General features: G+C 34.0%; 101 protein-coding genes and 1 tRNA gene (1 of these 102 running past the window's edge). 50 read left to right on the plus strand and 52 right to left on the minus strand.

Annotated features, from left to right (window positions below; all coding sequences use genetic code 11):
• Nucleotides 1–87: 87 nt before the first annotated feature.
• The 4 genes from sufC to FQU21_RS06260 form a co-directional block, all read right to left on the minus strand.
• On the minus strand, nucleotides 88–840 hold the full coding sequence (sufC, locus tag FQU21_RS06245) for a Fe-S cluster assembly ATPase SufC (protein WP_147677138.1): 753 nt from the start codon (nucleotides 838–840) through the stop codon (nucleotides 88–90).
• A 72-nt stretch (nucleotides 841–912) separates the two neighbouring features.
• The gene (locus tag FQU21_RS06250) at nucleotides 913–1,296 is read right to left on the minus strand and encodes a hypothetical protein (protein WP_147677139.1); all 384 of its coding nucleotides are present in this window, start codon (nucleotides 1,294–1,296) and stop codon (nucleotides 913–915) included.
• Between the two features lie 19 nt (nucleotides 1,297–1,315).
• Entirely contained in the window at nucleotides 1,316–2,764 is a 1,449-nt protein-coding gene (gene sufB / locus FQU21_RS06255) for a Fe-S cluster assembly protein SufB (protein ID WP_147677140.1), read from the minus strand.
• Between the two features lie 18 nt (nucleotides 2,765–2,782).
• Nucleotides 2,783–3,112 (minus strand): HesB/IscA family protein, encoded by a 330-nt coding sequence (locus tag FQU21_RS06260; protein WP_147677141.1) that lies wholly within the window; start codon nucleotides 3,110–3,112, stop codon nucleotides 2,783–2,785.
• Nucleotides 3,113–3,402: 290 nt separating this feature from the next.
• Between FQU21_RS06260 and thiL the strand changes: the two genes are divergently transcribed.
• Nucleotides 3,403–4,446 (plus strand): thiamine-phosphate kinase, encoded by a 1,044-nt coding sequence (gene thiL / locus FQU21_RS06265; protein WP_147677142.1) that lies wholly within the window; start codon nucleotides 3,403–3,405, stop codon nucleotides 4,444–4,446.
• A gap of 61 nt (nucleotides 4,447–4,507) precedes the next feature.
• Here the strand turns inward: thiL and FQU21_RS06270 are convergent, their stop codons facing one another.
• Together FQU21_RS06270 and FQU21_RS06275 are read right to left on the minus strand one after the other, a co-directional pair.
• A complete protein-coding gene (locus FQU21_RS06270) occupies nucleotides 4,508–5,290 on the minus strand; it encodes an alpha/beta fold hydrolase (RefSeq protein WP_147677143.1) in 783 nt (260 codons plus the stop codon).
• Nucleotides 5,291–5,335: 45 nt separating this feature from the next.
• Complete coding sequence (locus FQU21_RS06275; protein WP_147677144.1) at nucleotides 5,336–5,992, minus strand: hypothetical protein; 657 nt, start codon at nucleotides 5,990–5,992, stop codon at nucleotides 5,336–5,338.
• 115 nt (nucleotides 5,993–6,107) lie between these two features.
• Between FQU21_RS06275 and FQU21_RS06280 the strand changes: the two genes are divergently transcribed.
• The gene (locus tag FQU21_RS06280; RefSeq protein ID WP_147677145.1) at nucleotides 6,108–7,430 is read left to right on the plus strand and encodes an aspartate kinase; all 1,323 of its coding nucleotides are present in this window, start codon (nucleotides 6,108–6,110) and stop codon (nucleotides 7,428–7,430) included.
• 73 nt (nucleotides 7,431–7,503) lie between these two features.
• On the opposite strand, the gene FQU21_RS06285 is transcribed toward FQU21_RS06280, so the two are convergent.
• Complete coding sequence (locus tag FQU21_RS06285; protein ID WP_147677146.1) at nucleotides 7,504–8,796, minus strand: aminopeptidase P family protein; 1,293 nt, start codon at nucleotides 8,794–8,796, stop codon at nucleotides 7,504–7,506.
• A 456-nt stretch (nucleotides 8,797–9,252) separates the two neighbouring features.
• Between FQU21_RS06285 and FQU21_RS06290 the strand changes: the two genes are divergently transcribed.
• From FQU21_RS06290 to FQU21_RS06310, 5 genes are all read left to right on the plus strand, one after another.
• A complete protein-coding gene (locus tag FQU21_RS06290) occupies nucleotides 9,253–10,869 on the plus strand; it encodes an aspartate:alanine exchanger family transporter (RefSeq protein ID WP_147677147.1) in 1,617 nt (538 codons plus the stop codon).
• A 137-nt stretch (nucleotides 10,870–11,006) separates the two neighbouring features.
• Nucleotides 11,007–12,869, plus strand: a complete 1,863-nt coding sequence (locus tag FQU21_RS06295) for an SLC13 family permease (RefSeq protein WP_147677148.1) — start codon at nucleotides 11,007–11,009, stop codon at nucleotides 12,867–12,869.
• A gap of 191 nt (nucleotides 12,870–13,060) precedes the next feature.
• Nucleotides 13,061–13,732 carry a succinate dehydrogenase cytochrome b subunit gene (locus FQU21_RS06300; RefSeq protein ID WP_147677149.1) on the plus strand — a complete coding sequence of 224 codons (672 nt, stop codon included), beginning with the start codon at nucleotides 13,061–13,063 and terminating at the stop codon, nucleotides 13,730–13,732.
• A gap of 12 nt (nucleotides 13,733–13,744) precedes the next feature.
• Complete coding sequence (locus FQU21_RS06305; RefSeq protein WP_147677150.1) at nucleotides 13,745–15,757, plus strand: fumarate reductase/succinate dehydrogenase flavoprotein subunit; 2,013 nt, start codon at nucleotides 13,745–13,747, stop codon at nucleotides 15,755–15,757.
• Nucleotides 15,758–15,769: 12 nt separating this feature from the next.
• On the plus strand, nucleotides 15,770–16,510 hold the full coding sequence (locus tag FQU21_RS06310; RefSeq protein WP_147677151.1) for a succinate dehydrogenase/fumarate reductase iron-sulfur subunit: 741 nt from the start codon (nucleotides 15,770–15,772) through the stop codon (nucleotides 16,508–16,510).
• A 198-nt stretch (nucleotides 16,511–16,708) separates the two neighbouring features.
• Here FQU21_RS06310 and FQU21_RS06315 read toward each other — a convergent pair whose 3' ends face one another.
• Nucleotides 16,709–20,131, minus strand: coding sequence for a hypothetical protein (locus FQU21_RS06315; RefSeq protein ID WP_147677152.1), 3,423 nt, complete (start codon nucleotides 20,129–20,131; stop codon nucleotides 16,709–16,711).
• Between the two features lie 214 nt (nucleotides 20,132–20,345).
• Between FQU21_RS06315 and FQU21_RS06320 the strand changes: the two genes are divergently transcribed.
• From FQU21_RS06320 to pbpC, 4 genes are all read left to right on the plus strand, one after another.
• Nucleotides 20,346–21,107: an exodeoxyribonuclease III gene (locus FQU21_RS06320; protein ID WP_147677153.1), complete on the plus strand. Its 762-nt coding sequence runs from the start codon at nucleotides 20,346–20,348 to the stop codon at nucleotides 21,105–21,107.
• 31 nt (nucleotides 21,108–21,138) lie between these two features.
• The gene (locus tag FQU21_RS06325; protein ID WP_147677154.1) at nucleotides 21,139–22,098 is read left to right on the plus strand and encodes an OmpA family protein; all 960 of its coding nucleotides are present in this window, start codon (nucleotides 21,139–21,141) and stop codon (nucleotides 22,096–22,098) included.
• 172 nt (nucleotides 22,099–22,270) lie between these two features.
• Nucleotides 22,271–22,582: an antibiotic biosynthesis monooxygenase family protein gene (locus tag FQU21_RS06330; protein WP_147677155.1), complete on the plus strand. Its 312-nt coding sequence runs from the start codon at nucleotides 22,271–22,273 to the stop codon at nucleotides 22,580–22,582.
• A 56-nt stretch (nucleotides 22,583–22,638) separates the two neighbouring features.
• Complete coding sequence (pbpC, locus tag FQU21_RS06335; RefSeq protein WP_147677156.1) at nucleotides 22,639–24,990, plus strand: penicillin-binding protein 1C; 2,352 nt, start codon at nucleotides 22,639–22,641, stop codon at nucleotides 24,988–24,990.
• 160 nt (nucleotides 24,991–25,150) lie between these two features.
• On the opposite strand, the gene FQU21_RS06340 is transcribed toward pbpC, so the two are convergent.
• The 6 genes from FQU21_RS06340 to FQU21_RS06365 form a co-directional block, all read right to left on the minus strand.
• Complete coding sequence (locus FQU21_RS06340) at nucleotides 25,151–27,397, minus strand: TonB-dependent receptor (RefSeq protein WP_147677157.1); 2,247 nt, start codon at nucleotides 27,395–27,397, stop codon at nucleotides 25,151–25,153.
• Nucleotides 27,398–27,725: 328 nt separating this feature from the next.
• A complete protein-coding gene (locus FQU21_RS06345; protein WP_147677158.1) occupies nucleotides 27,726–28,601 on the minus strand; it encodes a 3-keto-alpha-glucoside-1,2-lyase-like domain-containing protein in 876 nt (291 codons plus the stop codon).
• Between the two features lie 75 nt (nucleotides 28,602–28,676).
• The gene (locus FQU21_RS06350; protein WP_147677159.1) at nucleotides 28,677–28,814 is read right to left on the minus strand and encodes a FeoB-associated Cys-rich membrane protein; all 138 of its coding nucleotides are present in this window, start codon (nucleotides 28,812–28,814) and stop codon (nucleotides 28,677–28,679) included.
• A gap of 12 nt (nucleotides 28,815–28,826) precedes the next feature.
• A complete protein-coding gene (gene feoB, locus FQU21_RS06355) occupies nucleotides 28,827–30,926 on the minus strand; it encodes a ferrous iron transport protein B (protein WP_147677160.1) in 2,100 nt (699 codons plus the stop codon).
• Entirely contained in the window at nucleotides 30,919–31,155 is a 237-nt protein-coding gene (locus FQU21_RS06360) for a FeoA family protein (RefSeq protein WP_147677161.1), read from the minus strand. The genes feoB and FQU21_RS06360 overlap by 8 nt, the downstream gene beginning before the upstream one ends.
• Before the next feature lie 167 nt (nucleotides 31,156–31,322).
• Entirely contained in the window at nucleotides 31,323–31,988 is a 666-nt protein-coding gene (locus FQU21_RS06365; protein WP_147677162.1) for an SCO family protein, read from the minus strand.
• Between the two features lie 159 nt (nucleotides 31,989–32,147).
• Here FQU21_RS06365 and rseP point away from each other — a divergent pair, with 159 nt between their 5' ends.
• The 4 genes from rseP (at nucleotide 32,148) to FQU21_RS06385 (ending at nucleotide 36,096) form a co-directional block, all read left to right on the plus strand.
• Nucleotides 32,148–33,494, plus strand: coding sequence for an RIP metalloprotease RseP (rseP, locus tag FQU21_RS06370; protein ID WP_147677163.1), 1,347 nt, complete (start codon nucleotides 32,148–32,150; stop codon nucleotides 33,492–33,494).
• A 198-nt stretch (nucleotides 33,495–33,692) separates the two neighbouring features.
• A tRNA-Asn gene (locus FQU21_RS06375) sits at nucleotides 33,693–33,766 on the plus strand.
• Nucleotides 33,767–33,891: 125 nt separating this feature from the next.
• Entirely contained in the window at nucleotides 33,892–35,667 is a 1,776-nt protein-coding gene (locus FQU21_RS06380; protein WP_147677164.1) for a tetratricopeptide repeat protein, read from the plus strand.
• Nucleotides 35,668–35,772: 105 nt separating this feature from the next.
• The gene (locus tag FQU21_RS06385; protein WP_147677165.1) at nucleotides 35,773–36,096 is read left to right on the plus strand and encodes a DUF4286 family protein; all 324 of its coding nucleotides are present in this window, start codon (nucleotides 35,773–35,775) and stop codon (nucleotides 36,094–36,096) included.
• A gap of 56 nt (nucleotides 36,097–36,152) precedes the next feature.
• Here the strand turns inward: FQU21_RS06385 and FQU21_RS06390 are convergent, their stop codons facing one another.
• From FQU21_RS06390 to FQU21_RS06400, 3 genes are read right to left on the minus strand one after another with little or no spacing between them, the layout of a single operon-like run.
• Nucleotides 36,153–36,602 (minus strand): DUF3157 family protein, encoded by a 450-nt coding sequence (locus FQU21_RS06390; RefSeq protein ID WP_147677166.1) that lies wholly within the window; start codon nucleotides 36,600–36,602, stop codon nucleotides 36,153–36,155.
• A gap of 40 nt (nucleotides 36,603–36,642) precedes the next feature.
• Nucleotides 36,643–36,849: a helix-turn-helix domain-containing protein gene (locus FQU21_RS06395; RefSeq protein ID WP_147677167.1), complete on the minus strand. Its 207-nt coding sequence runs from the start codon at nucleotides 36,847–36,849 to the stop codon at nucleotides 36,643–36,645.
• A 3-nt stretch (nucleotides 36,850–36,852) separates the two neighbouring features.
• On the minus strand, nucleotides 36,853–37,416 hold the full coding sequence (locus tag FQU21_RS06400) for a DUF2975 domain-containing protein (protein ID WP_147677168.1): 564 nt from the start codon (nucleotides 37,414–37,416) through the stop codon (nucleotides 36,853–36,855).
• Between the two features lie 437 nt (nucleotides 37,417–37,853).
• Here FQU21_RS06400 and pheS point away from each other — a divergent pair, with 437 nt between their 5' ends.
• The 7 genes from pheS to FQU21_RS06435 all read left to right on the plus strand — a co-directional run bounded on the left by pheS (nucleotide 37,854) and on the right by FQU21_RS06435 (nucleotide 47,609).
• Nucleotides 37,854–38,873 (plus strand): phenylalanine--tRNA ligase subunit alpha, encoded by a 1,020-nt coding sequence (gene pheS / locus FQU21_RS06405; protein ID WP_147677169.1) that lies wholly within the window; start codon nucleotides 37,854–37,856, stop codon nucleotides 38,871–38,873.
• A 436-nt stretch (nucleotides 38,874–39,309) separates the two neighbouring features.
• A complete protein-coding gene (gene nhaA, locus FQU21_RS06410; RefSeq protein WP_147677170.1) occupies nucleotides 39,310–40,611 on the plus strand; it encodes a Na+/H+ antiporter NhaA in 1,302 nt (433 codons plus the stop codon).
• Nucleotides 40,612–40,780: 169 nt separating this feature from the next.
• Nucleotides 40,781–41,284: a GbsR/MarR family transcriptional regulator gene (locus FQU21_RS06415; RefSeq protein ID WP_147677171.1), complete on the plus strand. Its 504-nt coding sequence runs from the start codon at nucleotides 40,781–40,783 to the stop codon at nucleotides 41,282–41,284.
• 11 nt (nucleotides 41,285–41,295) lie between these two features.
• Complete coding sequence (locus FQU21_RS06420) at nucleotides 41,296–42,429, plus strand: efflux RND transporter periplasmic adaptor subunit (protein ID WP_147677172.1); 1,134 nt, start codon at nucleotides 41,296–41,298, stop codon at nucleotides 42,427–42,429.
• A 21-nt stretch (nucleotides 42,430–42,450) separates the two neighbouring features.
• Nucleotides 42,451–45,588: an efflux RND transporter permease subunit gene (locus tag FQU21_RS06425; RefSeq protein WP_147677173.1), complete on the plus strand. Its 3,138-nt coding sequence runs from the start codon at nucleotides 42,451–42,453 to the stop codon at nucleotides 45,586–45,588.
• Nucleotides 45,589–45,593: 5 nt separating this feature from the next.
• Nucleotides 45,594–47,009 (plus strand): efflux transporter outer membrane subunit, encoded by a 1,416-nt coding sequence (locus tag FQU21_RS06430; protein ID WP_147677174.1) that lies wholly within the window; start codon nucleotides 45,594–45,596, stop codon nucleotides 47,007–47,009.
• A gap of 6 nt (nucleotides 47,010–47,015) precedes the next feature.
• Nucleotides 47,016–47,609 carry a TetR/AcrR family transcriptional regulator gene (locus FQU21_RS06435; RefSeq protein ID WP_147677175.1) on the plus strand — a complete coding sequence of 198 codons (594 nt, stop codon included), beginning with the start codon at nucleotides 47,016–47,018 and terminating at the stop codon, nucleotides 47,607–47,609.
• Between the two features lie 517 nt (nucleotides 47,610–48,126).
• Here the strand turns inward: FQU21_RS06435 and FQU21_RS06440 are convergent.
• The 4 genes from FQU21_RS06440 to FQU21_RS06455 form a co-directional block, all read right to left on the minus strand.
• Nucleotides 48,127–48,819, minus strand: coding sequence for a T9SS type A sorting domain-containing protein (locus FQU21_RS06440; protein ID WP_147677176.1), 693 nt, complete (start codon nucleotides 48,817–48,819; stop codon nucleotides 48,127–48,129).
• 25 nt (nucleotides 48,820–48,844) lie between these two features.
• On the minus strand, nucleotides 48,845–49,414 hold the full coding sequence (locus FQU21_RS06445) for a hypothetical protein (protein WP_147677177.1): 570 nt from the start codon (nucleotides 49,412–49,414) through the stop codon (nucleotides 48,845–48,847).
• A 470-nt stretch (nucleotides 49,415–49,884) separates the two neighbouring features.
• Nucleotides 49,885–50,700: a DUF4412 domain-containing protein gene (locus tag FQU21_RS06450; protein WP_147677178.1), complete on the minus strand. Its 816-nt coding sequence runs from the start codon at nucleotides 50,698–50,700 to the stop codon at nucleotides 49,885–49,887.
• A 171-nt stretch (nucleotides 50,701–50,871) separates the two neighbouring features.
• Entirely contained in the window at nucleotides 50,872–52,299 is a 1,428-nt protein-coding gene (locus tag FQU21_RS06455; RefSeq protein WP_147677179.1) for a helix-turn-helix domain-containing protein, read from the minus strand.
• Nucleotides 52,300–52,762: 463 nt separating this feature from the next.
• Between FQU21_RS06455 and FQU21_RS06460 the strand changes: the two genes are divergently transcribed.
• The gene (locus FQU21_RS06460) at nucleotides 52,763–53,158 is read left to right on the plus strand and encodes a hypothetical protein (RefSeq protein ID WP_147677180.1); all 396 of its coding nucleotides are present in this window, start codon (nucleotides 52,763–52,765) and stop codon (nucleotides 53,156–53,158) included.
• Nucleotides 53,159–53,233: 75 nt separating this feature from the next.
• The gene (locus FQU21_RS06465; RefSeq protein ID WP_246124777.1) at nucleotides 53,234–54,076 is read left to right on the plus strand and encodes a DMT family transporter; all 843 of its coding nucleotides are present in this window, start codon (nucleotides 53,234–53,236) and stop codon (nucleotides 54,074–54,076) included.
• A gap of 1,538 nt (nucleotides 54,077–55,614) precedes the next feature.
• Here the strand turns inward: FQU21_RS06465 and FQU21_RS06470 are convergent.
• The 6 genes from FQU21_RS06470 to FQU21_RS06490 all read right to left on the minus strand — a co-directional run bounded on the left by FQU21_RS06470 (nucleotide 55,615) and on the right by FQU21_RS06490 (nucleotide 61,199).
• Entirely contained in the window at nucleotides 55,615–55,932 is a 318-nt protein-coding gene (locus FQU21_RS06470; RefSeq protein WP_147677181.1) for a GIY-YIG nuclease family protein, read from the minus strand.
• A gap of 743 nt (nucleotides 55,933–56,675) precedes the next feature.
• On the minus strand, nucleotides 56,676–58,802 hold the full coding sequence (locus FQU21_RS06475) for a Tex family protein (protein WP_147677182.1): 2,127 nt from the start codon (nucleotides 58,800–58,802) through the stop codon (nucleotides 56,676–56,678).
• 178 nt (nucleotides 58,803–58,980) lie between these two features.
• On the minus strand, nucleotides 58,981–59,349 hold the full coding sequence (locus FQU21_RS06480; RefSeq protein ID WP_147677183.1) for a cupredoxin domain-containing protein: 369 nt from the start codon (nucleotides 59,347–59,349) through the stop codon (nucleotides 58,981–58,983).
• 75 nt (nucleotides 59,350–59,424) lie between these two features.
• Nucleotides 59,425–59,979: a carboxymuconolactone decarboxylase family protein gene (locus FQU21_RS06485; protein WP_147677184.1), complete on the minus strand. Its 555-nt coding sequence runs from the start codon at nucleotides 59,977–59,979 to the stop codon at nucleotides 59,425–59,427.
• 130 nt (nucleotides 59,980–60,109) lie between these two features.
• The gene (locus FQU21_RS17410) at nucleotides 60,110–60,265 is read right to left on the minus strand and encodes a hypothetical protein (RefSeq protein ID WP_187269335.1); all 156 of its coding nucleotides are present in this window, start codon (nucleotides 60,263–60,265) and stop codon (nucleotides 60,110–60,112) included.
• A gap of 91 nt (nucleotides 60,266–60,356) precedes the next feature.
• Nucleotides 60,357–61,199, minus strand: coding sequence for a helix-turn-helix domain-containing protein (locus tag FQU21_RS06490; protein WP_147677185.1), 843 nt, complete (start codon nucleotides 61,197–61,199; stop codon nucleotides 60,357–60,359).
• Nucleotides 61,200–61,332: 133 nt separating this feature from the next.
• Between FQU21_RS06490 and rsmA the strand changes: the two genes are divergently transcribed.
• From rsmA to FQU21_RS06525, 7 genes are all read left to right on the plus strand, one after another.
• Nucleotides 61,333–62,127, plus strand: a complete 795-nt coding sequence (gene rsmA / locus FQU21_RS06495; RefSeq protein WP_246124778.1) for a 16S rRNA (adenine(1518)-N(6)/adenine(1519)-N(6))-dimethyltransferase RsmA — start codon at nucleotides 61,333–61,335, stop codon at nucleotides 62,125–62,127.
• A gap of 21 nt (nucleotides 62,128–62,148) precedes the next feature.
• Complete coding sequence (gene mgtE / locus FQU21_RS06500; protein ID WP_147677187.1) at nucleotides 62,149–63,522, plus strand: magnesium transporter; 1,374 nt, start codon at nucleotides 62,149–62,151, stop codon at nucleotides 63,520–63,522.
• Between the two features lie 67 nt (nucleotides 63,523–63,589).
• Nucleotides 63,590–64,525: a 2-hydroxyacid dehydrogenase gene (locus tag FQU21_RS06505; protein ID WP_147677188.1), complete on the plus strand. Its 936-nt coding sequence runs from the start codon at nucleotides 63,590–63,592 to the stop codon at nucleotides 64,523–64,525.
• Nucleotides 64,526–64,548: 23 nt separating this feature from the next.
• Entirely contained in the window at nucleotides 64,549–65,004 is a 456-nt protein-coding gene (locus FQU21_RS06510; protein WP_147677189.1) for a DUF1801 domain-containing protein, read from the plus strand.
• Complete coding sequence (locus FQU21_RS06515; protein WP_147677190.1) at nucleotides 65,005–65,391, plus strand: VOC family protein; 387 nt, start codon at nucleotides 65,005–65,007, stop codon at nucleotides 65,389–65,391.
• Nucleotides 65,392–65,423: 32 nt separating this feature from the next.
• Nucleotides 65,424–66,188 (plus strand): sulfite exporter TauE/SafE family protein, encoded by a 765-nt coding sequence (locus FQU21_RS06520; RefSeq protein WP_147677191.1) that lies wholly within the window; start codon nucleotides 65,424–65,426, stop codon nucleotides 66,186–66,188.
• Nucleotides 66,189–66,252: 64 nt separating this feature from the next.
• Nucleotides 66,253–66,630, plus strand: a complete 378-nt coding sequence (locus FQU21_RS06525; RefSeq protein ID WP_147677192.1) for a TM2 domain-containing protein — start codon at nucleotides 66,253–66,255, stop codon at nucleotides 66,628–66,630.
• Nucleotides 66,631–66,702: 72 nt separating this feature from the next.
• On the opposite strand, the gene FQU21_RS06530 is transcribed toward FQU21_RS06525, so the two are convergent.
• The 3 genes from FQU21_RS06530 to FQU21_RS06540 are packed head-to-tail and all read right to left on the minus strand — an operon-like array spanning nucleotide 66,703 to nucleotide 70,325.
• Nucleotides 66,703–68,535, minus strand: a complete 1,833-nt coding sequence (locus tag FQU21_RS06530; RefSeq protein ID WP_147677193.1) for a GNAT family N-acyltransferase — start codon at nucleotides 68,533–68,535, stop codon at nucleotides 66,703–66,705.
• Between the two features lie 31 nt (nucleotides 68,536–68,566).
• Entirely contained in the window at nucleotides 68,567–69,817 is a 1,251-nt protein-coding gene (locus FQU21_RS06535) for an aspartate kinase (RefSeq protein ID WP_147677194.1), read from the minus strand.
• Between the two features lie 25 nt (nucleotides 69,818–69,842).
• Complete coding sequence (locus FQU21_RS06540) at nucleotides 69,843–70,325, minus strand: GNAT family N-acetyltransferase (protein ID WP_147677195.1); 483 nt, start codon at nucleotides 70,323–70,325, stop codon at nucleotides 69,843–69,845.
• 123 nt (nucleotides 70,326–70,448) lie between these two features.
• Here FQU21_RS06540 and fbp point away from each other — a divergent pair, with 123 nt between their 5' ends.
• Nucleotides 70,449–71,453: a class 1 fructose-bisphosphatase gene (fbp, locus tag FQU21_RS06545; protein WP_147677325.1), complete on the plus strand. Its 1,005-nt coding sequence runs from the start codon at nucleotides 70,449–70,451 to the stop codon at nucleotides 71,451–71,453.
• 76 nt (nucleotides 71,454–71,529) lie between these two features.
• Here the strand turns inward: fbp and FQU21_RS06550 are convergent, their stop codons facing one another.
• On the minus strand, nucleotides 71,530–72,993 hold the full coding sequence (locus FQU21_RS06550; RefSeq protein WP_147677196.1) for a glutamate synthase subunit beta: 1,464 nt from the start codon (nucleotides 72,991–72,993) through the stop codon (nucleotides 71,530–71,532).
• A gap of 3 nt (nucleotides 72,994–72,996) precedes the next feature.
• Nucleotides 72,997–77,511 carry a glutamate synthase large subunit gene (gene gltB, locus FQU21_RS06555; RefSeq protein ID WP_246124779.1) on the minus strand — a complete coding sequence of 1,505 codons (4,515 nt, stop codon included), beginning with the start codon at nucleotides 77,509–77,511 and terminating at the stop codon, nucleotides 72,997–72,999.
• 449 nt (nucleotides 77,512–77,960) lie between these two features.
• Here gltB and FQU21_RS06560 point away from each other — a divergent pair, with 449 nt between their 5' ends.
• The 6 genes from FQU21_RS06560 (at nucleotide 77,961) to FQU21_RS06585 (ending at nucleotide 83,286) form a co-directional block, all read left to right on the plus strand.
• Nucleotides 77,961–78,947: an outer membrane beta-barrel protein gene (locus FQU21_RS06560; RefSeq protein WP_147677197.1), complete on the plus strand. Its 987-nt coding sequence runs from the start codon at nucleotides 77,961–77,963 to the stop codon at nucleotides 78,945–78,947.
• Nucleotides 78,948–79,032: 85 nt separating this feature from the next.
• Nucleotides 79,033–80,322, plus strand: coding sequence for an ammonium transporter (locus tag FQU21_RS06565; protein WP_147677327.1), 1,290 nt, complete (start codon nucleotides 79,033–79,035; stop codon nucleotides 80,320–80,322).
• 151 nt (nucleotides 80,323–80,473) lie between these two features.
• Entirely contained in the window at nucleotides 80,474–80,812 is a 339-nt protein-coding gene (locus FQU21_RS06570) for a P-II family nitrogen regulator (RefSeq protein WP_147677198.1), read from the plus strand.
• A gap of 21 nt (nucleotides 80,813–80,833) precedes the next feature.
• Nucleotides 80,834–82,066, plus strand: a complete 1,233-nt coding sequence (locus FQU21_RS06575; RefSeq protein WP_147677199.1) for an ammonium transporter — start codon at nucleotides 80,834–80,836, stop codon at nucleotides 82,064–82,066.
• A 279-nt stretch (nucleotides 82,067–82,345) separates the two neighbouring features.
• Complete coding sequence (gene greA, locus FQU21_RS06580; protein WP_147677200.1) at nucleotides 82,346–82,819, plus strand: transcription elongation factor GreA; 474 nt, start codon at nucleotides 82,346–82,348, stop codon at nucleotides 82,817–82,819.
• 77 nt (nucleotides 82,820–82,896) lie between these two features.
• A complete protein-coding gene (locus FQU21_RS06585) occupies nucleotides 82,897–83,286 on the plus strand; it encodes an HIT family protein (protein WP_147677201.1) in 390 nt (129 codons plus the stop codon).
• On the opposite strand, the gene FQU21_RS06590 is transcribed toward FQU21_RS06585, so the two are convergent.
• Both FQU21_RS06590 and FQU21_RS06595 read right to left on the minus strand, forming a co-directional pair.
• Nucleotides 83,270–83,638, minus strand: a complete 369-nt coding sequence (locus FQU21_RS06590; RefSeq protein WP_147677202.1) for a hypothetical protein — start codon at nucleotides 83,636–83,638, stop codon at nucleotides 83,270–83,272. The two genes, FQU21_RS06585 and FQU21_RS06590, sit on opposite strands and share 17 nt — an antisense overlap.
• A 1-nt stretch (nucleotide 83,639) precedes the next feature.
• Nucleotides 83,640–84,788 (minus strand): sensor histidine kinase, encoded by a 1,149-nt coding sequence (locus tag FQU21_RS06595; RefSeq protein WP_147677203.1) that lies wholly within the window; start codon nucleotides 84,786–84,788, stop codon nucleotides 83,640–83,642.
• A 285-nt stretch (nucleotides 84,789–85,073) separates the two neighbouring features.
• Here FQU21_RS06595 and FQU21_RS06600 point away from each other — a divergent pair, with 285 nt between their 5' ends.
• The gene (locus tag FQU21_RS06600) at nucleotides 85,074–85,454 is read left to right on the plus strand and encodes a DUF3127 domain-containing protein (protein WP_147677204.1); all 381 of its coding nucleotides are present in this window, start codon (nucleotides 85,074–85,076) and stop codon (nucleotides 85,452–85,454) included.
• Between the two features lie 133 nt (nucleotides 85,455–85,587).
• Nucleotides 85,588–86,211 (plus strand): leucyl/phenylalanyl-tRNA--protein transferase, encoded by a 624-nt coding sequence (aat, locus tag FQU21_RS06605; protein ID WP_147677205.1) that lies wholly within the window; start codon nucleotides 85,588–85,590, stop codon nucleotides 86,209–86,211.
• Nucleotides 86,212–86,219: 8 nt separating this feature from the next.
• Here the strand turns inward: aat and FQU21_RS06610 are convergent, their stop codons facing one another.
• Both FQU21_RS06610 and FQU21_RS06615 read right to left on the minus strand, forming a co-directional pair.
• A complete protein-coding gene (locus FQU21_RS06610) occupies nucleotides 86,220–86,900 on the minus strand; it encodes a DUF2490 domain-containing protein (protein WP_147677206.1) in 681 nt (226 codons plus the stop codon).
• 32 nt (nucleotides 86,901–86,932) lie between these two features.
• Nucleotides 86,933–87,496 (minus strand): DNA-3-methyladenine glycosylase I, encoded by a 564-nt coding sequence (locus FQU21_RS06615; protein WP_147677207.1) that lies wholly within the window; start codon nucleotides 87,494–87,496, stop codon nucleotides 86,933–86,935.
• 238 nt (nucleotides 87,497–87,734) lie between these two features.
• On the opposite strand from FQU21_RS06615, the gene FQU21_RS06620 reads away from it, so the two are divergent.
• On the plus strand, nucleotides 87,735–88,355 hold the full coding sequence (locus tag FQU21_RS06620) for a thioredoxin family protein (protein ID WP_147677208.1): 621 nt from the start codon (nucleotides 87,735–87,737) through the stop codon (nucleotides 88,353–88,355).
• Here the strand turns inward: FQU21_RS06620 and FQU21_RS06625 are convergent.
• Genes FQU21_RS06625 through uppP form a run of 3 tightly spaced genes read right to left on the minus strand, consistent with a single transcriptional unit; the run spans nucleotide 88,352 to nucleotide 90,609 of the window.
• Nucleotides 88,352–89,068 carry an energy transducer TonB gene (locus FQU21_RS06625; RefSeq protein ID WP_147677209.1) on the minus strand — a complete coding sequence of 239 codons (717 nt, stop codon included), beginning with the start codon at nucleotides 89,066–89,068 and terminating at the stop codon, nucleotides 88,352–88,354. The two genes, FQU21_RS06620 and FQU21_RS06625, sit on opposite strands and share 4 nt — an antisense overlap.
• 52 nt (nucleotides 89,069–89,120) lie before the next feature.
• Complete coding sequence (gene truB, locus FQU21_RS06630; RefSeq protein WP_147677210.1) at nucleotides 89,121–89,813, minus strand: tRNA pseudouridine(55) synthase TruB; 693 nt, start codon at nucleotides 89,811–89,813, stop codon at nucleotides 89,121–89,123.
• Between the two features lies 1 nt (nucleotide 89,814).
• Nucleotides 89,815–90,609: an undecaprenyl-diphosphatase UppP gene (gene uppP, locus FQU21_RS06635; protein ID WP_147677211.1), complete on the minus strand. Its 795-nt coding sequence runs from the start codon at nucleotides 90,607–90,609 to the stop codon at nucleotides 89,815–89,817.
• A gap of 131 nt (nucleotides 90,610–90,740) precedes the next feature.
• Here uppP and FQU21_RS06640 point away from each other — a divergent pair, with 131 nt between their 5' ends.
• Nucleotides 90,741–91,862: a glycerate kinase gene (locus FQU21_RS06640; protein ID WP_147677212.1), complete on the plus strand. Its 1,122-nt coding sequence runs from the start codon at nucleotides 90,741–90,743 to the stop codon at nucleotides 91,860–91,862.
• A 426-nt stretch (nucleotides 91,863–92,288) separates the two neighbouring features.
• On the opposite strand, the gene FQU21_RS06645 is transcribed toward FQU21_RS06640, so the two are convergent.
• From FQU21_RS06645 to FQU21_RS06660, 4 genes are all read right to left on the minus strand, one after another.
• Nucleotides 92,289–92,543, minus strand: a complete 255-nt coding sequence (locus FQU21_RS06645) for a DUF3098 domain-containing protein (RefSeq protein ID WP_147677213.1) — start codon at nucleotides 92,541–92,543, stop codon at nucleotides 92,289–92,291.
• 87 nt (nucleotides 92,544–92,630) lie between these two features.
• Nucleotides 92,631–93,833 carry a tryptophan synthase subunit beta gene (gene trpB / locus FQU21_RS06650; RefSeq protein WP_147677214.1) on the minus strand — a complete coding sequence of 401 codons (1,203 nt, stop codon included), beginning with the start codon at nucleotides 93,831–93,833 and terminating at the stop codon, nucleotides 92,631–92,633.
• 48 nt (nucleotides 93,834–93,881) lie between these two features.
• The gene (locus tag FQU21_RS06655; RefSeq protein ID WP_147677215.1) at nucleotides 93,882–94,760 is read right to left on the minus strand and encodes a cell division protein FtsX; all 879 of its coding nucleotides are present in this window, start codon (nucleotides 94,758–94,760) and stop codon (nucleotides 93,882–93,884) included.
• A 155-nt stretch (nucleotides 94,761–94,915) separates the two neighbouring features.
• Complete coding sequence (locus FQU21_RS06660; protein WP_187269337.1) at nucleotides 94,916–95,845, minus strand: DMT family transporter; 930 nt, start codon at nucleotides 95,843–95,845, stop codon at nucleotides 94,916–94,918.
• 174 nt (nucleotides 95,846–96,019) lie between these two features.
• Between FQU21_RS06660 and FQU21_RS06665 the strand changes: the two genes are divergently transcribed.
• The 4 genes from FQU21_RS06665 (at nucleotide 96,020) to FQU21_RS06680 (ending at nucleotide 102,278) form a co-directional block, all read left to right on the plus strand.
• Nucleotides 96,020–98,995, plus strand: coding sequence for a leucine--tRNA ligase (locus tag FQU21_RS06665; RefSeq protein ID WP_147677217.1), 2,976 nt, complete (start codon nucleotides 96,020–96,022; stop codon nucleotides 98,993–98,995).
• A gap of 82 nt (nucleotides 98,996–99,077) precedes the next feature.
• Complete coding sequence (locus tag FQU21_RS06670) at nucleotides 99,078–99,347, plus strand: SemiSWEET family sugar transporter (protein WP_222707996.1); 270 nt, start codon at nucleotides 99,078–99,080, stop codon at nucleotides 99,345–99,347.
• A 288-nt stretch (nucleotides 99,348–99,635) separates the two neighbouring features.
• Complete coding sequence (gene ald / locus FQU21_RS06675) at nucleotides 99,636–100,736, plus strand: alanine dehydrogenase (protein WP_147677218.1); 1,101 nt, start codon at nucleotides 99,636–99,638, stop codon at nucleotides 100,734–100,736.
• A gap of 165 nt (nucleotides 100,737–100,901) precedes the next feature.
• Entirely contained in the window at nucleotides 100,902–102,278 is a 1,377-nt protein-coding gene (locus FQU21_RS06680; RefSeq protein ID WP_246124780.1) for an MptA/MptB family glycosyltransferase, read from the plus strand.
• Nucleotides 102,279–102,358: 80 nt separating this feature from the next.
• Here the strand turns inward: FQU21_RS06680 and FQU21_RS06685 are convergent, their stop codons facing one another.
• From FQU21_RS06685 to FQU21_RS06710, 6 genes are all read right to left on the minus strand, one after another.
• A complete protein-coding gene (locus FQU21_RS06685; RefSeq protein WP_147677220.1) occupies nucleotides 102,359–102,583 on the minus strand; it encodes a hypothetical protein in 225 nt (74 codons plus the stop codon).
• 13 nt (nucleotides 102,584–102,596) lie between these two features.
• On the minus strand, nucleotides 102,597–102,911 hold the full coding sequence (locus FQU21_RS06690; protein ID WP_147677221.1) for a hypothetical protein: 315 nt from the start codon (nucleotides 102,909–102,911) through the stop codon (nucleotides 102,597–102,599).
• 127 nt (nucleotides 102,912–103,038) lie between these two features.
• Nucleotides 103,039–104,565 carry a bifunctional GNAT family N-acetyltransferase/carbon-nitrogen hydrolase family protein gene (locus FQU21_RS06695; RefSeq protein WP_147677222.1) on the minus strand — a complete coding sequence of 509 codons (1,527 nt, stop codon included), beginning with the start codon at nucleotides 104,563–104,565 and terminating at the stop codon, nucleotides 103,039–103,041.
• A 2-nt stretch (nucleotides 104,566–104,567) separates the two neighbouring features.
• On the minus strand, nucleotides 104,568–105,542 hold the full coding sequence (locus tag FQU21_RS06700; RefSeq protein WP_147677223.1) for a deoxyhypusine synthase family protein: 975 nt from the start codon (nucleotides 105,540–105,542) through the stop codon (nucleotides 104,568–104,570).
• Complete coding sequence (gene speB / locus FQU21_RS06705) at nucleotides 105,532–106,470, minus strand: agmatinase (RefSeq protein ID WP_147677224.1); 939 nt, start codon at nucleotides 106,468–106,470, stop codon at nucleotides 105,532–105,534. Before speB ends, FQU21_RS06700 begins: the two co-directional genes overlap by 11 nt.
• A complete protein-coding gene (locus FQU21_RS06710) occupies nucleotides 106,460–107,857 on the minus strand; it encodes an arginine decarboxylase (RefSeq protein ID WP_147677225.1) in 1,398 nt (465 codons plus the stop codon). Before FQU21_RS06710 ends, speB begins: the two co-directional genes overlap by 11 nt.
• A gap of 620 nt (nucleotides 107,858–108,477) precedes the next feature.
• Here FQU21_RS06710 and FQU21_RS06715 point away from each other — a divergent pair.
• The gene (locus tag FQU21_RS06715) at nucleotides 108,478–109,518 is read left to right on the plus strand and encodes an aldo/keto reductase (RefSeq protein ID WP_147677226.1); all 1,041 of its coding nucleotides are present in this window, start codon (nucleotides 108,478–108,480) and stop codon (nucleotides 109,516–109,518) included.
• A gap of 4 nt (nucleotides 109,519–109,522) precedes the next feature.
• On the opposite strand, the gene FQU21_RS06720 is transcribed toward FQU21_RS06715, so the two are convergent.
• From FQU21_RS06720 to FQU21_RS06730, 3 genes are all read right to left on the minus strand, one after another.
• Nucleotides 109,523–109,909, minus strand: coding sequence for a DUF7793 family protein (locus FQU21_RS06720; protein ID WP_147677227.1), 387 nt, complete (start codon nucleotides 109,907–109,909; stop codon nucleotides 109,523–109,525).
• 119 nt (nucleotides 109,910–110,028) lie between these two features.
• Nucleotides 110,029–111,576, minus strand: coding sequence for an Rne/Rng family ribonuclease (locus tag FQU21_RS06725; protein WP_147677228.1), 1,548 nt, complete (start codon nucleotides 111,574–111,576; stop codon nucleotides 110,029–110,031).
• 359 nt (nucleotides 111,577–111,935) lie between these two features.
• Nucleotides 111,936–112,226: an HU family DNA-binding protein gene (locus FQU21_RS06730; protein WP_042496479.1), complete on the minus strand. Its 291-nt coding sequence runs from the start codon at nucleotides 112,224–112,226 to the stop codon at nucleotides 111,936–111,938.
• Between the two features lie 138 nt (nucleotides 112,227–112,364).
• Here FQU21_RS06730 and mutY point away from each other — a divergent pair, with 138 nt between their 5' ends.
• The 3 genes from mutY to FQU21_RS06745 form a co-directional block, all read left to right on the plus strand.
• Entirely contained in the window at nucleotides 112,365–113,405 is a 1,041-nt protein-coding gene (gene mutY, locus FQU21_RS06735; RefSeq protein ID WP_147677229.1) for an A/G-specific adenine glycosylase, read from the plus strand.
• 142 nt (nucleotides 113,406–113,547) lie between these two features.
• Nucleotides 113,548–113,997: a single-stranded DNA-binding protein gene (locus tag FQU21_RS06740; protein WP_147677230.1), complete on the plus strand. Its 450-nt coding sequence runs from the start codon at nucleotides 113,548–113,550 to the stop codon at nucleotides 113,995–113,997.
• Nucleotides 113,998–114,048: 51 nt separating this feature from the next.
• Nucleotides 114,049–115,343, plus strand: the 5' portion of a protein-coding gene (locus FQU21_RS06745; protein WP_147677231.1) for a gliding motility-associated protein GldE. The gene runs 10 nt beyond the window's last position; the window shows 1,295 of its 1,305 coding nt (coding positions 1–1,295); its start codon is at nucleotides 114,049–114,051; its stop codon lies off the right edge, out of view.

The raw sequence follows: 115,343 nt of genomic DNA on the forward strand, positions 1-115,343 counted from the left end.
TAAAGTACTGTTTACTATTTTTAAAACTTTTGAGTAATCAGTTTTGAGTAAGCAACTGCAAACCGTGACTGAATACTGTGACTATTTTTAAGCGTTCACTTCTTCTTTAATCCAATCGTATCCTTTTTCTTCAAGCTCGTGAGCAAGTTCTTTTCCTCCCGATTTTACGATTTTCCCGTTGTATAAAACGTGTACAAAATCTGGAACGATATAATCTAAAAGTCGTTGGTAGTGGGTAATTACAACTACAGCGTTGTCTTTACTTTTAAGTTTGTTAACACCATTAGCCACAATACGTAAAGCATCGATATCTAAACCAGAATCGGTTTCATCAAGAATCGCTAATTTTGGTTCTAACATGGCCATTTGGAAAATTTCGTTACGTTTCTTTTCACCACCAGAAAAACCTTCGTTTAATGAGCGTGATAAAAACTTACGATCCATTTCTAATAAATCGGCTTTGTCACGAATAAGTTTCAGCATGTCTTTAGCAGGCATATCTTCTAAACCTTTGGCTTTACGCGATTCGTTAATGGCTGTTTTTATAAAGTTAGTTACCGATACTCCAGGGATTTCTACTGGGTATTGAAACGATAAAAACACCCCTTTGTGAGCACGCTCTTCAGCTGCTAATTCTTCAATATCTTCACCTTCAAAAATAATGCTACCATCGGTAACTTCATATTCTTCTTTTCCAGCGATAACTGAAGCTAATGTACTTTTACCAGAACCGTTTGGGCCCATAATAGCGTGAACTTCTCCTGCTTTTACCTCTAGGTTAATACCTTTTAGAATGCCTTTATCTTCTACGCTTGCGTGTAAATTATTTATTTTTAACATACTTTATATTTTAAATCCTGTGTTTGATTAGAAAATTCTTTTCAAATTAGAATTCGGTGTTTAATTATATTATTAACTGCCTCGTTTTATAAGGCCTTCGTTTTCGTTTTTTGCTGGTGTTACGCTTAAAATTTTTAAAATTTCAACTTTGTTATCCCAAAGAATATTTTCATCTTTTTCTTGCGTTACTCTGCCTTGTATTTCAACAGTTACCATGTCGGTTTTGTTGTTTTTCAAGGTTTCAGCTTGTTTGTTTAATTCTTCTAGTTTATCGGTAATAAAAACACCATAAATCTCATTGTCTGTTTGTAAAACAGCGGCACCATCATAATAAACAAATTCACCTTTTAATACGGTTAAATTATCATCTTGATGTTTGGTTTCATTCGATTTGTTATTGTTTTTACAACTTACAAATAGTGAAATACAAAGAATTAAGACGCCTAAATTTTTCATTTATATCGATTTATAGATGTTATCCTACAGAACCTTCTAAACTAATTTCCAATAATTTTTGAGCTTCAATAGCAAACTCCATAGGTAGTTTGTTTAAAACTTCTTTACTAAAACCATTTACAATTAGTGCAATGGCTTTTTCGGTATCTATTCCACGTTGGTTGCAGTAGAAAATTTGATCTTCGCCAATTTTACTTGTCGTCGCTTCGTGTTCTACTTTGGCTGTTTTGTTTTTAGCTTCAATATATGGGAAGGTGTGTGCGCCACATTCATTACCCATTAATAAACTATCGCATTGCGAAAAGTTACGTGCATTATCGGCTCTAGAGTTTATTTGAACCAAACCACGGTAACTGTTTTGCGATTTCCCTGCCGATATTCCTTTAGAAATAATAGTCGATTTTGTGTTTTTACCAATATGAATCATTTTTGTACCGGTATCGGCTTGTTGAAAATTATTGGTAACAGCAATAGAGTAAAACTCACCTACCGAGTTATCACCTTTTAATATACAACTTGGGTATTTCCAAGTTACAGCCGATCCAGTCTCCACTTGTGTCCAAGAAATTTTAGCGTTTTTCTCGCATAAACCTCTTTTGGTTACAAAGTTGTAAACCCCTCCTTTTCCTTCGGAGTTTCCTGGAAACCAATTTTGTACAGTAGAGTATTTTATTTCGGCATCGTCTAAAGCAATAAGCTCTACTACGGCGGCGTGTAATTGATTTTCGTCACGACTTGGTGCGGTGCAACCTTCTAGGTAACTTACATAACTGCCTTCGTCGGCAACTAATAATGTACGCTCAAATTGTCCGGTTCCTCCTTGGTTTATTCTAAAATAAGTAGACAATTCCATCGGGCATTTTACGCCTTTTGGGATATAGCAAAACGATCCGTCACTAAAAACGGCAGAGTTTAAAGCTGCGTAAAAGTTATCTTTTATAGGAACAATAGTGCCTATGTATTTTTTTACAAGTTCTGGATGCTCTTTAATAGCTTCAGAAATACTCATAAAAATAATGCCTTTTTCGGCTAATGTTTTCTTAAAAGTTGTAGCTACCGAAACGGAATCTACAACAATATCCATAGCAACATTGTTCATTTTTTTCTGTTCATCAACAGAAATTCCTAACTTCTTGTACATAGCAAGTAAATCCGGATCTACATCATCCAATGTTTTATTAGGATCTACAGAAGTTGGAGCAGAGTAATACGCTATAGATTGAAAATCTGGTTTTTTATAGTTAACATTGGCCCATTCAGGCTCCGTCATGTCTTTCCAAATTTTAAACGCCTCTAATCTCCAATCGGTCATCCATTGTGGTTCATCTTTCTTTTTAGAAATAGCGCGCACAATGTCTTCATTTAAACCAATAGGAAACGTATCAGATTCTATATCTGTAAAAAATCCGTATTCGTATTCTTTGGTTTTAAGCTCTTCGCGTAAATCATCCTCGGTATACTTCGACATAATTCTTTTCTTAATTTTTTATAATGAAAACGATTCGCCACAACCGCAAGTACGGTTTGCGTTAGGATTATTAAAAACGAAACCTGTGCCGTTTAATCCTCCTGAATATTCAAGTGTGGTTCCAATTAAATACAAGAAACTCTTTTTGTCAACAATAATTTTTACACCATTATCTACAAAAATTTTATCGTCTTCTCGATTTTCTTTATCAAACTTTAAATCGTAGGATAAACCAGAACAACCACCACTTTTTACCCCAACACGAACAAAATCTTCGTTAGGGTTATAGCCATCGTCTGTCATAAGTTCGATAACTTTCTTTTTAGCTGTTTCAGAAACTTTTATCATAATTATTGAATTTAGATTTGCTCTAAATAGAGTGCAAATATACAATATATGTCATGCATTACCATAGAACCTAACATTATATTAGGATATTGTGTGATAGGTTTTTTTTATGAAAGAATTTAAAATATGATATTTGTCTTATTTTTTTTGAAAAAAATGATGTATCACCGGCAGTATAAGGTTTCAGTTTTATTGATATTCTTTTAAATTTGAAAACTTAATTTGCTATATCTGTCACGTTTGCGATGGATTTTCTATTAAAAACAAAAATAGCTTCTTATTTTTGCAGCATGATAGAAGATAACAATCAAGAACGTACACCTTTGAGTGCTTTAGGTGAATTTGCCCTTATTGAGCACCTAACCAAAAACTTTGAAATTACCCATACATCTACCGTTAAAGGGATTGGTGATGATGCTGCTGTTTTAAATTTTGATGATAAAAACATAGTGGTTACTACCGATTTGCTGGTTGAAAATGTGCATTTCGATTTAAGTTACATGCCTTTAAAGCATTTAGGATATAAGGCGGTAATTGTTAATTTATCGGATGTTTATGCTATGAACGCCGAGGCAACACAAGTTACGGTATCTATTGCGGTTTCAAATCGTTTTCCTTTAGAGGCTGTGGAAGCATTATACGCAGGTATTGAAACGGCCGCTAAAATTTATAATATTGATGTTGTTGGTGGCGATACCACATCGTCTACTAAAGGGTTGTTAATTTCTGTAACAGCTATTGGACAGGTTGCTAAAGGCGATGAAGTTTACAGAAATACAGCAAAACCAGGCGATTTATTAGTCGTGACTGGAGATTTGGGTGCTGCGTATATGGGTTTGCAGGTTTTGGAACGTGAAAAAGAGGTTTTTAAAGTGAATCCAAATACTCAGCCAGATTTAGAGGCTTATACGTATATTATTGAGCGCCAGTTAAAACCTGAAGCTCGAAAAGATGTCTTTAAATTATTAAAAGATTTAGATGTGAAACCTACGGCTATGATTGATGTTAGCGATGGTTTATCTTCGGAAATTATTCATTTATGTAAAAGTAGCAAAGTAGGGTGTGATTTATATGAAGAAAAAATCCCGTTAGATCCTACAGTAATAACCGTTTGTGAAGAGTTTAATATTGATAGTACTACCGTGGCATTAAATGGCGGAGAGGATTATGAGTTGCTTTTTACAATTTCTCAAAACGATTTTCCTAAAATAAAAGCCAATCCGCATTTAAGTATTATTGGGCATATGAAAGATGAAAATGAAGGTGCGCATTTAATAACGCGTGCAAACAGTAGAATTCCGTTAATAGCACAAGGTTGGAAAAATTTCGATTAATTCCCTTTGCTTAAAAAATATAATGACAGCTTAAAAATCTTTATTTTTAAGCTGTTTTTGTTTATTTAAGGTTTTCTACAAAGCGCATAATTTCTAATATCAGCGCGTCTTTATTTTCAATATGAGACATGTGCCCGTCGGGAAGCGTAATCAGTTCAACTTCGGTGTTTTCGGTTTGTTCTACCAGCAAGTTGTAGTTTAGCACGGGGTCTTTTTTTCCGGCAATCATCATTTTTTTAAACGGTGTAAAATGAAGCAATGCTTCGCGGTCGTTTCTAATTTTCATACCTTCCAAAGCGGCAACGATACCTTGGAGTGGCGTTTCTTGCGCTTCTTTTCTAATTTGCTTTATTTTATCAGAAAATATTTTACGGTTTTTAGGTCTAAACAAATTTGTAATGGCCACTCTAATAAAGCTTTTGTGGTTTTGTTTTACGGCTAAAATAGCGCGATCTCGATTTTCTTTTTTCTCTGGAGTATCGGCACTTGCTGTGGAATTCATTAGACAGAGACCTTTTAAAGCGTCTGGGTTTTCTTCCGCGAAAGCGAGTGCAACATAGCCACCCATGGAATGCCCAACAAATGTTGATCGGCGTATTTTTAAATGTTTTAAAACCGCGGCAACGGCTTCGGCCATAAGTTCCATGCTGTGCACATAGCCTAAGCATTCTGTGTTACCGTGTCCTAATAAATCAATGCAGATTATTCTATTTTTTTTTGTTAACGTTGGTGTAATTTCATTCCACATAGAGGTGTTTTCTAAAAAGCCGTGTAGTAAAACAACAGCGCTCCCTTTGCCTTGGTCGGTGTAGAATATATTGATGCCTTTGTATTGTAAAATCATGGGTTTAATATCTCAGGCAAAGATACTCTATCATTAAAAAAAAGACTAAGATTTCACGCGTTTTATAGCAGCGAAAGCTTGGTCTACATATTCATCTTCAACTAAAATAGTAAATTCGTTTGTGGTTGAAATAACTTCATAAAGTACGATGCCTTCCCAGGCTAAGCGTTTAAAGAAGTGATAATAAAGCCCCGCAATTTTAGAATTGTCTTGAGGTAAATTAATGCTAATCGCTGTAAGTCCTTTTTGCACGGCTAAAAAATATTCGTTTTGTAACGATGTTTTTATAAAGCTGTTTAAGCTGCTGGAAATTATAATATTACTTTCGTGTATTCCTCGGGTGAAGGTGTAAAATAATTTGGATTCTTGGTTGATACGATCCAAAATTTTGGCATGATTATCAATGAGTGTTTTCGAGTTTTTAACGGTATAATCGGTAAGATTTGATCGTACCGTAATATCGCCTAAATTTTGAATGGCGCGTTTCATTTTAACCGAATTGGTTAAAGTGGTTGGCGGATTATAACGGCGTAAAGCCATCATAATTGCTCCGGGTTTTACGTCCTTTTTTAGCATTTTACTAATAGGTTCGGTAAGTTCCAAAGCTAATGCGCTAAAGTTAATGATGTTTCTCGATAGCGCTTCTTCCAAATAAGGTTGCGCAATTAAAATGTCTTCTACACAGTTAGATACCGTTTTCATGTTAAATATTTAACAATTTGTGTAAAAATAAACATAATTTTTAAAAAAAGGTATTATTGTTAATAAGAGTTTTATTTTTGTTGAAGAAATAAAAATAATTAAGAAGTATTAGCGTATGAAAGTTTTAAAATTTGGAGGCACTTCGGTTGGCTCGGTTGAGAATATGCTTAATGTGAAAAACATTATTAATGATGGTAGTGAGAAGGTTGTGGTGCTTTCGGCAATGTCTGGAACCACAAACCAATTAGTTGCTATTGCAAAAGATATTACTGAACACCGAGGAGATGTTGCTGCGGAAAAGGTTAATGCTTTGCATGTAACTTATAATCAGGTTATTGATGAGTTGTTAACAGATGCTGCCTTAAACGCTAAAACAAAAACATACGTTTCTGGTGTTTTTAATTTTTTACTAGGTTGTACTTCAAAATGGACGGCAGAATTAGTGGAAAACCAAATTGTAGCGCAAGGCGAGTTAATGTCTACGTATATGTTTAATAGTTTTTTACAACAAGAAGGTGTGAATTCTGTTTTATTACCGGCGTTAAACTTTATGAAAATTGATGGTTTTAAGGAACCGGATGTTCAGTATATTGAAGAAAATCTTCAGGTGGTTTTAAGTGAATCTGGACCTGCCGATATATATATTACACAAGGTTTTATTTGTTTGGACGATGCTGGTGAGATTTCAAATTTACAACGTGGTGGAAGTGATTATACAGCCACTATTATTGGTGCTGCTATAAAAGCTGAAGAAGTTCAGATTTGGACAGATATCGATGGTATGCATAATAACGATCCAAGATTTGTAGAACACACGAATCCAATATCAGATTTGTCGTTTGATGAAGCTGCCGAGTTGGCTTATTTTGGCGCAAAAATATTGCATCCACAAACGGTAAATCCTGTTCGTAAAGATAGTATTCCAGTACGATTAAAAAATACGATGAATCCAGAGGCACACGGCACTTTAATTTCTAGTAAAACTTCGGAAACAGGTATTAAAGCTATTGCTGCAAAAGATGGTATAACGGCTATTAAGATTAAATCGGCACATATGTTACAGGCGTATGGCTTCTTAAAAAAAGTATTCGAAATTTTTGAAACCTACCAAACATCTATTGATATGATTACCACCTCGGAAGTCGCGGTAAGCTTAACTATTGATGATGATAAGAACTTAGATAAAATTTTAGCAGAGCTAGATAAAATAGCGTCTATTGAAGTGGATGTAAACCAAAGTATTGTGTGTTTAGTAGGGCATGCTGTTGTGAACCATCAAGATACTTTTAGATTGTTCCAGATTTTACAGGATGTAAAAATTAGAATGATTTCTTACGGAGGTAGTAATAATAATATTTCTCTGTTAATTGATTCTCAAGATAAAATAAAAACGCTTCAAAAACTAAATAGTTATTTATTTGAAATGGCTGCTGTTTAGTAAGTAGATAGTAGAATAAAAAAATGGACTGAAGTTTTAAATTTCAGTCCATTTTTTTGTTTTTAATCAAGTGTTACGAATTCATAATATCTTCAATCTCATCGGCTTCTAAAGGAATGTTTCGCATTAAATTAAAAGGTTCTCCTGTTTTTTGAATCACAACATCATCTTCTAATCGAATACCGAAACCTTCTTCTGGAATATAAATTCCTGGTTCTACGGTCCATACCATATTTTCTTGCATAGGTTCGGTTAAAATACCGTAATCATGAGTATCTAATCCCATGTGGTGGCTGGTGCCGTGCATAAAATATTTTTTATAAGCGGGCCATTCTGGATTTTCATTTTGAACATCGGCTTTGTCTAGAAGATTAAGATCAAGTAATTCACTCGTCATTATCTTTCCAACTTCAGCATGGTAGTCTGTCCAATCGGTTCCTGGGATAAGCATTTTAGTGGCTTCATTTTTCACACGAATTACAGCATTGTAAACTGCTTTTTGTCTGTCGGTAAAACGTCCAGAAACAGGGATAGTTCGTGTCATATCGCTCGAATAATTAGCATATTCTGCGCCTACGTCCATTAAAATTAAATCGCCTGCTTTGCATTGTTGGTTGTTTTCAATATAATGTAAAACATTGGCGTTATTTCCGGATGCTATAATTGGGGTGTAAGCGAATTTTTTAGAACGGTTTCTTAAAAATTCGTGCATAAATTCGGCTTCAATTTCGTATTCCCAAACGTCTGGTTTTACAAAATTTAAAACACGGCGAAATCCTTTTTCGGTAATATCGCAAGCTTGTTGAATTAAATCGATTTCTATGGAATCTTTTACGGAACGTAAGCGTTGTAAAATAGGAGCGCTTTTAGCAACACGATGTGCGGGGTATTTATTTTTTAACCATTTTGAAAAACGATCTTCACGAGTTTCTGTTTCTACATTAGCGCGGTAATGTTCGTTAGTGTTTAGGTAAACGGTATCACATTGTGTCATAATTTCAAACATCACTTTTTCCATGTCTTGCAGCCAGTATACTGTTTTTATGCCACTGGTTTCAAAGGCTTTTTCTTTGGTTAGCTTTTCGCCTTCCCAAATAGCAATGTGTTCGTTGGTTTCTTTTAAAAAAAGAATTTCACGATGTTTTTCTTTCGGACAATCGGGGAAAATAACTAATATACTTTCTTCTTGATCTACACCACTCAGGTAAAAAATATCACGATGCTGCTCGAATGGCATGGTGCTATCGGCGCTAATTGGGTAAATATCATTAGAATTAAAAACAGCTAAACTTTTAGGAGCCATGTTTTTGGCGAAGTTTTTTCTGTTTTTTATAAATAGAGCGGGATTTATTTGTTCGTATTTCATATTTGAAAGTGTTATTTAAGTTACAAATTTAATACTTTATTTAGGGAATACTTATAATACAGTAATCGGATCTTTTGTTTTTAACATTTTATTAGTTTTTTAGAAAACGACTTCGTAAAGAGGTGTTGAGAATAGAAAAACCATTACTTTTAAAAGTTTAATTAAAGAAGGTTTCCATAAGGGTAAAATATTTTATTTATGTTTTATAGGAAAAAATATGGTTATCAATCAATTAGAGAAAAGGGTTTGAAAATTTGTTTTTAATAAAACATAAATTTACTACAACGTATTCGTTCAATATCCATAGGGGTTAACAGAGGGTTGGTTTTGGCTATGCTAAGTTTTGTTGGTGTTTTAAGTGATAATTGTCATGAAATTGAATATAGGAAACTTATACTTTTGTTCATCTAAATAAAACTTAGATTTTAATAAAATCTGAAGAAAATACTATGTCATATGGAACTTATTTTAGAATTACTCACTAAAGATTACTTTGTGTTATTTCTAGTTATTGGTTTGGGAATTGCTCTTGGAAACGTTCAAATAAAGGGGATAAGTTTTGATACTTCAGCAGTAATTTTTGTAGCTATCTTTTTTGGTTATTTGTATAATTTGTATGGTGTAAATTTTAGTATTCCGTCTATTATACAAAGTGTGGGGTTAGTATTGTTTATATATACTATTGGCATGCAAGCTGGGCCGTCGTTTTTTAGTTCGTTTAAAGAGCAAGGTGCTAAATTAATTATTCTTGCAGGGATTGCGGTAATTACTGGTGGTATAACGGCGGTATCTATAGCTTATATTTATGATGTTGATATGAATATGATGAGTGGTTTGTTAACAGGGGCGTTAACATCAACTCCGGGTTTGGCAGCTTCTATTGAGGCTTCTCAGTCTACCATGGCGTCTATAGGTTACGGAATTGCTTATCCTTTTGGGGTTTTGGGTGTTATTTTATTTGTAAAATTAGGGCCAGCTTTGTTTCGAGTAAATATTAAACATGAAGAAAATAAATATGAAGAGGAGTCGCATTCTAATACGCCTTTAATTATAAATAGAAATTTGATTATTTCTAATGAAAATGTAAATGGGAAAACCATTAAAGAGTTAAGGATTCGTTTTATGACACAGGCTAATATTTCACGTATAATGAAACCTAATCAATTGCCTATTTCTCCTACTAAGGATACGGTTTTAGAAACAGGAGATCTTATAAAAGCTGTTGGTACTGTAAATGCCTTGGAGAGAATTGAATTATTATTAGGAAAGGTTACTGATACAGAAATTCCTAGAAGTGGTACCTATGATGTAAAATGGTATGTGGTGAGTAATGATACGGTAGTAAATAAAACCATTAGAGAATTAAATCTTTTAGAAAACTATTCGGCTACTATTACTCGCATTAGAAGATCGGGTATTGATTTGGTGCCACATCCAACAACGCGTATAAAATATGGTGATAAAATTTTAGTATCTTCATCTAAAGGGAATGTTTCTGCGGTAACTCAACTCTTTGGCGATAGCCTTAAAAGAATTGGGCAAACTAGTTTTTTACCGGTAGCCTTTGGGATAGTTATTGGTGTTCTTGTTGGGGTTGTTGCTATTCCGTTAGGGGGTATACATATTAAATTAGGGCTTACAGGTGGGGTGCTTTTAGCTTCAATATTTTTAAGTTGGAAAGGGAAAATGGGGCGTATTATTTGGAATCTGCCTGGCCCTGCTAATCAAATATTGCGTCAGTTTGGGCTTTTGTTATTTTTAACACCTGTGGGGTTAAGTGCTGGACAACATTTAGTTTTAGCTATTCAGGAACATGGTGCTATTTTGTTTGTATATGGAGCACTTATCACTTTGATGCCTATGATTGCTACGGTTCTTACTGGGCGATTTTTGTTAAAAATTAACTTTTTGTCAATTTTAGGGGCGTTAACAGGAGGAATGACCTCAACTCCCGGGTTAAGTGCAACGGACTCTATGACCGAATCTGAGGCGCCACAAATAGCTTATGCTGCGGTATATCCTTTTTCATTAGTACTTATAATAATTGTTGCTGAAATTATGGCTATTTTGTAATCAACTTAAAAAAATTACTCTATACTAATTTGTTTTAAAATAATAGATAGCAGGGCAAGTAATAAGAAAAATGTGAGCAATATCATGGTTTCTATTTTTTGTTCAGTTTAAATTTGCCGAGACCAAACCAAGAAATTATGACGATTACATTTATCATTTTAGCAATTACAATTATTTTGTTTGTATCGGGAAAAATAAGACCGGATATTGTAGCAGTTACCAGTATGATGGCCTTGAGTATGACGGGGGTTTTAACTGTAAATGAAACATTTTCAGGGTTTAGTAATACCAGTATTATTTTAATTGCGGGTTTGTTTATAGTTGGTGAAGCCATGAGTAGAACCGGATTAACTTCTTGGCTTGGGAATAAAATTATTACCCTATCAAAAAGTAACTCTAATAGATTATTGGTTTTAGTTATTATTGGTTCGGCTATTTTGTCTGCTTTTATGAGTAATACCGGTACAGTGGCTTCTTTAATGCCTGTTGTAATTGCAGCATCTTGGCGGTTAAAAATGCCAGCATCAAAAATGCTAATTCCATTGTCTTTTGCTGCTGCTACTGGTGGTTTGCTAACTTTAACAGGGACACCTACCAATATTATTGCCAACCAAGCTATGGTAGATGCAGGAATTCCAGAGTTTGGTTTTTTTGAATTTGCTTATATAGGCGTGCCTTTGTTGGTGTTAACTGTAATTTATATGCGATATTTTGGCACAAAATTACTGCCAAGTAATAAATCGAGACGGGTAGAGGATATTGATGAATCTATACAAAGTATCGAAGAATCATACCAATTATTTGATGCGTTTTGGCGAGTAAGAATAAGACCAAATTCTTCAGCAGTTGGAAAAACAATGAAGGAATTGAAGCTAGGATCTTTAATGGGAGTTACGGTTATTAAAATGATTTCTAAGGAAGATGTTACAACGTCTTTTCTGAAAAAAGTAGGTTTTAAAAAAAGTGATTTAGACGAGTTTCCAGATTTAAATCGCGCCATGAATGTTGGCGATGAGCTTATTGTGAATTGTAGTGAAAATAGAATTCATAGATTTATTGAGAAATATAATGTAGCTGCTACTAAGTTAGATAATATAGATGGTGAATTCATGAAAGAGAATGTGCTATCTGATGAAATTGGAATATGCGAATTAATTGTAGCTCCAAAATCAAGTTATAAAGGAAGACATATTAATACTGGCCGATTTGGAAAACATTACAATCTGCAAGTTATTGCTGTAAGTCGGTATAATAAACGAATTAGGGGGAGAGAATTCGATTTACAAGAAGGTGATGCTATTTTAGTTAGAGCTAAGTGGGAGGATATTAAGGAAATTCAAGAGCAAAGTAGAGATTTCTTAATTATTGGTTCGCCTGAAGAGCTTTCTAAGGAAATTGGAAAAATAACAAGAAAGGCTGTAATCTCTATTTTGGCCATGGTGTTTATGGTTTGTATGTTTATTTGGGGGCCGTTTTCGTCGGCTATTACTGTCATGCTTACCGCGTTTATCATGATTTTAGGGGGTTGTATTAATATGAATCAATCTTATAGAGCTATTAACTGGAATGTTATTATCATTATGGCGGGGATGATTCCTATGGGAGTAGCGCTTCAAAAAACAGGAGGAGCAAAATTTATTGCAGATTCTATGATTGCCTTAATAGGACAAAAGCACCCAACTTATTTTTTAGCAGGAATTTTCTTGATAACCTCGTTTTTAAGTCAGGTGATGAGTAATACGGCAACAGCAATTTTAATGGCACCCATTGTTTTGGCGGCATCCTTGGAATTAGGGTATTCGCCTTATCCTTTTATGATGATATTAGCAGTGAGTGCATCCACGGCGTTTTTAACACCTTTTGGTACACCCACAAATACAATGGTTATGAATGCGGGAGGGTATAAATTTACAGATTATATGAAAAGTGGCGCTGTTTTATTGTTAATATTTTTTATTGTGAGTATTGTTATGGTGCCAATGATTTGGCCTTATAAATAAGTAAAAACTATATAAAAAAACGATTTGGTTTGCAGGATTATTTTAGGTAAAATGCCTGAGAATAATTGAATAAATTATAAAAATAATGGCTTTGTTAAAACGATTCTAAATAACTAAAAAAAAAGCGTTTTGTTTCAAAAAAGAATATCTAAATAGTACATTTGTTAACAACAATTTTAACTTAATAAATAATGAGCGGATTTTTCAAATCTTCAGTAGGAAGGAAGGTTGCTATGGCACTTTCAGCATTCTTCCTCATGTTTTTCTTAATTATACATTTAGCGGTAAATATTACTTCTTTATTCAGTGAAAACCTTTTTAACGAGATGTCTCATTTTATGGGAACCAATCCGTTAATTCAATTTGCTTTGCAGCCCGTTTTAATTTTTGGTGTTGTATTTCACTTTGTTATGGGGTTTGTATTAGAATTGAAAAACAAAAAAGCAAATGGAGTTGCTTATGTTAGAAATAATGGAGCAGCTAATTCTACCTGGATGAGTAGAAACATGATTTATAGTGGCCTTGCTATTTTAGCATTTATTGCATTACACTTTATCGATTTCTGGATTCCAGAATTAAACACTAAATATGTCGTTGGAGATATGTCTGGAATGCATGATGGTAACTTTAGATATTATCATGAACTCGTTGAAAAGTTCCATAACCCTGCAAGAGTGGTTGCTTATGTGGTTGCTTTTGTCCTTTTAGGATTGCACTTAGCACATGGCTTTACTTCAGCGTTCCAATCTATGGGTATTACTGCTGGACGTAAAAAAACACTTCAAAGTATTGGGAAGGCTTATTCTATTATCATTCCATTAGGATTTGTTATTGTAGCAGTTTTTCATTTTTTCAACCATTAATCTGATTATAGTATGGCTTTAGATTCAAAAGTACCAAAAGGTCCAATTAAAGATAAATGGACAGATTATAAAAATAATATTAACCTTGTAAACCCAGCGAACAAACGTAATATCGATATTATTGTTGTTGGAACTGGTTTAGCAGGTGGTTCGGCAGCCGCAACGTTGGCCGAATTAGGATATAACGTAAAAGCATTTGCTTATCAAGATTCTCCGCGTCGTGCTCACTCTATTGCAGCACAAGGGGGGATTAATGCAGCGAAAAACTATCAAGGTGATGGGGATTCTAATTATAGATTATTTTACGATACTGTAAAGGGTGGCGATTATCGTTCGCGTGAAGCTAACGTATATCGTTTAGCTGAGGTGTCTGGTAACATTATCGATCAATGTGTAGCACAAGGGGTTCCTTTTGCACGTGATTATGGTGGGTTACTAGATAACCGTTCTTTCGGTGGTGTATTAGTATCGAGAACATTTTATGCTAAAGGACAAACCGGACAGCAATTGTTATTAGGAGCTTACTCGGCAATGAACCGCCAAATTGCTCGTGGTAAAATTCAAATGTATAACCGTCATGAAATGCTAGATGTTGTAAAAATTGATGGCAAAGCAAGAGGGATTATAGCCCGCGATTTAATTACTGGAGAATTAGAACGACATTCTGCACATGCTGTTGTTATTGCAACTGGAGGTTACGGAAATGTATATTTCTTATCTACCAATGCCATGGGGTCTAATGCTACTGCTGCATGGAAGATTCATAAAAAAGGCGCGTATTTTGCAAATCCTTGTTTTACACAAATTCACCCAACATGTATTCCGCGTTCTGGAGATTATCAATCTAAATTAACATTGATGTCTGAGTCTTTACGTAACGATGGTCGTATTTGGGTACCAGCAAAAATAGAAGATGCTAAAGCCATTCAGCAAGGTAAATTAAAACCTACCGATTTAGCTGAAGAAGATAGAGATTATTACTTAGAGCGTCGTTATCCTGCATTTGGTAACTTGGTGCCTCGAGATGTGGCATCTAGAGCTGCAAAAGAACGTTGTGATGCTGGTTACGGTGTAAATGCAACTGGTGAGGCGGTGTATTTAGATTTTGCATCGGCTATACAACGTTATGGAACAGAGCAAGCTAAAATTCATAATATAAAAAATCCTTCGGAAGCTAAAATATACGAATTAGGTCAAGCTGTAGTTGAAGCGAAATACGGAAACTTATTTCAAATGTATGAGAAAATCGTTGACGAGAATCCATACAAAACACCAATGATGATTTACCCTGCAACGCATTATACTATGGGTGGTATTTGGGTAGATTATAACTTAATGACTACCGTAGAAGGTTTATACTGTATTGGTGAAGCAAACTTCTCAGATCACGGTGCAAACAGGCTTGGTGCTTCTGCATTAATGCAAGGTTTAGCCGATGGATATTTCGTGTTGCCTTATACTATTGGAGATTATTTGTCTCATGATATTAGAACAGGTAAAATACCAACAGATACTAAGGAGTTTGACGAGGTAGAAAAAGAAGTTAAAGATAGAATAGATTTCTTTATTAATAATAAAGGAACAAAATCTGTAGATCATTTCCACAAACGTCTTGGTAAAGTGATGTGGGATAAAGTAGGAATGTCTAGAAATGCAAAAGACTTAACCGCTGCTATGGCTGAGATTAAAGCGATTCGTGAAGAATTCTGGAAGGATGTTAAAGTACCTGGATCTGCAAACGAAATGAATGTAGAATTAGAAAAAGCGGGTAGAGTAGCAGACTTTTTAGAACTTGGAGAGTTGTTTGCAAAAGATGCTTTAGTTAGAGAAGAATCTTGCGGTGGACACTTTAGAGAAGAATCGGCAGAGTTAGATGGACCTCAAAAAGGAGAAGCAAAACGTAACGATAAGGATTTTGCTTTTGTATCGGCTTGGGAATATAAAGGAGAGCCTGCTGATGCTGTTTTACATAAAGAACAATTAGAATTTAAAGATATTGAACTTAAACAACGTTCATACAAATAATAAAAAGACATTATGAATTTAACACTTAAAATTTGGAGACAAAAAGACTCGAAAGCAAAGGGTCAAATGGTAGATTACAAAGTGACTGATATTTCAGAACATATGTCTTTTTTAGAAATGATGGATGTTTTGAATGAGCAATTAGTGAATACAGGAGAAGAGCCTGTAGCCTTCGATCACGATTGTCGTGAAGGTATTTGCGGCATGTGCTCTTTATACATTAACGGTGAAGCTCACGGACCGGATAGAGGTATTACTACCTGCCAGTTACATATGCGTATGTTTAAAGATGGTGATACTATTACCATAGAGCCATGGAGAGCAGCAGCATTTCCGGTAATAAAAGATTTAATTGTAGATAGAATGGCTTTCGAGCGTATTCAACAAGCTGGTGGGTTTATTTCGGTAAATACATCTGGAAATACACAGGATGCCAATTCATTGCCTATTTCTAAAATTGCTGCCGATGAAGCTATGGATGCCGCAACATGTATTGGGTGTGGTGCTTGTGTAGCTACTTGTAAAAACTCTTCTGCTATGTTATTTGTTGGTGCCAAAGTATCACAATATGCTTTATTACCTCAAGGTCAAGTTGAAGCGCCAGAACGCGTTAAAAACATGGTCGCTCAAATGGATTTAGAAGGTTTTGGAAACTGTACAAATACAGGGGCTTGCGAAGTGGAATGTCCTAAAGGAATAACATTAGAGAATATTGCAAGAATGAATAGAGAGCTTATGAAAGCTAATATTTAATTGCAGAAAAATATATTTATTTTAAAATCGTCTAAAATTTAATTTTAGACGATTTTTTTGTTGTCATTTTTTAATAAAGATTGGTGTTTTAATGCGGAGTGATACTATTTTATTACGATAAATAGTAATGTTTAACTCTATTTTGAAATTACTCTAAAGAATTGTCAGTTTGAGCTTGTTGAAGAGGCTTTTAAATTACTAAAAATAAGCTTTTAGTTGAAAAGAACCCGTATGAATAGTTTTACTCGTTTCCGATTTTCTACCAAAATAACTAAAGTTTAAATCTAAGAAATTCGTTAGTTTTTTCTGCGCAAGCAGTGTCCAAGTAAAGTTTTTTCCAGGTTGTAAACCTTCAAGCATTTGGTACGCTACCGGCGTATTTGTAGAACCGTTAAACGTATTAGATAAAAAATTAAACTCGCCATTTAAAGCCCCTTTATCTTTATTGTTTAATGTAAACGAGGCGCCGTATTTTTGCTGATGTAAAGCTTCAAAATTGCCTATGGTGTTTGTTTTATCTTCATATTGATAAAAGATATCGAAGCTAGAATTATCATTGAATAAATAGGATAATTTTGGGTTGAATCGGGTTTCTTCAAAATTGTAATTTCTACTAGAATAATTCTCACTCTCACTTTCATTGTTTTCAAAAGTAGAAAGCATATTTATGAGCCAATTTCCCGATATTTTATGGTTGAAATTAAATTGATGACTTGTAATGTGACCCTCAATATAACCAATAGATAAAACACTTCGCGTAGTATTATCTAAAAAAGTGTACGATGTGGTGTAATGCTGTTTGCCGCGATTAAAGAACAGCACATTTCTAAAATTAAGTTGTAAACCTAATTGATCATCTGGATTTTTTTTAAAAGGATTTAAATTGAATTTATTTCCCTCGCGCTTCGTTTTTCTATCAATTAAATACGCGGTTTGATTATAGAAATTCGACCAGAATTTTTCAGTTTTATTTTCAGAAACCGTCCATTTTGAAGGGTTAATAATTAAGGTTTGACTTAAACGATTTTGGTGCGTTTTAATATAAACTTGATTTGGCAATAATACCCGAACATATTTTCCTTGATCTTGAAATTGTGCTACTTCAAACTCATTAAGCTCCTGTATACCATTATTATTATAATCCACCCAAGTGTATGTGCCCTGGCCTGATTCTACTTCCACGTAAGTGAAATCTTGTTGAGGTAAAGTGCCCGAATTGGTTTCAAAAATAGTGTTCCAAAGGATGAGGTTTTTAAATAATTTTTGATTGAATTGTAACCGAGAATTCAATGATTGTTCGTCTTCAATACCAATATCTTCATTTTTTAAAGTACGATAATTAGCAAATAACGATAATGTGGTTTTTTTATTTTGAACCAATTTCGAATCTAAATAAAAAGTGTTCGAGGTATTTACTTTTTGCAATGCGTTATTTCTAATACTATCATTTACACGATTTTTGTAACCTATTTGGGCAAAAACTTGTGTGCTATCTCCTATTCCAAAAAATACCTCGTATGATTTATGTCTCTGGCTTAAATCGGTTAATTGTTGCGTGGCTATGTCAGTTTGTTGGTTGTCTTCAAGGGCTAATTTGGCACCCACCCAACTCGATTTTAAACTATAAGATATTTTGTTGTACGACCGTAAAAAAGTAGAAGTATCATTATTAGAATCTGTATTTAAAAAACTAGAAGTCGAAGACAATCTAAGTTTATTAAAAACCAATTCGGCATAGGCTACGTGGCGATTTCCATTAAATCCTTCGGAAAAATTTAAATGTTCAAATTGATAATTAAACTGTCCTTTTTCCGGATGAAATACACTAAAACCTGAGTTTACTAAGACTTGGTCTCCTAAATTTCCGCCAATACCATAGAGATTGGTTAAGTCTAAATTCCAATCCCGATTAAATTCGGGGTTGTAAAGCCCTTCAATATTTCTAAAATTTGAACTAACATAATCCGAATCGAATAGGGCGTTTAAATTCCAAAGGCTATCCGTTTTTATCAGTTGCTGTTCAATATGTAGTTTTCCTGCAAAGCCATCATTATTGTCGTCGTCTGCATTAGAAAATAAATTCAAATCGTTTTTACTGCCAGCCAATTCAAAATTAATATTTGTTTTTTCCGAAGGGGTATAAGCACCATTTACAACTGCTAATTGTAATTTAGTGGGCGCTATTAACTGAGTTATTGGTGCGTAATTACCCTTTAAAACACCAGCATATTCGTAAATATTATTAATGGCATTGCTGCTGCTTAATATATAATCGCCCAAATTGTCCCCAACCTGAGAGAATGTTACCCGGTACAACTCATCGGCTTCATTATTAGAAAACACAAAAACTTCAGCGCCATCAATAAGCTCTTTTTTATATAAAATTCGGTTCTCGTTTAAAGTTTCTTGTACGCTCGATGGCGCTACCATTAACGATTGATCATCTCCTGCATCGGCTAAAATTTGCACTTGTTCTTCCGATAAGTTTTGCTGTAAGGGTTGATTTTTTGCATCATTTTCAGAATACACCGAAACTCCAATTTTTAATTTTTCACTTTCAAATCTGCCACCGCCATAAGCAACAAAACGCGAATAATTTCTATCACTAAATTGATAATCTACGGTAATTCGCATTTCGGAAGTCATAGGGAATGTAGAGTTAAAAATAATTTCACCAGCATTATAATCAATAATATAATCTTGATCTTCTCCACGTTTTATGGCTGTGCCATTCACATATACAGTTTCACTCCCAGAAACAATAAGTACGAATAATTCGCCATTGGACCCTTGTAATTTATACGGCCCTTGGTTACCTTCTTGGGCGGTAAATTGACTGGTTGTAAACTGACCTCGAACAAGTGCACCGGCAGCAAATACATTGGTTTTAGCACTGTCATCGCCCAGTTTCAAATTAAAATTTAAACCTTGCACGCGTTTAGAAAAACTCGAAAAATAAGAATCGGTATTTGTTAAATCAATATCACCCGCTCTAATATTCCAATCGTTGGTGAATAATTCTATAAAAACTTGATCGAATTCGTCCAAACGTTGGCTATAACCACTTTCCTGTAACGGAATATTCGCATCTTGGATGGAGGCTCGTAAAGAGACTTTATTATTTAATTTTCCTGTAATTTGAAGATCTAATTCGCTGTTTAAAACCGAATTTTGATTGTTCCCAATAGTGACACCACGCGAAATGCTTCCCGAAGTGGTTAAACCATCAAAAGGAATTGTTTCTTTTTCTGTATTTGGTTGCGATAATTGGTATAATCTATTCAGGTTATCGCTGTTTTTTACAATAATATGTTCATCTAACTGTCGGTAGGTTTTCGTTAAAAAATCTGGAAATTTTAAATAACTGATAATAATAGAGTCCGTGTCTATCGGTTTTTTAAAAGTGAGTAAGGCTTTTGGGAAATCTACGCTGTAAAAACTAGAATCTATACCTGTGCTATCTGTTTGTCTTATCGAGAAAAAACTAGAATTAATACTCACACTATCAATTTGTATAGTTTGCTTTAGGGCAACTTTTTTAGTTTTATATAATGAAGTTTGCTCTTGCGAAAACATGCAAAAACCTGTTAAAACCATCATTATGCTTATGTAAAACTTCATTCAGACACTTAAACTCCTAAAACTTTAAAATATTTTGTTGATAGCTTCGTAAAAACTCTTGCCGTAAACATAGTGTAAAAGTAGCGTATTATTTATTTTTGTTGAAATTAGATTTGTTGGCTAACAAATCCGTTCTACTGCCAATCTTAATCTTTTGAAAATAAGAACATAATAAAAACTATTTCCAATAATTTAGATTGGGTAAATAAGAAGCATGAAAATAATATCATATAACGTAAACGGCATCCGTGCGGCATTAAAGAAAGATTTTATAGGTTGGTTAAAAAGTGCAAATCCAGATGTGATTTGTTTGCAAGAAACCAAGGCGATGAAAGAGCAATTGGATTTAGAGGTTTTTGAGGACGCTGGATACATTTATAACTATTGGTATAGCGCGCAAAAAAAAGGCTATAGTGGGGTTGCTATTTTAAGCAAAATAAAGCCAAATCATGTTGAGTTTGGCACAGGAATTGAGTCCATGGACTTCGAAGGTCGAAATATTAGAGCAGATTTCGATGGCGTTTCTGTAATGAGCTTATATTTACCTTCGGGAACAAATAGTGCTCGATTGAATCATAAATTTGAATACATGGATCTGTTTCAAGACTATATAAACAATTTAAAAAAAGACATCCCGAATCTTGTAATTTGTGGCGATTATAATATTTGTCACGAAGAAATAGATATCCATAACCCTAAAATGAAAGGTGTTTCTGGTTTTTTACCCGAAGAACGTGAGTGGTTGGGGAATTTTATTGATAGTGGTTTTATAGATTCTTTTCGCTATTTGCACCCAGAAAAACAAACCTTTAGTTGGTGGAGTTACCGTGCTAATTCGCGTGCCAATAATAAAGGTTGGCGTTTAGATTATGCCTTAGTTTCGCAACCGCTACAAGAAAACATAAAAAGAGCCGTTATACTTACCGAAGCCGTACATAGCGATCATTGCCCCATTTTAGTAGAAATAGAACATTAGTTAAAGAACAAAAATTAGAATTTTATAAAAAATGATTAAAAAAACCGCACTCACGTTATTAACACTGGTAGTTTTAACCAGCTGTGTATCTCCTAAAGTTTACAAAGAATTAGAAGCGAAGTACGCCGAACTAAAAAAGGAAAATAGAAAGGTTACCGATGCAAACGATATACTTTTACAGCAAAAAACAATAGCCGAAAATGAGTTAAAACAACTTAAATCGGCTTATGATGAGGCTGTTGCGCAGCGCGATCAATTACAATCGGATTATGATTCTACAAAATCGAATTACGATAATTTAAAGAATTCGTATGATGCTTTAGAGAAAAATAGCTCGGCTTCTATAGCTGCTAATTCTCAAAAAAACAGAGAATTATTAGCGCAATTGGAAGCGAAAGAACAAGCGTTATCTGCAGAGAATGCGCGTTTAGAAAAACTGAAATCGGAACTAGAAGAGCGTTCTAATCGTGTTGCGGAATTAGAAAGTGTCATCGCTGCTAAAGATGCTGCCATGACCACTTTAAAAGACGCTATTTCTAAAGCGTTAACTGATTTTGAAGGGAAAGGTTTAACGGTAGAACAACGTGATGGAAAGGTATATGTGTCTATGGAAAACAAACTGTTATTTAGCTCGGGTAGTTGGGCTGTTGGTTCGGAAGGTCGACGTGCTGTAAAGCAATTAGGCGCAGTACTTGGTGATAATCCAGATATTGCAGTTTTAATTGAAGGACACACAGATAACGTGCCTTATAAAGGAAACGGTGTTTTAACAAGTAACTGGGATTTATCTACAAAACGTGCCACATCTATCGTGAATATTTTACGTGAAAATGCTGATATAAATGCTGAAAACTTAACCGCTGCGGGTCGTGGTGAATATGCTCCTGTAGCCTCAAACGAAACGGCAGAAGGCAGAGCAAAAAACCGTCGAATTGAGGTGATTTTAACACCAAAATTAGATGAGCTTTCAAAACTTTTAAACGAGAATTAATAGCCATTTAGGTTGTTAGCCTTAAAAAAATGCCTTTAGTAAATTTATCTTTGCTAAAGGCATTTTTTTGTTTTGGAAACAAAAGTTATGTTATAAGTATTATTAGAACTATTTTTAATCGGATTAGAAAACAAATTCTTTTTCTTGTGTGAAACGAATAAAACTATAAATTATGAAGGATTTTAAACCTTATTATGCTGTAATTTTTACTTCAACCTTAAGTGAAAATGTGGAAGGTTATTCGGAAATGGCTTGCAAAATGGAAGATTTGGCCAAACAACAACAAGGTTTTATTGGAATAGAGAGCGCAAGAGAGGTTGTTGGTATTACAGTAAGCTATTGGGAAAATTTGGACGCCATAAAAAACTGGAAACAGCAAAGTGAACATTTACAGGCTCAGCATAAAGGCACGGCAGATTGGTATAGTTGGTACCATGTAAGAATTTGTAAAGTAGAGCGGGAATATGATTTTTTAAAGCGTTAAAGGTCATTAAATTGATAAGATCATTTCTTAAAATCACCTATTGTAATACCTATTAAGTGGCAAGACTAGTCAATTATATAAAGCGAAATAAAATTAAAACGGTTATAATTTCAGTCGTGATTATAGCTTATTACTTTTGTCTGCCCAACCCCCTCTTTAAAGATCCAACCGCAACGGTAATTACAAGTTCCAACAACACATTATTGGGAGCTCAAATTGCAAAAGATGGGCAATGGCGGTTTCCGTATAATGATTCTGTTCCCAATAAATTTAAAACTTGTATCGTTCAATTCGAAGACGAATATTTCTATAAACATCCGGGTTTTAATCCCGTTTCTATTTTTAAGGCTTTAAAAGCGAATTTAAAAAACGGCGGTATAAAACGTGGTGGAAGTACCATTACTCAACAGGTTATTCGTTTAGCACGGCAGGGGCAAAAGCGAACGTATTTCGAGAAAATTATTGAAATTATTCTGGCAACGCGATTAGAATTAGCGGCTTCTAAACATAAAATTCTAACTTATTACGCCAGTCATGCGCCTTTTGGAGGAAATGTTGTGGGGCTCGATGCGGCATCTTGGCGTTATTTTAATCGAAACCCTAATGCGCTTTCTTGGGCAGAAAGTGCCACTTTAGCGGTATTACCCAACGCGCCAAGTTTAATTTATCCGGGGAAAAATCAAGAGCAATTATTAAAAAAACGGAATAGATTACTAAAAAAACTCTTAGAAAATAGAACTATAGATACCTTAACGTATCAATTATCTATTGCAGAAGGATTACCACAAAAACCGTATCCATTACCACAAACGGCACCACATTTATTACAAAAAGTGGCACAGGAACAGTTCGGAAAACATGTGCAAACTACTGTAGATGTTAAGTTACAAAATCGTGTAAATTATATTGTAAACACACATTATAATAAGCTAAGTCAAAATGAAATTTATAATGCGGCAGTTTTGGTTTTAGATGTAAAAACACGCCAAGTTTTGGCTTATGTTGGGAATACGCCAACCGATAAAGCCCACCAAAAAGATGTTGATATTATCGATAAACCACGAAGTACAGGGAGTGTTTTAAAACCATTTTTGTATGCGGCTATGTTGGATGCCGGCGATTTACTTCCCAATACTTTAGTGGCCGATGTGCCCACACAATACGGTAGTTATAACCCTGAAAATTATAATAAAACTTACGATGGCGCTGTGTTTGCAAGTCGCGCATTATCCAGATCGCTAAATGTGCCCGCCGTTAGAATGTTGCAAGAATTTGGCCTGGATCGGTTTTATCAATATTTGAAGTTTTTAAAATTGAAAGATTTAAAATATAATGCCAATCATTACGGTTTGTCGCTTATTTTGGGCGGTGCCGAAAGTAATCTGTGGGATTTATGTAAAAGTTATGCCGGTCTGTCTTCAACCTTAAATCATTTTTCTGAAAATTCAAGCACCTATTTTTCAAATGAATTTTGTGAGCCTACTTTTTTAGCTTCGGATAAGATTGAATTTGGAAAGAAAACAGCCGATAAAACCTTGTTTGATGCGGCTTCTATTTATTTAACTTTCGAAAGTTTAAAAGAGGTAAATCGTCCTGAAAGTGATGAGAGTTGGGAGTTTTTTGACGGCTCTAAACAAATAGCTTGGAAAACGGGGACGAGTTTTGGTTTTCGTGACGCTTGGGCTATTGGGGCCACTAAAGATTATGTGGTTGGTGTTTGGGTTGGTAATGCCGACGGCGAAGGGCGCCCAGGTTTGGTGGGTGTGCAAACTGCTGCCCCTATTATGTTCGATGTTTTTGATGCCTTGCCCAATAGTCCTTGGTTTTTAAAACCTTTTGATGAAATGCAAGCGGTTACAATTTGTAAGCAAAGTGGCCACCGGGCGTCGCCAAATTGTGATGATGTAGAGGAAAAATACATTCAACTCGCGGGTTTAAAAACGAAGCCTTGTCCGTATCATCTGTTAATTCATTTGGATAAAAATGAAACTGTTCAAGTGAATTCCTCTTGTGAGGATTTAGCGAATATCAGGCATGAATCTTGGTTTGTATTGCCGCCTTTAATGGCCTTTTATTATAAAACTAAAAATCCGTTTTACAAACCGTTACCAAAATTTAGAGCAGGTTGTTTGATGCAAAATAATGTGTCTATTGAGTTTATTTATCCGAAGGAAAACAACAGTATTTTTCTTCCTAAAAGTTTTGATGGAAAAACAAACGAATTAATTCTGAAAATTGCCCACTCTAAACCTGAAACTACCGTGTTTTGGTATATTGATGAAACCTATGTTGGAAGCACAAAAGATATTCACGAAATGGCAGTGCTCCCCAAAATTGGGAAGCACATAATTACCGTGGTTGATGAATTAGGAAATGAAATTAAACGGCGATTTGAAATTTCGAATTAATTGTTTTTGGATTCAAATGAATTTTAAGAGATGTGATTATGATTTCTTTTAGCCACGAATTACACCTATTAACACGAATACACTCTTTTAGGATTGTTTTGCATAAAATTTCACGAATCAGACTTTTTCAGTCAGGCACATAAATCTATGCACTTTAAGTTTATTTAATAGAATATCGTAAGCCTAAAAATGCGCGAATGCCTTGGTTTGGTGCATAAACATAAGAAGGATCGAAGGTTAATCCATATGGGTTGTTTTCTGTAACTTGAGCATTTCCTTCGTTGTCAAAGCTTACATTTTCATCAAAAGGATCATTTGCTCGTGCTATAATAAATGGGTTACCTTTATTCGGTGTCCAATTTAAAAGGTTTTTAACGCCTCCGTAAATTTCTAAATTATTGATACCATCATAAGTAAATTGTATGTTTTGAATGCTCCAAGTTGGAGAGTATTCGCTTCTTGGATCCAAATCGCTTAATAATGGTAATCGCATAGGACCGTAAATATTTCCGGTGTAATCTATCGATAGGTTGTATTTGTAAATTTTGTAGGTTGCTGCCCAAGTTCCTGTAAAGCGTTCGGTAAGTATTTGACGTTGTTTTATATCATTTTCGGTTTGTGATACATCTTGAAGTGTCCCGCCAATAAGTAGTTTAACACCACTGGCTATCATAGCGTCTAAGTTTAAACTTAGTCCTTTTGTTACAGCAGTTCCATCGAGATTGTCGTATATAATTTGACTTGGATTGGTGTCGTAATCTGGGGTAATTAAGTTTGAAAAATGGGTGTACCATGCCGAGGCATCGAGACCTAAAATAACACCCGATTTGGTGTAGATTTTTTTAAGATAATTCACGTTTACGTTAAAAGAACGTTCTGGTTTTAAGGCTTCTGTAATTATAACATCTCGAGCACCGGTAAGCGCTGCATGTTCTTCGGTAAAAATATTAACCACACGGAAACCTGTTCCGGCATTTATTCTAAAAATATCATCGGAAGTGGGCTTAAATTTGTATGCTATTCTGGGTGTGAAAATATTACCGTGTCTTTTATCATAATCGTAACGAGCTCCTAAAAGTAGGGTTTGTTTTGGGCTTAGTGTTATTTCGTCTTGCGCAAAAAGGGATGGAATTACAACCTCGTCAGCCGTTGTTGTTGCTGGAGTATTATCGTTATAATAATTATATCGAGCGGCTGCTCCAAAAAGTAAATCGTGATTGTTAAGAGGTTTATCCCAAGTGAATTGCCCGAAACCTATTTTTTGTTGGGCTAAATATTTGGTGTCCCCATACACTGAATTTTGGTCGTGATCGGTATATGAAAATTGAAATAATACTTTTTCTTTAATGGGGAGTTGGTATTTCCCTATAAACTCCCCGCGCTTTGTATATATGCTTTCTCCGTAAATGTCATCACCGCCTCTAAAAGAAGAATCCCATTGCATTTCTCCACCCCAACGGTCTTCATAAAACACCCGACCAACTAAAGAAAAAATCCTGTTTTCTTTTCTTTTGAAATTCCATTTCTGAAAAATGGAGATTCTATTTTGAAGTGTTAAATCGGTAAAATTATCACCGTTATTATCAATGGGATTATTATAATTAAAATAATTTACACCAAAAAGCAGATTGGCTTTGTCTCCAACTTTGGTGTTAAAACCTAAATCTAGATTGAGTTCTCCCCAGCCTGTAGCGTAACTATCAACAAATAATCGCGGGGCATGTTCTGGTAATTTAGTAATGATATTGATAAGTCCGCCAACAGCTTCACTTCCGTAAAGTGATGAAGCGGGGCCTTTAACAATTTCAATTTGTTCAATTAAAGAATTCGGTATTCCGGATAAACCATAAACGGTGGATAAACCACTTACAATGGGCATACCGTCTATTAATACTAGTGTGTATGGACCTTCTAAACCGTTAATATGTATGTCTCCAGTGTTGCAAACATTACAATTAATTTGTGGGCGGACGCCGTTTACATTCTGTAAAGCTTCAAAAATATTTGGAGTGGGATTCTTTTTTAAAAATTCGGTGGAATATACCTCAACCGGTACAGGGCTTTCTAGGCGTGACACTGCTTTTAATGTTCCAGTAACCACAACTTCATCTAGTATTTCAGATTCTGGTAAATCGAAATTAAGAGCGATGTCTTTTGATGACACGGTTACTGTTTTCTTTTGTGTTTTATATCCCGTAAAAGAAGCCATAACGGTATAAGTTCCAGGGGTTACGTTTTTAATGCTAAAGGTACCATCGTCAAGAGAAACGGCTCCTTTTTGTGTCCCTTTTAAGTAAATATTGACATAAGGTAGTGCGTCGCCATCCGTGGTTGTTTTTCCTGTTATGCTTTGTGCGTTTACGTATAAACTCAGCACGCTTAATATTCCAGTTATTAGTGTTCTCATTATTTATTTTTTCAACAAATATAAAACTATTTTTAGATAAGGCTAAAAATAGTTTTAAAATATTTTTGTATCATTAAAATTGCACGCATTATTGCGTAACAGAGCTAAGTATGAGCTGTTTCTTATTTAAAAAATAAAGTGTGTAGTATGTGTTTTAAGGGATTCGGAATGGCGATGAACTGGGGTTTAGTAGAGAAAACCCATAAAAAAGCAGAATGAATTGAGTGCGCTAATTAGCATTCAATTCATTCTGAAAAGGGCTCAATTTCAAACGGTATTAATATTGAAATTAGAGGTATTGATAAAATATAATGATCTAAAACTTAACTTAAGATTGAAGTTTAATTTGTTTTCTAATGCGTTTAGGGAATTTTTTAATAGGCGTTAAGGTGAGTGCTTTATAATAGCATTCGGCAGCTTCCGATTGGATTTGGATTTGTCCTTTGTTTAAAATGTCACCTTTATCATTTTTTGCGTTTTCAACAACCATAACCACATGGCCATTAACTACATGTACGGCATTATTTCCTAATACATAAATTTCTAAAAGATTCCATTCGCCATGAGGCGCGTCGTGTTCCGATCCGGCATTAATATAGGTATTGGCTTCAAAATAGGCATCGGAATTTGGGTTGTATTTTTTAGATTCACCTCTAACTACTGAAGTTGGTTTTCCTCGTTTAGGCTGCGCTGTTCCGCCGCCTAAAGGAATAAAATCTCCTAAATCGGTTTCTTGTACTTGATATTCTAGTGATGTTTTCCATGTTTTCCAGAAGGCACCGTGCTCACCGTAGCAGTGGTATAGGATGCCGCTATCGCGTTTGTCTTCTAACCTTGGTTCCCATTTTTTATCACCCCATTTAAACAGTGTGCTTAGGTGATAATTTTCGTAATCTTTTTTTGTGCTGATACAGCCTAGAATTTCACCACTAATATTTAAGATAATTTCACCGTTTTCATTAGTAACTGTAAACACGTCTTTAATGTCATTGTTTAGTCCTAATGCGGTTCCTTTGTGTACGTTATCGGACTGGTATGTGCCTGCTGGTAAATTGGTAACGGTTTCGTGTGGAACACCTAGCCATTTTTCAAACTGGCTTAAATCTTCATCCAGTAAATAAATGGTTTTTGATTTTTTTTGAGCTGTTACTATTAAACTTGTTAAAATTAAAAATAGGGAAAGGTACTTGAATTTTGAATGCATGGAATGGCTTATTTAGTTTATCCAAATATAGAGATATTCCTAAAAAATAAGCGCTGTTTTTTGTGTGAATGTGTTTTAATGGCAACCGCAGCCATCATCGCCACCACATGCCTTTTTAGATTTGGGTTTTTTCCCGAAATATTTTTTTAACAAAAATAATACGGCAAAACCCATGGTTGTAAATACGAGTATATTTTGAATAATGGTATTCATTTTTTTTGTTTTTTATTTCAATAATTGAAACGCTATTAACGCCGTAATATATGCAATTGCCGTCATAATTACTAGTTGATACACTGGCCATTTCCAGCTGTTTGTTTCTCGTTTTACGATAGCTAAAGTACTCATACATTGCATAGCGAATGCATAAAATAAAAGTAGTGAAATCCCTGATGCTAAAGTGAAAAGAGGTCCGCCTAAAACAGGGTTTGTTTCTTTCGCCATTCTATTTTTAATAGTGTCTTCATCATCATTTCCAACACTGTAGATGGTTGCTAGTGTGCCAACAAAAACTTCACGAGCAGCAAAACTACTTACAATGGCGATACCAATTTTCCAATCGTAACCTAAAGGTCTAATAGCCGGTTCAATGGCGTGTCCAGCAATACCAATAAAAGAATGTTTAAGTTTATGCGATGCTATTTTTTGTTGTAAAGCTTCATCGGATAAATTATTAGAAACATTTGCTTTTGTAACAATATCTTCAGCTTTATTAAAATTATCTCCCGGTCCATAAGACGCCAAAAACCAAAGTATAATGGAGATGGCTAAAATAATTTTACCAGCACCAAATACAAAAGATTTAGTTTTTTCGATTACGGTTAAGGCTACATTTTTAAAAAGTGGCAGCTTGTAATTGGGCATTTCTACCACAAAAAAGGACTTACTCTTTATTTTAAGAATTTTATTTAAAATATATGCTGAAACTACTGCAGACACAAAACCAAGTAAATACAATAGCATTAAAGTTAGCGCTTGATAGCTTAAACCTAAAAAACGACCTTCGGGAATGACTAACGAGATGATAATTAGATACACGGGTAATCGTGCCGAACATGTTGTAAACGGTGTCACTAAAATAGTAATTAAGCGTTCTTTCCAGCTTTCTATATTTCTAGTAGCCATAATAGCTGGAATGGCACAAGCTGTTCCAGAAATTAGGGGTACAACGCTTTTTCCGCTAAGGCCAAAGCGTTTCATAATATTATCCATTAAAAATACTACACGACTCATATAACCACTTTCTTCGAGCACAGAAATAAAGAGGAATAAAAAAGCGATTTGAGGAATAAAAATAACAATCCCGCCAAGCCCAGCAATGATACCTTCAGCTAATAAATTAGTAAAAGCCCCAGATGGCAAGGTGTTTTTTACCCATTCGCTTAAGGCAGCAAAAGTTTCGTCTATAAAATCCATGGGCACGCTGGACCAATCGTAAATAGCTTGAAAAATAAGTAGTAAAATGAAAAAGAAAATAAGATAACCCCAAACTTTATGGGTTAGAACTTTATCCAATTTGGCACGCAAATCTTTGGCTTGCGTAACGTCTATAGTTTTTCCTTTTTTAAGAACATTATTTATAAACTGGTAGCGTTTTATGGTTTCGCGTTGCTGTAATCGTTTTAAATCGCCACTAGTTTTTGTTTTAAAACTGGCAATAGCGTCTATTTCTTTTCGGTCTGTTTTTCCAAAATTTACATCTTGGGTAATTACCAGCCAAAGTTTGTATATTAATTGGTTTGGAAATGCTTTTCTTAAAGCATCAAAATACGGTTTATCAATTTCCGATGGGTCTAAACAAGCTGATACAGAGAGATCTCTATAGTTAGCTATAAGTTCTTTTAAGCGATCGATACCATCGTTTTTACGCGTACTTATTAATGCTATTTTGGTTTGAAGTTGTTCTTCTAAGTAGTCAATATCCAAAGAAATACCTTTGTATTTCATTCTGTCGGACATGTTGATGGCTAAAATAGTGGGGATTTCTAAATCTTTAATTTGAGTAAAAATTAAAAGATTTCGCTTTAAATTTTCAACATCGCTAACCACAACGGCAACATCGGGGTAATCTTTATCGTTTTTATTTAAAAGCAATTCAATAACTACATTTTCATCTAGGGAAGAAGCATTTAAACTATAGGTTCCCGGTAAATCAATAATATGTGCCTTTACGCCTCGAGGTAATTTACAAACGCCTTCTTTTTTTTCTACCGTAATACCTGGGTAGTTTCCAACTTTTTGATTTAAACCGGTTAAGGCATTAAATACAGAGGTTTTACCGGTGTTTGGATTTCCAATTAAGGCAACGTTTATTTGCTTACTCATGTGTTATTTTTTCAATTAAAATATACGAGGCCGTTTCTTTTCTAATAGCCACATGCGAACCATTTATATTTAAATACATGGGATCTTGAAAAGGTGCAAGCTGAATGAGCTCCACAAAATTCCCTGGCAAACAGCCCATTTCTAATAATTTCAATGGAATGTTTTTCGACGAAACATCGGTGATAACAGCGCGTTCGCCACGTTTTAAATGTGCTATAGTGTGTTGCAAGCTTATTTAGATTGATTTTAAAGAAGCAAAAGTAATATAAATGTTTAGAAGTATAAAAGTTTATTGCGAAAATAGTTTGCCGTAGTCGTATGCTTTGTGGTAAGTTTAACATTTTCGCTTTTATTTCAGCATAAAAAATCGCGTCATATTAAGTTTTTTAGATTCCGTTACTCTTGTTTTAAAATGGCGATATCACTTAGCAACCTATCGATATCGTCTTCTTTGGTTCCATCATAAAATCCGCGAATTTGACGTTTTTTATCAATAAGCATAAAATTTTCGGTGTGTACCATATCAAAAGGCCCTCCGTATTCGGCGTCTTTTACTGCCAAATAGCTTTTTCTTGCCAAGTCGTAAATTTCTTTTTTATCACCTGTAACTAAATTCCATTTTTTATCATTCACTCCTTTTTTTATCGCATAGCTTTTTAGTTGGGCTACGGTATCAATTTCAGGCGTTACGGAATGGGACAATAGCATCACTTCATCGTCATTCATTATTTCTTTTTGAATTTTCACCATGTGGTCTGTCATAATCGGGCAAATGGTTTGGCAGGTGGTAAAAAAGAAATCGGCCACGTAAATTTTATTTTTATAATCCTCTTGGGTGATGGTTTTTCCGTTTTGATTCAATAATGCGAAATCGGCAATTTTATGATATTTTTTTTTGTATTGAAGAGTACTGTCAACCAATTCGGCACTTACCGAAGCGGGTTGGTAAATAGGTAAAGGCTGATAAACATTTAAAGTGTTATAAATTAAACTCACAATAATTACAGAAAGTACACCGAAAACAATGAAGAAAATCTTATATTCTTTAAAAATAGAACCCATTACTTATTAATTTATGCAAAAATACAAGATATTTTAGAATTGCTCCCCGCCATGATACCCTAAATTCCTGTTAAAACCTTTGGCTTTATTTAATTGTCTTTTTAAAGTTGGTTTAAAAGCTTACTTTTGTGCGATTCTAAAAAATTGATTGAATAGTATATGGAGTTTGTAATTAAAATATCGCAGTTTTTGCTAAGTCTTTCGTTGTTAATTATTTTACACGAATTAGGGCATTTTATACCTGCAAAACTTTTTAAAACACGAGTAGAAAAATTTTACTTATTTTTTGATGTCAAGTTTTCTTTATTTAAAAAGAAAATAGGCGAAACCGTTTACGGTATTGGTTGGTTGCCCCTTGGTGGTTATGTGAAAATTTCTGGCATGATAGACGAAAGTATGGATACCGAACAAATGGAAAAAGAACCGCAACCTTGGGAATTTCGATCTAAACCGGCTTGGCAACGATTAATTATTATGCTTGGTGGTGTTACTGTAAACTTTGTTTTAGCCATTGTGATCTATATTGGAATGAGTTATTTTTATGGTGATAAATTTCTACCTGTTCAAAATATTCAAGATGGTTTATTAGTAGAAAGTACGGTTGCCAATAAAGCAGGACTTTTAACTGGTGATAATGTTATTGCTGTTGATGGGGCTAAAATTGAAAACTATTCTGAAGTTTCGGAGAAAGTCCTGTTTGGAAAAGAAATTACCATTGAACGCAACGGCCAACAGAAAACCATTACATTTCCTGAAGATTTTTTAGCACAATTAATAGACTCTAAAGAAAAAAGTTTTATAAATTTAAGAATGCCTTTCGTGGTGGTTGAAGTACCAGATTCGTCTGCAAATAAAAATAGCGGACTTTTAAAAGGTGATATTATAGTGGGCTTAAACGATTATAAAACCAAGTATGTCGATCAAGTTATTGAAGGTTTAGATAAATTTAAAGGACAAAATGTTACGGCTATCGTACTTAGAGATGGAAAAGAAACCACGTTACCTTTAAGTATTAGTGCGGATAGTAAGCTAGGTTTAGTTTATGCACCACAATCGACATTTGCTACATTGGAAGCTTTAAATTATTATAAGTTTGAAACTAAAGACTATGGCTTTTTTGAAGCTATTCCTGTAGGTTTAGAAAAAACAGGCGATAAAATCACCTCGTATATTACACAGTTTAAAGCCATTTTTACACCAAGTACGGGTGCATATAAAGGCGTAGGTGGCTTTAAAGCTATTTACGATATATTCCCTAGTTTTTGGAGCTGGCAAGTATTTTGGGGTATTACAGCCTTTTTATCAATTATGTTGGGGGTTTTAAACTTATTACCTATTCCTGCTTTAGATGGTGGACATGTGATGTTTTTATTATACGAAATGATTTCTGGAAGAAAGCCAGGCGACAAATTTATGGAGTATGCACAAATGGTTGGATTCTTTCTTTTAATAGCATTAGTGCTGTTTGCGAACGGTAATGATATTTATAAAGCACTTTTTGATTAAATTTTTTTAAAAAAAGTTTGTGGCATTCAAAATAAGTTTTATATTTGCAACCGCTAAGCCAAATAACCCACTTCTTAGGGAGTTAGTTAAAGATAAAAGCAAAGCGAATTAAGTTCTTTTGAATAGAAAATTTTAAGAAAAAGTATTATTTTTGAACTATTAAAAATAACACAAAAACTTAAAAAATATAATATACACTCCTTCTTAGCTCAGTTGGTTAGAGCATCTGACTGTTAATCAGAGGGTCCTTGGTTCGAGCCCAAGAGAAGGAGCAAAACAAAGTCCAGCAGAAATGTTGGACTTTTTTGTTTTTAATAGTTTCCTCAAGGCTTTAGCCGGTTTTAAAAAATAATTAAACATACCATAATCTAAAACCGACATTTGTTATATTTACCACATGAGAATGTTTTTAATTTTAAGTCTGTTTTTAAGCACAACCTTGTTTGCGCAAAGTGATATTCTTGCTAAAGAATATTTTAAAAACGGTGATTTTAAAAAGGCCTTATTCGAGTACGAAAAACTATATGCAAAATCAGAAGTAAATATAAACTACATTAATGCTATAGTTGAAACCCATCAGCAATTAGAGCAATACGATGAAGCTGAAGCTTTTTTATTAAAGGTGATGGCTAAATTTAACTTTGTTGGTTTTTTAGTAGAATTAGGCTATAATTATCAGCTTAAAAAGGATTCAGTAAACGCAAAGTTGTACTACGATAAAGCCCTTGAAAGTATCGATTTAAGATTGAGCAATGTGTATCCCGTAGGGCAAGGTTTTAGAAACCATAGTTTATTAAACGAAGCCATAGCAGCCTATCAAAAAAGTATGGCTTTAGACTCAAAATATAATTTCAATTTACAATTGGCACAGCTTTATGGAGAGCAAGGCAATATTGAAAAAATGTTTACAAACTATATCAATTACGTCGAGACTAACCCTTTAATTGTAAATAATGTAAAGCGTTATATCAACGATTTTATCAGTGAAAATAGCGCAAACCCTAACAATATACTGTTCCGAAAAATTTTACTTAAAAAAGCACAGCAAGCACCTAATATACTGTGGAACGAGCTGTTAAGCTGGTTGTTTATTCAGCAAAAGGAAGTTAACAAAGCCTTTGTGCAAGAGAAAGCTATTTTTAATCGAGAACCCGAAAACTTAAACCGAATCATCGATTTAGCCGGAATTGCTATTAATGAAAATGATAACGAAACGGCGAAATCTATTTATGAATATATCATAGAAAAATCGCAAGATTTGGATGTACAACTACAGGCACATTATTATTTGCTTCAAATAGAAACTAAAGAAAGTACAGCGGCTAATTATAAAACTATTCAGTCTAAATATTTGGAGTTGTTTGAGCAATTTGGAGTTTTTTCACAAACCTTAAGGCTTCAAATCGCTTACGCTCATTTTTTAGCTTTTTATTTAGATGAACCTCAAAAGGCAACGTCGTTTTTAGAAAAAACGTTAGAACTTCAGCTTAGTGAGCAACAAAAAGCGGAGGTGAAATTAGAATTGGGTGATATTTTAGTGCTTCAAGAAAAATTCAATCAAGCCTTAATTTATTATACTCAAATTCAGCGGAATTTAAAAAACAGTACTATTTCTCAAACTGCTCGATTTAAAGTAGCAAAAACCAGTTATTATAAAGGCGATTTTAAATGGGCAGAATCGCAACTTAAAATTTTAAAATCTTCAACTTCGCAACTTACGGCAAACGATGCGTTGGATTTAAAATTATTAATAAGTGATAATAAATACGAAGATTCCCTGCAAACGGCATTAAAAATATATGCCAAAGCCGATTTGTTAGCTTTTCAGAATAAAAATGATGCAGCTATTGATTTATTGGATAAAGTGCTAAATAAGCATAAAACGGAACCTATCATTCCACAAGCTTTATACAAACAAGCCGAATTATTTGAAGGCAAACAAGAATTCCAGAAAGCCGAAGCAAATTATAACCGCATCATTGAAAATTATAGAGATGGCATTTTAATTGATAATGCTTTGTATAAATTGGCTGAACTCTACGCCAACCAATTGGAGCAGCCTGAAAAAGCAAAAGCACTTTACGAACAGATTATATTTAATCATCCCGATAGTATTTATTTTGTTGAAGCTCGAAAAAAATATAGGGCCTTGCGTGGTGATACCATCAATTAATCTAACTCGGGTGAAAAAGCAAAAAAGGTTTGCTAAGTCCTAATTATCTTTAGAATTTTGCCAACCGAAAAGCCAAGTGTTTTCTATTAAATTTAAAAATATATTATGATTATATACAACGTAACTTCAAACATTGACGAATCTATTGAAGCCGAATGGTTAATTTGGATTAAAGCACATATCCCAAAAGTGCTGGCTACTGGTAAATTTGAAAAAGCGACGTTAACTAAAGTTTTGGTTGAAGAAGAGATGGGTGGCGTTACCTATTCCGTACAATACCGGTCGCATTCTCGCGAAGCTTTAAATGCTTTTCATCGAGAAGATGCCGATAAATTACGCATAGAAGGCATGAAAAAATTTGCAGATAAAATGCTGAGTTTCCGTACCGAACTTGAAATTGTTGACGAGTACACGGTTAATTTTAGTTAATATAACTACTGCTCCTTAAAAGATTATAGGTTTTGAGGAGCAGAACAATGCTTATTTTAAAAAAGGGAAGATGCTTTTATAATCATATTTCCCAAGCGTTTGTAAGTGACTTTAGTGCCATTGGCGCAAAAATGATAAACGCCTTTTTTGAGTTGTTCGCTAAACGACATCAGTAAAACATCATCCACGGTGCAGTTATTATCTTTGGCAACTTTCTTCTTTACGTACTCCATTGTAGAGTGTCCACGCTTTAACTTTCCTTGAATTTTGCTATCCAATTTTGGCTCTTCAAAGTTGGCGTCTAATTGGCAGGTGTTTTCATCGATTGATTCTGTTTTTTCTTCAATTATCGATGTGGCATTTGGGGTTTCCATATCAATGTATTTCCAAGTATAATCGGCTTTCAGCAATACACGGCGACCGTCTTCTGTTTTTATAATTTCACCTTTTTGAGCAAAAGATAAGCTTGTAATTAAAAAACAAATAAAAAGAAAGTATAGTTTCATATTAAAAAATTAGCATTCAACGTTTCTCAAAAATACAATTTTAATCTTCAACATATTCCAAAATATCCGCAGGCTGACAATCCAAAGCTTTACAAATGGCTTCCAAAGTCGAAAAACGAACTGCTTTGGCTTTTCCCGATTTTAGTATGGATAAATTGGCTGTGGTAATCCCAATAATTTCGGCTAAATCCTTGCTTTTCATGTTACGTTTGACAAGTACGGCATCTAAGTTTACAATAATCGACATAGCTTAAATTGTTAAATCGTTTTCTTGTTTTAAGGCATGACCTTCTTTAAAAACCTCAGCCATTATAAAGGCCAATAAAATTAAAATTAAAGGTTTTAAAGGGATGCTAAAACCTCGAAAACCACCTTCATTAAATTCTAAAATCGAAAAACTAGTTAACAGTGCGTAAATAAAAATTAGTTTGCCAATACGTCTAAAAGCTGTTACGTTGTCTGCTTCAAAAGTCGTTACTTTTTTTACAGATTCCAATACTTTTTGAAATTCCTTGGTACCTAAAAACAAGACAGCTAATAGCCCTGTTAATTGAAAATAAGTAATGTATAACGAGTAGGTTTTTATGTTTTCAACCGTAAAAATAGCGTTATCGGCTGTTTTAGTTTTTACTTTATGCGTCATAGAATATGTAAAATCTTTCGTATCAAAATCTACTTTCTTGTCTTTATAGTAATCCCGATGTATTTGGATATGAATAAAAAGAAAGGTTAAGCCTATAAAAGCTAAAACAAAAAGGCCTTTGGTAAATTTACAAAGTACCGTGGCGATGTTTAAAAGTCTATTCTTAGTCATAATAAAATTATTGTTATTCGATAATAAATATACTAAAATTATCGAATAACAATAATATTTTTGAAAAATCAGAAAAATATTTTCTTAAAACACAAACCACAAAAGGCTTTATTTAAACTTAATAGAACGCCATTTATTCTAAAAATATCGGCATAGTTTGTTTTTTTAGGGCGTTATCTTTATCGCGAAACAAGTTCAGGAGTTGGGGTCGGACTTTGTTCCTAACATATTATTTTAAATTAAAGTAGTCTTGAATATAAATATTTCGGCAGTCGCTTTTTTTGTGTTGCATAGGTGTAATCACACAAAAAAAGCTTCAACAAATACCTCAAATGCTTTGCATTCAGGATTTCATTAATGAAAAATTAAAACCAATGCATAATCCCTAACGCAAATTTCGATAAATTCATTAAATTTGCGGACATTTTGAACAGGTCATGATAGATAAAATAAAAGAACTTATAGCCGAAGCCGAAGCTTTTACAGCCCAATCTAAGGAAGAAGTAGAGACATTTCGTATAAAATATTTAGGTAAAAAAGGATTGCTAAACGATTTTTTTGCAGAGTTTAAAAATGTGGCAAACGACCAGAAAAAAGAATTTGGTCAAACCATAAACAAACTTAAAAAAACTGCTGAAGATAAAGTAAACGCTCTAAAAGCAGAACTTGAAAACAGCGAGGAAGAACAAGGTGTTTACGGCGATTTATCTCGTCCTGGGGAGCCTATTCAAATTGGTGCACGTCATCCTATTTCTATTGTAAAAAATCAAATTATCGATATTTTTTCACGCATTGGTTTCAATGTAAGTGAAGGCCCAGAAATTGAAGACGATTGGCATAACTTTACCGCATTAAACTTGCCAGAATATCATCCGGCACGCGATATGCAGGATACCTTTTTTATTCAGACCGATCCGGATATTTTGTTGCGTACCCACACCAGTTCGGTACAAGTGCGCTATATGGAAAATAACCAGCCGCCTATTAGAACTATTTCTCCGGGCCGTGTGTATAGAAACGAAGCTATTTCGGCACGTTCGCACTGTTTTTTCCACCAATTGGAAGGATTGTATATTGATAAAGACGTGAGTTTTGCCGATTTAAAACAAACTTTACAACACTTTACAAGCGAAATGTTTGGTAAAAGTGAAATTCGTTTGCGTCCGTCGTACTTTCCATTTACGGAACCAAGTGCCGAGATTGATGTGTATTGGGGATTAGAAACCGAAACCGATTATAAAATTACCAAAGGCACCGGATGGTTAGAAATTGGGGGGTGTGGTATGGTAGATCCAAATGTTTTGGAAAACTGTAAAATAGATTCTACCCAATATTCTGGTTTTGCTTTTGGTGTTGGAATAGATAGAATTGCGATGTTATTACATCAAATTGGAGATATTAGATTGTTAAGCGAAAACGATGTGCGTTTTTTAGAGCAGTTTAAATCTGCACTATAATAGCAATAAAAAATATATAAAAAAGCCGACTGCTACTAAGCAGTCGGCTTTTTTTATTAGTTAAGCGTGTCTTGGAATAGTTTAAAAATTCTTCGGTATTCATAGAATTAATAGGTGGCTTCTTTGCTTTTATGGCTTTCTAATAGAAAAACATAAATGCATTATTGGTGCATTTTAGTGAAACTTTAAAGTAAAAATAAAAAACTATTTAAAGTGTTTTTTTTGCTGTTTAATACATTTAGCTTATGCTAACGTATCATGGTTTGTTTTCTTAAAAAAAGTGTCGTAAAAAGCAAGTACACTTCGTTAGATTAGAAGGTTGGTTTTAGTGGTTTTTTTATGTTAAATATTCATTAAAGTGAACAAAATTGTAGTGTTTTTATGACTTCTGAATCTTATATTTGGTATTGATTTTATTTCTAAAAAGCTAATTTATATGATTAAAAGAGTCTTTCTTACACCCTTTCAAAAATTTGTAAAAATTGAAAGCTTTAGTGGTATTTTACTCATGTTTGCTACCGTGTTGGCATTGGTTTGGGCAAACTCACCTTATGGAGATACTTATCGAGAACTCTGGCAATATGACTTAGGAATTATAACAGAAACTTTTGAGTTTAAGAAGCCTTTAATTCTATGGATTAACGATGGATTAATGGCTATTTTCTTTTTTTTAATTGGACTAGAAATTAAACGCGAACTGTTAATAGGGGAGCTCAATTCGCCTAAAAAAATTGCCTTTCCTTTGGTTGGAGCTTTGGGCGGTATGCTAGTACCCGTAATGTTCTTTTTAGTTTTAAATGAAAGCCCAGAAACGGCCAAAGGTTGGGGTATACCCATGGCAACTGATATTGCGTTTTCTTTAGCTATTTTAAATGTACTTGGTAAACGGGTACCTTTAAGTCTTAAAATATTTTTAACCGCATTTGCCATTGTGGATGATATTGGGGCTGTTTTGGTCATTGCCATTTTTTATAGTGGAACTATAAATTTAACATTATTATTATTAGCGTTAACTATGTTGACAATTTTGTATGTGTTGTCTTATAAAGGTATTTACTCTAAGTTTTTAATGTTTATTTTTGGGGTAGTTATTTGGGTTTTATTCTTAAAATCGGGTATTCATCCTACTATAGCCGGTATTTTATTAGCTTTTTCTGTGCCTATTAGGCAAAAAATTGACACGTCTACGTTTTTAGTTGAATTAGAAAATGTATATCGGAATATTAAGCAAGCTAGTGTGCTTAAAAAGCCTATTCTTTCGCATGAACAGATAAGATATGTTGATAATTTGGATGATTGGTCTTATAAGTTTCAGTCTCCATTACAGCATTTAGAACATAATTTACACGGGTGGGTAGCTTATTTTATCATTCCAATTTTTGCGTTTGCTAATGCGGGAGTATTAATTTCAGGTTCAGAACATCTAGATATAGGCTTAGTGGTTAATATTATCATATGTTTGGTTTTAGGAAAAGGTATTGGTATTACTACTATTGTATTTGCTGCTCAAAAATTAAAATGGATAGAGATTCCTAAGGATATTAGTTTTAAACAAATTATAGGCGTTGCTTTTTTAGCAGGTATTGGTTTTACTATGGCTATATTTATTGCTAGTTTGGCATTTGTTTCTGCACCAGAATTTATAGATTCTGCAAAAATAGGCATCCTTATAGGTTCTTTTATTTCGGCGATTATTGGTTATGTTATCCTACGGGTCAGTTCTAATAGTGTATCTTGAGTTTAATCTCTTTTTTTTTAATAATTTTTAAAAAGCCTTCGGGCTTTTTTTATTTAACAGTTTTTTAACTTCGTTTAGTTCGGTTAGTTCCGAACTAAACATATATTTGCAAAGAATTTTATAAAGATAAATCATTTGTTTTAAACAAACAGATATAAAAATATTAAAAATGAAAGATGAAATTTGTCAAAAAAAAATGAGCTTAGTTGAAAAGCTAGGTGTGCATTTAGAGGCTAGAGAACAATTGGCGCCAGTTGCTGCACGTATTTTGGCTTACGTTATCCTTACAGGAAAAAGAGGGGTTACTTTTGAAGATATGGTTTCTATTCTTTGTGCAAGTAAAAGTACCATATCAACCCACTTAAACCATTTGCAAGATTTAAATAAAATTGAATATTTCACAAAAACCGGCGATCGTAAAAAATATTTTATCATTAATAAAAACACCATTATACAACATGTAGATAGAATGATTAGCCATTGGGATGAAGAACGAGCTATTCATTTAGAAATTAAAGATTACAAAGAAAAACAGAACAAATTAAAAATTGAAAAAGAGGAAGATAAATTCGATTTAAGTTTTCATAACGATTATGTCAAATTTATAGATGAAGCCACATTTTCAGTAAAAGAATTAAGAGAAAAATTAATCAACAACCAATTCCATATTTAAAGTTAAAAAAAATGAAAAAGAATAATTTATACTCCATATTAACGCTAAGCGTTATGTTACTTGTTTTTAGCTGTGGTAATAAAGCAGAGCAAGCAGCTGCCACACAACAAGCACCACCTCCGGCATTTCCGGTGTCGCAATTGGAACAAAAAACAGTCATAGGTTATGCAGAATATCCAACAAATTTAGAAGGTATTATAAACTCGGATGTGAGAGCGAAAGTTTCTGGATATATCCAAAGTGTATTAGTAGACGAAGGCCAAAAAGTGCGTAAAGGACAGGCTTTATTTAAATTAGAAACACAGTCTTTAAGTCAAGATGCTGGTGCTGCAAAAGCTCGTATTAATGTAGCTCAAGTAGAGGTTAATAAATTAATTCCGCTTGTAGAAAAAAACATTATTAGCCCAGTACAATTAGAAACAGCCAAAGCTAATTTGGCACAAGCAAAAGCTAATTATAGTAGTGTTTCTGCTAATATTGGTTACGCAACTATTAAAAGTCCGGTCGATGGTTTTGTAGGTGCTATTAACTTTAGAGAAGGTGCGTTAGTAAGCCCAACTACTGCTTTGGCATTAACTACAGTAAGTGACATAAGTAAAGTATATGCTTTTTTTAGTTTAAATGAAACTGCATATTTAGATTTTTTACAAAATACAGAAGGCAAAAATCTGCAAGAAAAACTAGCTAATTTTGCTGAAGTAAGCTTGATTCTGGCAAACGGAACTATGTATGCTGAAAAAGGAAAAATTGAAACCAGCTCAGGTCAAATTAATCAAAATACAGGTACGGTAAGTTTTAGAGCTGTTTTTAATAATCCGAATCAATTATTGACTAATGGGAATAGTGGTAAAATTCAAATTCCAAAAGTTTATGAAAATGCTATTGTAATTCCTCAAGATGCTACTTATGAGCAACAAGGGAATATTATGGTCTTTAAGCTAGATGAAAATAATACCATTAAAACGGCTATTGTTAAAGTAAAAGCAACGGTAGATAATTTATATGTTATAGAATCTGGAGTAGATAAAACAGATACTATTGTAGTTTCCGGTGTAGGTAAATTAAGAAATGGTATGGTTATTTCGCCACAAAAAACACCGTTTGAAGAAGCTATAAAACCAGTGCCAACACTTTTCAAAAATTAAAAACCTAGAAATTTTATAATCATGTTAAAAACATTTATTGAAAGACCCGTGCTTTCAACCGTAATATCTATTATCATAGTTATGCTAGGTATTATTAGTATAACAACCCTACCCATAGAGGAATATCCAGATATAGCACCTCCAACAATTCAGGTGTCTGCAAACTATACAGGAGCCAACGCCGAAACGGTTTTAGAAAGTGTAATTATTCCTATAGAAGAACAAATAAATGGTGTAGAAGGTATGACATACATGACTTCTACAGCATCAAACAATGGTACAGCTTCTATAACCGTGTATTTTGATCAAGAAACAGATGCAGATATTGCAGCTGTAAATGTGCAAAACCGTGTTTCTAGAGCAACTCCATTATTACCGCAAGAGGTAACACAAACAGGTGTAGTAACACAAAAACAGGAAACTAGTGCGTTGATGTTTATTTCAATGTATTCTGAAAGTGAAAACTACGATGCCACGTTTATTCAGAATTATTTAAAAATTAACGTTATTCCTGCCATGCAGCGTATTAGTGGTGTTGGAGATGTTAGTGTGTTTTCGCAACAAGATTATGCCATGCGAGTTTGGTTAAACCCAGAAAAGTTAGCAGCCTATAATTTAATACCTTCAGATATTACTGCGGCTTTAGCTGAGCAGAATTTAGAAGCAGCAGCAGGTTCGTTAGGTGAAAATAATGGTGAATCCTTTTCATATACCTTAACCTATAGTGGTCGTTTTAAAGATGAAAGTCAATATAGCGACATCGTTATTAAAGCTTTAGGAAACGGAGAATTTTTACGTTTAAAAGATGTAGCTACTATTGAGTTAGATGCTCAATCTTACTCATCTAATGCTATGAGTAAAGGGAATCCCGCAGTTTTTATGGGGATTTTTCAAACCAAAGGGTCTAACGCACAAGAAATTATTGAAAACATTAAGTCTACTTTAGAAGATGTCAAAGCAGATCTTCCAGAAGGTTTAGACATTTTTGTTCCTTATGATACAAGTTTATTTTTAAACGCTTCTATCGAAAAGGTAATTAGTACTTTATTAGAAGCTTTTTTATTAGTGTTTTTGGTAGTATTTATCTTTTTACAAGATTTTCGTTCTACACTAATTCCTGCAATTGCAGTACCAGTATCTATTATTGGTACTTTCTTTTTCTTGAGTGTTTTTGGATATTCTATTAACCTATTAACGCTATTTGCATTAGTGTTAGCCATTGGTATTGTGGTAGATGACGCCATTGTAGTTGTAGAAGCGGTTCATGCTAAAATGGACGAAGGGGAACACAACCCTAAAAAAGCAACGTTAACAGCAATGAATGAGATTTCTGGTGCTATTATCTCGATTACTTTAGTTATGGCGGCGGTATTTATTCCTGTAACATTTGTAACGGGGCCAACAGGGGTTTTTTATGAGCAGTTTGGTGTTACATTAATTATAGCCATTTTAATTTCGGCAGTAAATGCCTTAACACTGAGTCCGGCTTTATGTGCTTTATTATTAAAAGAACATAAAGGCGATGAGGAGTTAAAAGGAAAAGGACCGCTTAAGCGATTCTATACTGTATTCAATCGTGGTTTTAATGCCACTATCGAAAAATATGGAAGATCGCTACAGTTTTTATACAAAAGAAAATTTGTTTCGGTATTATTATTAATTATTGCAGGAGTTGGTATTTATTGGGCTTCAACCACAACACCAACAGGCTTTGTACCTAATGAAGATAGAGGGATTGTTTTTGCTAACATCGAATTACCGCCAGGAGCATCATTAGATAGAACAGATGCTGTTTCAAGAAAATTATATGCTCAAATTGAAGGCATAGAAGGCATTGAAGCTGTAAACTTTATTAAAGGTAGAAGTTTAATAAGTGGAGCTGGTAGCAATTATAGTTTTGGTATTATAAAACTTAAAAACTGGGATGAACGTGAAGACGAGTCCTTATCTGCACAAGCCATTACAGGAAAATTATTTGGTATAGCAGCAGGAATACCTGATGCTAATATTATATTCTTTTCACCTCCTAGTATTCGTGGTTTTGGTAACTCATCAGGTTTCGAAATTAATTTATTAGATAAGTTTGGTGGCGAGTTTACAGATTTAGATAAAGCCAATAAAGATTTTTCTATGGCTTTAATGAGTCATCCAGAAATTAAATACGCACAATCTTCTTTTAGTACAAATTATCCGCAATACGAAATGGAAGTTAATGTACCGTTAGCAAAAGAAAAAGGTGTATCGGTAAGTAGTATATTTTCAACATTACAAGGTTATATTGGTGGGATTTATGCTTCAGATTTTTCGAAATTTGGAAAGCAATTTAGAGTTTACATCCAGGCTTTGCCAGAAGATAGAGCTAATGAGAGCGCATTGAACAGTATGTATGTAAGAACAGATAGCGGAGCCATGACACCAATTACACAGTTTGTTAAGTTAAAGCGCGTGTATGGACCACAATCGGTAACACGTTTTAATCTTTTTAATTCTACAACCATAACAGGTGCTACAAACGCTGGTTACAGTACTGGTGATGCTATTAAAGTTATAGAAGAAGAAGTCGCAAAATTACCTAGCAATTATACGGTAGCTTATTCTGGTTTAACACGTGAAGAGGTAAATGCAGGTAACCAAACTACCTTTATTTTTATATTAAGTATTCTGTTTGTTTACTTTTTATTAAGTGCACAATACGAAAGTTACTTATTGCCATTTGCTGTGATATTCTCATTACCATTTGGTGTATTTGGAGCTTACATAAGCACTAAATTTTTTGGTTTAGAAAACAATATATACTTCCAAATTGCCTTAATCATGCTTATTGGTCTACTCGCTAAAAATGCCATTCTTATTGTTGAGTTTGCTTTACAACGACGAAAAAATGGTGAACCTATAGTTGATGCAGCCATCCATGGAGCCAAAGCACGTTTGCGTCCAATTTTAATGACCTCGTTTGCTTTTATTTTAGGATTAATGCCTTTAGTTTTAGCAAAAGGTGTAGGATCGGAAGGTAACAACTCCATTGGTACCGGCGCAGCAGGAGGTATGTTAATTGGAACACTTTTAGGAGTCTTCGTCATTCCTATTTTATTTATATTATTTCAATGGTTACAAGAAAAAATTTCTAGTAAACCAGCAATACAAACTATTGAAGAATAAAAACTATGAAATCGATTATAAATCATAAAAATGTTACTAAAACTATGCTCTTAGGCCTGGTTTTGGTAACTCTGCAAAGTTGTTTTGTAGCTAAAGAATACAACCGACCAGAAGCAGCAACAACCGAAGCACTTTATCGTACGGATAATTTGCCAACCGACAGTATGTCTATGGCCGACGTATCTTGGAAAAACCTATTTACAGATTCATTTCTAAACCAATACATCGCAGAAGGTCTAGAAAATAACATGGATGTCCGTATTGCTATTCAGCAAATGGCAGCTGCCAATGCTTATGCTAAACAAGGGAAAACAGGCTATTTTCCAACATTAAGTGTGGGATCTAATTATACACGTCAAGAGTTTTCAGAAAACAGTCAGTTTGGTTCAATATTCAGTGGTGGTTTAGATACTTATGATGTGACTGCAAACTTATCTTGGGAGGCCGATATTTGGGGAAAAATAAGAAGTAATAAACGCGCTACTCAAGCTGCATATTTGCAAAGTGTTGCTGGGCATCAAGCCGTAAAAACACAACTGATTGCTAGTATCGCAAGCACCTATTACAACTTGTTAGCTTTAGACGCACAATTGGAAGTGACTAAAGAAACTATTGCCACTAGAAAAAGTGGTGTAGAAACTATAAAAGCACTTAAAGATGCAGGGCAAGTTACCCAAGTAGCTGTAGACCAAAATATAGCACAATACAACAGTGCCAGAGCTTTATTGATAGATATTGAAACTGCTATTTTTAAAGCAGAAAATACATTAAGTATTTTATTAGGTAGAACGGCGCAACATTTTGAACGCAGTAGTTTAGATGCTCAAAACATTCAACAAGATATTACTCTTGGTGTTCCTGCAAACTTATTAAATAATCGCCCCGATGTTATGGCGGCCGAGTACGGTTTAATTAATGCTTTCGAGCTAACCAATGTAGCAAATAGCAACTTTTATCCATCGTTAACCTTAACCGCTTCTGGAGGTTTACAAAGTTTAGAGTTGGATAATTTATTTAGCACCAGTTCATTATTTGCAACGGTAGTTGGTGGATTAACACAACCGTTATTAAACCAAAGAAAACTTAAAACTCAAAAAGAAGTGGCGCTTGCCAATCAAGAAAGTGCTTTATTAAATTTTAAGAAAACACTATTGGTTGCAGGAAACGAAGTTTCTAACGCCTTATATTCTTATCAAGCTGAAACGGAAAAATTTCAATTTAGAAAAAATGAAGTTGAAGCTTTACGCACCGCCGAAGCAAACTCCGAAGAGTTACTTAAAAACGGTTATGCTAATTATCTAGATTTATTAACAGCCAGACAAAGTGCTTTAAGTGCAGAACTTAATGTAATAGATTCAAAATTACAACAGTTAGTTTCTATTGTGAATTTATACGAAGCACTTGGTGGCGGATGGAAATAATATGAAATGATAACCAAAAAAGACTTGCTACGTTGTGCTATTACCAAGTTTACAAAACAGGGAAGTAAACATGTTTCACTAGATGAAATAGCACAAACTTTAGGCATTTCTAAAAAAACAATTTATACATTCTATAAAACTAAAGCAGATTTAGTGTCCTCTAGTTTAGAGAATTTATTGAATGATTATAAAGAAGAAATTAATAGGATTGTTGCTTGCAACAGCAACGATCCTGTTTTTTGTGTTGTTTTAATTTACGAAAGAGGGTTTGAGTATTTAAAATACTTCAAGCCCTCTTTTATTTTTGGACTAGAAAAATACTACCCAAAAGCTTATAAATTATTTCTGGATTTTACAGAAGAATTGGCTTTTTCAACTGTGTTTAATTTGCTGAAAAGTGCGCAAGAACAAGGCGATATTAAGCCAGATGTAAATTTAAGATTAGCTGTAAAAATTTACTTTTTAAGAATTGATAACCTGGCTTTCAAGAAACATAATTTATTCGATTTATATGGGAAAGAGACTTTATTTAAGCACCTAGTAGTTTATAATTTAAAAGGTTTAATAACAAAGCAATATTCTAATTCTTATTTTGAATAGATTCGTGTTTTTGCCAGATGAAAAAAAGATATTAAAATTTCGCAAATTCAAGGTGTTCACGTTGCTGCAGTAAACGAATACAACGTTATTTTTAAAACCCAAAATGGGTGTATAAATAATTATCAATAAAGCGGTATATTAAGAAATGGCCTAGTAGTCTAAAGTTATACTTAGAGTAAAATACGCCTTAAATTTTATAAAAAACAGATGGTATTTAATAATAAGAAACATTAATTTATATATAGCTTTACTATTTCTTCTTTATCTAAAGACAGAGAATTTGGTTGTTTCTGTATGGTTATGCTTCTCTTTTTTTTAAAACCGTGTTAAAATTTTGTACTGTATTATTAATTTTTTCTAATTCCTTTTTATTGTCCAAAGGAATTAAGGGGGTAGTATCGTTTTTTAGAGTTTCAATTTTAGTATCTAACGTTTTATTTTTACAAGAAAAAGAACAAAACTACAACTATAGTTGAAACTAGGTTTTTTATTTTCATGAGTATGGCTTTTAACCAATTTATTGTTTAAAAACTTTAAAATCTTCTACACTATTATTAGAGTACACTTTAACAAAGTAAATTCCGGAAGGTTGGTTTTTAAAATCTATTTTAGTATTATTTGCATTTTCTTTAGTGTTTATTAATTGTTCTCCTAAAACATTAAAGATTTTTACACTAGTTATTTTTGTGTTTGCATTAATTATCAACTCATTTTTAATTGGATTTGGATAATAATTTAGCGCATTTATTACAGCATTGTTTGTAGATAGTGTGTGTGCTGTTATTGTAAGTGCAAATTCTAAATCGCAATCCCCTCTACAGGCTAAGGTGTATTTTTCTATGAAAATAAAGTAAAAATCTCCTGATTGTAAATTGTTAACTGTTGTTTCGCCTTGGTTACCACATGCAACTTCTGTGTAGTTAGTGCAATCTTTAACTATAGAGTAGCGCATTATACCTCCGCCAGATAAATTAATTTTAACTTCTCCAGATGCCGGAGCAGAAAAAGAATACCAAAGATCTCTTGTATTAAGACTACATGAAGTGTTTTCTCCAGAGTTTGTTGCAAAATCTAAACTACCAAATATTTGGTTTCCTAATACAATATTTCTGGCTCCGGAACAGTTGTTATTACTTGGAGTGTCTTGCGCGTTTAAATTTAAACTTAAACATAAGACGAGAAAAATATGGCCTAAATTATATGTTTTCATAAATGTATTCTAAAATAATTAATTTTTATTGTTCCTTAATATTGTCGTAAACAAGTTCAGCTAGCTTTTTAAGTTCTTTATCGTCATAAAAACAAGGGGTTTTTTTAATCCAAGGTTTGTAATAGGTAATACCTATGTTTATCATTACATTTTTATAATAAAACCTTAAATATTTTACATTGTTTTTTTTATTATTGGAAGACGCGGATACTAAGTAAGCTTCTGCGTCTCGTATTTTAAATTCTGTTTTATTTTCTTTGGTCTTTTCTCTAATTGCTTTAAAAGTTCTAGAAGCGTCTTTTGCAGTTGCATAAGACGAAAATGAAACTTTTACCGCATTTAGAGACGGAACACTATCTTTGGTTAAAAGGTAAGTACAGTGAATCTCGTTGGCTCTATTATCTTTTGTAGTGGTGTAAGGTAACTTACCATCGCTAATACATAATGTTGAGTAGTCTCCTTTAGTAAAAAAATTGGCGCAATTATAATTCGTTATTCGTGTTGCGCTTTTGTTTTGCTTTATAGTTTTATTAGGGGCTTTTTTACAACTAAACAATAGCGTTAAGCAAATTAAAGCAAGGGTTATGTTTTTCATTTCTAGTTATTTTTAGAGAACTAATTCGGCTTTATTAATTTTTAGACTAGGGTTTTCTGAAGCAACTAGAATACTTGAAATTCTATAATTAGCATCTTCCTCAATAGTTAATATGTGGTTTTTACCAGAAAAACGCCATTTGGTTTTACCAATAACATTAGACTTTAACTCGTTTAATATTAGTTTTTTATTAGTTGGGTCTATATTTAAAGTAACAATTTTGGCATCTCCCTTAAATATTTTTACGTTAAATAGAATTTTTAAATCGCCTTCATACTCAAAAATCCATATCAGACCAAAACACTATTTCTTCTCCTTTTTTAAAATATAGTATGGCTTCTTTAGTTGTAACATGCCCCTTAGTACTTACTTTGTTAATGGCTAATCTTGCTATTTCTTTTCCAGTTAAACCGGAACAGCTAATTAGTCATATTAGCATGATTACTAGTGTTGTGCGTTTTTTTATAAAATTAATACCTCAAATTGTTATAATTACTTGAGTTTATTTCAAGGTTGGATTGTGTAATGGATAAACACTGCATGGTTATAGTTTGTGGTTTACGTTTAGATGTGTCTATCATGTCCATCTCCATAACCCAGCCTTCAATATCCTTCATCCATGCTTGGTTAATGTTTTCTCCTTTTTTATGAGATTGAAATGTGCTCGGAAAATGAAAATCTACATCTTTAGTTACCCAAATAGTAGCTGTTACTTTTTCTCCTTTTATTTTGTATTCCTTAGAATGATAACCTATAATTGTTTTACTGTTTCCGGTGGCTTTAATCTCGTAAAAAGCAGTTTCATCAGATGTGGTATTGGTTTTAAACTCAACTCCCATTTTAAATTTTTGACCGTTGTTTTCCATAAAAGTAAATATAGTTTCAAGTTGTGAATCGTACACAATTGTAAGTTCGTCCTTCATTTTTTCATCTTTTATTTTAACCCCAAAAAAAGTGTTGGTTTCAGGTAAATAATATTCAAAATCTTGAATCTGTTTTCCGGATTGCATTTTCATAACAGCTTTATGTTTAAAGCTGTAATTTTCTGGAGAATTTACTTTGGATATCGTTGATATATTTGTGCTACCTTTTTTATTTTTTATTTTTTTGTTAAACGTAGAGTCAAAGGCTTTTTCGGTTGCTTTTCTTGTTTTTTGCTCTACCCTTTGTTCCACAGATTTTTCTGCTGCTTTTTCAATTTTATCTCCTAATTTTTTGAAAAATTGTGCATTAGCTAATCCTGAAAAACAGAAAAAGGTTAGGATAATAAAAGTTGTTTTTTTCATTTCTGATAATTTTTAAAAGTATAATTTTAATAGTTTGCCATGCAATAGAAGCATGAAATAATTACTATGTCAAACTTACTTAAAGGATATCCCAAAAAGGGTGTGTGTGGATAATGATTACCAGATTTGTTGCGTCATTTCGCGAATTGACCTTGTGTAAGTGTAATAAAGTTAGTCTTTTAGATTAGAAATTAGTTTAAAAGGAGTTTGGTTGTATTTTGCTAAAAAGGCTCGTTCAAAACTTTTTTTAGATCCAAAACCGCTCTCTTTGGCGATCTCTTCAACCTTGTAATTTCTAAATTTATTGTCTTTTAATATACGGTTGTATGCGTATTCTATTCTTAAATTATTTATGAAGACTGAAAAAGAATTTTGGTAATTTTCATTTATAAATTGGCTTAAGTAACGTTCGGATTTTATGCTACTTTCTTCACAAAAAGATTTTCTTGTAATGTTAGGTTTTAGAAATAATTGTTCCTTTTTTAACTTGCTAATTGCTGCTTTTATTTTTGCTATTTCGCTATCACTAATACTTATTTTTTTACTTGGAGTTCTTTTAAAAGACTCAAATAGTTCATTGTTTTCTTTTTTAAGTTTCTTGTAATGGTAAACTCCAATTATAAACAATAACAAGATTATTAAACCGAAAAGAAGAGTCCTTACTATATTTTTGGTTTTAACACTTTTTAATTCTCTGTTTTTCTCAATATTGTATAAATCTCTATATTTTTCTACCGAAAAACTTAATGAATCATTTACAGCTTCGTTATAAATTTTATGATAGGCATTTGCTTTTTCTTGATAGCCTAATTTTTCGTATACCTCTATTAATTTACTTGCTGCTACTTTAATTTGTTCAGGGTCTTTTGTTTCTAATGTAAGTTTTAAAAACTCATCATAATAAGTAGTTGCACTTATTAAAGAGTCTTGTTTTACTAAGCAATCTCCTAACATTGAATACGCATAGCTTTTGGTGTTTAAAAAACTTGTAGTATCTCTTATAGCTTTTAAATTAAGTTCCTTACAGCGCTCATAGTTTTTGGTATAAAAACTGTATTGCATTGCAACGTGGTTCTTTGTTTTGTTGTCTAATGTAGAGGTTTTTGTTAGTTTGTAAGCTTTTGTTAAAGAGTTTCCAGCATTAAGAGAATCGTTTTTACTTAAGTGAAGATTAGATAATAATAAAAAAGTTTGAACGGATAGAGGGGGGGCTTGGTTGTTTTTTATAACTAAATCAAAGTACTCTATAGATTTATCGTAATCCGAAATAACCGAATATATTACACCAATCATAAAATTAAATTTCACCTTTTCTTGTTCGTTATCTATAGTATCTAAAGAATAAAAGGCTTCAGTTAAAGCTTCGTTGTAAGCAGATTGCATAAAAAGCACTTTTACTAACTGGTAGTTTAGAGCATTTTTAACTTCACTTTTATGTTGTTTAGCCGTTTGGTTTTTAATGTATATTTTAGCCGAGTCTAACTTGGCTTGCGAAATGTAGTTGTCTATTTCTTGTTGAATAGCTTGTGTTTCTTGGCAAGAAGCACTAACTGGAGTTAGAATAAAAACTAATAGAAGAAAAAAAAAATATTTTGTCATTAGAAAAGTTGGAAGCTTTATCTTTTTAAGTAAAGCTTGTTTTTTTAGATATATTAATCTAGCGTATCTGTTAATGTTTTAGAAATTTTACCTTCATGAAAAATAGCATATTTTAATTCTTTTCAATTTTAAAATCAAGCACAAGTATAATTATTATGTGTGCCAAAAATACATAAAATATAAGCTATTATTTAACGCTCTATAAAAATAGTTTTTCATTGTTATCATGTATTTAGAGTTCCAATTATTGGGTGTTCCTAAAATTTTTGATTTAAAAAAACGGTAAAATTATTTGTTCCTTTGTATAATAGTAATTTGTAGTCGGCTGGCCTTAAAAAAATAACCTCATCACTTTATATGAGTAAGATATTTTATTTAAACACATGGAAATTTATAATTTAATGGTTATTATTTCCAGCACATATTCTAACCCTTATTTTGAATAGATTTGTATTTTTGCCAAATGAAAGAAGATATCACCATCCCAGAAGTTGAAGACGTTTACGTTGCTATAGTTAACGAATACAATGCTATTTATAAAACGCAAGACTGGAATGCATACATTATAAATGATAAAGACGTTGATTTAGAAATGATACTTATTGTGACCAGTGGCTATTCTAAAGATAAAATAACATCTACTTTTAGAAAGAAACTCGACAAGCTTCCTAAAAAGAGTTATGCCAAAATAGAATTAATGCATGACGACTTATTTAAGATAAATAACACGTTTAAAGTCTCTTTCTTCGAAGGCAATAAAATGTTCGATAAAACTTACTTATTCCGTGAAAACACCATTAATTTAAAAGCTTTACAACCCTTGCCGCTTATGCAAGTAAAAGGTGTTTTGGTAAAGTAAAATCCTTTTTAATTAGAAGAGATACTCCTTATATTTTATTTTTCTCTAAAATTTAACAAAAACTATTGTTTTTTTATGAAAAGCTCAACGCCTATTTTTTATATGATTTTTAGTGTTATTGCCTTTTCATTAATGAATACGGTAGTAAAATATTTAGATGATTTTGGTGCCTATCAAATTGTGTTTTTTAGATCTATAGGAACCTTGTTTTTTACGGTGCCATTAATTGTAAAAGCTAAGATTCCTGTTTTAGGAAATAACAAAAAGCTATTGGTTTTACGCGGCATTTTTGGGGTTATTTCTTTAACTTGTTTTTTTCAATCTTTAAATTACATGTCCTTAGGTACAGCGGTTTCATTACGATATACATCGCCTATTTTTGCTGCATTGTTTGCTTTATATTATTTAAGAGAACGGATTAAACCAATACAATGGCTGTTGTTTTTAATAGCTTTTCTTGGTGTTTTAGTGATTAAAGGTTTTGGAGCAGATGTAAATTCTTTGGGCGTTATTTTTGCTATTTTATCGGCCATTTTTTTAGGGCTAATATTTGTGGTAATTCGAAAATTAGGAGATTCCGAAAACCCTTTAGTCATTATTAATTATTTTATGGTTTTTGCATTTGTTATTGGTGGAATTATGTCTATAAAATATTGGAAAACCCCTAATTTAACCGAGTGGTTACTTTTATTAAGCTTGGGTGTTTTTGGATATGTTGGTCAGATTTTTATGACGAAATCCTTGCAATCTGGAGAAACCAACGTTGTTGTGCCTTTAAAATATTTAGAGGTTATTTTTATGATTGTTATTGGCGCTTTTTGGTTTGATGAAATTTATACCTTATGGACTTTATTTGGGGTGTTTCTAATCATGTTCGGACTGCTTTATAATATTTATTTAAAACAAAAACGGGATTAAGTTTTGTTAATCTTTTTTGGTATCGTTGTTTAGCTAAAGGCTCAGAGAGCATACTCATCAAATTTTTGTCACTTCAATTTTTAGAGAAGTCACCATAACAGTGAACATACAAACCAGAGTTTCTTTATGCGATTTCTCCTAGCGTCGAAATGACAAGCTCTACGAAAAAAACACTAACCTTTGTCACTTCGAAGTATTGAGAAATCTCATAACAGTGAGCACGCCAACTAGAGTTTCTTTATGCGATTTCTCCTAGAGTCGAAATGACAAGCTCTACGAAAAAACACTAACCTTTTGTCACTTCGAAGTATTGAGAAGTCTCATAACCGTGAGCACGCCAACTAGAGTTTCTTTATGAGATTTCTCCTAGCGTCGAAATGACAAGCTCTACGAAAAAACACTAGCCTTTTGTCACTTCGAAGTATTGAGAAGTCTCATAACCGTGAGCACGCCAACTAGAGTTTCTTTATGCGATTTCTCCTAGCGTCGAAATGACAAGCTCTACGAAAAAAACACAAACCTTTTATCTCTTCGAAGTATTGAGAAGTCTCATAACAGTGAGCGCGCCAACTAGAGTTTCTTTGTGCGATTTCTCCTAGCGTCGAAATGACAAGCTCTACGAAAAAAACACAAACCTTTTATCTCTTCGAAGTATTGAGAAGTCTCATAACAGTGAGCACGCCAACTAGAGTTTCTTTATGCGATTTCTCCTAGCGTCGAAATGACAAGCTCTACGAAAAAAACACTAACCTTTGTCACTTCGAAGTATTGAGAAGTCTCATAGCCGTGAGCACTCAGCCAGAGTTTCTTTATGAGATTTCTCCTAGCGTCGAAATGACAAGCTCTACGAAAAAACACTAGCCTTTGTCACTTCGAAGTATTGAGAAGTCTCATAGCCGTGAGCACTCAGCTAGAGTTTCTTTATGCGATTTCTCCTAGCGTCGAAATGACAAGCTCTACGAAAAAAACACTAACCTTTGTCACTTCGAAGTATTGAGAAATCTCATAACAGTGAGCACGCCAACTAGAGTTTCTTTATGCGATTTCTCCTAGAGTCGAAATGACAAGCTCTACGAAAAAAACACTAACCTTTGTCACTTCGAAGTATTGAGAAGTCTCATAGCCGTGAGCACTCAGCTAGAGTTTCTTTATGAGATTTCTCCTAGCGTCGAAATGACAAGCTCTACGAAAAAAACACAAACCTTTTATCTCTTCGAAGTATTGAGAAGTCTCATAACCGTGAGCACGCCAACTAGAGTTTCTTTATGCGATTTCTCCTAGCGTCGAAATGACAAGCTCTACGAAAAAAACACTAACCTTTGTCACTTCGAAGTATTGAGAAGTCTCATAGCCGTGAGCACTCAGCTAGAGTTTCTTTATGAGATTTCTCCTAGCGTCGAAATGACAAGCTCTACGAAAAAACACTAGCCTTTTGTCACTTCGAAGTATTGAGAAGTCTCATAACCGTGAGCACACAACTAGAGTTTCTTTTATGTGATTTCTTCCAAAAATTCGAAAAGACAAAACTGTGTGGGAATCTATTCAAATTCACTATTTAAAAAATTAAAAGAAGGGTTCTTTTCTTTTATAAGTGCTAATTTCTTCTCACGTCTCCATTTTTTTAATTCCTTTTCTCTGGTAATGGCTAATTGAATCCAAGTATGTTTTTCGTAATACACTAAAAATTCAATATTATATTTTGCTGCAAATGTTTTCTTCTTTTCAATGATATTTGTTTTATGTTGTTGTAAGCGTTCTTTTAAATTATTTGTTACTCCAATATAAAATGTAGAACGGTATTTATTTGTAATTATGTAAACATAATAAGTGTGAAATCCTTTTTGTGGGTTTAGCATTTTGTTTAAAAAGGTAAGAAAAAATATTTATATAAATTGGTACTTCAAACTTAGTGAGAATACAAATTATGAGCTCGTTTATGCGATTTCTCCTAGCGTCGAAATGACAAGTTCTACCAAAAAACACTAACCTTTGTCACTTCGAAGTATTGAGAAGTCTCATAACAGTGAGCACGCCAACTAGAGTTTCTTTGTGCGATTTCTCCTAGCGTCGAAATGACAAGCTCTACGAAAAAAACACTAACCTTTGTCACTTCGAAGTATTGAGAAGTCTCATAACCGTGAGCACTCAGCTAGAGTTTCTTTATGAGATTTCTCCTAGCGTCGAAATGACAAGCTCTACGAAAAAAACACTAACCTTTTGTCACTTCGAAGTATTGAGAAGTCTCATAACAGTGAGCACGCCAACTAGAGTTTCTTTGTGTGATTTCTCCTAGCGTCGAAATGACAAGCTCTACGAAAAAAACACAAACCTTTTATCTCTTCGAAGTATTGAGAAGTCTCATAACCGTGAGCACGCCAACTAGAGTTTCTTTATGCGATTTCTCCTAGCGTCGAAATGACAAGCTCTACGAAAAAAACACTAACCTTTTGTCACTTCGAAGTATTGAGAAGTCCCATAAAGTAGCTCAGTAGCTCAAACGACCAAAAATATTAAGTGATTTCTCTCTTCAATCGTAATGACAAACAAGGAAATAGCCAAATGGTTAAAACAATAAAACTGCACGTAAAAAATAGAAGTGTTACTTATGCAGCTTCAACTGTATACGCTTTCGCGGAACATCCACTTCCAGAACTTTTACAATAATTTGTTGATGTAAACTCACGTGCTCATTAACATCTTTTACAAAGCTATCGGAAAGGTTTGAGACATGAATTAAACCACTTTCTTTAATACCAACATCTACAAAACAACCAAAATTGGTAATATTGTTTACAATGCCCGGTAGTAATTGACCTTCGCGTAAATCGTTAATGGTTTTTATGTTTTGGTTGAAGGTAAACACTTTGGCTTGCTCACGAATATCTAAACCTGGTTTTTCAAGTTCTTTTACAATGTCTTCTAGGGTTAATAAACCAACCGTATCGGTGCAATAATTTTTTAAATTTATCTTTTGAAGAAGGGCTTTATTGCCAATTAATTCGGCTACCGATGTTTTTAAATCTTTAGCCATTTTTGTAACAATAGCATAACTTTCCGGATGCACTGCAGAATCATCCAACGGATTTTCTGCATCCTTAATACGTAAAAAAGCAGCACCTTGCTCAAAAGCTTTTCCGCCTAAGCGAGGTACTTTTTTTATGGCTGCTCTAGATTTAAAAACGCCGTTTTCATTTCGGTAGTTAAAAATATTTTCAGCTAATTTTGGACCAATGCCTGATACATAACTCAGTAAACTTTTACTGGCCGAATTAATATTTACACCAACGGAATTCACACAGTTTTCCACTACAACATCCAATTGTTTTTGTAGCTTATTTTGATCTACATCGTGCTGATATTGTCCAACACCAATAGACTGTGCATCAATTTTAACCAACTCGGCCAACGGATCCTGCAAACGGCGCCCAATAGAAATCGAGCCACGAACAGTAACATCGTAATCCGGAAATTCTTCGCGGGCTATTTTAGAGGCCGAATAAATACTGGCTCCAGCCTCGCTAACCACAAAAACCTGCATATCGTTTTTAAAATAAATTTTACGTACTAGCGCTTCTGTTTCTCGTGATGCCGTGCCGTTACCAATAGCAATGGCTTCAATTTTATGCGCCTCGCAAAGTGAACTTATTTTTTTCATCGCGCCAATACTATCGCTTTTTGGAGGGTGTGGGTAAATGGTTTCGTTGTATTTTAATTGACCTTGCGCATCTAAACATACTAATTTACAACCCGATCTAAAACCAGGGTCAATCGCTAAAACACGTTTTTCACCAAGTGGCGAACCTAATAAAAGTTGTTTTAAGTTTTTCGCAAACACACTAATGGCAGCTTCATCGGCTTTATCTTTTGCTATTTGCATCGCCTCGTTACTTAAAGACGGCAATAACAAACGTTTGTAAGCATCTTTAATAGCAAGCTGTATGTTTTCCGCGCAAGCGTTATTACTTTTTATAACGCGGCGTTCTATATTATCGATGGCGCGATCGTTATCAATTTCAATTTTTACACGGATAAAACCTTCTTTTTCGGCACGTAAAATGGCTAATAATCTGTGGGATGGAATTCTGCTCAGGTTTTCTTCCCAATCGAAGTAATCACGGAATTTTTGAGCATGCTCGTCACTCGATTTTGTTTTTACCACTTTCGTGGAAATCATAGCGAAACGCTCTAGCTGGCGACGGATGTTATTCCTAATATCGGTTCGCTCGTTAATCCATTCGGCAATAATGTGTCTGGCACCTTCCAGTGCATCGTCAACCGATGCTACTGTGCCTCTTACATATTTAAAGGCAATGGATTCTACATCATTTGCATTCTGACTCATTATTATTTTTGCCAAAGGTTCTAAGCCGTTAAGTCGTGCTTTTTCAGCTTTGGTTTTCCGGCTCTTTTTAAAAGGCAAGTATAAATCTTCAAGCGTGGTTAAGTCTGTTGTATTTTCAATTTTTTGTTTTAATTCAGTCGTAAGAACATCTTGTTCTTCTAAAGCTTTTAAAATGGCTTTTTTTCGTTTTTCTAAAGCTTCAAATTGTTCTTTGAATTTTACAATATCGCCTATTTGTACTTCATCTAAATTTCCGGTAAGTTCTTTTCTATATCTCGAAATAAAAGGAATAGTGCAATCTTCATTCAATAAATTTACCGTGTTTTTTATGGATGATTCTGGTAAATTGGTGTTTGAAATAATATAGGAAATAAGTGATTTCATAAGCTCTAAAAAATATAAAGGCGAATGTAATAAAGTTCTATAAAATTGGAGTGTAATGGACGTGGTTTTTCTTATAATAGAAATGAGCTTTAGATTAAAACTATATGGTTTTTTAATAAAATAAAAGAAGGCTACCCAAATTAATGGATAGCCTTTTTTTAAAAAATAACACTATTAATTACTCCACAGTTAGGGTATATTGTGGGGTTTTATTTAGCGGGCAAAAATAAGTGTACTCGCCTTTGGCTAATGTGGTTACATTAGATTTTTCTGTTTTACCTTCGGCAACCACTTGGGTTACGTATGCTGTTTTAATGTGGTTTTCTGGGTTCGAGGCGTCTTTTCCTTTTTCTATTAATACAAATCCAACATCGACTCCCGAGTGGTTGTTTGCGATTTCGAAAATATACGATCCTTCGCTTAGGGTTAAATGCTTTTGTGTAAACTCGCCTTTGGTTTGTTCTAAAGCTACTGTTTTTACATCTTGTGCGTTAGAATTTACTACAAATGCTAATGCGAATACTAAAATGGCTACTACTTTTTTCATGTTTAAATTTGTTTGTGCTTCGAGTTTTCAAGAAGCGTTATTATTAATTATTAAGGCTGTTAAATTTTGGTTTTATTATGCTGAAACTTCTGCGTTTGCTAGTGGTTGTGCCACTGGAAAATCTACAGGAACTTGTGTGGTGCTGTGTACATAATTCGATATGGTTTTATCGCCAACCAATGAAATGGTATCTATTAAATTTGCTTTGGTATATCCTGCATTAAAATAGTTTTCCAGAACGTTTGCATCGGTTTTTCCACGGTTTTCAGTTATGTTTTTAGCTAATGCTGCTAGAGCATTTAGTTTATCGTTTACTGTAGAATATCCTGCGCGTAACTCAAGAATTTGGGCGTCGGTAAAACCATTCATTTTCCCAATAGCGGTATGCGCAGATAAACAGTAAATACAGTTGTTAACTTCGCTAACGGCTAAGTTTACTACTTCTTTTTCTTTAGCAGATAAGGATGTTTTTGCATTGGCAAAGCCTAAATAGTTTTCTAAGGCTGTGTCACTGTGTGCGTAAGTGGCATATAAGTTTGGTACAAAACCCACTGCTTTTTTTAGGTTATCGAAAATGGCTTGGTTGTTTTCGCTTACTTCTTCTCTTGTTGGTACATTAAATGTGCTCATGTTTAATATTTTTATTGTTAAATTTTAGGTTTTAATTTCTTGGTACAAAGGTGCGACGGTTATAAAGGTTATACCATGTAGGTTTTTCCTTTTAGATTGTCAATTTTGCCCTTTTGTTTTTTGTGTTGAATTATTGGGAAATATGTGGTTTTTCAGCATCGCAATAAAAATCGGATAAGTGATTTTGCTCGCAATGTGTTTTAGGGCTAATAGTGTTTAATACTACTTTCTTGTTGCTTCTGAATATTTCAATTAAATTGAAAATGGATATGTTTTTTGTTTTCATGACTTTGATGTTTTAATTATACACTGCAAAGATGAAACATAACCAGATGCTATAGAAGGGATAGATTACCCGAAGCGTTGTCGATTTTTCCCTAAACTGTAGTTTTTAGCTGTTTTTTGAAGTCGGAAGGTGAAAAAGAGGTGTGTTTTTTAAATAATCGGCTTAAATGCGAGGCGTCTTCAAAGCCAACTTCATAAGCTATTTCTTTAGCCGTTTTATCGGTATAGATTAATAAGCGTTTTGCTTCAAGGATAATACGCTCGTGAATAATTTGTAACGGACTCGTATTTAATTTAGAAAAGGTATTTGATAATGTTTTAGGCGATTTAAAAAGTTTGTCGGCATAATAAGAGACGCTGTGCTCTGTTTTAAAATGAGTTTCTACTAACATATTAAATTCACGCAATAATTCTATTTTGGTGTTTTTAGTAGTTTCCACAAAACCTTCTTTTGCTTTTAGCAATCGGGTACTTATTATAATGAAACGCGCCATGAGCATACGTAACATTTCGGCTTGTATGCTGTCTTTTGTTTCAAATTCGTCCATAAAAACTTCGTGGAGAATAGAGAATTTATGGGCTTCTTCTTGGCTTAGACCTATAACAGGGACATGCACATTTCCAAAAAATAATAATCCAGCGCAACTTACTTCTTGGTCGTGATCTTTAATGCAATAAAATTCCTGGTTAAATTGATAGACCACTAAATTTTCACCTGTAACAAACTGTATATATTGTACAGGTGTTAAAACTAGTAAACTATTGGGTTCAATGGTGTAAGGAATACTATCCACAACAATTTCGGCTTTGGTTGCGTTAGTTCTAATGAAGGTATATAACCCGGCTTGAGTAGATACTTTATAGCTATTTAATAAGGCTTCGTTACCAATTTTTAAAATTGCGTTAGTCGAAAATTCGGTGAAAGTTTGTTCCATAAAATCTTAGTCTTATCATTTTTAAAAACATTACATAGTCAATAATTTATTGGGGAAAACACAATACTTCTACCATGGCAGATGTATTGTTTTTAAGTTTCATATCTTCGTCCTTTCCTAAAACATCTATGTCGTGGCGTATAAACCAAATCATAATCAAGTAAAAGCAAAAAAGCATCTGGGTCAGCATTTTTTAAATGACGAATCGGTTGCAGAACGCATAGCTGATACATTAACATTAAATAATTATAAAACCGTTTTAGAAATAGGTCCAGGTATGGGCGTGCTTACTAAGTATTTGCTAAAAAAACCAGTAACGACTTATGTGGTAGAAATTGATACAGAATCGGTGGAATATCTGCAGGCTAACTATCTCAATTTAGCGCCTAGAATAATAGAAAAAGATTTTTTAAAGTACGATTTAAATGAATCTTTAAATGGCGAACCCTTTGCTATTATTGGTAATTTTCCCTATAATATTTCAACACAAATTGTTTTTAAAACCTTAGAAATGCGTGATCAAATTCCTGAATTTTCAGGGATGTTCCAAAAAGAAGTAGCCGCACGTATTTGTTCTAAAGAAGGTTCTAAGGTTTATGGAATCCTTTCGGTTTTGGTACAAGCTTTTTATGATGCCGAATACTTGTTTACGGTGCCACCAAACGTGTTTAATCCGCCACCAAAGGTAGATTCTGGTGTGTTACGACTTATCCGTAAAGAAAATTATTCATTGCCTTGTAACGAAAAAATGTTTTATAAAGTGGTGAAAACAGCTTTTCAGCAACGTAGAAAAACACTTCGTAACAGTTTAAAAACATTCGATTTGTCCGATAATTTAAAAGCAAATAGTATCTTTGGCCAACGCCCAGAGCAATTAAGCGTCGCTTCTTTTATAGAGCTTACGCAATTGTTAGAAAACGATCAGTAGAACCTTTTAAATTTTCTGAATTTGTTTGAAGAAAATGAAAACATACAGTTCGAGTTAACAAAAGAACTCCTCCAGCAAGCAGAACAGCTTATTGCGGCTAAAGATGATAAGCAATTAAAATTACTTTTAGACGAGTTTCACCATGCCGATATTGCCGAAATTCTAGATGAGTTAAATCTAGAACAGGCTATGTATGTTATTAAATTATTAGATTCTGACACTACGGCCGATATTTTAATGGAACTCGATGAAGATAATCGAGAAAAAGTATTACAAAATCTTTCCGCCAAAGAAATTGCCGATGAAATTGAGGCTTTAGATACCGATGATGCTGCCGATATTATTGCCGAACTTCCAGAAGAACGCCAGCAAGAAGTTATAGCCCATATTGAAGATTTAGAACATAAAGCAGAAATTACCGAACTTTTAGCCTACGATGAAGATACTGCTGGTGGGCTTATGGCAAAGGAGCTTGTAAAAGTATACGATACCTGGACGGTTGCAGGTTGTTTACGTCGTATTCGCGGCCAAGCCGAAGAAGTTACCCGTGTGCACTCTGTTTATGTAGTGAATAGGCAAAATAAGCTTGTAGGTCGTCTATCGTTGAAAGATTTAATTGTAGCCAAAAACGATAAAAAAATTGCCGATATTTATATATCAAATGTCGATTCAGTAAATGTACACGATGATGTGGAAGATGTTGCTAAAGTAATGGCAAAATACGATTTAGAAGCTATTCCTGTAGTCGATAACAACCAAATACTGTTAGGACGTATTACCATCGATGATGTTGTAGATGTAATTAAAGAAGAAGCTGAAAAAGATTACCAATTAGCCGCCGGTATATCGCAAGATGTGGAGGCCGATGATAATATTTGGGAACTTACCAAAGCCCGTTTACCGTGGCTATTAATTGGTATGTTTGGCGGTATTGGTGCTGCAAGTATTATTGGGGGGTTTAGCGGTGCGATGAAAAGTTTTCCAGAATTATTAATGTTTATTCCTCTTATTCAAGCTACCGCTGGAAATGTTGGTGTACAATCCTCAGCTATTGTAGTTCAAGGGCTTGCAAACAACACCATAAAAGGTAAATTATTAAAACGTTTATTAAAAGAATCTGCGCTTGGGTTGGTAAATGGTGCAGCCATTGCGTTAATAGTATTACTTATTAGTCATTTTGGGTTTAAAACCACCTACTTTGTTTCTATGACTATTGGTGTTGCGCTTATTACAGTAATTATTATGGCCGCCTTAATTGGTACCTTTGTGCCTATTATTTTAGATAAACGCGGTGTGGATCCTGCCATTGCAACAGGACCATTTATAACAACGAGTAATGATATATTTGGGATATTAATTTATTTTCTTATAGCAAAAATGATACTCGGTTTTTAAACTGTTTTTCGCTATTTCATTGTATAAAACATAGCAATTAAATAAAAAAACATTGTAAATTTATAGTATGAAAATTCTACATTTAGATACTAATCATGAGTTGTTAATTAATCAATTAGCACAAGCGGGATTTATAAATCATGAAGATTATACGTCCTCAAAAGCTATAATTGAAGCCAAAATTAGTGAATATGATGGTATTGTTTTACGAAGTCGTTTCACCATAGATAAACAATTTCTCGATGCGGCAACTCGTCTTAAATTTATAGGAAGAGTAGGTGCAGGATTAGAAAATATAGATTGTGAGTACGCCAAAGAAAAGGGCGTGTATTTAATTTCCGCACCCGAAGGTAATAGAAATGCCGTTGGCGAGCATAGTTTAGGCATGCTACTGTCTTTATTTAATAAATTGAATAAGGCTGACGCCGAAGTACGACAGGGACAGTGGTTGCGTGAAGCGAACCGAGGTATTGAGCTCGACGGAAAAACAGTTGGTTTAATAGGCTACGGCAATATGGGAAAAGCCTTTGCTAAAAAACTTCGAGGTTTTGATGTTGAGGTGCTATGTTACGATATAAAAGCCAATGTTGGTGATGCTAACGCCAAGCAAGTATCTTTACAAGAATTTCAAGACAAAGTAGAGGTTATCAGTTTGCACACCCCGCAAACACCACTAACGGTAAACATGATTAATTCAGAATTTATCAATGCTGTTAAAAAACCATTTTGGTTAATAAATACGGCCCGCGGAAAAAGTGTAGTGACCATAGATTTAATGAAAGCTTTAAAATCCGGAAAAATTTTAGGTGCCGGACTCGATGTTCTGGAATATGAAAAAGCATCATTCGAGAATCTGTTTTCTAATACCATGCCTGAAGCTTTTCAATATTTAATAGATGCGGAAAACGTATTATTAACACCACATGTTGCTGGTTGGACTATTGAAAGCAAAGAAAAATTGGCGCAAACTATAGTCGATAAAATTCTAGCTAAATTTTGTTAACTTTATGTTTTCAAAATAAAACCATGCCAGCTAAAGCCATAAGCGTTGAACACTATTTAAACGAATTACCCGAAGATCGAAAAGAAAGCGTAAACCAACTCCGTGAGCAAATTCTAAAAAATCTACCAAAAGGGGTTGAAGAAACCATGAGTTATGGTATGCTCGGCTATGTTTTGCCTCATACGGTTTACCCGAGTGGTTACCATTGCAATTCTAAATTGCCCTTGCCATTTATGAATGTGGCCTCTCAAAAAAACTTTATTGCGGTATATAGCATGGTGCTTTACGCAAAACCAGGTCTTAAGGATTGGTTTGTTTCCGAGTACGCTAAACGTTGTAAATATAAGCTAGATATGGGCAAAAGTTGTATTCGGTTTAAAAAAATGAACGATATTCCGTTTGAACTTATCGGCGAATTAACAGCGAAAGTAACCGCAGAGGAATGGATTGCACTTTATGAACATTCAATAAAAAAATAAATTATGAAACGTGTTACAGGAATTGGCGGTCTGTTTTTTAAAAGTAAAGACCCAAAAGCATCTAAAGATTGGTACAAAAAACATTTAGGATTTAATACCGACGATTATGGGAGTACCTTTTGGTGGAAAGATAAAGAAGGTAAAGATTGTTCTACCCAGTGGAGCCCATTTCCGGAGGATACTAAATATTACGAGCCCTCAAAAAAAGATTTTATGTTTAATTATCGTGTAGAAAATTTACACGAATTACTAAAAGTTTTAAAAGAAGAAGGTGTTACTATAGTTGGTGAAGTTGAAGAATATGAGTACGGTAAATTTGGATGGATTTTAGAGAATGATGGTAATAAAGTTGAACTTTGGGAGCCTAAGGATAGTGCTTTTTTGTAAATTCGCGGTACAACTCAACAACTTCATTTTAATTGACTTACTTAGAAATCCTTCAAGCTTATAATTTATCCCTTTTACAATGGATTGCCATTGGCTGTGCTGTATTTTTACTAGGCATGTCCAAATCAGGTATTAAAGGTATCGGAATTATTATTGTGGTTATCATGGCTTTTGTATTTGGCGAAAAAGCTTCTACAGGTGTATTGTTACCGTTACTTGTTTGTGCCGATATTTTTGCTGTTATTTATTATAATAGGCATGCGCAATGGGATATTATTAAAAAATTAATTCCTTGGATGATTGCCGGTGTACTTGTTGGCGTGTGGATTGGTAATGATATTTCGGAGTTATTTTTTAAACGACTTATGGCTATCATTATTATTTGTTCGGTGTTTATTATGTTCTATACCGAACGTAAAAAGTCGGATAGTATTCCAACCAATAAATGGTTTTCTTATGGAACCGGGTTTTTAACAGGATTTACAACGATGATTGGGAATTTAGCTGGACCGATTTCAAATATTTATTTTATGACCATGCGTTTTCCCAAAAACGAATTTATAGGCACCGCCGCGTGGTTGTTTTTTATAATAAATGTGTTTAAACTGCCTTTTCATATTTTTGTTTGGGGCACCATAACAAAAGAAACTTTGGTACTGAATTCTGTTTTAATTCCAGCCGTTATTATTGGTTTTTTCTTAGGAGCCTATATTGTAAAACTTATTTCTAACGTTAGTTACCGTCGGTTTATATTAATAGTGACCGCTATTGGTGGTTTTACTATGTTATTTAGTTAATTATCAATTCCTTAATTGATTCGATTTTTTGTTATCTTTACGGAATAAAAATTTAATATTTAAAATGGCAGACGAAAAAAATTTAGGCAATGACCTTAAGGATGGTGCTAAAAAGGCAGCAAATACAGTAAACGAAAAAACGAATGAATTTGCAGGAGAAGCAAAAGAGGCAGCTTCTAGTTTTACTAAAGGAGCTAATGAAGTATTAGCGAGTGAAAACAAAAAAATGGTTGCAGGGATTGTTGCTATTTTAATTGGTTCATTAGGAATACATAAATTTATTTTGGGTTATACTAAAGAAGGTATTATTCAAATTGTAGCAACATTTGTTACTTGTGGTATTGCTGGTATTATTCCTTTTATAGAAGGGATTATCTATTTAACAAAATCTGACGAAGAATTCTACAATACATACCAAGTAGGTAAAAAAGGTTGGTTCTAATTTAGAACATAGAATAAATATAAAAAAGCTGAAACATTTACGTTTCAGTTTTTTTATATTTATAAAAATGATTTAAGTTGCAGGGTTATTTCCTGTAAATTTTCGTTCCAATTCTGCTTGAAATTCTTCCATTACGGGTCTAACAGTACTTTCTGGTAAGTCGGCTATTTTAATGTACATTAGCCCATCTACAGCATTGTTAAATAATGGATCTACGTTAAATGCTACTAAGCGTGCATTTTGTTTAATATATTTTTTAAGAAGTACAGGCATGCGTAAAGCACCTGGCTCTATTTCGTCAATAAGTTTATCAAATTTATTTAAATCTGCTGCAGTTTCATCTAAAACAAAATCTTTATCAGCGTCTTTCAGTTTTACTTTAAATTCTTTTTTAGGGTGTACATATTGTGCTATATAAGGATCATAATAATGCGATTTCATAAACTCAATCATTAACGATTTTGAGAAATTTGAAAACTGGTTACTAATGCTTACCCCACCAATTAAAAATGAATGTTCTGGAAAGCGTAAAGTAGTGTGTACAATACCTTTCCAAAGTAAAAATAACGGCATTGGTTTTTGTTGATATTCTTTAATAATGAAGGCTCTACCCATTTCTATAGATTGGCTCATCATTTTGTGTAATTCGGGTTCAAAACGAAATAAATCTTGAAGATAAAATCCATTTATTCCGTATTTTTTAAATATTTGAGATCCTAAGCCCATTCTATAGGCCCCAGCAAGAATGTTTCTTTCACGGTCCCATAAAAACATGTGGTGGTAATATTGATCGAATTCATCTAAATCAGTAGCTTCATTCGTGCCTTCTCCAACTTCGCGAAAGGTAATTTCACGCAAACGCCCAATTTCAAGAAGTATATTAGGTACGGTTTCGGCTTGTGCTAAAAACACTTCGTAATTTTTACTTTCTAGAAGTCTAGAGTTACTTGCTCTAAGGCTTTCAACTTCTTTCATCATAATTTCGGAATCTACCGGAGTTACAATGTTTTTAGGTGCTTTTGGCGTTTTTAAAGTTGAAGAGATATTGTCTAGTATTTTTGATTTCTTTTCAAAAATATTAGACAGCATGTATGTTTTTTTTCTTAAGAAATTTGAAAAATCTTCTAATGAAACATGTTCTTTTTGGTCGGCAACCGAAATAGGTTTACCTATTCTAACTTTTATAACCCGTCGTTTTTGACTTAAAAGTTCAGAAGGTAATTTTGCCGTTCGGAACGTATCACTAATTTTAGAAAGCTTGTAAAACAACTTACTATTTTTAGCATGAAAATAAATAGGCACCACAGGAACTTCGGCGCGTTTTATAAGTTTAAGTGCAGGTTCCTCCCAAGGTTTGTCTATAACCAGTTTACCATCTCTATAGGTTGAAACTTCACCGGCAGGAAACAAACCTAACGGATATCCATTGCGTAAATGTAAAATAGCATTTTTAAAACCCGCTATGCTAGACTTGGCATCCTTTCTGTCTTCAAAAGGGTTTACGGGCATAATGTAAGGTTTCATCGGTTCTATGCGATGAAGTAAAAAATTCGCTATAATTTTAAAATCCTCACGTTGCTCTAGCATTAATTTTAAAAGTAAAATACCATCGATACCACCAAGGGGATGATTGGAAACGGTGATATACGCACCGCTTTTTGGGAGACGTTTTAAATCTTCTTCTGGTATTTCGAATTTAATTTGAAATTCCTCTAAAATTTTATCTAAAAATTCAACTCCTTCAAGATGATTATTGCGCTTATAAAACGTATTTAAAGTCGATATTTTAAGCAGCTTCATTAGTGTCCATCCAATAAAAGTTCCAATAAAACCATACCTATCTAGTTTTATTGCTTTTGCTACTTCTTTGGGAGTAACTAAGCTTGTATTTGTTACTTTGGTCATGGCTGTAAATGTACTAAAATATACTATTTAATTAAATAGTTACTATTTGAACGGTTTCTTGAGTTAATTGTTTTAGTAACACCGTTTTATCGGTTTCAATTTTATTTATGGCCATTTGGTTATAATGGCGAATGGTGTAAAGCGAGACATTTTGATTACAAACAACCTTAAATTTCGATTTTAATTGATGTAATAATTCTTCGAGAGTATTGTAGTTGTTTTCTATACAAACAGAAAAACTTATAGCCGAGTTTTGGATAACACCTACTTTCATTTTATACTGATGTAAAAGACTGAAAATAGTACTGATGTTTTCTTCAACAATATATGAAAAATTTACAGATGAAAGCGAAATTAAAACCTGGTTCCTCTTTACTATAAAACATGGAATTATAGGATTTAAAAGGCTGTTTTTACTAATTTTTGTCCCGTTGTCTTGTGGATTTAAAAACGATTTTACGTACAAAGGAATTTCCTTTCCCTGTAAGGGTTGTAAGGTTTTTGGGTGAATTACAGAGGCACCATAAAATGCCAATTCTATCGCTTCTCTATAGGACATATTATTTAGTAATTGTGCATTTTCAAAGTAACGCGGATCGGCATTTAATACGCCAGGAACATCTTTCCAAATAGTAACCTGTTCTGCATTTAAACAATACGCATAAATAGCAGCCGTATAGTCGCTGCCCTCGCGACCTAAAGTTGTAGTGAAATTATTAGAATCGCTACCTATGAAACCTTGGGTAATATTTAAAACTGATGTGTTAAATGTACTTGATATCAGTTGTTGGGTCTTGTTCCAATTTACTTGAGCTCGACGGTAATAATTATCGGTTTTTATGTGTTCGCGAACATCAACCCAATTATTGTTAAGCCCTCTTAAATTTAAGTATTCACTAATTATTATGGTTGAAAGGAGTTCGCCAAATCCGATAATTTGATCGTAAACAAAATTGTAATCGGGCGATTTGTTACTTATTAGAAACTGATTTAATTCTCTAAAAAAAACATTCACTTTTTTAAAAACGTCATGGTTTTCATTTGTGAATAAATCTAAAATAATTTCGTTATGAAACTTTTTAATTTCTTGTAAACTGCTTTGTAGTTGGGATTTATTTTCGAAATAGTTGTGAATAACAAGTTCCAATGCATTGGTGGTTTTACCTATTGCAGAAATTACAATTAGGGTGTTTTTATAACCCATTTTTTGTAAAATAGAGGCTACGTTTTTTATGCTTTGAGCATCTTTTACTGAAGCACCACCAAATTTATAGACTTGCATTTTGTTCAAAGTATTTTAAACGATCTTATTTTATATTTTTAATGTAGTTCTGTATGCCAACTTGGTCCAATTGTACAACATTCCAATCTCTCATAACATTAGCGCCTTGTTTTTCGTAAAAAGCAATCGCTGGTTCATTCCAATCTAGTACTTCCCAATTTATGCGTCTAACACCTAATTGGTGTCCGTACTTTACAACTTCGTCCAAAAGGGCGGTTCCAATACCCGAACCTCTCATGTTTTTACTAACAATTAAATCTTCTAGGTGAATGGTTTTACCTTTCCATGTAGAATATCTATGGTAAATTAAAGCAATTCCTTCGATGGTTTGGTTAATTTCGGCAATAAAACATTTAAATGCAGGTTGGGCCCCAAAACCATCATTTTTTAAATCTTCAATGGTTATTTCTACAGCTTCTGGTTCCTTTTCGAATATAGCTAACTCATTAATTAGTTGTAGTACTCTTGGCATGTCGTCAATGCGGGCATTTCTTATTGTAAAATTCATAAATATTATTGTTGTTTTTCAAAGATACTTTAAACTTCATAATTTATGGCAGATAAGTTTTACGAAATCGATGTAGTTTACATATTTTTATTGATATTTGTAGAAACAAAACAAATCATTTTTATGGCTCATAAGAAACAAACTTTAGGTGAATTTATTATTGAAAATCAATCGTCGTTTAAATATTCTTCAGGAGAATTGTCTAGTCTTTTGAATTCTATTCGTTTGGCTGCAAAAGTGGTTAATCACGAAGTAAATAAGGCAGGTTTGGTTGATATTATTGGCGCGGCCGGGGACACTAATATTCAAGGAGAAGATCAGCAAAAACTAGATGTATATGCGAATGATAAATTCATTCAAACCTTGACTAAAAGAAATATTGTTTGTGGAATTGCTAGTGAGGAAGAAGATGATTTTATAGCTATAAACAGTATTGATGAGAACCATCAAAATAAGTATATTGTGCTAATAGACCCGCTTGATGGGTCTTCTAATATTGATGTAAACGTATCAGTTGGAACTATTTTTTCAATTTATAGACGTATAACTCCTGTGGGAACTCCAGTAACTGCAGCTGATTTTTTACAAAAAGGGAGTGATCAAGTTGCGGCTGGTTATGTGGTTTATGGAACCTCGACCATGTTGGTTTACACTACAGGTGCGGGTGTTAATGGGTTTACATTAAACCCTGCTATCGGCTCGTTTTATTTGTCGCATCCTAATATGGAATTTCCAGAAGATGGTAGTATTTATTCTGTAAATGAAGGAAACTATATTCATTTTCCGCAAGGGATAAAAAATTATATTAAATATTGTCAGCAGGAAGAGGATGATAGGCCGTATACAGCTAGATATATTGGATCGCTAGTTTCAGATTTTCATAGAAATATGATAAAAGGTGGTATATATCTTTATCCACAGAGCTCTAAAAATCCAGAAGGAAAATTACGTTTGCTTTATGAGTGTAATCCTATGGCGTTTTTAGCAGAACAGGCTAATGGTTTTGCGAGCGATGGACTTATTAGAACTTTAGATGTTGTGCCTACAGAACTTCATCAACGTGTGCCGTTTATTTGTGGAAGTAAAAATATGGTTAAAAAGGCCGAGGAGTTTATGAAGAAAGGCTAATTGAGCTAAATATATTATAATAAAAAATGCGAGCTTTTGGGCTCGCATTTTTTTATACACTAAAACTATATTAATATTACATAGCAACTAAATCGCCAGATACATCTTTAGTTGGTAAGTTAGATTTACCCATTAAATAGATGTCTACTTGTCTGGCAGCTTCTCGACCTTCAGAAATAGCCCATACAATTAACGATTGTCCACGACGCATATCGCCAGCAGCAAATATGTTAGGAACGTTGGTTTGGTATTTGCCGTATTCTGCTTTGTAATTAGAACGAGCATCTTTTTTAATACCTAATTTATCTGCTAAAGTACTTTCTGGACCTGTAAAACCTAAGGCTAATAAAGCTAAATCACAAGGCCATGTTTTTTCTGTACCTGCAATTTCAATTAGTTGTGGACGTTGGCCAGGAACCATTTTCCATTCCACATTTACTGTTTTTAAAGCTGTTAGTTTACCACTGTCATCTTTTATGAATTCTTGGGTGTTAATTAGCCAGTTACGTTCGACACCTTCCTCATGAGAAGAGGATGTTTTTAATTGTAATGGCCAATATGGCCAAGGAGTAGTTGGTGAACGGTGTCCTGGTGGTTTCGGCATAATTTCAAAATTAACTACCGATTTTGCTCCATGGCGATTAGAAGTTCCTACACAATCCGATCCTGTATCACCTCCACCAATAACAATAACGTTTTTGTCGGTTGCTAATACTTGATCTTTAACATCTTTACCATAAAGTACTTTTGTTTGTTGGGTTAAAAAATCCATAGCTTGTACTACACCGTCGGCATCGATACCTGGCGTTGGTAAGCTTCGTCTTTCAGTTGCACCACCACATAATACTACAGCATCAAATGCTTTTAAATCTTTAACATCGTAGTTTACGCCAACATTTACATTCGTTTTAAAGGTAATGCCTTCGGCTTCTAGTATTTTTACACGACGATCAATAATGCCTTTTTCCATTTTGAAATTAGGAATTCCGTAGCGTAATAAGCCACCAACTTCATCATCACGTTCAAAAACAGTAACGGTGTGCCCAGCTCTGTTTAATTGTTGCGCTGTGGCTAAACCAGACGGTCCAGAGCCCACAATAGCAACTGTTTTTCCAGTTCTTCTTTTTGGAGGATGTGGTTTAATCCAGCCTTCTTTAAAAGCACGTTCTACAATGTTTTTTTCAATATTTTCAATTGAAATAGGGTCTTCAATGATACCTAATACACACGCTTTTTCACATGGAGCAGGGCATAAGCGACCCGTAAACTCTGGGAAGTTGTTTGTGGAGTGTAACAACCAAGAGGCTTTTTTCCATTCGCCTTGGTGTACCATGTGATTAAAATCTGGTATTAAATTACCAAGTGGGCAACCACTATGACAAAAAGGGATACCACAATCCATACATCTAGAACCCTGGAGTTCTTTCTCTTTTTCGGTTAATGGTATTGTAAATTCTTTATAGTTTTTTACACGGTCTTTTACGGGTGTGTAAGTCTCGTCTTGTCTTTCAATTTCTTTAAATCCTGTTACTTTTCCCATTGCCTATCCTATTGTTAATTCTTCTACCATTGGTTCTTCAGTTTCTAAGCGTATTAAAGCATTTTTATATTCGGTTGGCATTACACGAACAAAGTTGTCTATACTTGTTTCCCAATCCTCTAATAATCGTTTACCTAATTTACTTTCGGTATATGTTACGTGATTTTGAATAATTGCTTTTAAATCGGCTGCGTCTTCTGTTGTAATATCTTCAAACTCGATAGTTTCAGTATTACAAAGTCCGTTTACAAATTTATTTTCTGGATCGTAAACGTAAGCGATACCGCCACTCATACCTGCAGCAAAGTTTCTTCCGGTAGAACCAAGAACAATAACTTTACCACCTGTCATATATTCACAACAGTGGTCTCCTACGCCTTCAACTACTGCGGTTGCTCCGGAGTTTCTTACAGCAAAACGTTCGCCTGCAATTCCGTTTATATAAGCTTCACCTTGTACAGCTCCAAATAAACAAACGTTACCAACTATAATATTCTTTTCTGCTAAGAAATCTGCCTTTTCTGGTTTCTTTACAATTAATTTCGCTCCAGATAAACCTTTTCCTAAATAATCGTTTGTATTTCCATCGACCATAAAGGTTAAACCATGAGCTCCAAAAGCACCAAAACTTTGTCCGGCAGAACCTGTGAATTTAATATTTAAAGTGTCTTCTGGTAGACCAAGGTGTCCGTAAATTTTAGAAACTTCGTTACTTACAATGGCACCAACTGAACGGTCTGTATTTTTAACAGGGTACGATAAGTTCATTTTTTCTTTTCTGTAAAGTGCGCGATGTGAGTCTTTAAGAATTCTGAAATCTATAACGTTATCTAAATTATGATCTTGTTGTTCGGTGTTTTTAACCGACATTTGTTTGTATACTTCTGGTCTGTGTAAAATAGCCGATAAATCTAAACCTTTAGCTTTATAATGGTTTATAGCTTTGTTGGTATTAATTTTATGCGTTTGGCCAACCATTTCTCCTAACGTTCTAAAGCCTAATTGCGCCATAATTATTCTTAATTCTTCCGCAATATAATAGAAGAAGTTAATAACATGTTCTGGTGTGCCTTTAAAGTTTTTACGTAACTCTTTATCTTGAGTAGCAATACCTACAGGGCAGGTGTTTAAATGGCATTTACGCATCATGATACAACCAGAGGCTACTAATGGTGCGGTTGCAAACCCGAATTCTTCTGCCCCTAATAAAGCTGCTATTGCAACATCACGACCTGTTTTTAATTGGCCATCACATTCAACAACAATACGACTTCTAAGGTTGTTTAGTACTAAGGTTTGTTGTGCTTCAGCTAAACCAAGTTCCCAAGGTAAACCAGCGTGTTTTAGAGAGGTAAGTGGCGATGCTCCTGTTCCGCCGTCGTATCCTGAAATAAGAACAACATCGGCTTTTGCTTTAGAAACACCAGCAGCAATAGTACCTACACCAACTTCGGATACTAATTTTACATTAACTCGAGCTTCACGATTGGCATTTTTCAAATCGTATATAAGTTGTGCTAAATCTTCGATGGAATAAATATCGTGATGCGGTGGTGGTGAAATTAAACCAACAAATGGTGTCGAATTTCTAGTAGAAGCAATCCAAGGTAAAACTTTGTGTCCTGGTAGTTGCCCTCCTTCACCCGGTTTTGCACCTTGAGCCATTTTTATTTGAATTTCCTTTGCATTAGTTAAGTAATGCGAAGTTACGCCGAAACGTCCAGAAGCGACTTGCTTAATGGCCGAGTTTCTGCTATCGCCATTGCTGTCTTTTTGGAAACGTCTGCGATCTTCTCCACCTTCACCAGAATTAGATTTTCCTCCAATGCGGTTCATGGCAATCGCTAAGTTTTCGTGTGCTTCACGAGAAATAGATCCGTAAGACATCGCACCCGTTTTGAATCGTTTAACGATTTCAGTCCATGGTTCTACTTCATCTAAAGGAATGGGATCTAAATTATCGAATTCAAATAAACCACGAATGGTCATTAAATTTTTCGATTGTTCGTTTATAGCTTTTGCATAAACATCATAACTCGCTTGATCGCTTAGACGAACGGCTTGTTGTAGTTTGGCCACCGTTGTTGGGTTGAATAAATGGCGTTCGCCATTTCGTCTCCATCGGTAGTCGCCTCCAATATTTAATCCTAAGTTTTTATCAATAGTATTGTCTGGGTAGGCTTGTTTATAACGTTCGGTAATTTCTTTTTCAATTTCATATAAACCAATACCTTCAATTCGAGAAGCGGTATATGGGAAATATTTTTCAACAAATTGAGAGTTGAAACCAACAATTTCGAAAATTTGAGAACCTCTATACGAGTGTAATGTTGAGATTCCAATTTTGTTCATGACTTTTAAAATACCTTTTCCAATGGCTTTGTTAAAATTATCAACGGCTTTTTGCTCATCCATACCTGTAATAAAGCCTTCTTTAACCTGTATTCTAATAATTTCATTAACCATATAAGGGTTTATAGCAGAGGCGCCATAACCAAATAAAGTAGCAAAATGATGTGGTTCACGTGGTTCTGCAGATTCGATAATAATATCGAAATAAGAACGCTTACGTAAACGGTTTAATTGGTGATTTACATAAGAACAAGCTAATAGACATGGAATAGGAGCAAATTCTTGATTGACACCTCTATCTGAAAGAATAATGATGTTTGTTTTGCGATCTAAGGCTTTTTCTATTTGCGCTATAATATCTTCCATAGCATCTTCTAGGCCATTAAGCCCTTGTGCTTTTGGATATAACATTTGAATAGTTTCAGCTTTAAAACCTTCAACTGAAATATTTCTTATTTTTTCTAAATCGGCATTAGAAATTACCGGGTTTTGAATTCTAAGTTTTCTACATTGCCTATCGGTAATACTGAAAATGTTTCTGTCTTTACCAAGATTTAAGCTAATATCTGTAACAATTTCTTCGCGAATACCATCTAAAGGCGGGTTGGTTACTTGGGCGAATAATTGTTTAAAGTAGTTTGAAATTAGTTGAGGTCTATCGGATAACACCGCTAAGGGTGTGTCTATTCCCATAGATCCTAAAGCTTCTTTTCCAACTTGAGCCATTGGTGTAATAACTTCTTGAATATCTTCAAACGTATAGTTAAATAAACGTTGTCTTGTTTTGATATCAATAGTTTCTATTGGGCAAGTTTCATTGTTGTAAGGAACGTCTTTTAAATGTAATCTTGTATTATCTAACCATTCTTTATATGGTCTTTCTGAAACAATTTTACTTTTTATTTCTTCATCTTCAATAATACGACCTTCGTTCATGTCTACCAAGAACATTTTTCCTGGTTCTAAACGTCCGTGTCTTTCAATATCTTCTGGAGCAATATCAACCACACCAATTTCTGATGACATGATTAATTTTCCACTTTTAGTTACGGTATATCGAGATGGTCTTAAACCGTTTCTATCTAATAAGGCACCAATATAATCGCCATCTGTAAATGGTACCGATGCTGGACCATCCCAAGGTTCCATGATACAAGCGTTGTACTCGTAAAAAGCTTTACGCTCTTCCGACATGGTAGCGTGTTTTTCCCAAGCTTCAGGAATCATCATCATCATGATTTCTGGTAATGATCTGCCTGTATGTGTTAATAGTTCTACAACCATGTCCATAGAAGCCGAATCGGATTTTCCTGGAAGTATAATTGGGAATAATTTTTCTATTTGTGGACCGAAAACATCAGATTTCATGATTTCTTCACGTACACGCATTCTGCTTACATTTCCTCTCAGGGTGTTAATTTCACCGTTCTGGCACATGTATCGGAATGGTTGTGCTAATTCCCATGTAGGCATGGTGTTGGTTGAGAACCGTTGGTGCACCAGCGCAAGGCGTGTTACTAAATCTATTTGTTGTAAATCGGTGTAGTATGGCCCAATATCTTCAGGCATAATAATACCTTTATATATTAAGGTACTTGTTGATAAACTAGGAACGTAGAAATAGGTGCTTTCAGAGATTTTAGATTGACTAATAGTGTGCTCTGTTATTTTTCTGGCCGCGTATAGTTTTGCTTTAAAATCCGCATCGCTAATATCATCGGTTTTTCCAATAAATAGTTGTTCAATGTTAGGTTCAGAAGCTGCAGCAATAGGGCCTAATTGAGAAGAATCTACAGGGACTTCTCGCCATCCTAAAATAGAAAGCCCTTGTGCTATAACTTCGTTTTCGAAAGTTGTTTTACAAAAATCGTATTGGTTTTTTACTTTAGGTAAGAATACCATACCAACAGCATATTCTCTTTGTTCTGGAATATTAAAATCGCATACGCGTTTAAAATAATCGTGTGGAATATCAATTAATAAACCAGCACCATCACCAGTTTTTCCGTCGGCACTAACGCCACCACGGTGTTCTAATTTTACTAGAATTTCTAATGCGTCGTGTATGATTTGATTTGTTTTTTCTCCTTTAAGATTACAAATAAAACCAGCGCCACAGTTTTCGTGTTCAAATTCTGGTAAATAGAGTCCTTGTTTCTTCAGCATAATCGTTTAAAAACTTGAGTTGAATCGTAAAGATATGTACTACGATTTAAAATACAATATTACTGTTTCATTATTTCGATTTTTTAGGCGAAGCGAAGATTAAAATAAGTATATATCAATAATATGACAGTTTTTTAATAAATACTCAATTGGGTTTTTTGCCATAATTACGGATGTGTGAATTAATGGTAATATTTGGTTGTTTTCTTAGATGGAATGATATTAAAATTCATAAAAAACTAATAATTGTTCAAGGAAAGTGTTGTTGAAAAACCAAAAAATAAATTTATTAGAAACAATACCCCTAAAAAATTAGGGTTAAAATTAAGTATTCAATAAAAATGGTTTAAATAACCCTTATTTTTATGGGGGTTAAAATAATTTAGTATAGTTTTGACGTGTTCTTAACTGATAAACAATAACTAATAACTATTAAAACGATTACAATTATGAAAAAAATTTTCACACTTTCAATGCTCTTTATGGCAACTGCAATATTTGCTCAAGAGGAAGAAACAAAAAAAATATCTATTAGTGGTAGTATTGATGCTTATTACCAAACTAATTTAAGTGCTTCAGATAATTTAGGTCAATCTTTTGGTACTTCATTTGCTGATCGAGAAGGATTTGCTTTAGGTATGGCTAATATTGTAACTTCTTATGAGGGAGAAAAAACAGGAATGGTTGCCGATTTAGTATTTGGTCCAAGAGGTGTTGATGCAGCAGGTGCTGGTAGTGATCTTTATGTAAACCAGTTATATGCTTACTGGAATGTTTCAGAGGGTACTACCTTAACTATGGGGCGTTTTAATACATTCTTAGGTTATGAAGTGATTTCTCCAGTAGCAAACTTTAACTATAGTACATCTTATTTATTCTCTAGTGGGCCATTTTCTCACTTAGGTTTAAAAGCCGATTTTTCTTTGTCTGATGATTTTAGCTTAATGTTAGCCATTATGAATGAAACTGATGTTTATGATAACATGAGTGGAGATTATTCATTTGGTGCGCAGTTAGGATATGCAGGTCAATATTTAAACTTATACTATGCTGCTGTAGGTCTTGGTTTTGAAATTGATTACACCGGTGGATTTGATTTATCTGATTCTTTTTTCTTAGGAATTAACGCCGCTTATGCTGATAATGATGGGGAAGGATTTACAGGAGCAGCCTTATATCCTCAAGTTGCTGTTTCTGATAGCTTTTCTTTAGGATTAAGAGGGGAGTATTTTGACTGGTTAAGTGATAGTGATAGTGCTATTGATGATCAAGATGTTCTTGCTCTTACTTTAACAGGTAGTTATACTTTAGAAAACTTAATTATTAAACCAGAATTACGTTTAGATAGTAATAGTCAGGAAGTGTATTTAGATGGTGATGCTGCGGCTACTAAAAGCTTAGCTGCTTTTACTTTGGCTGCTATTTATTCTTTCTAAGACTAATAAAATATTATAAATCCCTGTTTTAACGCGCAGGGATTTAAAACACTAGTATTAACTAACCAAAAAAAAATATAATATGATGTCAATATTAAATTTACCATTATTAATTCAAGATACCGCCGCTATTGAAGGCGATATGGGAATGCTCTGGATGCTTATATCGGGTATTCTAGTGTTCTTTATGCAAGCAGGGTTTTTTCTAGTAGAGTCTGGAATGACAGATTCTAAGAATGCTGTAAATATTGCTATGAAAAATTTCCTAGATATTGCAGTAGGCTCATTAGCGTTCTGGTTTATAGGTTATTCTTTAATGTATGGAGCAGATCAAGGTGGAGGGTTTTTCCACTGGGGAGGTTTTGCATTTTCTCAAGGTGCTGCCGATTTATTCTTCCAAACCGTATTTGCTGCAACTGCTGCAACTATTGTTTCTGGAGCTATAGCTGGGAGAACAAAATTTACAACCTATGCTGTTTTTAGTCTTATTTTAACGGCTTTCATTTACCCTATCGCTGGGGGTTGGGAATGGAATGGTGGTTGGTTAAACAATACCGATGGTATTATGCCAGCTGAATTTATCGATTTTGCAGGATCGTCTATTGTTCACTCTGTTGGTGGATGGGCAGCGCTTGTTGCTGCTTGGATGGTAGGTCCTAGAATTGGAAAATTCTTAGATGGTAAACCTGTTGAAATGCACGGTCACAACCAAATGTACGCTACTTTAGGTGTATTTATTCTTTGGTTAGGATGGTTCGGTTTTAATGGTGGTTCTCAATTAGCTTGGGGTGGTGACGATGCTACTGCTGCTTCTCAAGTTGTGTTAGTAACTAACCTAGCTGCTGCTGCAGGTGCATTAGGAGCTTTATTGTTAACTTGGTTTAAAAATGGAAAACCAAATTTAGGAATGACTTTAAATGGTGCGCTTGGTGGTTTAGTAAGTATAACTGCTGGTTGTGGAAACATGAGCGAGGTAGGTGCTGTATTAGCAGGTCTTATTGGTGGTATACTTGTAGTATTCGCTATTGGTTTTGTAGAAAAAACATTAAAAATTGATGATGCAGTAGGCGCTATTTCGGTACACGGTATTTGTGGTGCTTGGGGAACTTTAGTTATAGGTCTTTGGGGTATCGATGGTGATGCTGGAATAGGAATATTTAACGGTGGTGGTGCTGCCCAATTGGGTGCACAAGCTATTGGAGTTATAGCTTATGCGGTATGGGCTATTGTATTATCTTTCGTTTTCTTAGGGATTATGAAAAAGATTTGGGGGCTAAGAGTTTCTGAAAAAGAAGAAATAGATGGTCTTGATTGGTACGAGCATGGTTCTATTGCTTACCCAGGTAAGAGACAAAGAGAAATTGAAGAAGAATAAAATATATATTTAATTATTATTAAATCTAAAAAGGTGCCTGAAAATGGCGTCTTTTTAGATTTTATAACTTTTTGAGAAACATTTGATCTTAGGGTTTATACCACTTAAATATTTTATAATTTAACAAACTAAACTATTAAGAATTAAAATTATGAAAAAAATTGAAGCAATTATTAGAAAGTCAAAATATCGTGTAGTGAAAGAAGCTTTACATGATGTTGGGGTAATATTTTTCTCTTACTGGGACGTAACCGGTTTAGGTAATGAGAAAAAAGGCCATGTCTATCGCGGTGTTAGTTATAGTACTAGCGATATACAACGTAGATACCTGTCCATTGTAGTAAACGATGATTTTGCAGAAGCAACCATAAAAGCTATTATCGATTCTGCTGGAACAGGAGAAGTTGGCGATGGTAAAATATTTGTGTCCAATGTTGAAGAATGTTACAGAATTAGAACCGGTGAAAAAGGCAGTGACACATTAAAATAAATATATAATTAAACTAATAACATGGAATTACTTACAATAAATAATGTATGGATGATGATCTGTACGGCATTGGTTTTCTTTATGCATACAGGTTTTGCATTTTTGGAAATTGGACTAACTAGACAAAAAAACACATTAAACATATTATTTAAAAATATTCTAATTATTACTATTGGCTTGCTGTTATATTGCTTGGTAGGCTTTAATTTAATGTATCCCGATTTCGCTGAAGGATCTGCAGGGATTTTTGGTTTTGCTGGATTTGGATTAGAAGCCCCTCTAACTGCCGAAGGTGTTTTAGATTTAACATATAATCAGGGGTATACCTACTGGACAGACTTCTTATTCCAAGGTATGTTTGCTGCTACTGCTGCTACTATTGTGTCTGGAGCTGTTGCTGAGCGTATGAAAATAGGACCATTCATGATGTTTACTGTAATCTATGTTGGTGTTGTATATCCAATTGCTGGTTCATGGAAATGGGGAGGCGGGTTTTTAGATCAATTAGGTTTTTACGATTTTGCCGGATCTACCTTAGTACACTCTGTTGGTGGATGGGCAGCATTAGTTGCTGTATGTTTATTAGGCCCTCGTATAGGTAAATTTAAAAATGGAATCGCTCAGGCTATTCCTGGTCATAATATTCCATTAGCAACTGCAGGTGTTTTAATACTGTGGTTAGGATGGTTTGGATTTAACGGAGGTTCTGTGCTTTCTGCCGATCCAGAATTAACCTCTATAACTTTAGTAACCACTTGTTTAGCTGCTGCTGCAGGAGGAGTGGTTGCTGCTATGTTTACATTTATAAAATATAAAAACCTCGATTTAACCATGTTTTTAAATGGTATCTTAGGTGGTTTAGTTGGTATTACCGCAGGAGCCGATGTTATGACGCCAACGAGTGCTATTTTAATAGGAGCTGTTGCAGGTATACTTATTGTTTTAGCTGTTAACTTGGTAGATGCTTTAAAATTAGATGATCCTGTTGGTGCGATAGCTGTGCATTTAGTTTGTGGTGTTTGGGGGACTTTGGCTGTAGGTATATTTTCTACAAACCCAGAGCATACATTTTTGACACAATTAATAGGTGTTGTTTGTTATGCTGTATTTTGTATAGTGACTTCATTTATTATTATTTTTACTTTAAAGAAAGTAGTGGGTATTAGAGTTTCTGAAACCGAAGAGCTTGAAGGATTAGACGCGCATGAACATGGAATGGAAGCTTATCCAGATTTTAGATCTAATGATCATTAATAAAGAGAACTATTTGACTAATTAACCATATGTTTTGTTTCAAAAAAGGTGTTTTGCTTTAAGTAGAGCACCTTTTTATTTAAGGTGTTTGGTTCACTAAAAGCCGGAAACCATTATAAAAATTAATTAGCAAATAATACAAAAAGTAAATTGAGTTAATAATTTTGTATCTTTGTTCATATAATCTCGTGTGAACGGGATTTTTTTATTCCGAATGCTTTAATACTTATTATTGAATCATGTTTCGGAATATTTTTTTATTAAGTAAACAATGAAGTTATGAGTAAAGTATCATACTATACACCTGAAGGATTAAAAAAATTAAGAGCAGAGCTTAAACAATTAAAAGACGTGGAGCGCGTAAAAGCATCCAGAGCAATTGCCGAAGCAAGAGATAAAGGTGATTTAAGTGAAAATGCTGAATATGATGCAGCAAAAGAAGCACAAGGTATGCTAGAAATGCGAATTTCTAAGTTGGAAGACGCATTGGCAGGAGCTCGTGTTATTGACGAATCGCAATTAGATAATTCTAAAATTTTGGTGTTATCTAAAGTTAAAATTAAAAATCAAACCAATGGTATGGAAATGAATTATACCTTGGTAGCCGATGGTGAAGCCGATTTGGCTACCGGAAAAATATCGGTAAATTCACCAATAGGGAAAGGGTTGTTAGGTAAATCTGTTGGAGATGTAGCCGAAATTCAAGTGCCAAATGGTGTAATAAAATTTGATATTGTTGAAATTACTAGATAGTAAAAACAGTGCGTTGTTTTAATGTCTAGGGCATAATAAGATTAAAAAAGTAAAAACGATATATAAAAACACAGATTATGGCATCTATTTTCACTAAAATTATAAACGGAGAAATTCCATGTTATAAAGTTGCAGAAACCGAAGATTTTTTAGCTTTTTTAGATGTTAATCCTAATACAAAAGGTCATACCCTTTGTATTCCTAAAGTGGAAGTTGATAAAATTTTCGATTTAGATGAAACGACTTATAGTGGTTTAATGGCTTTTTCTAGAACGGTAGCTTTAGCCTTAGAAAAGGCCGTGCCATGTAACCGTATTGGAGTTTCTGTTATTGGTTTAGAGGTGCCTCATGCTCACGTGCATTTAATTCCTTTACAATCTATGGAAGATGCTCGCTTTATTAAAAAACAAACGCTAAGCCCTGAAGAGTTTGTTGCTATTGCCGAGTCTATTAAGGCAAATTTATAATACCATTATAAATTAAAATACTAATAATAGCAGATACTATTATAAAGGATGCAATTCCACCAATAACATAGGCTGGTTTTTTTAATCGTAGCGATGCTTTTTTGGGTACAAAGGCTTTTTTCTGATATTCTAAAACGCGTTCTATGTCGGTGTCCCACTGTACGGGATATATTATAGAATGGCAAGTTTTACACGTAAGTACGTGCTCAATGTCTGTGGTGATACGTTTGTAAAATGTGGTTTCAATAAAACGTTGCTTAAAGGTGAGTTGCATGCCAGCGTTGCTATAACATTCTGGACAGTTGTTTTTTAAAACGACTTCTTTTACGGTTATTAATTTGTCTTGTTTCATGCTAAGCGCATTTCAGCGTGATTAAAAAGATGGTGCCTTTTCCTATTTCCGATTGTAAAACTTTTATTTTTCCGTTGTGGAAATCTTCAATAATACGTTTTGTGAGCGACAAACCCAAACCCCATCCACGTTTTTTTGTTGTGTAACCCGGTTCAAAAATTTTATTAAAGTCTTTTTTTGCAATCCCTTTTCCGGTATCAGTAATGCTAATACTTACCTGTTGCTCTAATTGCGAAATTTTAATTTGAAGTTTGCCGCGGCCTTTCATAGCATCAATCGCATTTTTAACCAGATTTTCAATGGTCCAGCTATAGAGTTGTTTGTTTAGTTTTACCGGAATAGGATCTACTGGCGTTTTTATTTCAAAATCGATTAATTTTGATGAGCGTGACTTTAAATAATCAAAAGCATCAATAGTTTCTTTAATAATATCGGCCGTATCCAAGGTAGGTACAGACCCTATTTTACTAAAACGTTCGGTAATGGTTTGTAGCCGGTTAATATCTTTTTCAATTTCTAAAATGTATTCTGGGTTTACTTCTTCAGTTTTTAAAATTTCAGTCCAACCAATTAATGAGGATAGCGGTGTGCCTATTTGATGTGCTGTTTCCTTGGCCATACCCGACCATAATTTGTTTTGCACCGCATTTTTGTTGCTGGTATAGAAAAAGTAAATTAATGCAGCAAATAGAAATATTATAAGCAATAATGCCAGCGGATAATATTTTAGTTTATTAAGCAGCGGCGAGTTGCCGTAGTAAATAGTGCTTACAATAGTATCGCCCATTTTTACGTGTTTGGGTGTGTTTTCTTGCTTAAATTTTGCTATTAATTTTTGCACATAAATAGAATCGGTAACTTTTGCTTCATCAATATTGTTGTAGCTTCCTAGACTACCATCTTCATTAATAACAAGCATTGGAGTGGTTTTGTTGCTGCTTAAAATTTTTAAGGTAAGTTCTAAATTGCCGTTAGTATCATCATTTATAAAATCGGTTTGGGCAAACGACCAATTTTCCATTTTTATACTTTCTTCTTTCTTAAAATGTTGAAAGAATTCGTAAGTATTCCATAGAATTAGCGAGACAATAATAAAGGATATACCTATCATTACCCAGCGGAATGCTGTATTATATTTGGTGAAATTCATATTGTAATTAATTGTGGATTAATATAATGTAAATCTGTTAATATTATTGTTCAAAGTTGTTAGTAAATCTGTTTTTAGTTAAACCTTATAATAGTTACCTTTGCAAAAGTTTAGAACTTAATGTGGCCTCTATAAACTTAGAGGATTTCAATAAAAAAATAAAAATATAAGTGTATTATGCAATTAACTTGTTGTTATGTTGTATTTTACAGCATTGATGTCTAAGAAGAAGTTTTGGCTTAAAGGCCTTTTAAATTTACGAATACTAATAAATATATAGATTAAATGGAAGTTCAGGGACGAGTAAAAATGGTTGGAGAAACTCAAACTTTTGGAAGTAATGGGTTTAGAAAAAGAGAAATTGTAGTCACTACAGACGAGCAATACCCACAACATATTATGGTGGAATTTGTGCAAGATAAAACCGAATTATTAAATAGTTATAAAGAGGGGCAACAAGTAAAAATTAGCATTAACTTACGTGGTAGAGAATGGGTTAATCCACAAGGTGAAACTAAATATTTTAACTCTATTCAAGGATGGAGAATTGAAGCGATACAACCAGAAGGTTCTGCTGATCCAAGCTTACCTCCAGTGCCACCTGCAGATGCTTTTGCTCCAGCAACGGATTTAAAAGAGGATGATCATGACGATTTACCTTTCTAATAAAAGACTTTGTGTTTCCGCGAAAGTGGGAGTCTTATAAATTAAACCTCAATATTTTTATAAAAATGTTGAGGTTTTTTATTTTTACTTCGCTTAAACCTGTTTTATTGGTACGGTTAATTAAAAAAATTATATGCAGTATTTAAATGATAATTTACAATTCCCCGATGTCTCGGAAGCATCTCCCGAAGGTGTTTTGGCTATTGGTGGCGATTTGTCCGTAGATCGATTATTACTCGCCTATAAATCGGGTATATTTCCTTGGTTTGATGCTGAAGAACCCATTGTATGGTGGTCGCCCGACCCTCGTTTTGTACTGTTTCCAGAGCGTTTGAAAGTTTCGAAAAGTATGAAACAGGTTCTTAGAAATGGTGATTTTGAAGTTACTGTAAACAGAGATTTTAAAACAGTAATTGCCGAATGCTCTAAAGTGAAACGCAACGGACAAGCAGGCACCTGGATAACCGAAAGTATGATTAAGGCTTATGTAGATTTACATGAACAAGGTTATGCGAAATCTGTAGAAGTTTGGCAAAATAATAAACTTGTTGCCGGACTTTATGGTGTAGATTTGGGTAATGGTGTGTTTTGCGGAGAGAGTATGTTTACTAAAGTGAGTAATGCCAGCAAAGTGGGCTTTATTACATTTGTACAAAACACCAATTATAAACTAATTGATTGTCAGGTTTACACCAATCATTTAGAAAGTTTGGGAGCAGAAGAGGTTTCTAGAGATAGATTTTTGGGGTATTTATAATTTGTTTGTTAAATACTCAAAACCGCCTTAGTTAAAACAAATAAGTAATGTTTAGTTTCAATATTAAGAGCTTCTCCCCGATGTTCTAAACCCGTTTGTAGTTTTAACGAATCGCTTAATTTCCAGCCAATTTGTGCAGTCGTGCGTTCGTCTAATTCTGGTTTGCTTTTTTCGCTTAGGCTTTGAAGCCCTTCCAAAGCACCAGTAAAATAGGCTTCGCCAATATCGAGTTTATCCCCTTTTAATGGTAGATTCATGGAAAACCGATAGCGTTGTCTAAAAATAGTTTTAGCCTTTAAAAAGCGCTGTTCTGCTCTAAATCTGTGGATAAATTGTGTTCTTTGTTTTTGCGGTTTATAAGTAAATTGTTCTATAAATCGTAATTCATCGCTACCGCTATCAAAAGGATCTCGCGTTCTATAATAAACACCTAAGCTTAAGGCATGACGTTTATCCATTTTTAATTTTGAAAGATGATAGAAATCTACTTGTTGTTGCTGGTATTGAAAATGTCTGTCTTGATATAAAAAATATCGAGATCTGAGAGTGAAATTCATCTCATAACTCTGCGAAACCTTTTTATTTATCGCGAATCTTGTTTCACCTAAAGTAGAAAAATGGTCTTGAGCTAAAGATTTAAAGCTTATAAAAATGAAAAAAATAAAGATTGACTTTTGTAAATAGGGCATACTTGTAATGTTGTGACTGGTTTTTAAAAAGGTTACACTTCGGCATATCTAAAACACCCAACTTCGTGATCGTTTACCATACCTGTGGCTTGCATGTGGGCGTAAACTACAGTAGAACCTACAAATTTAAAACCACGTTTTTTTAAGTCTTTACTTAAAGTATCGCTAAGTGCTGTGTTTGCAGGAGCGCTTTTATAATGTTTAACACTATTTTTAATAGGTTTGCCATCTACAAAACTCCAAATATATTTACTAAAACTACCAAACTCTTTTTGGATTTCTATAAAAGCTTGGGCATTGCTAACTGTGGCTTTTATTTTTAATTTATTACGAATAATGCCGGCGTCTAAAAGTAATTCGTCCATTTTGGTTTGATTGTATGTCGCTATTTTTTTATAATCAAAACCATCAAAAGCTTTCCTGAAATTTTCACGTTTTCGTAAAATAGTAATCCAACTCAGTCCAGCCTGAAATGTTTCTAATATTAGGAATTCAAAAATAGTAGCATCATCATAAACAGGAACACCCCATTCTTCATCATGGTAAGCTTCATATAAAGCATCGCCTTGGCACCAGCCGCATCTGTGTTTCGTCATTGTAATCTATATTTTTGTTGTTAACCTCTAACAAAAAAGGATGAAAGCTATAATTTCAATTTATTAATAGCGTTGAATCTAAAAAAAATATCATAAAAATGGAATAAAAAGAGACTTTAAAAGGGGATGAATTTTTATTCTTTTGCTAGGAGTGTAAGTTTAGCAATAAAAACATGACAAAAGTCAGCGTAAATCAAAATACAAGATGCTAATTTTGTATAAGTTAAATAATAACATTATGAGCGACTCTATTATAAATTCAGGATTAAAAAATAGTTTTACTTACCAAGTTTATAGAGATTTGGTAAAACAGTTAGTTGAAAAAAACGGAAATACAGGTCCTGAGCAAAAGGAGGATTTGGCAAATTATACGAAGCTCAATGATAAGCGCATGAAACGTTGGGATAAAACGATTAAAATTTCTGAAGGCGATAAAAAGCAAATTGAGGCTTTTGAAAAAAAAACCACCTGGCTTGTAATTACCGAAAGCTGGTGTGGCGATGCAGCTCATGTGTTACCAGCGATTAATAAAATAGCCGAATTAAACGATAATATTGATATGAAGGTCGTACTTCGTGATGAGAATTTAGAACTTATGGATGCTTTTTTAACCAATGGCGGTCGTGCTATTCCTAAACTAATTATGATTGATGATGCTACGGGAGATGTTTATAACACCTTTGGACCACGACCAAGTGAAGCCACGAATTTAGTTAATAGATTTAAAGCTGAAAATGGAGCATTAACAGCAGAATTTAAGGAAGATTTACAACACTGGTACAATAAAGATAAAGGACAGAATATTATAAAAGATATCACTAAAATTCTTTCGGAAGTAAGCCCGGTTTCTGTGGTTTAATTTTTTCCTATAAAATTGAAGGTAATACTTCCAATTTGAGATGCCTTGGAGCCTTCGCTACTAAATTTAGATTTTTTGGCGTATTCCAAGGCATGTTTTATTAAACAAGCATTGGACGTGTTAGAGGAGCTGTTTACATAAGTATCTGTAACGTTTCCCTTAGCATCAACAGTAATATTTATAACCACTTTGCCATCCACTTCACAAAGGTAAACTGGCACAGGAATATAGATTTTTTTCCGGTTTGATAACGAGTAGCTTATTGTACTTTTAGAGTTGTTAGATTCCTCGTTTTGTTTTTCAAGTAAATCGTTTATTTTATTGAAAGATGATAATTGATCTTCATCAAGTTTAGAATCTATAGGTTCATGTTTTTTAGAGTAAGATTCCACAGCATTTAGCGGGCTATTTTCATTTTGAGGCACATAATCTTCCGGAGGCGCCACTCTTTTATAAGCAGGTGCAAAATGCTTATTTTTTTGAGCTTCATTAAAAGCAGCATTGGTTTCGGCCTTCGCGTTATTTAGTTTTTCTAAAATTTGAAGCTGTTTTATTTCTTCTTCGGTAAGTGGTTTTTCAGGCTCTAATTCGTAGTAGCTTTCAGCGGCTAATTTAATTTGCTGTTTTATATTAATATTGAACATAACAAGTAATACGGTTCCCGAAATGAGAAGCGTAACAAGCAAAGCTTTATGTTGATCGGTTAGGTTCAAATCGATAAATTAACGGGCAAATATTTAGTAAATATACGTGAAAACGTTGAGTTTAGACGTTTAGTGATGTTATGAACTCCTCGACAGAAACTCCGTTTTTTACATCAAAATCACCAATTTTTGTTCTTCGTAAAGCGGATAAGTAAGCACCAGATTCTAAAGCCTTTCCAAAATCCTGCGCTAGTGAGCGAATGTAAGTGCCTTTGCTACAAACAATTCTAAAATCAATATTTAAACCATCGATTTTCGTGATTTCAAATTCTGAAACATGAACGGTTCTCGATTTAATATCTACGGTTTCACCAGCGCGAGCATATTCATATAAGCGTTTTCCGTCTTTTTTTAGTGCTGAAAATATGGGCGGAAATTGTTCAATATCTCCTGTAAATTGCTCTGTGGTTTTATGAATTAAATCTTCGGTAATATGTTTGGTTTCAAAGGTTTCGTTGACTTCTGTTTCCAAATCATAAGACGGTGTAGTGCCGCCTAAAACAAACGTACCAGTATATTCTTTTATTTGTCCTTGGAACGTATCAATTTGCTTGGTCATTTTTCCGGTACAAATCACCAATAAACCTGTGGCCAAAGGGTCTAAAGTTCCTGCATGACCAACTTTTATTTTCTTTATGTTGAACGCCTGTCGGATTTCCCAACGCAGTTTGTTCACTACCTGAAAAGAGGTCCAAGTTAGTGGTTTGTCAATTAATAGAACTTGGCCTGCTTGATAATCCTCGGCTGTTTTCATATTAACTTAATAAAGAATAGGCAATGGCAATAACACCAACCACTAAGCAATAAATAGCAAAGTAAGATAGTTTGCTTTTCTTCACCAAAGAAATCATCCAAGTACACGCAAATAAACCAGCAACAAAAGCGGCAACAAAACCAATGGAAAGGGTAGTGAAATTTCCGCTATCGTAAGCTAAATCACCACTTAAAACATCTTTAGCTATTTTCCCGAAGATTAATGGTACGACCATTAAAAATGAAAAACGAGCAGCTTTTGTTTTATCGTTTCCTAATAAAACCGATGTGGAAATTGTAGCGCCCGATCTAGAAATACCTGGTAACATGGCAATAGCTTGAGAAATACCAATAATAAAAGCATCTTTAAAGGTTACGTTTTTATTGGTGTCCTTGGCTTTATCGGCTAAATACAATAAAACTGCGGTTACAATAAGCATGCAGCCTACCAATAAAATGTTTCCACCAAAAAGTGACTCTAATTGTTCTTCAAAAAATAAACCAACAATTACAGCCGGAATCATAGAAATAGCAATTTTTGAAATGAATTGTAAATCTTCATTCCATTCAAATTTTAAGGCTCCTTTTAAAAGATCGAAAATATCTTTTCTAAAAATAACCATAGTACTCAGCGCTGTTGCAAAGTGTAGTACTACAGTAAAAAGTAAACTTTGTTCTGCGACTTGAGTATCGCCTAAAATAGCTTTTCCTATTTCTAAATGTCCACTGGACGACACCGGTAAAAATTCAGTAAGTCCTTGAATAATACCGAGTATAATTGCATCTATTATTTCCATAGGGCAAAAATATTAAAATTGAGTTACTAACGTCATGTTAATCTTATAAAAATTTGATACTTTCAAAGTGGAATTGCTAATTCTAGAAAAACAAGGCAGAATTATTAAATATTCTTGATAATTAAATAGAGATGAAAATTGTACTAGCCCCCGATAAATTTAAAAATTCCTTAACCGGTTTGGCGTTTTGTAAGGCTGTTGAAGCAGGGATCCATGCTGTAAATCCGGATATTGATATTTTAAAATTACCACTTGCCGATGGAGGAGATGGTACTATTGATGTTGTAAATTTTTATTTGAAAGGTGATATTGTTTCGGTTGAAGTTCATAATCCGTTTTTTAAACTTATCAAAGCGAATTATTTATATGCTGAAGATTCTAAAACAGCTTTTATTGAAATGGCTGAAGCATCGGGAGTAAAATTATTACAGCCCGAACAATTCGATTGTAAAAATGCCACTACATGTGGTACAGGCGATATGATTTTGGATGCCTTAGATATAGGAGCCGAAACCATTATTTTGGGTATTGGAGGGAGTGCCACCAACGATTGTGGTATTGGCATGGCAACCGCGTTGGGATATCGTTTTTTAGATGAAAATGAACAGGAGGTTAAGCCTATTGGTGCTAATTTATCAAAAATCAAATCGATTGAAGCAACCCATGTACATCCCAAAATGGGTGACGTCAGTTTTAAAGTGGCTTGCGATGTTACCAATCCGTTATACGGGAAACATGGGGCGGCTCAGGTTTATGCGGCTCAAAAGGGGGCTACTACGGCCGATATTAAAATGTTAGATGCTGGTTTAACGTCTTTTTCCGAAATTTTAAATGCTGTATTTGGTATCAATGCGCAAAGCATTGAAGGTGCGGGTGCTGCTGGCGGGATGGGGATAGCATCAAAAGTATTTTTAAATGCGACTTTAGAATCCGGTATTCAGCTTATTAAGGATTTAGCAAATTTTGATGAACACTTGAATGATACCGATTGGATTATTACAGGAGAAGGGAAGCTTGATACACAAACCATGTCTGGGAAAACGATACAAGGCGTGTTATCTTCCGCGAAAGCGAAACAGATAAAAGTTGCTGCTTTTTGCGGCGCTATAGATTTGGACGAAAATGAAGCCAAAGCAATCGGGATAGAATACACCGATGCTGTTATGAATTACGCTGAAAATTTAGAAGATGCTATGAAAAACTCTAAAATTTACGTAGAAAAAATGGCTAAGCTATTTACTAAGCAATTATAAAAATTTGTTTTAAATCCTGAGTCATTTCGGCGATAGGAGAAATCACACTCTGCTTGTGTATGTTGAGTTTGTTTATGTGATATCTCACTTCGATAGACATGACAAATAGTATAAACATGATGTGTAATTATATTGTCCCTGTCATTTCGACGATAGGAGAAATCACATCACCTTGAGTGTATGCCAGTATAGAGGAAGTTAAGTTTTACGCAACTTCAATAGAGGATTATAAACTTAATTATCAAGTAAAAATTTATGGTTTAGTCTTTTCAACGTAAGGAGAAATCACACTTTGCTTACGTTTGTTTATGTGATGTCTCACTTCGATCGACATGATAAATTGGGTAAAAATAAGCAGTCATTGCAACGTCATAATTTTTGGTAAGAAGGAGAAATCACATAACAGTGAGCTCATCTAAAACCGCCTTACTTCTTATCAGGATTTAACAAAATAGCATAAATCTGAATACCAAATCCAATTATAATAAGCATGGGAGCCAAACGAATACGTCTCCAGCTAAAAATTTCTGGGTTAAAAACCGCAGGATCGTCACTTCCACCGCCAGACATTAAAATAAAACCAAGCGCAATAATAGCGAGACCAATAAACATAAATTTATAGTTCTTTTTACCAAATACAAAGGTCGCTTTTGCGGCTTCTTTTTGTTTTTTCTCTCCCATAATATTATAGATATTGCTCTTTTTTATAACCAAAAAGCAAAGTAACAGTTTTTATTTCTTAAATTTTGTTAAGTGTATTTACTTTTTTTAATCTGGTATGCCATAGGTGTCAATAACATAATCTAAATCTTTATCACCACGACCACTTAAATTGACTAAAATGGATTGTTTTGGTTTTTTTTGAGCAAGTTTTAAAGCGTAAGCAACGGCATGCGAACTTTCTAAAGCAGGAATAATACCTTCCAAACGGCTTAATTCAAAAAAGGCATCAATACATTCTTTATCTGTAATAGAATCGTAAGTTACTTTTTCTAAATCTTTTAGCATACTGTGTTCTGGTCCAACGCCTGGGTAGTCTAATCCACTAGCAACCGAGTGTACGGGTGCTGGTTCGCCATTTTCATCTTGTAACACATAGCATTTAAAACCATGGATCATACCAGGTTTTCCTAAAGTCATGGTTGCGGCGTGATCTCCCATTTTAAAAGATGTTCCGCCGGGCTCAATGCCATAAAGTGTACATTCATCATCAAATAAAAATGCAGAAAATATACCCATAGCATTACTACCGCCGCCAACACAAGCCACTACATTGTCGGGTAATTCACCGGTCATTTCAAAAAATTGATCTTTAGCTTCAATCCCTACAACACGTTGAAAATCTCTCACCATCATTGGGAAAGGGTGTGGCCCCACAACAGAACCAATACAGTAAATAGAATTTATTGGGTCTTTTAAATAGGCTTCAAAAGCGCTATCTACGGCTTCTTTTAAGGTTTTTAAACCATGAGTCACGGGTACAACAGTAGTGCCTAAAATTTTCATACGTTGTACATTTGGATACTCTTTAGCAATATCCACTTCACCCATGTGTATTTCGCACTCCAATCCAAAATAGGCTGCCGCAGTTGCTAAGGCTACACCGTGTTGACCAGCTCCAGTTTCGGCAATTAGCTTTGTCTTGCCCATATATTTTGCAAGTAAAGCTTCACCCATACAATGGTTTAATTTATGTGCGCCGGTATGGTTTAAATCTTCGCGTTTTAAATAAATTTGACCACCATATTTTTGAGATAACCTACTGCAATGATAAACAGGTGTTGGTCTGCCTTGAAAATGTTTTCTTATGTTTCGTAATTCGGTAATAAATTTATGAGACTTACTTATAGAGAAATAAGCATCATTAATTTTTTTCATTTCTTCCTCTAAATTAGGTGGAATAAATGCGCCTCCGTATGTTCCGAAAAATCCATCTTTATCAGGATTGTTTTTGAAATAATTTTTAGACATTGGTATGATTTTTTTGAAGTACTAAATATAAGTTTTTTATTATTGAATTTAATAATACAGTTCGTCTGTTTTTAAATTCAAAAAACGTTGTGTTGCAAAATGGGTGCTTATCCAAGTGATTAAAATACCTAAACCAAAAATAACACCGAACAAAATTGCGACTAAAATGGGGTTGCTCAGCAGGCCTAATTCGGTAAACGTTTTATCTAAATAATATAAAACTACGGCCATGCCTATTAATGCTAAGATTGCGCCAATAATACCTAAACGGACACTTTGCCAAACAAACGGGCGACGAATAAAGCGTTTTGTAGCACCAACCATTTGCATGGTTTTAATGGTGAATCGTTTAGAATATACAGCCAATCGGATAGAACTGTTTATTAATAATACAGCAATAAGTGTAAAAATTCCGCTAATAACCAAAACCCAAAAACTAATTTTTCTTACGTTATCGTTCATCAGGTTTACTAAGTCGTTATCATAAGTAACTTCTTCTACAAAGTTTTTATTTAACGCTTCCGCTGAAATTTTTTCAAGATGTTCCGAAGTAACAAAATCGGCTTTTAAATGGACATCAATCGAGTTTTGCAACGGGTTATAGCCCACAAAATCCATAAAATCTTCGCCGTTTTCGGCTTTCATAAATTCGGCCGCCTGTTCTTTGGAGACGTATTCGGTAGTTTTTACATAATCGGCCATGGCCAAGCTTTTTTCAAGCTGCTTGGTTTCAACATCTTTTGCAGAATCTTTCAAATAAATGGTAACTACTACTTGCTCTTTAAAGTGATCGGAAACTTTTTTAGCATTTAACACCAACATACCCAACAAGCCTAGTAAAAATAAGACTAAAGCAATACTTAAAACCACCGAAAAATACGATGAAATTAGTCTACGTTTTTGATGTTTTTCAAAAGATGAACTCATAAAAGATGTGGATTAATATTGTAAAAATAATAAAGAATAGTGAATCTTCATTTAAATAAACTGAAACATATTGAAATTGTTGTTAATGGCTATAATTTCTTTGTCATTAATTATCCAAAAAGACGGTATTTTCACTTAAAAACAATAAAGCTGTTTTAATCTTTCAAGTTGATGCTAATTTTTTTAGGCGGTTTACTAATAATATAAACCCCTATAACAACCATTACGCAGCTTAGTATTTTAACCAAATTAATGTCTTGTGCGTATTCTTCTTTCATTAAAACAAAGGCGTAAATAGTGACCATTAAAAAACTAATTACGGGTTGTAAATAAATGTAACTGCTAGTAACCGATGGCATCACGTGGTTTAGCGCAAATACATTCAGTATATAAGCAAAGAAGGTTGTAAACAGGACCACATAGCCAATAACGAAATAGGTGTTTGTGCTAAAGGTATCAAAACTTGTTTTCATTATAGACTGGAAACTAAATGGTAAAATAAAAATAAATCCAAATAAAAACATCCAGCTAATAACCGTTATGGCATGGTATTTTTTCATTAAAGTTTTAGCTATTACAAGGTACAGCCCGTAGCTTGAGGCATTTAGGAATACCAAACAATTTCCCAATAAAGAACTTGTACCAGAGGCTTTGTTTCCGTAAGCGATTAAAAACAAAGCTCCTATGCCGGCAACCACGATACCAATAAGTTTGTTTTTTGTCATTCGTTCTTTTAAAATAAAGAAGCTAAAAATAAAAACCAAAACCGGGGTAACCGTCATAATTATGGAAGCATCTACGGGCGATGTTAAATTAATACCATGAAAAAAGAACATCATGTTTGCGGCAGCTCCAAGCAATCCACAAAGGGCTAAACGAACAAAATCTTTAGATTCTACTTTTTCTTTAACAAATAAAAATTTTATTGCCCAGAACAACACAGCGCAACATGCTAGGCGTATAAACACAAAAGCTGTTGGGCCTATTTTATGTGGCATAATCCCTTTGGCAATAATGTAGTTTGCACCATAAATAAGGTTAGCACCAAAAAGAGCAAAGTGTGCTTTGTAAATATTAGAATTCAATACGTTGTGTTTTAATGCGCAAAAGTAAAAGTATCTCGTTAAAATAGCATGTTTTTTAGGGGTTTTAACTTATAAAAATAAAAGATTTTTAAGTTGATTTATAAACCGTAAATTTGCGCCGAATATGGCCGTTTTAAAAACAGCCGGGTAGTAATTCGAAAATAATAAATAAGGATGATATACGATTTCAATAAAATCGAAGAAAAGTGGCAAAAATATTGGGCAGATAACCAAACGTTTAAAGCCGAAAACCAAAGCGAAAAACCAAAATATTATGTGTTAGATATGTTCCCTTACCCAAGTGGAGCGGGCTTGCATGTTGGGCATCCGTTGGGTTATATCGCATCCGATATTTATGCGCGTTACAAACGCCACCAAGGCTTTAATGTATTGCATCCGCAAGGGTACGATAGTTTTGGTTTGCCTGCCGAGCAGTACGCTATACAAACGGGGCAGCATCCGGCGGTAACCACTAAGGAGAATATTGCAACGTATCGTCGTCAACTCGATCAAATTGGATTTTCATTCGATTGGTCGCGTGAAGTCAGAACCTCCGATCCTCAATATTACAAGTGGACCCAATGGATTTTTATTCAATTATTCAACTCTTGGTACAATAACGATACGAATAAAGCTGAAGATATTTCGACTTTAATTTCCATTTTTGAAACGGAAGGTAATGCCACAGTAAATGCGGTTTGCGATGATAACATCGCTGCATTTACAGCAGCCGAATGGAAGGGGTATACAAGCAAAGAACAACAAGCTATTTTATTACAATATAGATTGACTTATTTAGCTGAAACGGAAGTAAACTGGTGTCCTGCATTAGGAACGGTTTTAGCAAATGATGAAATCGTTAACGGGGTTTCCGAACGTGGAGGTCACCCGGTTATTCGTAAAAAAATGACCCAATGGAGTATGCGTATTTCTGCTTATGCGGAACGTTTGCTTCAAGGTTTAGATAAAGTGGATTGGACCGATTCTTTAAAGGAAAGTCAGCGTAATTGGATTGGAAAATCGGTTGGTGCAGCTGTTACATTTAAAGTGAAAGACAGTGATGCCGTTATCGATGTGTTTACAACTAGACCAGATACTATTTTTGGTGTAAGCTTCATGACGCTTGCTCCAGAACACGACTTGGTGTCTCAATTAACAACGCCAGAGCAAAAAGCTGAGGTAGAGGCTTATATTTTAGCAACGGCAAAACGTAGCGAACGCGATAGAATGGCTGATGTAAAAACCATTTCTGGTGCTTTTACTGGAGCTTATGCCGAGCATCCTTTTACAAAAGAACCCATTCCAGTTTGGATTGGCGATTACGTTTTAGCGGGTTATGGAACGGGAGCAGTGATGTCTGTGCCTTGTGGCGATGAAAGAGATTATGCCTTTGCGAAGCATTTCAATATTCCAATTATAAATATTTTTGAGGGCGTTGATATTTCAGAAGCAGCCTTTACAGATAAAGAAAAAACCGTTATCGGGAACAGTGATTTCCTTAATGGTATGAATTATAAAAAAGCCACCAAACGTGCTATTTTCGAATTAGAAAAAATAGGGCAAGGTGAAGGAAAAACCAATTACCGTTTGCGCGATGCTGTTTTTAGTCGTCAGCGTTATTGGGGAGAGCCATTCCCGGTGTATTATGTAGATGGTATGCCTCAAATGATTGCTGCCGAACATTTACCAATTACATTACCCGAAGTAGAAAAATATTTACCAACCGAAACCGGCGAGCCGCCATTGGGGAATGCTACCGTTTGGGCTTGGGATACCACTAAAAACGAAGTCGTTTCTAACGATTTAATCGATAATGAAACCATCCATCCATTAGAACTTAACACCATGCCAGGTTGGGCAGGAAGTTCTTGGTATTTTAACCGCTACATGGATTCTACAAACACCGAAGAATTTGCGAGTAAAGAGGCTTTAAACTACTGGAAAGATGTGGATTTATACATTGGTGGAAGCGAGCATGCTACAGGACATTTACTGTATTCTCGTTTTTGGCAAAAATTCTTGTTCGATAAAGGTGTTGTCCCTGTTGATGAGTTTGCTAAAAAACTGATTAATCAAGGGATGATTTTGGGGACTAGTGCTTTTGTATATAGATTTTCTTGGATGATTGTATCAAATACAGATGAAGCTTTTGATATTTTAGATCCTAAAATGCCTTCTTTTTTCATTACGAAATCGAAGTTTGAAAAAATGAAGAGTGGTGATGTTGAAGAGATCAAAAATGCTAAGGAATTTTTCTTGAGTACCTTAAATGAAATTTTTCCTGATTCTGATATTAAACTAGGTGATGAAATATCATTACAATTGGTTCCAACACATGTTGATGTTTCTTTTGTAAACTCATCGGATGAATTAGATATTGAGCAATTCAAAAACTGGAGAACAGATTATACAAATTCTAAGTTTATAAATGAAGATGATGGGACATACAAAGTAGGTCGCGAAGTCGAAAAAATGTCCAAATCCAAATACAACGTCGTAAATCCAGACGATATTGTTTCAGATTACGGTGCAGACAGTCTGCGTTTATACGAAATGTTCTTGGGGCCATTGGAGCAATACAAACCATGGAATACAGCCGGAATTACAGGTGTGCACAACTTCCTTAAAAAACTATGGAAATTGTATGTGGATGATAACGGACTGAAAGTTTCAGAAGCAGCAGCAACAAAAGATAACTTAAAAACACTTCATAAAACCATTAAAAAGGTTCAAGAAGATATCGAGAATTTCTCGTTCAACACATCGGTTTCAACCTTTATGATTGCTGTTAATGAGTTCACTACGCAAAAATGTACATCAAAAGAAGTATTAGAGCCGTTATTGGTTTTATTATCCCCTTATGCGCCACATATTGCAGAAGAGTTATGGAACCAATTAGGAAATAGCGCATCTATTTCTACGGCAGCTTTTCCAGAATTCGATGCCAGCCATTTGGTAGAAAGCAGTAAAAATTACCCCATTTCTTTTAACGGGAAAATGCGCTTTACAATGGAATTACCTATGGATATGAGCAAGGACGATATTGAAGCCGCTGTTATGGCAAACGAAAAAACACAAGAGCAACTTGCTGGGCGTACCCCTAAAAAAGTGATTGTGGTCCCTGGGAAAATTGTAAATATAGTAGGCTAAAGCCTAAATTATTAAAAAATAAGTAAATAAGCCATCTTGTTAATTATAAGAGATGGCTTATTTTAGTTTTATACCTTGTATTATGTTCGAAATTCAACCCATGGAAATAGTAGGTTTGGTTGCGGCCACCTTAACCACCGCATCGTTTATTCCGCAGGTTTATAAAGCTTGGAAAACCAAAGATGTTGAAGGAGTGTCCTTAACCATGTTTTTAGCCATGTTTGTTGGGGTATTACTCTGGTTGGTTTATGGGTTTTACTTAAAAAGTTTATCTATGGTAATTGCTAATATAATTACCTCGGTATTGTGTTTAATGATTTTAATTCTTAAAATTAAACATAAAAAAAAGTAATATAAAACGAGTCAAAATAAGCTTAAAATCAGGTAATGTAAAATCATTCAATTTTTCTGTATTTTCAAAAAAACGAGTCTTTTTTTATCAATTAGAATTAAAATGAGTGTTTTTAGAACTGTTTTAATCAAAAAAGCGTGTTCCTATTAAATTGATGTGAATTACATATTTTTTGGTGTTAACGTGTTTTAGGTGAAAATATATTAACAATAAGCGGGTTTTGATTATAATATTAAATTTTTTGTATTAATTTTGCTTTAGTTTAAATTTATAAAAAAAGCTTAATACATGAAAATTGGAGTTCCTATTGAGATAAAGAACAGCGAGAATAGAGTAGGTATGACGCCTTCTGGAGTTTTCGAATTAACAAAGAGAAACCACGACGTTTATATTCAAACAAATGCAGGTTTTAATAGTGGTTTTCTTGATGAAGATTATATTGAAGCGGGCGCCACTATTTTAGATAGCATAGAAGCTGTTTATGATATTGCGGATATGATAGTGAAAGTAAAAGAACCTATCGAGCCAGAATATAAGTTAATTAAGGAAAACCAAGTGGTGTTTACTTATTTCCATTTTGCATCTAGTGAGCCATTAACGATGGCCATGATAGAAAGTAAGTCTATCTGTATTGCTTACGAAACTGTTGAAGATAACGATGGCGCTTTACCACTTTTAATTCCAATGTCCGAGGTTGCAGGACGTATGTCTGTTCAACAAGGAGCTAAATACTTAGAGAAACCGATAAAAGGTCGGGGTATTTTATTGGGTGGAATTCCAGGAGTGCCACCAGCAAAAGTACTAATTTTAGGCGCCGGAATTGTAGGATATCAAGCCGCAAAAATGGCCTCCGGTTTAGGAGCTCAAGTGACTATTATGGATATTAATATGAAAGCTTTACGTTACGTAAGTGATTCTATGCCAAACAATGTTATTAGTGAGTTTTCTAGTGAATATAACATCCGTAAACATATTGTAGATGCCGATTTAATTATTGGTGGTGTATTAATAAAAGGGGCAAAAGCACCTAAATTAATTACACGCGATATGCTAAAAGATATGCGTCCAGGAACTGTTATGGTTGATGTAGCAGTAGATCAAGGTGGGTGTTTTGAAACAACTCGACCAACAACACACCAAGATCCTACTTATATTATAGATGAAGTTGTGCATTATACTGTAGCCAATATGCCTGGAGCAGTACCTTATACCTCTACCATGGGGTTAACAAATGTAACGTTACCTTATGTTATTAAATTAGCAAATGAAGGTTGGGAAGCAGCTTGCGACAGTAGTGCACCATTGGCTAGAGGTTTAAATATTGTAAAAGGAAAAATAGTATATAAAGAAATTGCTGAAGCTTTCGATTTAGAATTAGAAACGGCATAATGGCTTTAGGAGAAGTTCCTAAAAGAAATATACAACAATAAAGCAAAGGCTTAGTTATTTCATAATTTGAAAAACTAAGCCTTTTTTTATTTGTTATTATTAGAAATAGGATACGACTAAATAGAATATATTTACTGCATGTTTTTAAATTTAGCATTTTTTAAAATGAACAAACAGCCCTTACTTTTAGTGCTGTTAAGCATTGTTTTGTACTGGTTATTTGCCTATCAATTAGTCCGTACAGATTATGTAAATTTAGTAGGCTTGTATGTGGCGCTATTTGCCTTGTTTTACCGATTGGTAAGTCTTTTAAAAAATAATATTAAGCTTTTAACCTATGTCGCTTTTGGGTTTCGGGCGGTGTTTATTTTGGCGATTCCCAATTTATCGCAAGATTTTTATCGGTTTATTTGGGATGGCCGGATGCTTTTCGCAGGGTTTAATCCCTATCTGTTTACACCGGAATCTTTTATAAATTCTGGAGTGTACCCTGTTGCTCAGGCGGAGGCGTTATACGCAGGCATGGGAACGCTTAACGGGAGTCATTTTACGAATTATCCGCCTATTAATCAGTTGTGTTTTTTTATTGCTTCGGTCTTTGCTGGCACAAGTATTTTGGGTTCGGTTGTGGTATTTAAACTGCTTATTATTGCTGCCGATTTTGGAACCTTTTTTTATGGGAGTAAGTTGTTAAAACGGCTGAATATTCCGCAGTATACTATCTTTTGGTATCTGTTAAATCCTTTTATCATTATCGAACTCACGGGTAATTTACATTTTGAAGGCGTTATGATTTGCTTCCTAATTTGGAGTTTGTATTTGCTGCATTGTGGAAAATGGAAATGGGCTGGCGTGGTTTTGGCTTTATCGATTTCGGTGAAGTTAATCCCTCTAATATTTTTACCCCTATTTTTTAAATGGTTTTTACTGAATAAAACGAAAAGTAATCCTGAACAACCAAATTTATTTACAGGCTTATGGAAGCTTATTGGTTTTTATAGTATTGTTTTACTGACGACATTTTTACTTTTTGCAGGGTTTATTTCGAATGAATTTGTAAACAATTATGCTAAAACCGTAGGGTTGTGGTTTCAGAATTTTGAATTTAATGCTAGCTTGTATTATATAGCGCGCGAGATTGGTTACTCCTTTAGAGGCTATAATGAAATTGGAATTATTGGAAAAGTTACTCCCGTTTTGGTGGTTTTGTTTCTTTTAATCATTACTTTTTTTAGAAAAAATAAAACCATGGTTGAATTAATTTCGGCTATGTTATTAGTTTTATCTTTTTATTTTTTTACGGCTACAACGGTACATCCTTGGTATATTGCCACGCTTTTAATTTTGAGTGTATTTACAAAATATAAGTTTCCTTTGGTTTGGAGTTTTGTTATTATTTTAAGCTATTTGGCTTATGTAAATGTTGATAAAGCCGATAAATCGGAAAATTTATGGGTGATTGCTATCGAGTATATTGTGGTGTACGCCGTGTTTTTCTGGGAAGTGTTTTTTAAGAAAAAGGCCCCCAAATTGGAAGCCTAATTTATTTAAATTTAGTGTGTTTTAATCCTGTCAGGTTTAAAAAAACCAGACAAAGGTTAATAACCTATTTAAGTATAATTTTACTCTAAAGGTTTTAAACTCTGAACCCGATAAATGGCATCGTCACCATCTGCATCTTCTACAAATGTAATTCTGAATTCTTTATCAACTAAAGATTTATCATTCTTTAAATCAAAATGTTTTAAAACGCGAGGGTGAACTTCTTCAAAGGCCATTTCCTCACCGTTTTCAAACCAAAAATTAAAATAACCGTTTTCGAAAGATTTAAAAACAGCGGTTCTCATAATATATTATTTGTTAATCGTTATCGTCGTCTTCTAAGTCTGGCGCTTGCACAGCCTCTGGGTCATTATCATCAAAATCTTCATAATCATCTTCGTCGTAATTCTCCATAGTTACGGCTAACTTCGAACTTACTTTTACTAAATATTTAGTGTCTTCAGTCGTAACTTCTACGGCTTCTATAATTTCGTTATGCTGATTTTTAAATGAAATAATTTGATCTTCATCATAACCGTCAGGGTAGCGTTCTACTAATAGTGCTAATATTTCTGGTGTCAATTTTTTAAAATCAACAATGACACGTTTTAAATTATCGTTTCTATTTTTCATGTGTTGGTTATTGTTTGGTTATTGGGTTTCACATGTATCCTATTTAGATGAAAATTAATAGTCCTCTAATTGGATTAATTGGTTTTAATTCAAAATCTAGCCAAAAGCTAAATATAATTATTTATGATTACTTAATACGAATAACATCGTAAAAATCTTTTCGTCTATCTTTTAGGTTTTTTACAGCTCCAAAAGAATGTAGTTCACGTAACAAGCTTAAATCGACATCGGCAACCAAAATCATTTCGGTATTGGTTGTTGCTTCTGCTTTTATGCCGTTGCTCGGAAATGAAAAATCACATGGTGTAAATACAGCCGATTGTGCGTATTGAATATCCATATTATTTACATTGGGTAAATTACCAACGCTTCCAGCAATAGCGACGTAACATTCGTTTTCTACAGCACGAGCTTGCGCACATAAACGCACCCGAGAATACCCATTTTGTGTATCGGTTAAAAAGGGTACAAATAGAATGTCCATACCTTCATCGGCCAATAATCTAGACAATTCTGGAAATTCAGAATCGTAACAAATTAAAATACCTATTTTACCGCAATCGGTTTCAAAAGTATGTAATTTGTTTCCGCACTGCATACCCCAAACTTTAGCTTCGTCTGGTGTAACGTGGATTTTTTCGTAACGTTCAAAACTACCATCTCTCCGGCATAAATAGCCCACATTATAAAGTTTATCGCCTACCAATTCTGGCATACTCCCCGAAATAATATTGATATTATACGAAATAGATAACTGTTTCATTCTATCAACAATGGTTTCTGTGAATTTAGCCAATTCTCTAATAGCATCGGGCTCGTGTAAATGATTGAACTCTGCCATTAATGGCGCATTGAAAAACTCTGGAAACACCGCAAAATCCGATCGATATGCCGAAACACTATCGATAAAATATTCTACTTGCTGCATTAAATCGTCTAAACCTTTATAGGGGCGCATTTGCCATTGTATTAGGCCTAGTCTAACTACCGTTTTTACGCTGCTCGCTTTTTTATTGGGTTTGGTATAAAAAATATTATCCCATTCCATTAAAACCGCATATTCGCTTGAAGCGGTATCACCTTCTAAATAATTTTTTAAAACCCTTACTGGGTGAAAATCATTGGAAATTTGAAAGTTTAAAACGGGATCGTGAATTTCTTTGCGTTTCACTTTTTCAATATACTCCTTAGGCGATAAATATTTATGTTTATGATAGTTTGGCATACGTCCACCAAACACAATACTTTTTAAGTTTAATGTTTCACAAACTTCTTTTCTATAATCGTAAAGGCGTCGGCCTAAGCGTAAACCTCGGTATTCTGGTTTTATAAATACATCAATACCATAAAGCACATCGCCATCGGGATCGTGATTTTTAAAAGATTCTCCCGAAATAATATCATTATAAGTATGGTTGTCGTCTATTTTATCGTAATCTACAATAAGTGATAAGGCACAACCCGCAAGATTTCCATCTATTTTAATAACTACCTGTCCTTCTGGGAACATGGTGGTTAATTTTTGTATGTGGTCTTTTTTCCAATATGAATCAAGCACACCGCCGTAAGATTCTAAAGTGGCTGCTTTCAGCTCTTCAAAATCGTCTACCGTAAGGTACTTTAATTCTATATTTTCTATGTTGTTGATATCCATGGCTACTGACCTAAAAGGTAAGCAAATATTAATGGTGCAACAATAGTGGCGTCACTTTCTATAATGAATTTTGGTGTATCGATATCTAATTTACCCCAAGTAATTTTCTCATTTGGTACCGCTCCAGAATAGGATCCGTAACTGGTTGTAGAGTCGCTAATTTGACAAAAATAACTCCAAAACGGTGTGTCTGTACGTTCCATATCTTGGTATAACATAGGCACTACGCATATTGGAAAATCGCCAGCAATACCACCGCCAATTTGAAAAAAACCAATATTATTTTTAGAATTTTCGGTATACCAATCTGCTAAAAAGGTCATGTATTCAATACCCGATTTTACGGTGCTTGCTTTTAATTCGCCTTTAAGTACGTAGCTTGCGAATATATTTCCCATAGTACTATCTTCCCAACCTGGGCAAACAATAGGTAGGTTTTTTTCCGCAGCAGCGTACATCCAAGAGTTTTTTAAATCAATTTCATAATATTCCTCAAGAACACCAGAAAGCAACATTTTGTACATATACTCATGTGGTAAAAAACGTTCGCCATCAGCTTCTGCTTGTTTCCAAATTTTAACAATATGTTTTTGTAGTCTTCTAAACGCTTCTTCTTCTGGAATACAAGTATCGGTAACGCGGTTTAAACCTTTTTCAAGTAAACCCCACTCTTCTTGTGGTGTTAAATCGCGGTAATTTGGCACCCGTTTGTAATGCGAATGTGCTACCAAATTCATAATATCTTCTTCTAAATTCGCTCCCGTACAAGAAATGATTTGTACTTTATCCTGACGAATCATTTCTGCAAAACTAATACCTAATTCAGCCGTACTCATCGCACCAGCCAAAGACACTAACATTTTTGCACCAGACTCTAATTGAGCTTCGTATCCTTTAGCGGCATCCACTAAAGCTGCGGCGTTAAAGTGTAAATAATGTTTTTCTATAAATTGCGAAATTGGTCCTTTAGTACTCATCGTTGTCACTGAATTTAGTTGTGTTAGTTTTTTGTTTTGTATTGTTGTAGGCGTTATCGTAATCTTCGCCTGCGTCGTCGTTCATAAATTTATAGCTTAGCATTTTGTAATACAATTTAGCTGCTAAAAAGTCCGACGATTTTTCTTTTTTATTAGGGCAAAGTTCCACAATATCGAAACCTACCACATTTTTTTCTTCAAACACCTGCTTTAAAAAGTCTAGTGTTTCGTACCATAATAAACCACCTGGTTCTGGCGTGCCTGTGCTTGGCATTATCGATGGATCGAAAGCATCCAAATCGAAAGTGATAAACACATTATCCGTCATTTGGTCTATTGCAGAATCTACCCAAGTATCATCCATAGCCATATCATGAGCAAAATAGGTTTTCTCTTCGTCCATTACGGTTTTTTCCATCACGTCCATAGAGCGAATACCCACTTGAATTAAGTTCGTGGTTTGGCTCGCCTCGTAAACCGCACAAGCGTGATTACATTTAGAACCGTGATATTCCTTACGCAAATCGGCATGTGCATCAATATGCAAAACCGTTAAACTTGGGTACATCTCGTTAAACGCACGAATAGTTCCTATAGAAACCGAATGCTCGCCACCAAAAATGGTAACAAACTTATTCTTTTTAATATATTTTTTTGTCGCTTTATGCACGGCTTCCACCATGGCTTCCGGCGATTCATTTTCGGTTACAGCATCGGCTAAATATACCCCTTGTCGGTATACTTCCGTTCCTGTTTCAATATCGTAAAGCTCCATATTTTCCGATGCTTCTAAAAAAGCTTTCGGTCCTTTATCTGCTCCTTTTTGCCAAGTGCTTGTACCATCATAAGGTACAGGGATTAAAACAATTTTTGCGGTTCCTTTTTTCGCAAACTCTTCTTCTATTCCAGCGTAGGTATTATTGCTCATAACCTAAAATTTTAAGTAAGTCTTCACTTTTTTGTTGTTCACTAAATATTTTCTTTGTGATGTTTCCATTTTCATCACGATCTATTAATATATGTTTTGGCGACGGAATTAAACAGTGCTGCAAACCGCCAAAACCACCAATGGTTTCTTGATAAGCGCCCGTATTAAAAAAGCCAATGTATAATGGTTTTTCTTTATCGTATTTTGGTAAATAAATGGCGTTCATGTGCTGTTCGCTATTGTAATAATCATCACTATCGCAAGTTAAACCGCCCAGTAAAACACGCTCGTAACTATCGTTCCAGCGGTTTAAAGGCAACATCACAAAGCGTTTATTAATGGCCCAAGTATCAGGTAAAGTGGTTATAAACGATGAGTTTATCATGTTCCATTTTTCACGATCGTTTTGTTGTTTTTGGTACAAAATTTCATAAATAGCACCACCACTTTCACCTACGGTAAAACTTCCAAATTCTGTAAAAATATTTGGAACATCAACCCCTTCTTCATCGCAAACAATTTTAATTTGGTTTACAATTTCTTCCACCATATAAGCGTAATCATAATCAAAAACCAAAGAGTTTTTAATAGGGAAACCACCACCAATATTCAAGCTGTCTAAGGTTGGACAAATCTTTTTCAAGTTGGTGTAAACACGTAAGCATTTAGTTAACTCGTTCCAATAGTATGCGTTATCCCGAATACCTGTGTTTATAAAAAAGTGAAGCATTTTTAAGTTCACCTTTTCGTTATTTTGAATTTGAGCTTTGTAAAAAGGCACAATGTTTTTGTATCCAATTCCTAAACGCGAAGTGTAAAATTCAAATTTAGGTTCCTCTTCCGACGCTATTCTAATCCCAACATTAAAATTGCCATTAATCTCATTAGAGAGTAACTCGATTTCTTCATAATTATCAATAATCGGAATGGCATTTTTATGTCCGTTATTAATTAATCTAGCAATATTAGTCACATATTGCGCACGCTTAAAACCATTGCTAATTACAAAAGTATCATCGGTAATTTTGCCCTCTTTTTTTAGGTTTTCAACAATATCAAGATCAAAAGCCGATGAGGTTTCAATATGGATATCATTCTTTAAAGCTTCATTTAAAACATGCTTAAAATGCGAGCTTTTTGTACAGTAGCAATAGTTGTAATTCCCCTGATATCCCGTTTTTTCAATAGCATCGGCAAACCATTTTTTTGCGCGATTTATATTGTTCGAAATTTGTGGTAAATACGTAAACTTTAGTGGTGCACTGTAGGTTTCAACCAATTCCATAAGGTCGATGCCGTGGAATTGTAAAGTTTTGTTTTCTAATGTAAATTCCTCTTGTGGAAAATCAAATGTCTGATTTATTAAATCAATATATTTAGTATTCAATGTATTTATTTTAAAAAGTTAAAGATGTACTATGCAGATTAACTACATGTTAAGTCAATAAAAAATAAATACTATCAAATCTGGATTTCCCGTTGAGTAGTAGGCACAAAGCCGTATTTATACTGGATAGCATATATGGCAGAAACGGAAGTTAGCTTTAAAATTCGGTCGCTTAATCGGTAAGCAGCTTTTGGAAATGACTTCCTAATGTCCAAAAGCCCGAACACAGAAACAGAGTTCAAATCGTTCAGCTAATAATGTTGCAAATGAAATACAAAAAATTGAATTTCCAACTTTTTTTCAATTTATTTTTCAAATATTTTTTGCGTTCCCTAAAGGTCGGGCTTTCGCTACTCGCTTTTTTGTGTTGCATAGGTGCAACAACACAAAAAGAGCTCAAACAGGCCGCTCAATCCCTAACGCGGGATTATCAGTATTTACAGGGGTTAAACCGTTTTTATGGAGTGTTTGTTTAGGGTGTTAATTAGTTATATTTGTTTCAATTAAGCATCTTTGTCTTTAGGTTGGGTTGGTGTTTTAAGAGTAATAGGTTATAAAGCGGGTTAAGGATAATGCTATATTTGTTAGGTTTTTTATCTTTACCCCCAAAAAAAAGCGTAATGAAATATACAACCCTCCCTAACACCAATATAGAAGTTAGTAAAATATGTTTAGGCTCCATGACTTGGGGAAATCAAAATACAGAGCAAGAAGGACATGCTCAATTAGATTATGCCTTAGAAAATGGAGTTAATTTTGTAGATACGGCCGAGTTATATCCTGTTCCAGCCGATGCAGCTACACAAGGACGAACTAGTAAAATTATTGGGACTTGGTTAAAAAAAACAGGACAAAGAGATAAAATAGTTTTAGCCTCTAAAATAGCTGGAGTTGGCGACTATACGGCTCATATTAGAACAACAGGGTTTAGTGCAGAGGCTATTAATGAGGCTGTAAACAACGAGTTAAAACGATTGCAAACGGATTATATCGATCTATTTCAATTACATTGGCCGGAACGCGAAACCAATTATTTTGGAGTACGCGATTACAAGCACAATCCAAACGATGCATGGCAAGATAATTTTAATGAGGTTTTAAATACCTTAAACGGAATTATCAAGTCTGGAAAAGTAAGACATGTTGGAGTTTCTAATGAAAGATCTTGGGGTGTAATGCGTTATTTAGAAGAGTCTAAAACTCATAATTTACCTAGAATGGCCACCATTCAAAATCCATATTCTTTATTAAATAGAACTTTTGAAAGTGATTTAGCCGAGGTTTCAATGCGAGAACGTATTGGTTTATTGGCATATTCCCCAATGGCTTCTGGGTCTTTATCTGGTAAATATATGGATGGTAGAATGCCTAAAAATTCGAGATTCGATTTGTTTCCAAGGTTTTCTGGGCGCTATAGTAGCCCACAAGCAAACCAAGCTGTAAAAGCTTATTTTAAAATAGCAGAAGCTCATGGTTTAAATTTAGCACAAATGGCTTTGGCTTTTGTAAATCAGCAGCCTTTTGTAACTAGTAACATTATAGGGGCAACAAATTTAAAGCAGCTAAAAGATAATATAGCAAGTATCTATATGGTGTTAAGCGATGTAGTTTTGGATGAAATAAATGCAGTACAAGTAGCAATTCCTAACCCAGCACCATAATAGTCTAGTTGTCGGTAAAATTAAACGCTTCGAGCCACCTTATTGCGGCACTTCGAGTAGAAAACACCTTAGATTTGTATTTTTTGTTAGAGGCAATGGCTTGATATAATGTGGCTATCGCGGCTGTTGCTGGGTTATTGACAATGATCGCCGATGCTACGATGTGGTAATGTTTTAACGATTCTGTTTTAGCTAGATTAAAGGTTTTTAAAGAGCGGTAAGAGAATGAAAACTTGGTTTGAGTCATATCTACAAGGGTTTTCAAATGTCTTGGGTATGTTTTATTGTCTTTAAAAACGTCCATATATTCAAGAATATCTTCTTCGCTAATGTCACCTTTAAATTCGGTTTCAACTATTCTTAATGTTTCATTAAAAATGAAGGTTATCATGTTTATAGATTTAGCTAGTTTGCGTAAAGCTAATTTAAGTAATATTTTGCTAATTTTTAAGTTGTATATTTTCCAAAAAAAACAAACCCCTAACTAATTAATTAGAAAGGGGTTGTGTGTTATTTAATTTGATTACCATCTTGATCGAAAAAATGGTATTCTAGATACGTGTAAGCATCTCTTGGTAAAATTTTAACCCATTTTTTATGTTCAAAAAACCATTTTGAACGTATAGATGGAAAGCCTTTGGTAAGAAAGGCTGCTATAAAAGGATGTGTGTTTAAAGTCAACTTTTTATAGTCTTTTTTTAGTAATCTTTCTAGGTCGTTTGCAATTTTTTCTACAATACCTATTGGTGCTTCTACCTCGGAACCATTAATAATAACGTCTGGATTTTCCTCACGTGTTTTAATGTTCATTTCTGGTCGAACGCGTTGTCTCGTTATTTGAATAAGTCCAAATTTACTTGGCGGCAATATTTTGTGTTTTGCTCTGTCGTCCTTCATTTCATCACGTAAGTGATTGAAGAGTTTTTGCCTGTTTTCAGCAGAAGTCATATCAATAAAATCGACTACAATAATACCTCCCATATCGCGTAAACGCAATTGGCGGGCCATTTCGGTAGCTGCAATTAAATTGACTTCCAATGCGGTGTCTTCTTGACTATTGGCTTTATTAGATCGGTTTCCGCTGTTTACATCTATAACATGAAGAGCTTCAGTATGTTCTATTACTAAATAGGCGCCTTTTGCCATAGATACGGTTTTACCAAACGAGGTTTTAATTTGTCGTTCGATACCGAATTTTTCGAAAATCGGGGTTTTGGACTGATGCAATTTAACGATTGATTCTTTTTTAGGTGCAATTTCTTGCAAATAGTCTTTAATTTGTTCAAAAAGCGTTTCATCATCAACTGTAATTCCGGTAAAGGTGTCGTTGAATATGTCTCTTAAAATAGAGGAAGCTTTATTCATTTCGCCTAATACTTTACTGGGGTGATGCGCTTTTGGTAATTTTTTACACATTGCGGTCCAACGACTAAGCAATGTTTGTAAATCTTTATCTAGTTCGGCTACTTTTTTGCCTTGTGCTACTGTACGAACAATAATACCAAAACCCGCAGGGGTAATGCTTTTTACCAGTCGTTTTAGTCGATCTTTCTCTTCCCGATCTTCTATTTTTTGAGAAATAGAAATTCGGTTTGAAAAAGGAACTAAAACAATATATCTACCGGCAATAGAGAGCTCGGAGCTTATTCTAGGGCCTTTGGTAGAAATGGGTTCTTTTACTATTTGTACTAATAGTGATTGGTTTGATTTTAAGGCATCGACAATTTTACCGTCTTTATCGATGTCTTTTTCAAATGGGAAATTTTTTAAAGAAAAATCTTTAAGTTTACCTGTGCTTACACGTTTTGTGAATTTTAGAAGAGAAGGTAATTTTGGACCTAAATCGTGATAGTGCAAAAATGCATCTTTCTCGTAACCTACATTAACAAATGAGGCATTTAGACCAGGAACCGTTTTTCTTATTTTGGCAATAAACACATCGCCAACCGAAAAATTGTTATCGTCTTCATCTTTCTGTAATTCAATAAGTTTTCCATCTTTTAATAAGGCAAAATCAACATGCTCGGGACTAGATCGAATAATCAATTCTTTATCCATTTTGTTAATTTTTATCCACCTCGAAAAATCGAGACAGATGGATTATACAATATTTTGGTTTAGTAAATTGCTTTGCTAAACCTCACAGGATTTTTTTAATAAATCTGTGGAGTTCATTATTTTAATTGAACGAACTCATTTCAAAGAACTTTGTTTGTTTTTTAAAACCAAAAAAAGTAGCTAAACTAACTACTTTTTTTGGTTTATTTTTTCTTCTTGTGACGGTTAGCGCGTCTACGTTTCTTACGTTTGTGAGTTGCTACCTTATGTCTCTTACGTTTTTTACCACTTGGCATAAATAAAGTGTTTTAAAATTAATAATTCCGTTTAATACTGAATCGATTTCAGTACCTGTGTTTTTATTTTACGTCTACATTTGTTTTAACGCCTTCTACAAATACTTTTGCAGGCTTAAATGCAGGGATATTGTGTGCAGGTATTTTAATGGTAGTGTTTTTTGAAATATTTCTACCTGTTTTTTCTGCTCTAGTTTTTATAATAAAGCTACCAAAACCTCTTAAATATACATTGTCTCCACCTTCTAAAGAAGTTTTAACCTCTTCCATAAATGTTTCAACAGTTGCTTGAACATCTCCTTTTTCAATCCCTAATTTCTCAGAAATTTTTGCTACTATATCAGCCTTTGTCATTATTGCTATTATTTTTAATGTTTCTATAAATTCTAAAAGGGATGCAAATATAGGGATTAAATATTCAATATTTCAAACCTAATTCATTAAAATTTAAGATTATAAACGTTTATTTTTGCAACCGCTATAAATTCAACTATGATATTTTCTAAAATTTTAATCCATTGGTACTCAGTAAATAAGCGGGAATTACCTTGGCGAAAAACCGCAAACCCTTATTATATATGGCTCTCGGAAATTATTTTGCAGCAGACTCAAGTTAAACAAGGGTTACCATATTATGATGATTTTATCACTAAATATCCTAGTGTTTTCGATTTGGCTAACGCACATGAAGACGAAGTTTTAAAACTTTGGCAAGGTTTAGGATATTACTCTCGGGCGCGAAATTTACATGCAACAGCTAAACATATAGCGAGCAATTTAAACGGAGAATTTCCAAACACCTATAAAGAGCTGTTAAAATTAAAGGGGGTGGGCGATTATACAGCCAGTGCCATAGCTTCTATTTGTTTTAACGAAGATACTGCCGTGGTTGATGGAAATGTGTACCGGGTGTTATCTCGATATTTTGGAATTTCTACAGCTATAAACTCTAGTAAAGGCGCTAAAGAGTTTAAATTACTGGCTCAAAAATTAATTGATAAAAAGCAGCCGGCAGAATTTAATCAAGCCATTATGGAATTTGGCGCCACACAGTGTAAGCCTAAAAACCCAGATTGTACGGTGTGTCCATTCAATACGAGTTGTATTGCTTTTAATAAACGCATTATTGGGGAGTTACCAGTTAAAATTAAATCGGCCAAGGCTAAAAAGAAGCATTTTAATTTTTTAGTTTTTATTTCTGATGATGAAAAAACCATTTTACAACAGCGGAAAGGTAAAGGTATTTGGCAAAATTTGTATCAATTTCCTTTAGTTGAAACGGAAAACGCAGTAGATTTTAGTGCGTTTAAATCATTAATTGAAAGTCATGAATTATTGATTAAACAAAATTTTAAATTACTCTTATATAATAAAGATGCTATTGTGCATAAATTATCCCACCAGCATCTTTATACACAATTCTGGATTGTTAAAGTGGCAAAGCTCCCTGTAGATGGTGTTTCTACTGAAAATATTCGTGATTTTGCGGTACCTATATTAATAGGTGATTTTATTGAAGCCTTTAATTTTTAAATAATTAACACTTGCAAATAATATTTTTTTGTTAATTTAGAGAAAGAATTTAGAATGCTTTTTTTAAAAAGAACAATCTATTTCGATTGGATATAAATAGGAATTATTTGTCTATTTTTGCATTCTGTTAAATTTAATATTTATGTCTGGAACATTAAATAAAGTTATGCTAATAGGGCATTTGGGTGATGAAGTAAAAATGCACTACTTTGAAGGAGGTGGCTGTGTTGGTCGTTTTCCTTTGGCTACTAACGAGACTTATGTTAGCAAGCAAACCAATGAACGGGTAACAAATACCGAATGGCATAATATTGTTGTGCGAAATAAAGGTGCTGAAATTTGCGAAAAATATTTAAGTAAAGGTGATAAGGTATATATCGAAGGACGTTTAAAAACCAGAAAATGGCAAGACGATAAGGGTAACGATAGATATTCTACGGAAATTCAATGTTCCGATTTCACTTTTCTTTCTACAAAAAAAGAAAGCGAAAATAATACAGCTAAAGCGTCAGAGCAATCCAAGCCAGCTGCCGCTAGTTCGCAAGCAGAAAGCAAATCTATTGAGGATACTGATGACGACTTACCATTTTAAAAGTGTTATCGATTTTTTCGAGACCTCTGTGTTTAACTAAAACCCAAGCTATTGGATCCTGATCCCACCAGTTTATTTAGTTTATTTGTAGCAATCGATGTTTCAGTTGCTTTAGGATACCTATTATTATTTTTGCTATTGTTCTGCTCGGCACTTATTTCTGGTGCAGAAGTGGCTATGTTTTCATTATCGAAAGCTGATATTGAGCCCGATTTGGAAGCTAAATCTAAACGTATTCAAATTGTACTTCAGTTGTTAGAGCGCCCAAAAAAGTTGCTAGCAACCATTTTAGTGGCTAATAATTTTATAAATATAGCTGTTGTTATCTTATTTGCTTATTTAAGTAGTAACTTGTTTTCGGGTATTACAAATCCTATTATTAAGTTCACCTTAGAAGTTGTTATTGTTACTTTTTTAATTTTATTGTTTGGTGAAATTTTACCTAAAATTTATGCCAGTCGTAACAATTTAAAATTTGCCAGTTTTATGGCCTATCCGCTTAAAGTGCTAGACGTTTTACTATCTCCAATAAGTTTGCCAATGCGCAGTGTAACCTTGGCTATACATAGTAAACTTGGTAAACAAAAATCGAATTTAAGTGTCGATCAATTATCTCAGGCTCTCGAGCTTACTAGTGATGATGATACTTCCAAAGAAGAACAAAGAATTTTGCAAGGTATTGTATCGTTTGGTAATACGGATACAAAGCAGGTTATGCGCCCACGAATTGATATTTTTGCTCTTAATATCGAGCAAAAATATATGGATATTATGCCCGAAATTGTAGAAAATGGCTATTCTAGAATTCCGGTTTATGAAGATAACATTGATCATATTAAAGGTATTTTATACGTGAAGGATTTACTACCCTATATTGATAGAAAACAATTTGATTGGAGTACACTAATTCGTGAACCATTTTTTGTTCCTGAGAATAAAAAATTAGACGATTTAATGACCGAATTTCAAGAAAAAAAAGTCCATTTAGCTGTTGTTGTAGATGAATATGGTGGAACTTCAGGGTTAATTTCTTTAGAAGATATTATAGAAGAAATAGTAGGAGATATTAGTGATGAATTTGATGATGAGGATTTAAAGTACTCCAAGCTCGACAATAATAATTTTGTTTTTGAAGGAAAAACAGCTTTAAAAGATTTTTATAAGATTATAAAAATTGAAGATGAAACCACTTTTGAAGATAACAAAGGGGAGGCAGAAACCATTGCAGGTTTTGTTTTAGAGATTTCGAGAAGTTTTCCTAAACTAAACAGTAAAATAAATTTTAAAAATTACGTTTTTACTATTGAAGCCTTAGATAAAAAAAGAATAAGACTCGTTAAGTTTAC

This window comes from Algibacter pacificus (assembly GCF_008033385.1).
Taxonomy (GTDB): Bacteria; Bacteroidota; Bacteroidia; order Flavobacteriales; family Flavobacteriaceae; genus Algibacter; species Algibacter pacificus.

Excerpts from the sequence above, each read along its gene's own strand:
- FQU21_RS06730 (WP_042496479.1), bottom strand. The coding sequence starts at position 112,226 with ATGACAAAGGCTGATATAGTAGCAAAAATTTCTGAGAAATTAGGGATT.
- FQU21_RS06275 (WP_147677144.1), bottom strand. The coding sequence starts at position 5,992 with ATGAAAACGGTATCTAACTGTGTAGAAGACATTTTAATTGCGCAACCT.
- FQU21_RS06595 (WP_147677203.1), bottom strand. The coding sequence starts at position 84,788 with ATGAATTTCACCAAATATAATACAGCATTCCGCTGGGTAATGATAGGT.
- truB (WP_147677210.1), bottom strand. The coding sequence starts at position 89,813 with ATGAAAACAGCCGAGGATTATCAAGCAGGCCAAGTTCTATTAATTGAC.
- FQU21_RS06530 (WP_147677193.1), bottom strand. The coding sequence starts at position 68,535 with ATGACCAAAGTAACAAATACAAGCTTAGTTACTCCCAAAGAAGTAGCA.
- FQU21_RS06725 (WP_147677228.1), bottom strand. The coding sequence starts at position 111,576 with ATGGATAAAGAATTGATTATTCGATCTAGTCCCGAGCATGTTGATTTT.
- FQU21_RS06290 (WP_147677147.1), top strand. The coding sequence starts at position 9,253 with ATGGAACTTATTTTAGAATTACTCACTAAAGATTACTTTGTGTTATTT.
- FQU21_RS06425 (WP_147677173.1), top strand. The coding sequence starts at position 42,451 with ATGTTAAAAACATTTATTGAAAGACCCGTGCTTTCAACCGTAATATCT.
- FQU21_RS06620 (WP_147677208.1), top strand. The coding sequence starts at position 87,735 with ATGAGCGACTCTATTATAAATTCAGGATTAAAAAATAGTTTTACTTAC.
- FQU21_RS06395 (WP_147677167.1), bottom strand. The coding sequence starts at position 36,849 with ATGTCGATTATTGTAAACTTAGATGCCGTACTTGTCAAACGTAACATG.
- FQU21_RS06550 (WP_147677196.1), bottom strand. The coding sequence starts at position 72,993 with ATGGGAAAAGTAACAGGATTTAAAGAAATTGAAAGACAAGACGAGACT.
- ald (WP_147677218.1), top strand. The coding sequence starts at position 99,636 with ATGAAAATTGGAGTTCCTATTGAGATAAAGAACAGCGAGAATAGAGTA.
- greA (WP_147677200.1), top strand. The coding sequence starts at position 82,346 with ATGAGTAAAGTATCATACTATACACCTGAAGGATTAAAAAAATTAAGA.
- FQU21_RS06325 (WP_147677154.1), top strand. The coding sequence starts at position 21,139 with ATGATTAAAAAAACCGCACTCACGTTATTAACACTGGTAGTTTTAACC.
- FQU21_RS17410 (WP_187269335.1), bottom strand. The coding sequence starts at position 60,265 with ATGAAAACAAAAAACATATCCATTTTCAATTTAATTGAAATATTCAGA.
- FQU21_RS06560 (WP_147677197.1), top strand. The coding sequence starts at position 77,961 with ATGAAAAAAATTTTCACACTTTCAATGCTCTTTATGGCAACTGCAATA.
- FQU21_RS06420 (WP_147677172.1), top strand. The coding sequence starts at position 41,296 with ATGAAAAAGAATAATTTATACTCCATATTAACGCTAAGCGTTATGTTA.
- FQU21_RS06465 (WP_246124777.1), top strand. The coding sequence starts at position 53,234 with ATGAAAAGCTCAACGCCTATTTTTTATATGATTTTTAGTGTTATTGCC.
- FQU21_RS06475 (WP_147677182.1), bottom strand. The coding sequence starts at position 58,802 with ATGAAATCACTTATTTCCTATATTATTTCAAACACCAATTTACCAGAA.
- gltB (WP_246124779.1), bottom strand. The coding sequence starts at position 77,511 with ATGCTGAAGAAACAAGGACTCTATTTACCAGAATTTGAACACGAAAAC.
- FQU21_RS06460 (WP_147677180.1), top strand. The coding sequence starts at position 52,763 with ATGAAAGAAGATATCACCATCCCAGAAGTTGAAGACGTTTACGTTGCT.
- FQU21_RS06535 (WP_147677194.1), bottom strand. The coding sequence starts at position 69,817 with ATGCAAGTCTATAAATTTGGTGGTGCTTCAGTAAAAGATGCTCAAAGC.
- FQU21_RS06590 (WP_147677202.1), bottom strand. The coding sequence starts at position 83,638 with ATGAAACAAGACAAATTAATAACCGTAAAAGAAGTCGTTTTAAAAAAC.
- FQU21_RS06295 (WP_147677148.1), top strand. The coding sequence starts at position 11,007 with ATGACGATTACATTTATCATTTTAGCAATTACAATTATTTTGTTTGTA.
- FQU21_RS06740 (WP_147677230.1), top strand. The coding sequence starts at position 113,548 with ATGTCTGGAACATTAAATAAAGTTATGCTAATAGGGCATTTGGGTGAT.
- FQU21_RS06720 (WP_147677227.1), bottom strand. The coding sequence starts at position 109,909 with ATGATAACCTTCATTTTTAATGAAACATTAAGAATAGTTGAAACCGAA.
- FQU21_RS06505 (WP_147677188.1), top strand. The coding sequence starts at position 63,590 with ATGAAAATTCTACATTTAGATACTAATCATGAGTTGTTAATTAATCAA.
- FQU21_RS06540 (WP_147677195.1), bottom strand. The coding sequence starts at position 70,325 with ATGAATTTTACAATAAGAAATGCCCGCATTGACGACATGCCAAGAGTA.
- FQU21_RS06570 (WP_147677198.1), top strand. The coding sequence starts at position 80,474 with ATGAAAAAAATTGAAGCAATTATTAGAAAGTCAAAATATCGTGTAGTG.
- FQU21_RS06485 (WP_147677184.1), bottom strand. The coding sequence starts at position 59,979 with ATGAGCACATTTAATGTACCAACAAGAGAAGAAGTAAGCGAAAACAAC.
- FQU21_RS06280 (WP_147677145.1), top strand. The coding sequence starts at position 6,108 with ATGAAAGTTTTAAAATTTGGAGGCACTTCGGTTGGCTCGGTTGAGAAT.
- FQU21_RS06695 (WP_147677222.1), bottom strand. The coding sequence starts at position 104,565 with ATGGATATCAACAACATAGAAAATATAGAATTAAAGTACCTTACGGTA.
- FQU21_RS06440 (WP_147677176.1), bottom strand. The coding sequence starts at position 48,819 with ATGAAAACATATAATTTAGGCCATATTTTTCTCGTCTTATGTTTAAGT.
- FQU21_RS06345 (WP_147677158.1), bottom strand. The coding sequence starts at position 28,601 with ATGCATTCAAAATTCAAGTACCTTTCCCTATTTTTAATTTTAACAAGT.
- pheS (WP_147677169.1), top strand. The coding sequence starts at position 37,854 with ATGATAGATAAAATAAAAGAACTTATAGCCGAAGCCGAAGCTTTTACA.
- FQU21_RS06300 (WP_147677149.1), top strand. The coding sequence starts at position 13,061 with ATGAGCGGATTTTTCAAATCTTCAGTAGGAAGGAAGGTTGCTATGGCA.
- FQU21_RS06680 (WP_246124780.1), top strand. The coding sequence starts at position 100,902 with ATGAACAAACAGCCCTTACTTTTAGTGCTGTTAAGCATTGTTTTGTAC.
- FQU21_RS06640 (WP_147677212.1), top strand. The coding sequence starts at position 90,741 with ATGAAAATTGTACTAGCCCCCGATAAATTTAAAAATTCCTTAACCGGT.
- FQU21_RS06685 (WP_147677220.1), bottom strand. The coding sequence starts at position 102,583 with ATGAGAACCGCTGTTTTTAAATCTTTCGAAAACGGTTATTTTAATTTT.
- nhaA (WP_147677170.1), top strand. The coding sequence starts at position 39,310 with ATGATTAAAAGAGTCTTTCTTACACCCTTTCAAAAATTTGTAAAAATT.
- FQU21_RS06700 (WP_147677223.1), bottom strand. The coding sequence starts at position 105,542 with ATGAGTACTAAAGGACCAATTTCGCAATTTATAGAAAAACATTATTTA.
- FQU21_RS06715 (WP_147677226.1), top strand. The coding sequence starts at position 108,478 with ATGAAATATACAACCCTCCCTAACACCAATATAGAAGTTAGTAAAATA.
- FQU21_RS06600 (WP_147677204.1), top strand. The coding sequence starts at position 85,074 with ATGGAAGTTCAGGGACGAGTAAAAATGGTTGGAGAAACTCAAACTTTT.
- uppP (WP_147677211.1), bottom strand. The coding sequence starts at position 90,609 with ATGGAAATAATAGATGCAATTATACTCGGTATTATTCAAGGACTTACT.
- FQU21_RS06525 (WP_147677192.1), top strand. The coding sequence starts at position 66,253 with ATGGCAGACGAAAAAAATTTAGGCAATGACCTTAAGGATGGTGCTAAA.
- FQU21_RS06320 (WP_147677153.1), top strand. The coding sequence starts at position 20,346 with ATGAAAATAATATCATATAACGTAAACGGCATCCGTGCGGCATTAAAG.
- FQU21_RS06435 (WP_147677175.1), top strand. The coding sequence starts at position 47,016 with ATGATAACCAAAAAAGACTTGCTACGTTGTGCTATTACCAAGTTTACA.
- FQU21_RS06455 (WP_147677179.1), bottom strand. The coding sequence starts at position 52,299 with ATGACAAAATATTTTTTTTTTCTTCTATTAGTTTTTATTCTAACTCCA.
- FQU21_RS06670 (WP_222707996.1), top strand. The coding sequence starts at position 99,078 with ATGTTCGAAATTCAACCCATGGAAATAGTAGGTTTGGTTGCGGCCACC.
- FQU21_RS06315 (WP_147677152.1), bottom strand. The coding sequence starts at position 20,131 with ATGAAGTTTTACATAAGCATAATGATGGTTTTAACAGGTTTTTGCATG.
- FQU21_RS06250 (WP_147677139.1), bottom strand. The coding sequence starts at position 1,296 with ATGAAAAATTTAGGCGTCTTAATTCTTTGTATTTCACTATTTGTAAGT.
- FQU21_RS06365 (WP_147677162.1), bottom strand. The coding sequence starts at position 31,988 with ATGGGTTCTATTTTTAAAGAATATAAGATTTTCTTCATTGTTTTCGGT.
- trpB (WP_147677214.1), bottom strand. The coding sequence starts at position 93,833 with ATGTCTAAAAATTATTTCAAAAACAATCCTGATAAAGATGGATTTTTC.
- FQU21_RS06330 (WP_147677155.1), top strand. The coding sequence starts at position 22,271 with ATGAAGGATTTTAAACCTTATTATGCTGTAATTTTTACTTCAACCTTA.
- FQU21_RS06575 (WP_147677199.1), top strand. The coding sequence starts at position 80,834 with ATGGAATTACTTACAATAAATAATGTATGGATGATGATCTGTACGGCA.
- FQU21_RS06400 (WP_147677168.1), bottom strand. The coding sequence starts at position 37,416 with ATGACTAAGAATAGACTTTTAAACATCGCCACGGTACTTTGTAAATTT.
- FQU21_RS06270 (WP_147677143.1), bottom strand. The coding sequence starts at position 5,290 with ATGATTTTACAATACAAAGGCATCAATATATTCTACACCGACCAAGGC.
- FQU21_RS06645 (WP_147677213.1), bottom strand. The coding sequence starts at position 92,543 with ATGGGAGAGAAAAAACAAAAAGAAGCCGCAAAAGCGACCTTTGTATTT.
- FQU21_RS06340 (WP_147677157.1), bottom strand. The coding sequence starts at position 27,397 with ATGAGAACACTAATAACTGGAATATTAAGCGTGCTGAGTTTATACGTA.
- FQU21_RS06510 (WP_147677189.1), top strand. The coding sequence starts at position 64,549 with ATGCCAGCTAAAGCCATAAGCGTTGAACACTATTTAAACGAATTACCC.
- sufC (WP_147677138.1), bottom strand. The coding sequence starts at position 840 with ATGTTAAAAATAAATAATTTACACGCAAGCGTAGAAGATAAAGGCATT.
- sufB (WP_147677140.1), bottom strand. The coding sequence starts at position 2,764 with ATGTCGAAGTATACCGAGGATGATTTACGCGAAGAGCTTAAAACCAAA.
- FQU21_RS06565 (WP_147677327.1), top strand. The coding sequence starts at position 79,033 with ATGTCAATATTAAATTTACCATTATTAATTCAAGATACCGCCGCTATT.
- mutY (WP_147677229.1), top strand. The coding sequence starts at position 112,365 with ATGATATTTTCTAAAATTTTAATCCATTGGTACTCAGTAAATAAGCGG.
- FQU21_RS06490 (WP_147677185.1), bottom strand. The coding sequence starts at position 61,199 with ATGGAACAAACTTTCACCGAATTTTCGACTAACGCAATTTTAAAAATT.
- FQU21_RS06615 (WP_147677207.1), bottom strand. The coding sequence starts at position 87,496 with ATGACGAAACACAGATGCGGCTGGTGCCAAGGCGATGCTTTATATGAA.
- FQU21_RS06305 (WP_147677150.1), top strand. The coding sequence starts at position 13,745 with ATGGCTTTAGATTCAAAAGTACCAAAAGGTCCAATTAAAGATAAATGG.
- aat (WP_147677205.1), top strand. The coding sequence starts at position 85,588 with ATGCAGTATTTAAATGATAATTTACAATTCCCCGATGTCTCGGAAGCA.
- FQU21_RS06610 (WP_147677206.1), bottom strand. The coding sequence starts at position 86,900 with ATGCCCTATTTACAAAAGTCAATCTTTATTTTTTTCATTTTTATAAGC.
- FQU21_RS06655 (WP_147677215.1), bottom strand. The coding sequence starts at position 94,760 with ATGAGTTCATCTTTTGAAAAACATCAAAAACGTAGACTAATTTCATCG.
- FQU21_RS06285 (WP_147677146.1), bottom strand. The coding sequence starts at position 8,796 with ATGAAATACGAACAAATAAATCCCGCTCTATTTATAAAAAACAGAAAA.
- FQU21_RS06350 (WP_147677159.1), bottom strand. The coding sequence starts at position 28,814 with ATGAATACCATTATTCAAAATATACTCGTATTTACAACCATGGGTTTT.
- FQU21_RS06430 (WP_147677174.1), top strand. The coding sequence starts at position 45,594 with ATGAAATCGATTATAAATCATAAAAATGTTACTAAAACTATGCTCTTA.
- FQU21_RS06450 (WP_147677178.1), bottom strand. The coding sequence starts at position 50,700 with ATGAAAAAAACAACTTTTATTATCCTAACCTTTTTCTGTTTTTCAGGA.
- FQU21_RS06445 (WP_147677177.1), bottom strand. The coding sequence starts at position 49,414 with ATGAAAAACATAACCCTTGCTTTAATTTGCTTAACGCTATTGTTTAGT.
- FQU21_RS06310 (WP_147677151.1), top strand. The coding sequence starts at position 15,770 with ATGAATTTAACACTTAAAATTTGGAGACAAAAAGACTCGAAAGCAAAG.
- FQU21_RS06415 (WP_147677171.1), top strand. The coding sequence starts at position 40,781 with ATGAAAGATGAAATTTGTCAAAAAAAAATGAGCTTAGTTGAAAAGCTA.
- thiL (WP_147677142.1), top strand. The coding sequence starts at position 3,403 with ATGATAGAAGATAACAATCAAGAACGTACACCTTTGAGTGCTTTAGGT.
- FQU21_RS06380 (WP_147677164.1), top strand. The coding sequence starts at position 33,892 with ATGAGAATGTTTTTAATTTTAAGTCTGTTTTTAAGCACAACCTTGTTT.
- FQU21_RS06690 (WP_147677221.1), bottom strand. The coding sequence starts at position 102,911 with ATGAAAAATAGAAACGATAATTTAAAACGTGTCATTGTTGATTTTAAA.
- feoB (WP_147677160.1), bottom strand. The coding sequence starts at position 30,926 with ATGAGTAAGCAAATAAACGTTGCCTTAATTGGAAATCCAAACACCGGT.
- speB (WP_147677224.1), bottom strand. The coding sequence starts at position 106,470 with ATGAGCAATAATACCTACGCTGGAATAGAAGAAGAGTTTGCGAAAAAA.
- FQU21_RS06385 (WP_147677165.1), top strand. The coding sequence starts at position 35,773 with ATGATTATATACAACGTAACTTCAAACATTGACGAATCTATTGAAGCC.
- FQU21_RS06470 (WP_147677181.1), bottom strand. The coding sequence starts at position 55,932 with ATGCTAAACCCACAAAAAGGATTTCACACTTATTATGTTTACATAATT.
- FQU21_RS06480 (WP_147677183.1), bottom strand. The coding sequence starts at position 59,349 with ATGAAAAAAGTAGTAGCCATTTTAGTATTCGCATTAGCATTTGTAGTA.
- FQU21_RS06390 (WP_147677166.1), bottom strand. The coding sequence starts at position 36,602 with ATGAAACTATACTTTCTTTTTATTTGTTTTTTAATTACAAGCTTATCT.
- FQU21_RS06260 (WP_147677141.1), bottom strand. The coding sequence starts at position 3,112 with ATGATAAAAGTTTCTGAAACAGCTAAAAAGAAAGTTATCGAACTTATG.
- fbp (WP_147677325.1), top strand. The coding sequence starts at position 70,449 with ATGGCTCATAAGAAACAAACTTTAGGTGAATTTATTATTGAAAATCAA.
- rseP (WP_147677163.1), top strand. The coding sequence starts at position 32,148 with ATGGAGTTTGTAATTAAAATATCGCAGTTTTTGCTAAGTCTTTCGTTG.
- FQU21_RS06585 (WP_147677201.1), top strand. The coding sequence starts at position 82,897 with ATGGCATCTATTTTCACTAAAATTATAAACGGAGAAATTCCATGTTAT.
- FQU21_RS06665 (WP_147677217.1), top strand. The coding sequence starts at position 96,020 with ATGATATACGATTTCAATAAAATCGAAGAAAAGTGGCAAAAATATTGG.